Genomic DNA, 113,125 nt, shown 5'->3' with positions numbered 1-113,125 from the left:
GTCCATGGGCGCGGACCTGCAGGAAACCTACGTCGAGACGCTCCTCCCGAGCCGAGCCGACGCCATTCTGCAACACGTACCAGCAGCCAACAGATCGATCCTAATCGGCACATATCAAGCCTTGGACATGATCCGCCGGCGAGCTCGAGACCCAAGGCCAGAACGAGCGGCAAGAGCCCAGGCCGCGCGGAATGTGCTCGCCTTGCTCGCAGGTTTCGACCTGATCCTGGTCGATGAGGGCCACTACGAACCGGCCATCTCCTGGTCGAAGGGCGTTCGCGAGCTCAATAGACCCACGGTGCTGCTAAGCGCGACGCCCTATCGCAACGACTTCAAATCCTTCCGGGTGAGAGGTCAGTTTGTCTTCAACTATCCGCACGGCGACGCCGTGGCGGCTCATGTAATCAGGGACGTCGAACCCGTCGTGGTCGAGCCGCGCGGCGGTGGGGCGGCAAGCGACAAGTCCGTCAACGGTCTTCAACGGCAACTTCCCGCCCTGCTTGCTCAAGCAAAAGCGTGGACGAATACGCCGAAAATCATGATTCGAGCCGACGATCTCGACACGCTGCAGAGCCTGCAACGCAAGGTCGATCAGGTGTTCGGCACCAAGTCGGCGCTCGTCCATGACCGCGCGAAGGGCGGCAATACCCCAGAAGGTTCCAGAGCGTACGACGCGCGATGCATGAATGCGCCGACGCGCAGTTCTGGTTACATCAATTCAAGCTTATGGAAGGCGTCGATAACCCCGACTTCGTCGCGGTCGCTATTTACGACCTGCACACGAACGGCCGCCAACTCGTACAGCAAATCGGGCGGGTGGTACGAACGAGCCCCGGGCGAACGCGTAAACAAATAGCCTGGGTTCTTGCAGGCAACGCAAACGCGGCACGCATCAAGGCGACATGGAATCGCTACAAGTCCTACGAAGCCTACTGCGCAGCAGAAACCAGAAACATTGTGGCGAACGAAACGGCCTTGCCCGACCGTCTCCTGAAATACATGCCGGACAATCAGTACATCGGCGGCGATTTCCGAGAACGTTTCGATCCCGCTTCGCCCCTGACGATGACCGACCTGCAGATACCTGCGAGCACCGCAATATTCAAGTGGGCCAATCCCTCACGTGCCGTCGCCGAACTGTCGGAAGCGGCGGAAGATGCACTGATGGAGAAGGATCGATTCAAAATCGTCCCGATCGAAGGGCTCCCAGCGAACTGCCTGGGCTTCAGCTACTACGCATGGCGGAATTCGCCCTTACTGATCGACAAATTCTTCTCGGAGTGGACGCTCGGCGTCTTCATAGCCGTGCAGCACAAAGACTTTGTCATGGCGCACGACACCGAAGGCAATGTGCTGGACATGGAAGCACTCGGTCTGGGGGTGGCTTCCAGACGAACGCTTGAGCAGGCGTTCCCACGCGGCTCCGCTTCGCGACTCACACGAATGTCATTTGGGTCCCTCGACATGTCCGAACAGGCCATCCGGACGTTGGCAGTTCGTACACGGGCCTTCGAAACAACCTTTACCGACCTGCTGGATCCCCACTTGGTCCCTACGGCAGCTTCGGGGTTTGTCGACGGCCGCGGGCGCTATGTCGGCTTCGCCAACGCGCGCTTTCGGGATTCCACCGAACGACGCTTGGCGGTTGCGGACTATATATCATGGACCGCTTCGATCGCGAAGCAACTCGGGGGCACGGCCGTCCGCAGCCAAGTCTTCGACCGCTACGCGCTCATACGGGACGATGTCACGAAGGATGGCGCACAGCCTCAAAGCATTCTGTTGAGCTTCTCTCGCGACGAGCTCCTCGAGCATACCGACTCTCATTCCGAAGCGCGGACGCTCGCGGCGGATCCCGATATCGATCACGACGACGTATGCGCCGAGGTCGACGCGGAAGGTAACTTCGCGGTCGAAGTGCTCGGCAAACAAACACTGTGCAACATCAGCTACAACGACGAAACAAAGAGGTACCGCTTCCACAGCGACGCCCTGAATGATCTGTTCAGAGCAAAGGAAACGGGCGACAGAGCCCATCCGCAAACGGCAAGTCAGAGAATTTCGGGACAGCAAAGTTTTCGAATTCTCGTGACCGAACCTAACGTCGTGTACGCCGAGAAGAGATTCTTCGAACCGCGCATCACATACAAATTGCCCGACGGGAGCACGCCAATCCTCGACGACGTGCACTCGGTGAAAGTGCTGGCCGACGCAAAGAGCGAAAAAGGCGAGGATTTCTACTCGGACATGGGTCGGTGGCATGCAGAATCGATCTTCGGGGCAGTCGACGCGATCGTGCACACTAGCAACAAGGCCGCGCTTCACAGGCGGTGGCAGGAATTCGGCGCGCGCCTCGGCCCGTATCCGCTCATCGTTTGCGACGACGATTCCAAGGAGATCGCAGATTTCATCGCACTGGACCCGGACCAAAAGAAGATCTCGTTCATCCACGCCAAGGTGAACAAGAAGGGCGACAACGTCTACAACGTAGATTCACTGCAGGCTGTGGGACGACAGGCGACCGCTTCGTTGGCTTTCCTTGCGCGCTACGCACCGGTTGGGAATTGGAAGGCGGACAGGTGGACCAAAGACGTGCAGGCAAACAAGCGGACGCTGGCCGGCCGAGATCGCATCTTCCGCAACTCCAAGGGTTTAACCCCTCGGCAGATATCCGACGCTTTAGCCGCGGCCTGCGGGAATCCGACATACGATCGGGAAGTTTGGATCGTCGCGGGAAATACCATCGATCGGGCCGTGGTCGCCGGTCACATTCTGGCGGACACGATCGACAACAGATTGCGGCAATTGCTCATGCATTGGGATGGACTGAGAACCGCGTGTGCCAGAGCCGGCGCGCGCCTTCTGCTCTTCTGCCACTGATGATTCTCCAACGGCGAACATGAAACATGGCAAAGAAACCTAGGAAGGGACGCTGCGTCCACTGCCTTAAGAATGGCATGGACCTCAATTCGGACCACGTGTTCCCGCGGTCGTGGTACCCCGACTCGACGCCGGCCGACCTAGAAAAATGGCAGATTCCATCCTGCATCGCCTGTAATGACCGCTATGGAAAGCTTGAGCGGGACTTAATTGGCCGCTTAGGGCTGACGCTCGACGCAAACAACCCCGCTTCAGCCGGACTTGCAGAGAAGGCACTGCGCGCCATCAACCCTGACGCTGCCAAGAGCGAGGGTGACGCAGCGGCCCGCGACGCGCGGGCAAAGAAGATCCTACGCGAGATGTACAAAGGCGAGGAGCTCAAGGGAAAGAATGTGATACCCGGCTTGGGAGAGCGATGGGATCGCCCCCTTGAAGAGCACCTCGGAATTAGCATACCGGAACAGAGCCTGCCGGCGATGACCGAGAAAATTGTCCGCGGCATTACTTTTCGCGAAGATCACGCCTTTATCGGATCCAGCCAGAAGATCGAGTCCTTCATGGTAAAGGACGAAGACGTGAAAGAAGTAAAGGCAATGCTCGATAGGGCCGGCCAGGAGTTCAAGAGAGAACCGGGTCTTGTTGTTCGAAGGGCGCGATCTGGCGCTGGCGATCTGTACGAAATCACCTTCTGGAATCAGTTCAAGTTGTACTCAACTGTCTCCAATCCGAAGATATTTTCGCCCCTATCTCGTCATGACAGTGGTTCGCTCAGGCGAGCACGGCTCAACGCGTTGCTGCAACGGCGCGCGAGAAGACAGGGGCGGCCTAAAGCCAGGGCCCGGCGGCGCGCGCGGAAATGTTTACGGCGGCAGGAAGCACGCTGATCGCGCTCTCTTCACGCATCCCTTCTACCGTCTGCACGCCACACTGCATCCGCGTTTGGCAATCTTTCGTGAGCATTGAAGCGCCCACTCATATCGGCGAGCTACGATCCATCGCTTGCTGGGATCACTGTGTATAATATTGCTTCACCTTTTGGTGCCTGCTCAAGTTCGGCGGTCGATAGGCCGCGCGCTGATAGAAGTGTTGAACACCCTCGGGGGCGGAGAAGCGCGCGAGAACGCTTGAATGCAGGATTGCCTCGTCTTGGACCTGGCGCAGGCCTTCAGTCCATTTGAAGCGCCCGCTCAGATAACCTGGTTCGCGTTCGTCGTGCTGCGGGCCGAGCGGGTCCGGATGTAGCGTCATGTACCGATCGTCTACCTTGATGCCGAAGCCGTCAGGGGTCTTGTCGTCGGGGAGATTTCTGGCGGCGTGCACCATCCATCCGAGCGTGATGTCGGATAGGCGCGCCTCGTTTTCCGGGTAGCTACCTCCGATGTCCGAATGATTTCCCGCAAACCAGACCTGTTGCAGCCAATCCGGGTATTCGTCGGGACGCTGCGGCCCCTCGTTGTGCGACCCTCCCCACGGAACGCGCGCGAAGTCGGCGCGGTTCTCGTCGATCGACATGGCGTGGCGTGCGTACCAGATCGCGTTGTTCAGGTTCAGGTCGTAGAACCTCATCTTCGGCGAAGCCAGATGCAACGTCTGCCAGCACGAATAGCCCGGCAGGCCGACGGCGTATTTCACGTGGGTCGCAACATATGCGACGCCGCCCATGGCCACCGCGACCGCGGCGGTCCACAGCAAGGTTGTAGCGAAGGGAAACAGGAAGAACGACTGCAGGTAGCTCAATGCAGCGATGAGGACGGCCGACGCGCCGACCAACGCCGCTGAGAGCGCGTAGCTGCCGAGGGACGCCACCGTGTCGAAGACGCCGACGAAGAACGGCACCACGTTGGACGCGTCGGCGGTGTCGCTGCGATACGTCTGGCGGAAGCGCTTCGCCAGCGCCTCGCGCTGCGGCAGATAGTCGGCATCTTTCGGCGAGCTGACGTGCTGGTAGACCTTCTTCACGGCCTCACGGGCGATGCCGGTCGTCGTACCAACGTCGCGTCGGAGCGGAGTGCCATCGTCCATCGTCGTCGGCACCCCGCACTGTCCCAGCACGGCCGCCAGACATCGCACGGTGTAGGCGCCGCGGCTGAAGCCGAACAGGAAGATCCGGTCGCCAGGCTCCCACATCCGCATGATGGCGGCGTAGCAGTCGATGATGTTGGTGGTGATGCCGAGCCCCGTCGCCCGACTCGCCAAGTTGTGCAGCCAGCGGTAGGCGCGAGTGACGAACAACGCGCCGCCCGGCGGCCGTGAACCGAGCCCCGCGTCGTAGAACGCAAGCTGCTCGTGCGGATCGATCGCGGTGTCGGGGCCGCAGCGGGTCGCCCGGTAGAGCTTGTAGATGTTGGAGCGTTTCTCGTCGGGACGAAGCCCACCGGCTTGTCCGGTACCGTCCGAGAAGATCAAAATATTCTTTGGCATGTCGGCCTCGCCGGTCAGCGCGTGAAAAGAAACGAAGGATACGCAGTCGAACAATTGGCGGCACAACTCAGGCAGCACGCGGTCTTCGGTGCCCTCGGTTCATCTCCGCGTGACGTCGGCGTCGTCCATCGTGTAGCGGCCGGGCGGCGCCGTCTGGTCGATGCCCAAGGCGCGACGCGTCAGAAACCGGCCGTGATATCCCACAACGAGGCGAACACCGCCTTCAACTCCGGGTCGCCGCAGAATTCGCAGCGATTGCGTCGTCCCCTGAGCCTGCGTACCGGAGTCGGCGGCCGCCATGGATCCAAGTGCAGATAGTTGGTGGGCGGCAAATCTTTCGTCGACAGGCTCCGCATCAGGTCGATCACCATCAGGCATCCGGCCAGGCTGGACACGAAGGCGAAGGGAGCCAGGGCCTGTCTGCCGCCCGCCGTTGTCACTGGCGCGGAGCCGCAGCGCGCCTTTGCCAGGCTGTCCATAGACTTGCCGAAAAAGGCGGCGGCCGGCTCACCGAAATTTCGGGACAGTTCGGCAGCCATGTCCTCATCCACGGTTCTCCGCTTTACCTGATCGAGCGTCAGGCCGAGCAGCTGCGCGATGTCGCGCTCGCGCGCATCCTCCTCCGGGATGTGAGGGTAGATGCAGGACAGGCAGGCGTTCGCGGTCGGCTGCCGGTGATGGTGCGCGACGACGGCCGTTACGTCGGTAGTCGAAGCATCGAAAACCTCAAGCGGCATGTCGCCCTGGATCGAACGCCGCGCTGGGCGGCTGTCAACCGTGACGAAGACCCGCCGGATCCGCCCGCGTTGCAGCAGAAGATCATGAAACGTTCCGACGAACGACTCTAACACCGTTTCGTCGAGCACAGCGCGCGCGACCAGCCGCTCCGCCTTGGGCTTGCCGACATCGTCGCCCTTGTAGAAGAAGCAGCGGTTCAGATTGCCGTCCGAGACGTTCTTGCCATCGACGACGGTGAGGGTGCCGGAGGTCTGCACGGCCTGTAGAGCCCACAAAAACGCGGTCCCGACGCCGCCGCAGCCGGCCAGTGCGTCATCGTCGAATACGATCGGTGCATGGCCGTCTGGAATGCCGAGCGCGCGGAAATCGACGACGAACGGATCGGGGCAGGATCTCCCGATAGCGCGCGCGATGACCACGCCCGCGGCATAGCACGCGCAGATTCGCTCGTTGAACCTCGGAACCGTCGACCATTCGGGCCGCACTATCCCACCGCCGACGGTCAATCCGTCGCTGAGCATCGAGGCGGTTATCTTGACCGGCGCGCCGGTCGATGCCGGGCCGCCGACCGTGATCTCAATGTCCGTGTTTGCATCGGCGTCGACCAGCTGAAGCGTCTTCCCGATCAGTTCCGATAAATCCGCGGCGAAGGCCGCGCCTGCAGGATCGGCGACGGTGACGGCGACCTTGGTCTGCAACTTCTCGGCAGCCTCCTCCTCATCGATGCCGAGCAGGCTGGCCAAAGCCTTACGATTTTCTTCGGTGGCGTTCAGCATCATGCGAGTTCCACGGTATGCAGCACTTCCTCGTCCGGAACCTCGATCCACCTGTCGTCGTCGGAGAGACGGTAGATCGCGGTTTGATCCATGAAGTTCGCGACCGTGCTGCCGGCGCCGAAGCGGGGGACGACAAACGATAAAGCGCCGCGATGGCGAACGATCGCCCATTCGTCGTCCGCTTCGGAATGGAAGGCCCTGCCGGGATGAGAATGCACCTGCGCCGTGACGTGCAGGCGGGTGCGTCGCAGGTGCCCCATCAAATCCTTCATCGCGGCCGGGGGGATCCGAAAGAAAACCTTGTCGGCGATCTGATCGGGCCGGTACGCCTCCGCAATCCGCTCCGCACCGCGGGGCCCGCTGCCCAGCCACAACACGACGGCTTCGCATTCCTCGGCGCCGCCGCGTCGCAGAATGTCGATCGTGCGTGCGACGATTTCCCTAGGGACGAGGAGCGTCATGCGCCAACGATCTTGCGCAGCGCGCGGGAAATCTGGGTGACGATGCCGAGAATGTTCATGCCGTCCTCGCCGCGGTAGGTGTCCCAGACTTCGCTACGATGACTTGAATGGGTGTGGTATTCGCGCACCCCGCGCATGCAGATAAACGGACGCCCGGTCTGCTCATGCGCCGATTGATTGAAGATCGAGCCGGCGAGCGGCTGCACTTCCGCCTCGGTCAGGAACGCGCCCTCAGGCGACAGAAGCGCGACCGAGGGAGGCGCCTCGTTCCAGCCTCCGCAATCGAGGCGGAGGCGAAGCGAACGCTTCGCCTCGATTGTGAGATCGAGCACCGGAAATACCGCCGACCAAAGCCTCCACCCCTTGATCCGGAGGTAGTCTGGCGTCAGCAGCGCGACCTCGGCGTCGAACTTGGCCTTAGAGGCTGCCGGATGCACCGCCGCCCCCTTCCGGCTTGTGCCATTCGATCTCGACGATGCCATGCAGATCGTTCTCGGCGAAAGTCTTGGAAGGATCGATCGGGCGATTTTCGACCTCCGCCACCCAGTCTGCGGTGTTGGTGAGTTCGAGCTTGATCTTCGCACGCTCGAGGACGTGAGCGACGACTTCGCCGCGATAGGAGCGGTTGTAGTCGTTGGCGTCTGGATAGAATCCACTGGGCGTGATGACGGCCACCGCGATCGGCTTGTCATCGTGATGGTGGCCAGCGCGTTCAGTGTCGTGTTCGAGAACCGTCATGGCTATCTCCAGCGGAGGGTTGATTCCCTAGACATTAATACTAACTGGGAATACTGTCAACTTGGTACCCCTGCTTGATGTCAACTTGGTTGACTTCGCCCCGCGAATGCGGGACGATTCGGCTACCAACCGCCCACCGCAAAAATTGAGATGATCACACCCAACGAATTCTACGTGAAGCTCGGCGATTCCATCCGACGTCGCCGGGAGGAATTGCGGCTGACCCAGGCCGAGCTTGGCGAAAGTCTCGGCCTGTCGCGCACTTCCGTCACCAATATCGAGCGGGGGCGCCAGCGCCTGCTGATCGATCAATTCCAGCGCGTCTGCAAGACGCTTGATGTCTCTGCCGACGTGCTGCTTACGGGCGTCAATGAGGACTCGCGGCCCGTAGTCCGCCCGCCTAGCGAGCTCAAGCGGATGCCGACGGTGACGGCTTATCTGGAGCGAACCCTCATCAAAGCGGGTGAACGGTGAGACCGCTGCGACCGCGGTATAATCGAATCCGCCGCTGCGCGGCGGAGCTCCTGGCTGAGAACGGCATTGAGCGGCCTTCTGTGCCGGTCGAGCGCCTAGCCAAAGCGGCCGGCGCCGTGGTGGAGTATCGCGACTTCAACAACGAAATCTCCGGTCTACTGGTCCGTAAGCACCTGATGGTGGTGATCGCCGTCGCCAAGGAGCAGCCGGAACAACGGCAGCGATTCACGATCGCACATGAGCTAGGCCACCTCCTATTACATGACGGCATTGAGGTCCGCGTGGACAAGCACTTCCGCGTAAACCTGCGGTCTAGTGAATCGTCAAAAGCCGAGGACGTCGAGGAAATCGAAGCGAACGCCTTTGCCGCCGAACTCTTGATGCCGCGCGACTTCCTGCTGCGCGACGCCAAAAAGCTGACGCTCGACATCGAAGACGAGGAGCAGATTGCTGCCCTTGCGCGACGTTACGAAGTAAGCCGACAGGCGATGACGTTCAGGCTGATGAACCTGTTCGGCGAGAGATCATGATGCTGCGGTGGTTGCGATCGCTGCTGTCGCGAATTTTCGGAAAGGCGAGCCTTTCTCCTACGCACCAGCCGTCAAGCGGCCGCTGGACGCGGCCGAGACTTGATGTTCCGCGCTACGAGGGCGCCAGTGAGCCTCCGCCGATGCACTGGAAACCTTGTCATCCGGCGACGGTCAGGCGCTTCAAGGCAGAATTCGCTTGCCCAAACGGGCATGGCATAATTCTCAAGGGCCACTCGATCGATGCCGATGGTACCGTGCACCCTAGCGTCGTGTGTCCCGCTCCCAGTTGCGACTTCCACGATTTCGTTCGTCTTTCGCGCTGGGATGCCGGGCCCGTCTAGCTGCAATTTCGGGAGCTGCCACCGCCTTGGCAACTAACGCTAACCCTTGAGCGATTTTTCAGTCGAAAAACCCCGCAACGCGTGGCAAAAGATAGGTGGAGAGTGCTCCACTGGGGTGCTCCACCGTGCAAATGACACCGGTTCGAGAAACGCTTATATTTGAAGGACTCTGCGCTGTCGAAGATCGGTGGCGGAGAGAGTGGGATTCGAACCCCTGATAGCCCACCTCTGATAATGATCTGTTCAAGGGCTCAGTTGTGCCACGGGGCTGAATGTGCCGGCACGCTCAAGAAGCAAGCAATCGGGCGTCCTTGCTAGGTGCGGATCGTTCGCCGATACGCATGACAAGACCCTCCCTTGATCTCGCGATATTGCGCTAGGTCGATCTAGGCCGGGATTTCGAGTCAGAGCAGGGTTTGATTCCGGTCGAGGCGATTGTGGAGACCGGAACGGCATGGCGCGCCTACGCGCCGGGGAGCTTGCTATGTTATTTTTGCCAACATACCGCGCGTCGTCTTGTTGGTATTTCTGTTGGTATCGGCAGCAATCGACGACGAAAATTGGCTTACATTCAAATGGTTATGGCAGTGGTCGAGTATCGGCCAGGGGCACCAGCCTTCGCTGCTTCGCAGCTACGGCTGGGCGAGCCAGGCGCAAATCTATCATGCGAAGTAGCGAAGGCTGTCCCGCCGAAGCCTCGGCGAAGGCGGACTGGTTCAACGAACCTCAACGTCCCCCTCCCTAGCCATCCTCCCAGCCGCACTGTATAAACCGGTAGCTTCTTCCGTAACTCGAAGAGGCTCACATGAACGACCTGCACACGTGGCTCTCGCAGCAGCACCACGGTTTGCGCACCTTCCGGACATTTCAGCAGAAGCTCGAGACGCTCGGCCGGGACGATCCCGCCCAGCGCGGCCTGTGCCGCCTGTTGAGCGGTCTCGTCGGCAGCTATGTCGAGGCCTTTGACGAAGCCCCGCTGCCGGTCGAGGTCGCCGACGGCGCCTATCACCGTCTGCTGGCGCTGGTGGCAAGCATCGACCTGAACGCCGACGCCGATCGGCGGATCGCCGACATCAACCGGGTCGCGGAGAGTCGACTCTGGCAGTGACGGGAACGTGCCGCGTGCAACCGGCGTCGGCCTCCCCGACGCTCTGTGCCGGCAGCGCGTGCGTGCCGGTACGAACGACCATCGAGGCGTTCGACTTCGCCAAGTCGATACCTATATCCTGCAGCAGTACATGGTGTTGCAGCGAGCAGCTTTGATGGCCAGGAGACGCACGACGGAAGCCGACGCCGACGATCTCCCCCGCTACTTCGTCTGGGTCCGGGGCCTCGAAGGCCCCGAGCCGCAGAAATGGACGGCGATGGATTTCGGCATCGGTGACTGGAAGCGGCCGCTCGTGCTGGCCTATCTGGAGCTGCCCGAAGGCGAGCGGCACCTGCCCTTGTCGGCGCTGGCGCGGCGCTATCCGCCGCCGCGGGTGGAGACATTGTAGGCTGTAGAGCGGGTAGCGTCGAAGAGCGATCCTCACTTCCCCCTCGCCGCCGTCGGCGTCAGCCCGAACCGCCTGCGGAAGCAGCGGTTGAAATAAGAGAGGTCGTTGAAGCCGCAGGCAAACGCGATGTCGCTGATGCGGCCCTCGCGATGGGCGAGGAGGTCGGCGGCCTTGCGCAGGCGCAGTTCGTTGAGGCGCGTGGTAAAGCTCGCGCCGGCTTCGAACAGCAGCTCGTTGACGTAGCGTTCGGAGAGACCGGCGGCGGCGGCAAGCTTTTGTGCGGAAAAATCCGGTTCGTGGAAGCGCGTTTCCAGAATCGGCAGCACGGCCTTGAGCCGCACGGCGCGCAGGCCCCGGCGGCGGGCCGCGGCTGCAATATCGCTGCGGGCGCCAAGACCGATCGCGGCGAGATCGAGCAAATGGGCGGCGATCGCCATGCCGGCCTCGTCGGCGGCGGCGGGATGGCGCAGCAGGAGATCGCTGTAGTCCATCGCCAGCGACAGCGCGCCGCCGGGCTCGAGCTCGCAGCCGACGAGATCGTCGGCATCGGGCACCATCGCCCGCAGCGTATCGACCGGCAGATGCACATTGGTGAAGCGCTTGTGGCTCGCGCCGTCAGCGGCAAAGAACGGCTCGTCCAGCTTGAGCAGCACCATCGATCCCGGCCGCATGGTGAACTCGCGGCCGCGATGGACCACCTGCGAAGAAAGATCTCCGGTATTGCGCGCGAGGCAAAAACGGTCGTCGCCGGTCTCGATCACCTGGCGCTTCTCCCGCCGCACCGTGACGAAGCTGCCGTCGCAACGCCCAAGCATGGTGGTGCCGATGTGGATCGAGTTCATCGTGGCGCGAAACGGCACGTCGGATGCAGGATCCAGCTCGCCGGTGTTGGAGAAATGCTCGAACAATTCGGCGAAGCGAATGAAGCGCTGCCGGTCGGACAGGCCCTGCGGGAGCATGTCGGTGGAGAGCGCTTTCCTGATGACGGACATCGAAAGGACTTCCAACAAAGACTTTTTCGAAAAACGTCGTGCGTGAAACCGGCCGAACCTCGCTGGCAGGCGATGAACCCGTGCTGAAGGCCGCCGCCCGCAGGCTATCAGCACGCCAACGTGAATCAAGCTGCGCCGGTCAGTCCAAGCCGTGACGTCGCCGGCGCCGGACAGTCCAAGACGGTCCGCATCGGCGGGCCCTATTCAGGCGGCGGTTGCGGCATCCGCCACACAGGGGGCTGCATCCGGGCAACCGGGCGGGCCCAGCCTGACGCCCGCTGGAGGAGACAACGACATGCGAACCTCTCTACCCCGCAGCTTCGTGCTCGGCGGCGTCATCGCGACCAGCCTCTGCATCGGTTACGCGCTGGGCGCGCAGCCGCACATGGACGAAGCCATCGCGATCCTGCAATCGGCCCGCGCCGAGCTCGGCAAGGCCGAGCCGAACAAGGGCGGCCATCGCGAGAAGGCCATCGGGTTGATCGACAAGGCGATAGCCGAAGTGCGCGCCGGCATCGCATTCGCCGCCGGCCATTGAAGCAACGGCACCCGGGAGGACAAGACATGATGCGCACCCTGTTTGCCGCAGCCGTCGCGCTCGGCGCGATCACGGGCGTTGCCGAGGCCATGCCGTTCGCGCCGCTCGGCGCGAGCGCGAATGGCGACGTCATCGCCGTCACCGGCGGCTGCGGCCCCGGCTGGCATCGCGGCCCTACGGCGGCTGCCTGCGAAACTACGCCAACCCCGCCGCGCACGCCTGCCCGCGCGGCTACCATATCGGTCCCGGTGGCCGCTGCCGCGGCAATGGCAGGTAGAGGCTGAACGCTCCGCCTCTCCCCGTTCGTCGGGAGAGGCGTCCGCGGACATCGCTTGCCTTCGCCGTCCGGCACGCCGACCAGCACAACCAAATGCTTTTCGCGATCGTCATTCCGCGGCGTCCGACCGCAGCGAGAGTGCAGGTTCCCGCTTGCTACCTCAGCGGGATTGTGTGCAGAATACACCTTATTTTCTGACGCAATCATTGATTGAATCCGGGGAGCGCTGCGCGGCCCGGGCCTGAAGCGCTCCTCGCGAAATTGCCGGAGAAGCCCATGCCACATCATGATGGCGAGCGGAACGCCGATATTGCCGGACCGGAACACCCACATAGCGATATGAATGCCGGCGGGACGGCCGGCTCCGCCTCCTCCAAACGCAAGCTGGTGCTGTTCGCCGATGGCACGGGCAACGCGTTCACCACCCAGGAATCCAGCGTCTGGCGTCTCTACGAGGCGCTCGATCACACCCAGCCGGATCAGATCTCGCACTACATCAAGGGTGTCGGCACCGCCGGCTGGGCGCCGCTCGCCGCGCTCGACGGCGCCACCGGCATCGGCGTGCCCAGCAACGTCCGCAAGCTCTATCGCTTTCTGTGCTGGAACTGGCGCGAGGGCGACGAGATCTACATCTTCGGCTTCAGCCGCGGCGCGTTCACCGCGCGTACGCTGGCGTCCATGGTCGCGAGCCAGGGTCTCGTGCCGGCGGAGATCGAAGGCACGCCGGTGTCGCATGAGGAGATGGAGCGCAACGCCATGGCCGCGTGGCGGGAATACCGCCGCGACACCGTGCCATTGAAGAAGAGCCTGCCGACGATCTGGATCGCGCGCTTCATCCGCGATCTCCTGCTCTATCTCTATCATTCGCTCTGCGGGCACCGTTCCTACGCCGATGTCCGGGCGGCGATGAACGGTCGCGAGAACGTCGACATCGAATTCATGGGACTGTTCGACACGGTCGAGGCCTTCGGCGTCCCGATCGAGGAGCTGCGCGTCGCGATCGACTGGGCGATCTGGCCGATCTCGTTTCGCAATCACCGGCCCTCGCGCAAGGTGAAGCACATCTGTCATGCGCTGGCGCTGGACGACGAGCGCACCACCTTCCATCCGCTGCGGATCGACCAGAGCCAGCTGGCGGCCGACCAGACGGTCAAGGAGGTGTGGTTCGCGGGGGTGCATTCCGACATCGGCGGCGGCTATCCGGATTCCACGCTGTCCTTCGTGCCGCTGGTCTGGATGACCGATCAGCTCGACGGCAGGCTCCGTTTCCAGGACGGCGAGATCGAGCACTTCAGGGAATACCAATCGGCGATCGGACCGAAGCACGATTCGCGCAGCGGCGCCGCCGTGCTCTACCGTTACGGACCACGCCCGGTCCTCGCCGGTGAAGTCAATGGCGGGCTGCCGGTGGTGCACTTCGCCGTCATCGAACGCATGCTGTTCGGCTGCGACGACTACGCGCCGATCATGCTGCCGGCGGACGCGCTGGTGCTGATGCCGGACGGCAGCAAGCTGAACCTCATCGAGGACAGTACCCGCGAGGCGATGAAGCAGGCCTATCTCGCCAAAGCCAAGGGCCCGCGGCGCGACAAGGAGGCCGAGGACTTCACCCGCATGAACACGCCCAGCGCCGAAATGGCCAGGCTCACGCGCGACACCGTGTGGTGGCGGCGCGTCGCCTATTTCTCGCTGCTGGTCATGGTCGGCGTGATCGCGATCTGGCCGTGGATCGCCCGCAGCCTGATCGGGGTGTCGAAGGACCACGGCCTGCAAGGCAGCGTGGTGCTGCACGTCATCGCCACCATCGACTGGCTCGTTGGCGGCGTGCTGGGTCCGCTCGCCAATCTCGTCAGGAACGTCCTGCCATCCTATGCCGCGCCGTGGCTCGACATCACGCTGTATTACCCGTTCGTCACCTCGATCGTCCTGGCCATCACGTACCTGATCTGGCGCAGGAACTCGGTGCTGCGCGACACCATCCAGGAACGCGCGCGGCTGGCCTGGAGCAGGCCACGTCGCATGGCAAGCCGGCAGAATGTCGACGAGCCCGGCAAGCTGCTCCGCTTCGCCCGGTGGATGCGGCTGAATGCGGGGCCGGCCCGCTGGATTTTCGCCAGGTTCGTGCTGCCCGGCGCCTTCCTGTTCATCATATTCTATTCCGCACTGCTGATTGGAGCGACCAGCGTCTTCACGGCGCGCGTCGCGACCGGCAATATCTGCACGACGCCCGGGCCGGAGGCAGGGACGCCCGTGCCCGACGAGCCGGTCGATGCGCGCGGCCGTTTCGCGACGGAGGAATTTTGCTGGTGGAGCGGCCTCGCGGTCGAGAAGGGCCGCAAATACCGCGTCTGGGTCGAGATCGAGGATCCCTGGTTCGACCGCACCATCATGAGCGGCACAAACGGCTTCACGACCTATTTCACGCCTCACTACCTCGCCCTGCCGACGCTCCGTCAGTTCGGCGCCGCCTGGTTCCAGCCCGTGGTACGCGTCGGCACGAAGGGAATGAGCGACATTCCGCTGCAGGCCGTCAACGTCATGCCGGCCGACGAACTGCCGCGCCGGATGAATCCGACCATTCCGTTCGAGGACGATGCGGACAAGCGCAAGGGCAGGTATCCGACCCAGCTCGACAAGACGAAGGAATTCGAGGCACTTCCCGACAACAATCCACTCAAGCTCGCTGTCGGCAAGCTCGGACCTTTCGAGCCGGTGCCGAAGGATGCCACGGCGCGCACGATCTGGGAGAACCAGAAACTGTCAGGACGGCTGGTGGCGGAATTCGTCGCGCCCGACGCCGGCGATCTGTTCTTCTACGTCAACGACGCCGTGCAGATTTACCCAACATTGCTGCCGGCACCGTTGCGGCCGACGAAGCTCGACGCGGTCCAGGGGCCCTATGAGCAGTTCTACAAGAACAATGCCGGCACCGCGCGCATCATCGTGCAGCGACTGCCGAGCCCGCCCATGCCGACGGATAAACCGGCCGCGACGAAGCAGTAGGCACCCGCGTCCCGGATGCCGCGCCATCGCAGCCCCCATGATTATGGGTGTCGCGGCGTCCGCGCCGCGGTTAAGCTGACCTCGCGCCGCGGGGGACACGCGGTGCGGGACGATGGACATGAGCGAACAGGGCGAGACGGGTGAAACCATCACCATCCTCCTCGTCGAGGATGATGCGCCGACCTGCTGGCGGCTCCAGGATGCACTGGTCAAGGCCGGCTACGAGGTGCGCAGCGCCGGGACGCTGGGAGAGGCCCGCTCGGCGCTGGGCGAGGCGGCACCGCGCGTGCTGCTCACCGATCTCAGGCTTCCCGACGGCCACGGCGTGGAGCTGATCCGCGAGGTCCGGCAGCGCTTTCCCGATACCGAGATCATGGTGATCTCGGCGCTCGGCGACGAGGAGAGCGTGATCTCCGCGATCACGGTCGGCGCCACCGGCTACCTCCTCAAGGACGCCTTCCCGACCGATATCGCCACCACCGTGCGCGATCTGGTCGCCGGCCATTCGCCGATCTCGGCCTCGATCGCCCGCTTCATCGTGCGGCGAACGCAAAATTCGGCGGAGCCGCCGCCGGGCCCCGCACTCAACACCGCAAGGCTGACCCCGCGCGAGATCGACATCCTCTGGGGCATCGCCAAGGGTTTCAGCTATGCCGAGATCGCGAGCCATCTCGGCCTGTCCAGGCAGACCGTGCCCGGGCACATCAAGAACATCTATCGCAAGCTCGAGGTCCACACGCGCAGCGAAGCGGTGTTCGAGGCGGTGCAGCAGGGCCTGATCAAGCTGTGAGCGAGATCGCGGCGAAGGCAACGGTCAAACCCGCGCGGCGCCGGCTGCTGGCCGCGCGCCTCGTGCCTTACCTGCTGCTGCAGGCGTTGATCGTGATCGCCACCATCCTCGGGCTGCGGCTGCTCCAGCCGAGCGACCCCGACGATTTTGCCTTGAGCGGATTTTCGCTGCGGGAGGACGGCGCGACGCATTCCGTGACGCTGCCGCATTTCACCTCGTCGCGTTACTCGCTCCAGGACCCGCCGCTCTATTCGGGCACCTTCGTCTTCAAGCCCGATGCGGAAAACACGGCCTGGTCGGTCTTTCTGCCACGCTTCAGCAATGGCGTGGAGGTCGCGATCAACGGCGTCGCGATCCTGGACTCCAGGCGCGATCCCACCGCCAACCGGCCCGACCGCAACACGCCGGAGATCACAGTGATCCCGTCATCGCTGCTGCGCGACGGCAGCAACGACATCACCGTGCGGCTGTTGGTGTGGGGTCCGCTGCGAGGCTTCCTCGACACCGTCTATGTCGGACCGGACGAAAGCCTGCGGGGAGCTTACGAGACGCGCACGCTGCTGTTCGTGACGCTGCCCGTGGTGTTCTCGGCCTGGCAATCGTTGCTGGCGGTGATCCTCGCCATCATGTGGCTGATGCGACGCCACGAGCCGGTCTATGGCGTACTGGCGGCGGGAATGCTGGTCGGCGCGATGCAGGCCTTCGCGCCGGCGCCGCTGCCGCCCGCGCCCTATCCACGGCTGGCCGCCATCCTGCTGGCGTCCGCGCCGATCGAGAGCGCGCTGGTCGTGACGTTCGCAGTGCTGTTCTTCGGCTGGCGCTGGCCGCGCTACGGGCTGCTGTTGTTCGTGCCGGGGCTCGTCATCCTGCTGGTCGGGCTCTTTGCGGGCCAGCCGATCCCGCGCATCACCTTCCTGTTCCTCGGCGTGCCGACCGTGGGCGTGTGCCTGATGCTGCTCGTCGTCATCCTGACGTGGGCGGTGATCAGGCGGCAGGACGCGGCGAGCTTTACCTTCGGCTGCGCCGTGACCATCGTGCTGACCTGCTGGTTTCACGACATGCTCTCGGCGTTCGAGTTCGTGCGGGACGATCGCACCTTCGTCACGCGGCTGTCCTATTCGGCGATGCTGGTCGCGATCGGCGCCGGACTGACCTGGCGCTTCGCCCGCGCGCTGAACCAGGTCGACAGCTTCGCCGGCCAGCTCGTCACGCGCGTGCGCGAGGCCGAGGAGCGGCTGAAGGCAAGCTTTGCCCGCGAGGAGGCGCGCGCCCGCGCCGCCGCGCTCGCCAATGAGCGCACGCGGCTGATGCGCGACCTGCATGACGGTCTCGGCGGCCAGCTCGTCAGCATCGTCGCGCTGTCCGAGCGCGGCCATGAGGGCGCGACGATCACGGACGCCGCCCGCGCGGCGCTGAAGGATCTCCGTCTCGTCATCGACTCCATGGACGACATCGGCGGCGACCTCATGCTCGCGCTCGGCTCCTGGCGCGAGCGCGCGGCGATGCAATTGCGGCCGCACGAGATCGCCCTCGACTGGCGCGTGGCGACGCCGCAGGGCCTGCCGCTGCATCCCGAGCTGAGACCATGGCACGTGATCCAGATCGTGCGCATCCTCGACGAGGCCGTGACCAATGCGGTCAAGCACGCGCACGCCGGCAATATCGCGGTCACCATCGAGACGCTTGACGCGGACCAGGGGCCGTACGGCGTGATCAGCGTGACCGACGATGGCCGTGGTTTTGCGCTGGCTGGCGATTGCGCGGCCGCGGGCGCGAGCCAGACCGCACGGGGCCTGCGCAACATGAGAAGCCGCGCTGCGCGCTGCGGCGCGGTGCTCGATCTGAGCTCGGATGCCTCGGGCACGCGGGTGCGGCTGCAATTGCCGCAGATCTTTCCCGACAGCGACGCCGCTGCCGGCTGAAAGCCCCCTCCCCGAACGTGTGGGACGCACGGAGAGAGGGAACGGGCCGGATGTTTTTCATGCGGAGGACGGGGGGTTCGTCCGCAGGTCATCCTTTCGCCCGAAGTCTTTCCTCTCCCCGCATCCGCCTTCGCTAAAGCTTCGGCGGACAAGAGCGGGGCGAGGTGAAGAAAAGCTCAGCGGATGCCAACGCGATTGACCGGACCGCCGCGATTCATCGGCGTCCCGGCACGTACGCCGACACCGGGCGCTCCGACGCCGGGCGTCGCGACCGCAGCCGCCGCGACCGGGGCTCCCGGCGCGACCACCACCGCCGCCGTCGGCCGCACCACGCAGCCCTTGGGCACGCCGACCGTCTTGCAATAGACCACCGCCTGCGCCGGGCTCGTGCCCAGCGACACCATCGCAGCACCCGCCAGCGCCATGATCGTCAGCCCGGCGCTCAGCGCTCCCGCTCTTTTCGACATCTTGCTCTCCTGCTTCCCGTTCGGCGTCCCGGTGCAATCACCGGGTTTCGCAGCCGACGTGCAGTCTGAATGGCAAAAGACGGCGCACGGATACATGCCATGAAGATGGGGGTACGGAGGCCAGGAGCGCGAGCCGATGCCATGAACATGGCATGGACCGGCACCAGGCCTTCGCGAGATGGTCCGCCCGCTTGATCCCAAACGGGACCACCGACAATCCCAAAGAGGTGTTTTATGAAGATTTCGGTTCTTGCCGCGCTGCTGCTCGCCGCCACCGCCCTGCCCGCCGCAGCACAATCCGGTCCGACGCTGCAGGAGCAGATGGCCTGCCGCGGCGACGCCAGCAAATTCTGCGCCGAACATGTCGGCAAGCCGCCGCAGATGAACGCCTGCCTGCGCGAGAACAAGTCGAAGCTTTCGGACGGTTGCCGCAAGGTGGTGGAGTCGCACGGGGGCTGAACAAGTCGTCATTCCGGGGCGCTCCAACGGAGCGAACCCGGAATCCATCTCGCCACGTTCTCTGCGGATAGATGGATTCCGGGCCTGCGTGCTGTGCACGCATCCCGGAATGACGAGGTCGCACCCAAAGCACAAATCTTGCAAGCACTCCGCGTCACGACGCTGTGATCCTCGGAGTGCCCTTCAATGTACGACACGATCATCGTAGGCGCCGGCTCGGCCGGCTGCGTGCTGGCCAACCGGCTGTCGGCCGATCCACATCGCAAGGTGCTGGTGCTGGAGGCAGGCCGGGCGGCGCCGCGCGCTTCCGACATTCCGTCGGACTGGCCGACGATGTTCAACACGGCGGTCGACTGGGGCTACTATACCGAACCGCAGGCGGGCTGCCGCGGCCGGCGCATTTTCTGGCCGCGCGGCAAGATGGTTGGCGGCTCCGGCGCAATCAATGCGATGATCTACATCCGCGGCCTGCCCTCCGATTACGACGGCTGGGAGAAGGCGGGATGCGCCGGCTGGGCGTGGCGCGACGTGCTGCCGAAATTCATCGCCTTCGAGAACAATGCGCGCTTCACCGACGATCCCTTGCACGGCACGAGCGGGCCGCTGTACGTCGCCGACGTTCCCCATGTCGACCCGAACGAATTGAAATGGCTGGAGGCGGCGCAGGCCGCAGGGCTTCCGCACAATCCCGATTTCAACGGCGCCACCCAGGAAGGCGCGGGCTTTTTCCAGTTCGTCATCAGGGACGGTGAACGTTTCGGCACCGGCAAGGCCTATCTGCGCCCGGCGCTGACGCGCGCCAATCTCACGCTGAAGACAAGCGTGCGCGTGACCCGCATCATCATCGAGCGTTCCCGCGCGATCGGCGTCGAATATCTCGAGAACGGACAGCCGAAGAGCGCCTTCGCGACCGGCGAGGTGGTGCTCGCCTCCGGCGCCATCGGCTCGGCGCAACAACTCCTGCTGTCGGGCGTAGGTCCTGCCGACGAATTGAGGGCAGCCGGCGTGGAGGTCGTGCACGAGCTGGCAGGCGTCGGCAGGGATCTCCAGGACCACATCAACATTCCCATCACCTTCTATACGAAGGAGAAGATCGGCGTCGGCGCCTGGACGGAGGAAAGCCTGGCCGCGAGCCTTGCCGAGTGGGAAACCAGCCGCAGCGGTCCGCGCAGCTCGCCCTGGGTCGCCGCCGGCGCGCATGTGCGTAGCCGCCCCGATGTCGAGCCCGACCTCCAGCTCTACGGCGCGATCAGCTCGCACCGCGACTATGTCCGCTTCCTGTCGTCCAGGCCGGGCATCACCCTGCATGCGACGTTGCAGCGGCCGAACAGCCGCGGCCGGATCACGCTGCGTTCGGCCGATCCGATCGAGCATCCCGCGATCGACCCCTGCTATTTCGCGTCGGATGCGAGCGGCAGCGACATCGCGACCATGATCGAAGGCGTGCGCATCAACCGCCGCATCGCCGCGCAATCGCCGCTGAAGGAGATGATCGAGGGCGAGATCACGCCGAGCGCGGAAGCCGCGAGCGATGCCGAGATCGCCGACTATATCCGCGGCCATTGCACCACGCTCTATCACGCCGCCTCGACCTGCCGGATGGGCACGGACGATCTCGCCGTCGTCGATCCGCAGCGGTTGCAGGTGCGCGGCATTGACGGCTTGCATATCGCCGACGCCTCGGTGATCCCGATCATGGTCTCCGGCAACATCCAGACGCCGACGATCCTGATTGCCGAGAGCGCAGCGGCCGCGATCCTGGGCTAGGCGCTAGTCGTCGTCGGGGCCGAACAGCCGGATCTGCGGGAAGCCGCCACGCGGCCGGCCCGCATAATCGCGTGCATGTGAATCTTCGCGAATGTTGCGGGCCACGTCGTCCCAATCGGTCCGGTCGCGCATGCCGCGTGGATCGCGGGAGTCATAGCGGTGACGCTCGGACCAACGCTCGCGGCGATCCATCCGGCGTCGTTCGGACGCGGCGCGTTTCACGTCAGAATCCCTCGCCTTGGCATAAGCGTTGTCAGGTGACGGGGGCGGCTCTGTCGACGACTGCTGCTCGACGGGCTTTGCGGCTTGCGATGGCGGTACCGGCTTCGGCGGCTCGACTGCGGCCGCTTGCGATGGCTGCGGCGCAGGCGGCTCGGCCTTCGCCTGAATGGCCTGCGGGTCGTCGGGCTTTGTCTCTGGCTTTGAATCGTCCCGCGCCTGCGCGGGCGCAGTGGTCATGGTGCCGAAGGCTTGCGAGCCGGTGAGATATTGCACGCGCTCCGACGGCGCATTGCTCTGGGCCGGCGCGGTAGCGGCTTCGGCGCGCTGCGCCATCTTGCTGGTGTCCGGCCCCTGCTTGTGCGCGACCGGATTCATGATGTTGCCGGCGACGATGCCGCCCCCGAGACCAATGGCGATGGCCGCGACGATGGTTCCTGCACCGACGAAATAGGCTGTCGAGGCGCGCATTGGTCCACTCCCTCTTTTGGAGCGGGCAACGCCTGGAGATTGCCGGATGTTCCGGATATCAGCGGTTCCCCAAGGCGCGATGGCTCGCCATCGCGCCTTGGCTCATTGTTTGAGCATGATCTCTTCGGGAAACCGCGCGTCAGATCTGCTGCGCGACCTTCTCCAGCCCAATGATGCGGGCGAGCTTGCGCACTTCCTCTTTCTGGTCGTCACGCAGCTGGAACAGGAGCGGCATCGCGGCCGACTTCAACTGCTGGACCTCGTCGCAATTCGGATCGATCTGCGCGCCGGGCGGCGCGTTCGGATTCGACAGCTTGTTCGCCTGGATCCTGCGGACGACGTTGCGCAGCGCAGTCTCGACCGAAGGCCAGTAATATTCCTGCGACGAGGACAGCTTCAGACGATCCTTGATGCCCGAAATCTGAACGTCGGAGAGCAGCGAATAGGATTTCTGCGGCTGCGGCTTGGCGACGACCTTCGGCTTGGCCGGGACTTCGACAGCGGGAACTTCCGCCGTGGGCGCCTCGTTCACGTTCGCCGATGAACCCGTCCTGGGTATCGGAATATCGGACGGAGTGGCGGCGGCAAAGGCCTGGCGCAGCGGCTCGGTCAACACGGGCGCCTGCGCAAGCCTGTCGGCGGGCACCAGGACCGGCTCGATCGCGGCCGAGGCCAGCGCCAGGGTCGGAACCAGACGGTCGGCCTTGGCGGCGCGGTTGGTCGCGAGCGGTTTCGGCGGGGCCTGAGTGATCATCTCGGCACTCACGCTGGGCACGCTATCGCGTCCGAGAATAGCGGTGGTGGCGGCACCGAGGACGAGGAAACAGGTCAGAACGACGATGGTGATGGCTTTGGACAAACGTCTCTCCGACGGGGAGGGGCGGTTCACGATGTTGTCAACGGTGCCCGGGAAAAAGGAACGAATTAAGGCTTGAGTGTGCCTTTGCGGCGACAATCACCATGCCTGTGGCGACACGGCTAAAAAGCCGAGTAAAATCAGGCCGCTACCGCCAGATCGTAGGCATCCTGGATGTCCGCGACGATCTCGGAGGCCTCCCAGACCGCGCGCGGCTCGACCGATTGCAGCGTCACCGTCCAGTTGCCGCCCCGACGGGTGCGGGGGACGCTGACGATGTCGAAGCGGACATTGCGGCACAGCGGGTGGCGGGCCAGCGCATGGGCCACGCGGACGCGGATTTCGTCCAGCGAAGCCGCCGTCTTGGAGTTGAGAAAATCGAAGTCCATCGCCTGTCCCTCTCGGTCCTGATTGGCGGCCACGAGGGGGATTCTGGGCGGGCGATGGTTAATCCGCCGTTAAGTGAGGGGGAATGGAGCTATGCGGGATTCACTGTGACGGGAGCTGGAAGTCTCCGCATCGTCATGACCGGGCTTGACCCGACCATCCACGTCTCACCTGCGGCACAAGGAACGGGGATGCGCCCGGGACAAGCCCGGTCATGACGGAGCCCGGCTACCGCCCACCCGCCTCGCGGTATTCGGCAAGAGTCCGCGCAACGAGATCGCCGACGGCGAGCACATCGGTCACGCCGGACGTCGAGTGCCCGCCGCTCCAGATGTCGCGCCAGCGTTTTGGCCGGTTCTCCCGCGCGGTAACGTCGATGTCCTTGGCGATGTCGATCGCCCCGCGCGCCGGCAGGTCGTCGGGATCAAGCCCCGCAGCGACGATCGACGGCTTCAGCATGCTGGTCTGCAGTCCCGTGAACGCGGTGGTCAGCAGGACGTCGTCGGCGCTGCTCTCGACCAGCATTCGTTTGTAACGATCGTCCGCCATGCTCTCGCGCGTCGCGATGAACTTCGTGCCCATGTAGCCGAGATCGCAGCCCAGCACTTCCGCGGCATGCAGCGCGCGGCCATCGCTGATGCCGCCCGCGAGCACGATGATCCCGTCGTAGAATGCGCGCACCGCGCGGACGAAGGCGAACGGGTTGAGCCAGCCGGTCTGCCCGCCCGCGCCGGCGGTGAGCAGCACGAGCCCATCGGCACCTGCTTCCGCCGCACGTTCGGCGTGGCGGATCGAGGCGACATCCGCCAGCACCAGCGCACCGGCGTCGTGCAACGGCTTCAACACCGGCGCGGGCGAGCCGACCGAGGTGATGACGATCTCCGGCCTGTGCCGCAGCAGCGCGGCGAGATCCTGCTCCAGCCGCGAGTTGGAGCGGTGCACGATCAGGTTTGGACAGAGCGGCGCGGCCTTGCGGCCGGCCTGATCTTCATGCCGTCGCAGCCGCGCGTCGATGTCGGTGAGCCATTCGTCGAATTGTTCCGTGCTACGGCAATTCGCGCTCGGGAAGCTGCCGATCACGCCGTTGCCGCAGGCCGCGACCATGAGCTCGACGCCCGACACCAGAAACATCGGCGCGGCGATCAGCGGCAGAGCGAGGCGATCGCGGAAACGTTGCAGTCGATCTGACGTCACGCATGCCTCCCTCGCGCGGGCTTTGCCGTTCCATCCCGCATTCCCTGTGCTAGCGTTACGGCAAACATTGGCACGCCAGAAGCCGATGACAAAGCAACGAGGAAACATATGTCCGATCCGCTCCACGCATCGCCACCGACTTGTGCGCAGACGCTGCAGGCGCTGGCGCGCTATCCGGGCCGAACCGCATTCGTCTGGCCCGGCGGATCGCTGAGCTATCAGGGCACCATCGACCTGATCGGGCGCATCCAGGGCGTGTTCATGCGGCTTGGATTGCAGCCCGGCGCACGCGTCGCCTTCCTCACCGCGAACCGTGCCGACACCTGGTGCGCGGGTGTCGCGGCGCAACTATCGAGGCTTTGCATCACCTGGCTGCATCCACTGGGATCGCGGGCAGACCAGCTGTTCCAGCTCGAGGATTCCGAGGCCGAGGTGCTGGTGGTCGATGCGGCCGCATTCCGCGATCGCGGCGGCGAGCTTGCCGCGCAGGCGGGTTGCCTCAAGGCGGTCTTCACCATGGGACCGGCCGACTATGGCGTCGATCTGTTGCAGGCGATCGAGATCGAAGGCCATGCCAGCGCGCATTGCTTCGCCGGCCCTGACGATCTCTCCACGCTGAACTACACCGGCGGCACGACCGGCAAATCCAAGGGCGCGCTGCGCTACCATCGCGAAAATGCCGGGGCCGCCGCCGCGATCCTCGCCGACTTCGAAATCCCGGAAGGTGCCCGCTATCTCACGGTCGCCCCGATCAGCCATGTCGCCGGCACCAAGGTGCTGCCGACCCTGATGCGCGGCGGCACCGTGCACATGCTGAAGGGTTTCGATCCCGAGGCCGTGCTGGCGACGATCACGCGCGAGCGCATCAACTTCACGCTGTTCGTTCCGACCATGATCTACGTGCTGCTCGACCATCCCGCACTGGGCAGGACCGACCTCTCCTCGCTCGAGCTCGTGCTCTACGGCGCCTCCGCGATGTCGCCGAGCCGGCTGATCGAGGGCATCGAACGGATCGGGCCGGTGTTCTCGCAGCTCTACGGCCAGACCGAATGCTATCCGATCTCGGTGCTGCGCAAGAAGGACCATGATCCCAGGACGCCGGAGCTGTTCCTGTCCTGCGGCTTCCCGATTGCGGCCTGCGAGGTCAGGATCCTCGACGACAACGACCAGGAAGTGAAGACGGGCGAGGCCGGCGAGATCTGCGTGCGCGCCCCGCATGTCATGGCGGAATACTGGAAGCGGCCTGACGTCACGGCCGAGACGCTGAAGAACGGCTGGGTCCACACCGGCGACATCGCGCGCAAGGACGAGCGCGGCTACATGTTCATCCTCGACCGCAAGAAGGACATGATCGTCTCCGGCGGCTTCAACATCTTTCCGCGCGAGGTCGAGGACGTGCTGTCTCAGCACGCGGATGTCGCGATGGTCGCGGTCGTCGGCATCCCCGACGAGAAATGGGGCGAAGCCGTCATCGCCATCGTCGTGCCGCGCGAAGGCGCAAGGCCCGATCCGGACGAGCTGATCAATTTCGTGAAGACGCGAAAGGGTTCGGCGCATGCGCCAAAGCAGATCCAGTTCGCCAAGCAATTGCCGATGACCGGCGTCGGCAAGGTCGACAAGAAGGTGCTGCGCGCGGGATTTTGGAGCGGGCGGGACCGGATGGTGGGGTAGTCATCTCGATCTGCAACTTGTGGCAGGCAGCACCGTACAGGCTCCGGCGCCCGACCCCGGGATTTTACGGTGTCGCTGTGACCGGCGAACAACAGCGCGGAAGGGACTTTTCAGCCACGCCGTCCGCGCGATTGCGGGCGAATCAACGAATCAACTAGACCGCTGATGGGGCTGGGAAGCGGAGTATCAAATGAGAGTCGCTTCCTTGGAAAGTGCGTTGGCCGCAATCACGTTGATCACGGCTATTGTTGTCCTGCTGTGGGAGATCAAGATCGTCTACGGCAGTTGAACTGGCAGGACGCTGGCGTCGAACAGAGACCTCCGGACAAGAAGAGGCTCGCGACCAGGGCATCCCTTCCGCGGCGGCGGAAGTCTGCCGTTCAATCGGCTCAAGCAGCGATCACGGCGCTTGCCGTCACGCTCACCGCTTCTCGATCACCAGGCTCTGCACCGCGCGACCGAAATAGCCATGCCTGTCCGCCAGCCGCGACATGGCGAGCCCTGCGCCGTCGGGGCCGATCCAAGAGTCGCCGTCGAGCAGGATCCACTCGCCGACCGGCTGGCGCGCAAAGCTCACGGTGAGATCGGCGTTGATGTAGGTCCAGGCGCGGAAGTCGAGCGTCGAGGCGGTGCCGTTGGAAAAGTCGGCGGCGACCACGGCGCGCATGGCCTGCGAGATCGCTTCGCCCTCGATCAAGGGATGGTCGACGCGAAACCAGATCGCGCCGGCACCGGCCTGGCCGAAGCGGCCGCGCGCGGCGCGCATCGAGACCGAGCGCACGAACGGACTGGTGGCGGCATGACCGTCCTCGACCAGGGAATCCTCCGGCGACGGCAAGGTGACGGGCAGCTCCTTGACCTCGTCCGGCAGCGCCTGCGCCTGCGTCTTGATCTTGAGCACGGTGGCGCCCACGACCTGCACGCCGTCGGCGAGCAGCTTGATGTCGCAGAGCTGGATCTTGCGGCCCTCGCGCAAAATCTCGGTCGCGATCGTGAGCGGCGCCACCGGCACCGGGCGCATCAGATCGATGGTGACGCGCGCAATCGCCATCGGCACCGGCGTCGGGATGCGTTCGGCCGCCCACGTCACCAGCGACGCCGGCGCCGAGCCATGCTGCATGCGCCGGTCCCAGGGACCTGCGGCATCAGGGCTGGTGACGACGCTGTTGCCATCGACGCGGTAGATCGGGGGCATCGCTCAATCTCTGTTGGCTTAGACGGTCGGAGTCCGAAATCAGGTGTCGTCCCGGCGAAGGCCGGGACCCATAACCACAGGGAGCAGTTGGTGAGACGAAGTCGTGGTTGCTATCGAGCACAACAATTGCCCGGCGGGGTTATGGGTCCCGGCCTTCGCCGGGACGACCGATGAGGGATAGGCGCACCACAACAGCCATTCATCACAACGGCGGATCGATCGCCTCGTCGTATTCCTTCTTGAAGCGCGCGATCAGGTCGGCGGCGGGGACGATGCCTTCAATGCTGCCGATGCCCTGGCCCGAGCCCCAGATCTCCTTCCAGGCCTTCGGCTTGGCGCGCTCGCCGGAGGCGTCGGTGCCGAAATTCATCTTGGACGGATCGGACGTCGGCAGGTTCTCCGGATCCATGCCGGCGGCGAGGATCGAGGGCTTCAGGTAATTGCCGTGCACGCCGGTGAAGAGGTTGGAATAGACGATGTCGTCGGCCGTCGCGCCCGCGATCATCTCCTTGTACTTGTCGACCGCATTGGCTTCCTTGGTCGCGATGAAGGCTGACCCGATATAGGCGAAGTCGGCGCCGAGGATGCGCGCGGCGCGGATCGCCTTGCCGTTGCCGATCGCGCCCGACAGCGCGATCGGGCCGTCGAACCACTTGCGCGTTTCGGCGACGAAGGCGAGCGGCGAGATGGTGCCGGCGTGGCCGCCGGCGCCGGCCGCGACCAGGATCAGGCCGTCGGCGCCCTTCTCGATCGCCTTGTGCGCGAATTTCTGGTTGATCACGTCGTGGAAGATGATGCCGCCCCAACCGTGCACGGCCTGGTTCAGCTCCTCGCGCGCGCCGAGCGAGGAGATGATCACCGGCACCTTGTACTTGGCGCAGAGCTGCATGTCGTGATCGAGCCGGTTGTTCGACTTGTGCACGATCTGGTTGACCGCGAACGGCGCCGACGGCTTGTCGGGGTGCGCGCGGTCATAGGCCGCGAGCTCTTCGGTGATCCGCGCCAGCCATTCGTCGAGCAGCTCGGGCGGCCGCGCGTTCAGCGCCGGAAACGAGCCGACGACGCCCGCCTTGCACTGCGCGATGACGAGATCGGGCACCGAGATGATGAAGAGCGGCGAGCCGATCACGGGGATCGACAGGCGCCCTTTGAACAAGGCAGGCATGGACATCGCGAAACGATCCTCTATTGGCGGTCAAATCGAAGTTGGGAGCCATACCAACAAGGCAATCTTTCCACTGTCAAGTATTGCGTTCTGACGCCGTGGCGGATGCCGTTACCGCAATTCCAAACCGCGGAATTCCTCTTCCGTCATTCCGGGGCGGGCCGAATGGCGCGAGCCCGGAATCCATCGGACCTCAGCACGCGTGGCGAAATGGATTCCGGGTTCGCGCTTCGCGCGCCCCGGAATGACGACGAGAAATCACCCAATCAAATCCGGATTGATCAGCCGCTCGAACGAGAACATCCCGTCCCACTTCTCCTGCGTCAGCAGCTTGCGCTCGACCACCACGATCTGGTGCAGCGACTTGCCGCTCTTGTAGCCCTCGCGCGCGATCTCGGCGCATTGCTTGTAGCCGAGCAGCGGCTTCAGCACCGTAACGATACCGAGAGAATTCAGCACCATGTTGCGGGTGTGGTCCTCGTTGGCGGTGATGCCGACGATGCAGTTCTCGCGCAGGCTGTTGACCGCGCGCTCCATGGTGCGGATCGAGAAGAACAGCGCGAACGAGATCACCGGCTCCATCACGTTGAGCTGGAGCTGGCCGGCGGAAGCGGCGAGCGTCACCGTGGTGTCGAGCCCGATGACGAGGAAGCTGGTCTGGTTAACGACCTCGGGGATCACGGGATTGACCTTGCCCGGCATGATCGAGGAGCCCGGCTGAAGCTGCGGCAGGTTGATCTCGTTGAAGCCGGCGCGCGGGCCCGAAGCCAGCAACCGGATGTCGTTGCAGATCTTGGTGAGCTTGCTCGCGGTGCGCTTGAGCACGCCGGAGAGCTGCACATAGGCGCCGGTGTCCGAGGTCGCCTCGACGAGGTCGCCGGCGAGAATGAAGTCGACGCCGGTCAGCGCGCTCAGATGCCGGACGGCGAGCTTGGGATAACCCTGCGCAGCGGTGACGGAGGTGCCGATCGCGGTTGCGCCGAGATTGATCTCGCGCAGCAGCGCCCGCGCCTCGGAGATACGATCGACCTCCTCGCCCATGGTGGTGCCCCAGCCGCGGAATTCGGCGCCGAGCGACATCGGCACGGCGTCCTGAAGATGCGTACGGCCCATCTTCAGCACGCGATCGAACTCCCTGCCCTTGGCGAAGAACGCCTCCTGGAGCTGGCGCAGCGCCGTCATGTAGCTCTCGAGCCGCAGGATCAGCGCCAGCCGAAAGGCGGTCGGATAGGTGTCGTTGGTCGACTGGCCGTAGTTCACATGATCGTTCGGGCTGACGTGCTGGTAGTCGCCCTTCTTGAAGCCCAGCGATTCCAGCGCGAGGTTGGCGATCACCTCGTTGGCGTTCATGTTGGTCGAGGTGCCGGCGCCGCCCTGGATGAAGTCGGTGACGAACTGATCCATCATGTCACCGGCGATCACGCGGTCGCAGCCGAGAATGATCGCATCGGCCACCTTGGCGTCGATCGCGCCGAGATCGCGATTGGCCATCGCCGCGGCCTTCTTCACGTAACCCAGCGCCTTCACGAAATAAGGCTCCTGGTTCATCGGAATGCCGGTGATGTGGAAGTTCTCCTTCCCGCGGATGGTCTGGACGCCGTAGTAAATGTCGTCGGCGATCTCACGCTGTCCGAGGAAATCCTGCTCCGTACGGCTCATGGGCGCTCCTGGTTGCTCGCGCGCGGCGACGTCACGTCAGTTCTGGCACAGCGCGCTGGTCACGAAAGTATCGGTGCGGCAGTCGTCCGGTTTGCGTTGCCTGCCCGGGATGAGCACCTTGGCCGAGCATTTCTCGGCGGAGTCGGCGTTGAGGCTCTTGCCTTCCTTGTAGCCCCTGCCCTGGCAGAGCTGGTCGGCGGCCTGCTTGCAATCCGGCGCGCCGTTCGACGAGACCGGACAGGCCACGCGCCCCGAGACCATGGTCGAGGGTTTGGCCAGCCGCGACAGGTCGTTCATGGTCTCGCCAGGGCTTTTGATCGGCGGCAGGATCGAGGGCAGCTTGTCGAACAGCTTGCCCATTTCGTTGATCAGCCCGGGATTTTCCTCGCGCGCCGGCGGGGCAGGCGTTGACGGCGGCGGCGCAGCCTGCGGCCCCTGCTCCTGGAGGCCGAGCGATGGCGGCGCGGATTGCGGCCATCCAGTCCCGCCAGCACCCAGCAGGAGCAGCAGCACTGCTGAAGTCAGCGTCCCGAACCGCACGGCCGGATTGCCGGATCGAACCATCATGACGGCAACCGTAGCCGAAGCCGGCGCAGCGGCAAAGTACTGCGGCTCTAGATCAGCTTGACCGCCACCACGAAGCCCAGCACCAGCACCGCGGCGCCGATCGCCACCCACAGACCGAGATGCTTCTCGATCCGGACCCGGATCCAGTCGCCATAGCGGTTGAGCAGGATGGCGACGATGAAGAAGCGGCCGCCGCGGGCCACGATCGAGCACAGGATGAACAGGACGAGATTATAGCCGGCAAAGCCCGAGGTGATGGTGACGAGCTTGTAGGGGATCGGCGTCAGCCCCTTGAGCAGGATGATCACCGCCCCCCATTCGGCATAGGAGGCGCGGAAGGCCTCGACCTTGTCGCCGAGGCCATAGACCTGGATCAGCCAGTGACCGACCGAGTCGAACAGCAGTGCCCCGATGGCGTAGCCGAGAAGGCCGCCGAGCACCGAGGTCGCGGTGCAGATCGCCGCGTAGACCCAGGCGCGCTGCGGGCGCGCCAGTGACATCGGGATCAGCATCACATCCGGCGGGACCGGAAAGAAGGAACTTTCTGCAAAAGCCACGGCTCCCATGATCCAGAGCGCATAGGGCTTGTGGGCGGCGTCGATGCACCAGTCGTAGATACGTTTCAGCATGGCGCCGCGATGAAGCACCATGGGACGGATTTGTCCATGCTGAGATTGAGGCGAATTGTGACGGTTCTAGTGGCGCTTGCGTGCCGAACGGCCCTCGAGCGCGACAATTGGCCGCCGCGCGGCGACGCGCGGTGACGCAACTTTGGGCAGCTTCATCGTCGACTTCGGCAGCTTCTCGGCGATGCCGAGCATGTCTTCCCGCCGCGTCATCTCGCGCCAGACGTCCTCGGGGCGCACGCCGGCCGAAGCCCAGAGCACGGTGAGATTGTAGAGCAGGTCGGCGCTTTCCCGGACCACGGCATCGGTGTCGCCATTGACGGCATCGATGACGACTTCAATGGCCTCTTCGGCCAGTTTCTTCGCCATTTTGGAGGGGCCACGCTGAAACAGCCGGGCGGTGCGCGATGTTGCCGGATCAAGGTCCCTGGCCGCGAGCACAGCCAGATATAGCCGCTCAAGCGAATCACTCATGGTACTCAAAACTACTCTAAACCAATGGCGAGCGAGTTAACGCCCGGCAATAAAAGCAAAAAACAGGCCGGCGCGGCAAATGCGACGGCCTGTTCTTCGATGACGCATGACCGGTTACCGGTCGGTTAATAGCAGCCGTAGCCGGAATAACCGTGGGCGCAGACCTTGGTGTAGCCGCCATAGCGCTCCTGGTAGCCCGAGCCGTAGTAATAGGGACCATAGCCGGGGCCGCTGTAGTAGACCGGGCCGCTCTCGTAATAGTAACCCGGGCCCTGATCATAGGCGTAGGCATCGCGGCTGGCTGCGATCGCGAGGCCGGTCGCGGCCAGGCCGAACATCGCAGCAGCAGCAGCGGCGCCACCGCCACCATGATGCCAGTGACGACCGCCCGCGTAAGAGGCGGTGGGCGCAACGGCAGTCAGAGCCACCACGGCCGCAGTGGCAAGAACGACCTTGCGGCCGGCGAATTTCGAAAAGCTGTCAAACATCTCCTGGACCCTCCTTGGGACCTCGAATGGCGCCTGCAGACAGGCTCATGTCTTTCAAACACCCACGTCCCATGTTGGGTTCCCCAATCCCAACACAAGCTGAACGGGGTTGCGTGATCATGACGCAACCTCCGCTCATCCACCGTTCATATTGGCGCGCGCACGCTCAGCCCGGGCCGGCGCTGCGAGCGTCACGAAACCACAACAATGCGGGACCGGCGCAACCGATGTCAGGATTCAAGACGACCACTTTTCGCTGCCTGCTGGCGCTATCGATCTCGCTTGCGGCACTGACCGCACGCGACGTCACGGCGGCCGAGACCGCCGCGCCCTCCGTCGCGATCCACTTCACCTTCGACCGCCCGATCGATGCGAGCATGGCGCCGTTCTTTCTCGCCGCGAAGGACGGCAATTTCGGCGCCGAGCATCTCAACGTCTCCTTCAACACCTCGCCCGGATCGCCGGAGACTCTCGCGCGCGTCGCCAGGGGCGACAGTGAGCTCGCGCTGGTCGACATCAACGAGCTGATCCGATTTCGCGACAAGGACGATGCGGCGCCGATCAAGGCGGTGTTCGTGATGTTCAACCGTGCGCCCTACGCGATCGTCGCGCGCAGGAGCCGCGGCATCCACCTGTTGCCCGATCTCGACGGCAAGACCGTCGGCGTCGCCGACAGCGATCTGTCGATGCGGCTGTGGCCGGCGCTGGCGCAGCAGAACGGCATCAACACGTCGCGCGTGAAATTCCACAAGATAAGTGCCGCGGTGCGCGAGCCGATCCTGTCCGCGGGGCAAGTCGATGCCGTCGCCGGCTTCAGCTATCTCTCGGCGGTGAACCTGCGCGACCGCGGCGTGCCCGGCGACGATCTCGTCGTGCTGCGTTACGCCGACTATGGCTGCGAAGCCTATGGCTTTGCCGTGGTGGCCAACCCCGCTTTCGCCGCGGCGAAGCCGGACGCGCTGAAGGGATTTGTTCGCGCCTTGATCGCCGGTATCAACGCGACAGTCAGAGAGCCCGCCCGTGCGGCGGCCGAGGCCACAAGCCGCATCGACGACGGCGATCACGACCTCGAACTGGAGCGCCTGCGCACCGTGCTCGTCGACAACATCCTGACCGACGAGGTCAGGCGCAACGGCCTCGGCGGCATCGACCCGGCGCGGCTGGACCGCTCGATCGACCAGATCGCCCTGAACTTCAAATTCCGCAAGCGGCCGGCCGCGGGCGACATCTTCGACGACCGGTTCCTGCCGCCGGTCGCGGGGCGGCTGATCAATTGAGCAAAACCGATAGCTTCCGCTGTATCTCGCGGGCGATCCCTGCTTAGAATACGGGCCCCGCTATCCGCCCGAGTTGCCGGTCCGCATGTCCATCTTCAGCCTTTACACCCGCGTTCTCGAGCTGCTCGGCAAGGAGGCGCGGCTGGGCTGGCTGCTGGCGTTTGCCAATCTCCTGCTCGCTGCCTCGCAATTCGCCGAGCCCGTCCTGTTCGGCCGCATCGTCGACGTGCTCTCCGGCAAGTCGGTCGCCGGTTCGAACTCGGCATGGCCGTTCCTGCTGGCCTGGGTCGCGTTCGGGCTGTTCACCATCGCATGCAGCGCGCTCGTTGCGCTGCAAGCCGACCGGCTGTCCCACCGCCAGCGCCAGGCGGTGCTGACCGACTATTTCGAGCACATCCTGCAACTGCCCCTGACCTTCCACTCCGGCACCCATTCGGGCCGGCTGATGAAGGTGATGCTCAACGGCACCGACGCGCTGTGGCGGCTGTGGCTCGGCTTCTTCCGCGAGCACTTTGCCGCGATCCTCTCGGTCGTGGTGCTGCTGCCGCTGTCGCTCTATCTGAACTGGCGGCTCGCGATCCTGTTGTTCGTGCTCTGCGTCGTCTTCACGGCGCTGACGACTTTCGTGGTGCGCAAGACCTTCGGCATGCAGATGGAGGTCGAGGAGCACTACAGCGAGCTCTCGGCGCGCGCTTCCGATGCGCTCGGCAACGTCGCACTGGTGCAGAGTTTCGTCCGCGTCGAATCCGAGGTGAAGGGACTGCGCTCCGTCGCCGACGAGCTGCTGGCCGCACAGATGCCGGTGCTGTCCTGGTGGGCGCTCGTCACCGTCATCACGCGCGCCTCCACCACCATCACGGTGCTCGCGATCTTCTCGCTCGGCATCGCCCTGCACGACCAGGGGCTGACCTCGGTCGGCGAGATCGTGATGTTCGTGAGCTTTGCCACGCTCTTGATCCAGAAGCTCGAGCAGGTCGTGAGCTTCATCAACAACGTGTTCATGGAAGCGCCGCGCCTGCGCGAGTTCTTTGGCGTGCTCGATGCCGTGCCGGCGGTCCACGACCGTCCCGACGCGATCGATGCGGGACGCCTGTCCGGCCTCGTCGAGTTCAACGACGTCACCTTCTCCTATGACGGCAAGCGGCCGGCGGTCGAGGATCTCTCCTTCACCGCACTGCCCGGCCAGACCATCGCGCTGGTCGGCCCGACCGGCGCCGGCAAGTCCACCGCGATTGCGCTCTTGCATCGCGCCTTCGATCCGCAATCCGGCTTCATCAGGATCGACGGCATGGACGTGCGCGGCGTCACGCTGACCTCGCTGCGGCGGAACATCGGCGTCGTGTTCCAGGAGGCGCTCCTGTTCAACCGCTCGATCGCGGAGAATTTGCGCGTCGGCAAGCCGGACGCGACCGAAGCCGAGATGCGCAAGGCGGCCGAGCGCGCGCAGGCGCTCGAATTCATCGAGCGCAGCGGCGGGTTCGAGACCAATGCCGGCGAGCGCGGCCGCATGCTCTCCGGCGGCGAGCGGCAGCGGCTGTCGATCGCGCGTGCGCTGCTGAAGGACCCGCCGATCCTGATCCTGGACGAGGCGACCAGCGCGCTCGACGCCATCACCGAGGCCAAGGTGAACGCCGCTCTCGACGAAGTGATGAGGGGCCGCACCACCTTCGTGATCGCCCACCGCCTCTCCACCATCCGCAACGCAACACGGATCCTGGTGTTCGAGAACGGGCGCGTGATCGAAAGCGGAACTTTCGATGAACTCGTGGCCAAAGGCGGCCATTTTGCCGAGCTCGCCAGGGCCCAGTTCATGGTGCAGGAACAATCACAAGCCAATGCACGGGCCAGCGTGACGGCGGCCGAGACTATTGCGACTGCGGCCAAATCCCCATAGCAAGTCCCCGCAGGACCGCCGAAATTCGGCCTATTTCATTGCGGAATACCGCGCCGAAACCCCTATTCTCGACGCAAGAGCCGGTATAGGTTTGCGACGCCGCAAGCGGCGGCGCCGGAATTCAAAACCCGAAACTCAGATCACGAGAACCGTCCGGAACCGGCGGATCTCCAAGGACCGGAATCGGATAGTGCACGCCTTTCGCCCGCTGCTTCGCAAATCCCTGTTCAACCTGTTCGCCGCGGCCCTCGCATGCGCCGCGCTGCTCACGCCACGCGCGGCAAGCGCCGAAGCGCTGCTGCTGATCGAAGCGGACAGCGGCAAGGTGTTGCAGGCAGATAACGCGACCATTCCCTGGTATCCGGCCTCCGTCACCAAGATCATGACCGCCTATGTCACGTTGAAGGCGGTGAAGGACGGCAGGCTCACGCTCGACACGCTGCTCACGGTGTCGCCGACGGCGGCCTCGCAGTCGCCGTCGAAAATGGGGTTCCGTCCGGGAACGCAGCTCACCGTCGACAACGCGCTGAAGATGATGATGGTCAAGTCGGCGAACGACATGGCCGTGGTGCTCGCCGAAGGCGTCGGCGGTTCGGTCGACGGCTTCTCCGCGATGATGAACGACACCGCCAGGAAGCTCGGCATGACGCAGACGAGCTACGTCAATCCGAACGGCCTGCCCGCCGATGGTCAGATCACGTCTGCGCGGGATCTCGGCATTCTCGCGCGCTCGTTCCTGCGCGACCTGCCGGAATACGAATACTTCGTGCACATCCCGGCCATCCGCTTCGGCAAGCGCGTCACGGGGAATTTCAACAAGCTGATCGGCCGCTATCCCGGCGCGGACGGCTTCAAGACCGGCTTCATCTGCGCTTCGGGCTACAACCTCGTCGCCTCGGCCACGCGCAACGGCCGCCGGCTGATCGCCGTCGTGCTCGGCGCCAATTCCGGAACGGCGCGCGCGGTGAAGGCGGCGCAGCTGCTGGAGCGCGGCTTCAGCCAGGACAATCTGTCGTGGCTGCGTCCCTCGCTCGGCACCGTCGAAAACCTCGTGCCGGTCGACGCATCGCCGCCGAACCTGCGCGACGACATGTGCGGCGGCCATCGCAAGCGGCCGGCGAGCGACGACGACGATGCGCTGATCGCGGCCAATGGCGGCGCGACCGGATCGGGCTCCGCCACCGGCGGCGAGGCCCAGGTGACCTTCTTCACCGCCGGGCTTCAGCCGCCCCTGATGAAGGCTTCCGAGCTGATGGCCTCGGCGCCGGCGGCGGCCGAGCCCGTGCTGGTCTATACCGGCCCGACCCGCACCGGCACCGCCCTGATCGCTGCGGTCGCAGCCGATGCCGACCAGCAGGCCACGCCAAAGGCGCGTGGCAAGAAGTCGCGCGTCGCCAAGAAACCCGACGCAGCCGACAAGCCGGCCGATAAGTCGAAGGACACCAAGACGGCGGCAGCGAAGCCGGGCGCCAAGGGTGATGCGAAGGGTGACGTAAAGGCTGACACCAAGACCGCAGCCAAGCCCGCCGGGACCAAGCATGCCGCGGCGAAGCCCGCCGAGAAGCCCGCAGCAAGTGGCGATCAGGCGGCGAAGCCCGCCAAGCCCAAGGCCGCGACCAAGCCTCCGGCCAAGCCGGCCAACAACAGTTAACGCCCCTCGGAATTGAACCGCAGCCGCACTTCGCACCTGCGGCAGCGCGGCTTGCGACGATTCCGGTAGCCACTTTCCGACCTTTGCCCTAAGCCACGACGGCTTGCCACCCGGTCCGGCAGGCTCGATACTGGCGGTAATGAGGCAAGCCCGAGATACAACGGGCTCTGGTGTAGGAGAGGGGAGTTTCCATGGAGCGCATCTGGCTTAAGCAATATCCGCCCGGCGTGCCCGCCGATATCGAGCCGACACAATACGCATCGCTGGTCGACCTTCTGGAGGAGAGCTTCACCAAGTTCGCCGACCGCAAGGCGTTCATCTGCATGGACAAGTCGATCAGCTACCGCGACCTCGACCAGATGTCGGTTGCGCTGGCGGCCTATCTGCAAGGCCGCGGGCTCCAGCGCGGCGCCCGCGTCGCCATCATGATGCCGAACGTGCTGCAATATCCGGTCGCCACCGCCGCGGTGCTGCGGGCCGGCTTTGCGGTCGTCAACGTCAATCCGCTCTACACGCCGCGCGAGCTCGAGCATCAGCTCAAGGATTCCGGCGCCGAAGCCATCATCGTGCTGGAGAATTTCGCCCACACCGTCGAGCAGGTGATCGCGAAGACATCGGTGAAGCACGTCATCGTCGCCAGCATGGGCGACCTGCTCGGCTTCAAGGGCGTCATCGTCAACCTCGTCGTCCGCCGCGTCAAGAAAATGGTCCCGGCCTGGTCGTTGCCGGGCGCCGTGTCCTTCAACGACGCGCTCTCGGCCGGCCGCGGCTTGACGTTCAACAAGCCGAAGCTGTCGCCCGGCGACGTCGCCTTCCTGCAATATACCGGCGGCACCACCGGCGTCTCCAAGGGCGCGACGCTGCTCCACCGCAACATCGTCGCCAACGTCCTGCAGAACGATGCCTGGCTCCAGCCGGCGCTGGCGCAGCCGCCGCAGATCGACCAGCTCCTGATCGTCTGCGCGCTGCCGCTCTATCACATCTTCGCGCTGACGGCCTGCTACCTGCTCGCGGTGCGCGCCGGCGGCTGCAATCTCCTGATCCCCAACCCGCGCGACATCGCGGGCTTCGTCAAGGAGCTGGCGAAGTACCAGGTCAACAGCTTCCCGGCCGTGAACACGCTCTACAACGGCCTGATGCACCATCCCGACTTCAAGAAGCTCGACTTCTCCAAGCTGAAGATCTCCAACGGCGGCGGCATGGCCGTGCAGCGGCCCGTGGCCGAGCAGTGGAAGGCGGTGACCGGCTGCTTCATCGCCGAAGGCTATGGCCTGTCGGAGACATCGCCGACGCTGACCTGCAATCCGGCGACCACGAACGATTTCTCCGGCTCGATCGGCATCCCCGTGCCCTCGACCTATATTTCCATCCGCGACGACGACGGCAACGAAGTGCCGCTCGGCCAGGCGGGCGAGATCTGCGCCAAGGGCCCGCAGGTGATGTCGGGTTACTGGAACAGGCCGGAAGAGACCGCCAAGGTGATGACCGCGGACGGCTATTTCCGCACCGGCGACATCGGCGTGATGGACGAGAAGGGCTACACCAAGATCGTCGACCGCAAGAAGGACATGATCCTGGTCTCCGGCTTCAACGTCTATCCGAACGAGATCGAGGAAGTGATCGCGAGCCATCCGGGCGTGCTCGAATGCGCCGTGATCGGCATCCCCGATTCCAAGTCGGGCGAAGCGGTGAAGGCCTTCGTGGTAAAGAAGGACCAGAACCTCACCGCCGAGGCCTTGATCAAGTTCTGTCAGGAGCAGCTCACCGGCTACAAGGTGCCCAAGCACATCGAATTCCGCACCGACCTGCCGAAGACCAATGTCGGCAAGATCCTGCGTCGGCAGCTCCGCGACGAAAAGAAGGCGGAGGCGGCGTAAGGCTGCCGTTGAGCCATGACTGACGTCGGCGACATCGAGCCGGCCGGCATTCTCGCCTTCTGGCGCGAGGCCGGCCGTGAGCGCTGGTACAAGCACAGCGAGGCTTTCGACGCGGAGGTCAGGCGGCGCTTTTTCGCCCTCTGGCAGAAGGCGGCCGCCGGCGAACTGGCGTCATGGGAGGCAAGCGACGACGGTACGCTCGCGCTCGTCATCGTGCTCGATCAGTTTCCCCGCAACATGTTTCGTGGCGATCCCAGGACGTTCTCCAGCGATGCGCTGGCGCGCGAAATTGCCCGCCGCGCCATCGATCGGGGCGCGGATCGCAGGATCGATCCTGCCCTGCTCGAATTCCTCTACATGCCCTTCATGCATTCCGAGCACCTGCCCGACCAGCTGCACTGCATTGCGCTGTTTCAGGACGCCGACAATGCCGAGAACCTGAAATACGCGCGGGAGCACGCCGACATCATCCGCCGGTTCGGCCGCTTCCCCCACCGCAACCGGGTCCTCGGACGCCCGACCACCGAGGAAGAGCAGGCCTTCCTCGACAATGGCGGCTTTTCCGGCTGATGACATCAAGGTGAAGGGCGGCAACCTTCGCCGCTTTCCCTGCCGGCAATATTGTGCAGGCCCGCCGCACGGTCTAGAAAGCGGGATCGATTTTCAGGGAGACTGACGATGGCGATCCAGACTGGCGACAAGCTGCCCGAGGCGAAATTCCGCGTGATGACGGCGGAAGGCCCGCAGGTGAAGACCACCGACGATATCTTCAAGGGCAAGAAGGTGGCGCTGTTCGCGGTGCCCGGCGCCTACACCGGCACCTGCCACAAGATGCATCTGCCGAGCATCTTCCTCAACGCGTATGCCATGAAGGACAAGGGCGTTGACACCATCGCCATCGTCTCCGTCAACGACGCCTTCGTGATGAACGCCTGGAAGCGCGACACCGACCAGCGCGACGAGGCGATCTTCCTCGCCGACGGCAACGCCGAGTTCGCCAAGGCGATCGGCATGGAGCTGGACGCCTCCGCCAACGGCCTCGGCATTCGCTCCAAGCGCTATTCGATGCTGGTCGAGGACGGCGTGGTCAAGAAGCTGAACCTCGAAGCGATGCCCGGCAAGGTCGAGGTGTCCGGCGGCGATACGCTGCTCGGGCAGCTGTAAGGCAGCCCCCGCTTTCAGCCACATCTGACGCTGTCATGCCCCGCGAAAGCGGGGCATCCAGTATTCCAGAGGCGTCGAGATTTATCACAGCCGCGGCGGCGTACTGGATCGCCCGCCTTCGCGGGCGATGACAGTTGAGAGCGGAGCGACGACGTCGACGCCGCTACTCCGCCACCCTCTGCTGCAACCTCGCCTTCACGATCCCGTCCCGCGCCAGCTGATCCGCGCGCTCGTTCTCGGGATGGCCGGCGTGGCCCTTGACCCAGTGCCAGCGGACCTGATGCGCCTTCAGCGCGGCGTCGAGACGCTGCCATAGCTCGACATTCTTGACCGGCTTCTTGTCGGCGGTGCGCCAGCCGTTGCGCTTCCAGCCGTGGATCCAGCCGGTGATGCCCTGCCGGACATACTGGCTGTCGGTGTAGAGATCGACGGTGCACGGCTTCTTCAGCGCTTCGAGCGCGGAGATCGCCGCCATCAGCTCCATCTGGTTGTTGGTGGTGTGACGCTCGCCGCCGTTCAGCTCCTTCTCCTTGTCGCCGAACTTCAGGATCGCGCCCCAGCCGCCGGGCCCGGGATTTCCCGAGCAGGCGCCGTCGGTATAGATCGTGACAACGGGAAGCTCGCTCACGCGACCAGTCCTGACGGCATCAGCCCGTAGTCGCGCACGCTCGTGACGCTCTGGTGGAAGCGCAGCTTGCGGACATATTCCAGCGGATCCTTCGGCCGCACCAGCGCACCGGGCGGCACGTTGAGCCAGTCGACCAGCCGCGTCAGCAGGAAACGGATCGCGGCGCCGCGCCCCAGCAGCGGCAGCGCGGCCTCTTCCGCCTCCGAGAGCTTGCGCACGCGGCCATAGGCATTGAGGAAGGCGCGCGCCTTGGTGACGTTGAAGGAGTGATCCGGCTCGAAGCACCAGGCGTTGAGGCAGATCGCGACGTCATAGGCCAGCATGTCGTTGCAGGCGAAGGTGAAGTCGATGATCCCCGAGAGTTTGTCGCCGAGGAAGAAGACGTTGTCGTTGAAGAGGTCGGCGTGGATCACGCCCTCGGGCAGATTGGTCGGCCAGACCCCGCTCGCGAGATAGTCGAGCTCGGTCGCGAGAAACGCGCGCAAGTCCGGCTGCACCTCGTCGGCGCGGCTTGCGGCCGCATCGAACAACGGCCGCCAGCCCGCGACCGAGAGCGCGTTCGCGCGCTTGATCGCGAAATTGGCGCCGGCCAGATGCATCCTGGCCAGTCCCTCGCCGACGCCGGCGCAATGGGCCGCGTTCGGCTTGCGCGGCCAGACGCCTTCGAGAAAGGTGATGATCGCGGCGGGACGGCCCGACAGCTCGCGCAGCGCCTCGCCGTCTCGTCCCTTCACCGGCAGCGGACAATTGACGCCGTGCTCGGCGAGATGCGTCATCAGCGCGAGGAAGAACGGCAGATCGTTCTTCGCCACACGCTTCTCGTAGAGCGTGAGGATGAACGATCCCTTGGTGGTGTGCAGCAGAAAGTTGGAATTCTCGACGCCCTCGGCGATGCCCTTGTAGGAGAGCAATTCGCCGAGATCGTATTGGCTCAGGAAATCCGCAAGCTCGTCGGCGGCGACGTCGGTGTAGACCGCCATAGAGGTCTACTCGGCGGCGGCTTCGGGGCGCACCTGGCGCGGCAGCGGGAAGAACTCGTTCTCTTCCGCGGCCGAGACCGTCTCCACATGCAGCGTGAAGCGCTCGGCGAACGCATCCATGATCTCCTCGACGATCACTTCCGGCGCCGAGGCGCCCGCGGTGATGCCGAGGCTGGTGATGTTTTCGAACCGCTTCCAGTCGAGGTCGGCGGCGCGCTGCGCCAGCACCGCGATCGGGCAGCCCTCACGCTCGGCGACCTCGCGCAGGCGCTGCGAGTTCGACGAGTTCGGCGCGCCGACCACGATCAGGGCGTCCACCACCGGCGCCACCTTCTTCACCGCAAGCTGGCGGTTGGTGGTGGCGTAGCAGATGTCTTCCTTGTGCGGCCCGTTGATGTTCGGGAAACGCTCCTTGAGCAGCGCGACGATCTCCGCGGTGTCGTCGATCGACAGCGTGGTCTGGGTCACGAAGGCGAGGTTGTTGGGGTCCTTCGGGGTGATGGTCTTGGCGTCCTCGGCGGTCTCGATCAGGGTGACGGCGCCGACGGGGAGCTGGCCGAGCGTGCCGACCACCTCGGGGTGGTGGGAATGGCCGATCAGGAAGATCTCGCGGCCGCGCTTGAAGTGGATCGCGGCCTCGCGGTGGACCTTGGTCACCAGCGGGCAGGTCGCGTCCAGCGAGAACAAATTGCGGGACTGGGCGTCGGCGGGAACCGATTTCGGCACGCCATGGGCCGAGAACACCACCGGCGCGGAGGTGTTTTCCGGGATTTCGGCCAGCTCCTCGACGAAGATGGCGCCCTTCTTCTTCAACCCGTCGACGACGTATTTATTATGCACAATCTCATGGCGAACATAGACGGGGGCACCGTATTTATCGAGCGCCCGTTCCACGGTGTCGATCGCCCGGACCACCCCGGCGCAGAAGCCGCGGGGAGAACAAAGCACGATCTTGAGGTCTGGTTTTGCTGACATTGAGCGATCTCGGGACCGAATCACCTCGCCAAATGGGGCGGGAAGCGGTCGATGGATGAATAGGGCTTGGGTACGGGCTTACGGCGACTTCAGAGGGAATTGGGCCCCCTTTCGGGCGCTGTCAAGGCACTATCTATAGCAGAACCATTGCGTGGCTACCCCCTCCGGGCTTATATAGCGCGAATTCCCAGTCATCGCTGATGACCACCGGCTTCGCCTCCAGAGGGGTGGGCGAAGCACAAAGGAGATTTGCCATGAGCAACGCACCTCTGATGCCCAAGGCGACCGCCGTCTGGCTGCTCGACAACACCGCGCTGACCTTCGACCAGGTCGCCGATTTCACCAAGATGCATCCCCTCGAGGTGCGCGCGATCGCCGACGGCGACGCGGCCCAGGGCATCAAGGGCATGGATCCCCTCTCCAACGGCCAGCTCACCCGCGAGGAGATCGAGAAGGGCGAGAAGAACCCGGATTACCGCCTCCGCCTCCAGGAGAGCAAGGTCGTGCTGCCGCCGCAGCCCAAGCGCAAGGGCCCGCGCTACACCCCGGTCTCGCGCCGCCACGAGCGCCCGAGCGCCATCCTCTGGCTGCTGCGCAACCACGCAGAGCTCAAGGACGCCCAGATCATGCGCCTGGTCGGCACCACCAAGAGCACGATCGCGAGCGTGCGCGACCGCACCCACTGGAACACCTCCTCGCTGACCCCGATCGATCCGGTCACCCTCGGCCTCTGCTCGCAGATCGAGCTCGATTTCGAGGTGGCCCGCGCGGCCAAGGAAAAGCCGATCGACGCGGCCTATGGCGGCGCGACCCTGCTGCCGGCCTCGGAGACCACCAAGAAGGACGAGTTCGAGCCGGCCGAGCGATCGAGCGACGACCTCAACGTCGACGCCGTGTTCGCCAAGCTGAAGACCCTCGGCGGCAAGAAGCAGGACGACGGGGAGGAGTAATTCTCCGTCCTCCCATTTACCATCGAACTGGATTTGAACGCGGCGGGCCTCCCCGCCGCGTTTTTGTTTGAGCGCGCGGGAGCATGTCGAAACCTGCCTGGCAGATTCGCGGAGGCCGAGGCGAGAGGCTGCATGGTCTCAGCAGCCGGCCGGCGAGGCGTAGGTGGCCGCCGTCGGGAACGATGCGTCTGATGTCGCATTGTTCCCGCGCGGAGGAACAAAGATGCAAGTCAACGAAGAACGCTTTGCCTTGATGCTTGGTCACGCGGCGTTGTCGGTCTGGGGTGAGATGCCCCGGGACATTCAGGAATCGCTGTTCGAGATCGCCGTACAAGGACACCCCGAGGATCGCGACCCGCTCGCGAAGCTCCTGCACGATCGGCATCCCCGCACCGTGCATTCGGACTGACGGAATGCAGGATTGGTCGAGCGGACCTTTGCGGCGCCGGGGCCCCCGCCCGGCGCCGCGACGGCGGCATCAGAACTTGTAGGTGACGCCGGCGCCGACCAGCCAGGGGTCGATATGCGCGGTGCCGGTGACGGGCAGGCCGCTGACGGTCGCGCTGTAATCCGGTCGCAGCCAGAGCTTCTTGACGTCGACGTTGAGACCCCAGTGCCGGTCGAGCATGTAGTCGAAGCCGAACTGCACGGCGCCGCCGAAGGCGTTGCTGACGTGCAGGCTCGTGGTGGTGGCGACGATCGCGGGCGGGCCGACGATGGCGGCCGGCGCATTGGCGGCGGAATTGTTGAAGAACACGGTGTAGTTCACGCCGGCGCCGATATACGGCTTGAACGCACCGAAATTGTCGAAGTGATATTGCAGCGTCAGCGTCGGCGGCAGCAGCGTCGTCTTGCCGATCGGCAAATTCGCGAGCGAGCCGGTGCCGCTGATCGAATGCCTGGTCACACCGAGGATCAGCTCGGCCGCGATGTTCCTGGTGAAGAAATAGCTGATGTCGAGCTCGGGCACGACCTGGTCGCTGATCGAGAGGCCGGAATTCGGCGACGACAGTGACGGCACGCCCGCGACGTTGACAGTCGAGCCGCCGGCATCGGGCAACACGCCGAGCACGCGCAGGCGCACCATCCAGGGATTGAAGCCTTCTACCTGTGGCGGCGCCTTCTTGTAGACCGGCAGGTCCGCGGCCTGCACCGATGCAAAAGTCCCCGCGAGCATCGCGCCGACCGTCGCGATCCGCGCCAAGTTTCTTGTCGTTCTCTGCATTTCAATCCCCTTCAGCCGTCTCTCGCGCTTCGTTGCGCGACGTCAGCGTCAGAGCAGAAAGGGGATGGTGAAGGATTTGACGCCGATCAAATCAGGCGAAACGCGGCACGATTTGTGTCGCGGCGTTGCAGATGTGTCACGAGCAATGCGAGTGAACGACGCAGGATAGTGCCACGCCCGATCTCACGGCCGCTCGGGATGGTTCAGCATGTACTCGCCGAGATCGCGCTGGCGGCGGTCGGCGCGGGCGGTAGCGGCGCTGCGCTGGACGTCACGGTCCTTGCGGCAGGCCACATATTCCGGCGAGCCCGCCGCATAACCGCGGCTCTGGCACACTGCGTCGTCATCGTCGCCCCCCATCGCCACCGGCGTCTGGTAGCGCGCCGAGCAGGCGGAGAGTGCGATGGCCAGCAGGGAGATGGCCCCGTACTGCGCGAGCTTGGCTGACATTGGTCGATCCTGTCTCATTCGTCATTGCCGGGCTTGACCCGGCAATCCATCGAAATCAAGGCAATTGCTTGCTCATTGATGGATGCCCGGGTCAAGCCCGGGCATGACGACCGGAGGGCAAAGTCACACCCTCCCCTTCAACGCCTCCCCGATCTCGTCCAGCACCTTGGGGTCCTCGATCGTCGCGGGCATGGTCCAGGACTCGCCGTCGGCAATCTTCTTGATGGTGCCGCGCAAGATCTTGCCGGAGCGCGTCTTGGGCAGGCGACCGACGGTGATGGCGAGCTTGAAGGCAGCGACGGGGCCGAGCTTGTCGCGCACCAGCGCGATGATCTCCTTCTCGATCTCGCCAGGTGCGCGCTTCACGCCCGCCTTGAGCACCAGGAAGCCGCAGGGCACCTCGCCCTTGATCGCGTCCTTGACGCCGAGCACGGCGCATTCGGCGACGTCGGGATGCGAGGCCAGGATCTCCTCCATGCCGCCGGTGGACAGACGATGGCCGGCGACATTGATGATGTCGTCGGTGCGCCCCATCACCCAGACATAGCCGTCCTCGTCCTTGTAGCCGGCATCCGAGGTTTTGTAATAGCCGGGAAACTCGCTGAGGTAGGCTTCCTTGAAGCGCGAATCCTGATTCCACAGCGTCGGCAGGCAGCCCGGCGGCATCGGCAGCTTGATGACGATCGAGCCCATCTTGTTGGGACCGACGGGCTTGGCCGCTTCATCGACCACGTCGACCTGGTAGCCCGGCATCGGCACTGTCGGTGAGCCGTGCTTCACCGGCAGCATGCCGAGGCCGACCGGATTACCGGCGATGCACCAGCCGGTCTCGGTCTGCCACCAATGGTCGATGACAGGCACCTTCAGCTGCTGCTCCGCCCATTCCACCGTCGGCGGATCGGCACGCTCGCCGGCGAGGAACAGGGTGCGGAATGTCGAGAGGTCGTATTGCCGGATGAACTTTCCATCCGGATCCTCCTTACGGATGGCGCGGAACGCGGTCGGCGCGGTGAACAGCGCCACCGCCTTGTGCTCGGAGATGACGCGCCAGAATGCGCCGGCATCGGGCGTGCCGACCGGCTTGCCCTCGTACATGATCGAGGTCGCGCCATGCAGCAGCGGGCCGTAGACGATGTAACTGTGGCCGACCACCCAGCCGATGTCGGAGCCGCACCACCAGACCTCGCCCGGCTTGACGCCATAGAGGTTGAACATCGACCACTTCACCGCGACCAGATGGCCGCCATTGTCGCGCACCACGCCCTTGGGAATGCCCGTGGTGCCCGAGGTGTAGAGAATGTAGAGCGGATCGGTCGCGGCGACCGGCACGCAAGGCGCCTTCTTGCCGTCGTTGATCGCCTTGCGGCGCAGGCTCGCCCAATCGTAGTCGCGGCCCGGCGCCAGGTCACAGGTGAGCTGCGGACGCTGCAGCACGATGCAGGCCTTCGGCTTGCTGCCAGCGAGCCTGATCGCCTCGTCGAGCAGCGGCTTGTACTGCACGATGCGGCCGGGCTCGATGCCGCAGCTCGCCGACAGGATCAGCTTCGGCTGCGCATCGTCGATGCGGGTGGCGAGCTCCTTCGCGGCAAAGCCGCCGAACACCACCGAGTGCACCGCGCCGATGCGCGCGCAGGCGAGCATCGCGACCACCGCCTCCGGCACCATCGGCATGTAAAGGATGACGCGGTCACCCTTGGCGACGCCGAAATCCTGCATGATGGCGCCGAGCGCCTGCACCTCGTTCAGCAGCTCGGCATAGGTGAGCCTGGTGATCGAGCTCGTCAGCGGCGAATCATGGATCAGCGCGACCTGGTCGGCGCGGCCGCGTTCGACATGGCGGTCGAGCGCGTTGTAGCAGGTGTTGACCACGCCGCCGGTGAACCAGCGGCCGTAGGTTCCTTGCGAGGCATCGAAGATCGTCTTCGGCGGCTCGATCCAGTCGATCTCCTTGGCCGCCTCGGCCCAGAAGCCCTGGGGATCAGCCAGCGAGCGTGCATGGACCTCGTGATAGAGACTCGTTCCCTTGACGTTCATGCCCGCGCTCCCGTTCCCTTTATTCGCCTGGCCTTGACCTGACCGACAGGACGAGCGTCCCGCCATGACAGGGATCAAGTGCCGGCGTTGTTTGAGAGGTATTTTCCCGGGAATGGGCCGCGGTTCAAGCTGAAAAGGATGGGCCTTTCGGGACGGAGGGAAGAAAGGCCATCGAGGCAAGCTGGAGCCACAACAAAGGTGAGCCCTCTCCCCCCTTGCGGGGGAGAGCGGGAGAGAGGGGTGGCCACGAACTCAGTCTAGAGTTTGTGGCCACCCCTCTCCCTAACCCTCCCCCGCAAGGGGGGAGGGAACGCAGTGTGCGCGTAGAGGCTTCTCAGCTCTCCATCGCGTTCAGCCGCTGCAACCGTTCCTGCATGATCTTCCTCAGATCGTAGCCCGGACGGCGGAAGCTGGCATCACGGGTGGCGAGGAAATCGCGCTGGGTACGGCGCAGATCGCCGGCCGAACGCCTGCTCGCGGATTTCAGCACGCGCTCGTAGGTCTCGGCGATCTGGCGGTCGAGCACGCCGAGCTGCGGATCGGCGCAGATCACCTTCTCGACCTCGCGCTTTGCGGTCGCGCAATCGAACGAGGGACCGTTGCCGGAATTCGCCGCGAGCGGACGCCGCGGCTCATCGCCGAACTTCGCGATCTCCGCGATCATGCTGCGCCGGCCGCTGGCCGCGTTGTCGTTGCCGGGGTCGAGCTTCAGCGCGGTCTCGTAATCGGCCAGCGCCTTCCTGCGCTCGCCCATCTTCTTGTAGAGCACGGCGCGGTTGTTGTAGGTCTGCGCGAAATTCGGATCGAGCTTCAGCGCAGCCTCGTAGTCGCTCAACGCCGCTCCGAGCTCGCCCTTGAGCTGATAGGAATCGCCTCGGTTGGTGAAGAAGTTCGGCTTCGGCGCCAGCCGCAACGCCTGGTCGTAATCCGCGATCGCCTTGTCGTACTCACCCATTGCGGCCAGCACCAGGCCGCGATTGTCGTAATATTCGGGGACCTTCGGATCGAGCCTGATCGCCTCGCCGTCGTCGGCGACCGACTTGTCGAGCTGGCCGAGCTTCTTGTAGGCCGCGCCGCGATTGGTGTAGGTGCGCGGCCGGTTCGGATCGAGCCGCAACGCCTCGCTGAGATCGCGGATCGCCTTCTCGTTGTCGCCGCCGAGATAATAGGTCACACCGCGGTCGGACCAGGCCTGCGCGTCATCCGGCTTCAGCTTGATCGCCTGGTCGTAATCGGCGAGCGCGCGGTCGAGCCGGCGCTGATTGGTGTAGACGACGCCGCGCAGCTCGTAAGATTCCGCATCCTGCGGATCGAGCTCGATCGCCTTGGTCAGATCGGCCGCGGCGCGATTGAGGTCGCCGCCGGCCTCGCGCAGCAGGTCGCCGCGCAGGCGCCATGCCTTTGCATTCTTGCCGTCCAGCGCGATGGCGCGGTCTATATCCCGCAGCGCCTGCGTGAGGCCGCCGGAGGTTCGCGCATTGGCGTCGGCGCGCACCAGCAGCGCGGCGGCGCGGTCGGACGATGAATTCGAGGTCTGGTCGATGATGGCGCTGCACGCCGTGATCAGTTCGGCGGGAGCGGTCTTGCTGCCCATCACGCAATCGATACCGGCCGAGGCCGGAGCGATGAGGGCAAGGCTTATGGCCGCGCCGAGGAAGAAGGCGCGAGGCGAGATTTTGGCAAACGAGGGCATCTGCGCGGAAGAATGCATGCCGCACATGGCATAGGGCTCCGTGACGTCGGGTTCTCACCGTTGTCGCGGCCATGCAGCAACCGGTTCAAGCGGTGAGGTCGCCCGCGGTTCCAAGGCCGGTCGGCGCAGGCAGAGTCACGGGATCCATCGCACCGTATCGGAGCGCAGCGAAATCTCCGGTCTCTACCTGTGAGCGAGTTCACAGACCTGTATGATTAATGAGATGTACTGTGCGCGGACCATTTCCGACCAGCCTCGAGACGTCGTGCTGAAACCAGTATCAGCATATTCCGAAATACTACTTAAAATAGTTGATTTCCCCAATTACATGCGGAGGAAACGATGCGATATGCGATGCCAATCTTCCGACTGCGTTACAATTCCATCTGGCTCGGCGCCGCCATGCTCGTGGGAACGACCCTTGCCACAACGGCGCAATACATTCCCAATCGTCCGACCGATCCGAACCAGCGGCAGGTGGTTCTCGTTCATCAGGACACTTCCGATTGTTCAGGCCGCGATGTCCCCAATACCGATTCACCGTCGGTCAGGGGCACGATCTGGGCAACGCGGCTGTTCGACGGCAACACCAGCGTGAAGGTGGCAATGACCGCCAAGCCCAACACGGTCTATCACGTCTCGCTCAAATGCGTTCGCCAGATCGGCGACATCAAGACCGATGACGAGGGCGTCGGCAACTTGTCGCTCGTGTTTCCGACCGATCTGGTCGGTGCGGAGTACTCGTTCGAACTGGCGCCGGATGTCGCCTCGGCGGGAAGCCGCTACCAGAGCGCGCAGATTTCATTCAGATAGCCGGCCCCTCGCAAGGGCGAGCCTGCAACCATTCCGTATTCCCGCGTGGCAGAGCCATTGCCAATCGCCACATCATTTCGGAGAGCACCATGAACAGGATTGCACTGTCGCACACCATTGCCGCAACATTTCTGCTGCTCGCGCTGCCGGCCACGTCCGCTCACGCCCAGGCCTCGCGGACCTGGGTGTCGGGGGTCGGCGACGATGTCAATCCCTGCAGCCGCACCGCGCCATGCAAGACCTTCGCCGGCGCGATTTCCAAGACCGCCCTCAACGGAGAGATCAACTGCCTCGATCCCGGCGGCTTCGGCTCAGTGACCATTGTCAAGTCGATCACCATCGACTGCCATGAGATTTTCGGGTCGGTCCTCTTCAGCGGCACCAACGGCATCAACATTCCGTTCAACAGCTTCGCAGCGACAGATACGAGAAAGACCGTCCGGCTGCGCAACCTCAATTTGAACGGCGTCGACACCGGCCTTGTCGGGATCAGGATCAGCGGCGGCTCCACCATCACCGGCGGCGTGGTCATCATCGAAGACACCCTCATCGACGGCGTTTTCGCCGGTTCGGCGTCCGGCATCCTGGATGATCGCACCGGCGGCGGCGAATTGTATGTTTCCAATACCACCGTCCGAAATACCGGCACCTTCGGCATCGCCTACAATCCCGGAGCCGCCGGGCAGCGCCTCGACATCGCACTCGACAATGTGCGCGTTCAGAATTCGGCCAATATCGGCATTCTCATCGGCAACAACGGCCGTGCCATGATCAACCGGGCGGTGGTTACGGGCAACGCCCAGATCGGTGTCGGCGCGTCGGGCAGCGCGGCGGCGTCTGAAATAAACCTCAGCAACAGCGTGGTCAGCAACAACGGTCTCGGCGTAGGCAACCTCAACGGAACGGTCACCGCCCGCCTCTCGAACAACGATATTTCCTTCAACGCCACCGCGTTCAGCGGCGTCACCCAGTCGCATTTCAACAACCGGATTCAAGGTAACAGTGCGCTTGGTCCGGCTCCGACGCCGATCGGCTCGACCTCCAACCCCACCGGTCTGCAGTAGACGCCGACAGCGGATGGTTTTGCGGAACGGCAAGAGCATGATCAGTCCGATCATGCTCTTGATCCCTGTTTGACGCGTTTCCTCATGCGAAGCGGTATCCACTTCGCTCGAAAACGCTCTAGTAGCCGTCCACCCCGTTCAGCCGCTGCAACCGCTCCTGCATCGCTTTTTTGAGATCATAGCCCGGCCGGCCATACCCAGCATTGCGGCGGGCGATGAACTCGTCCTGCTCGCGCTGAAGCGCCTTGGCTTCCGCGGGATTGCGCGCCTCCCGGATCACGCGGGCATTCGACCCAAAAATCTCCCGATCCAGATCGGCGAGCTCGCGGTTGGCGCAGATCGCCTTCTCGACCGCCCGGGCCGCACTTCTGCAATTGAAGCTGGGCTTGCCCGCGACCGCCATCTGCGCGCCGATCCGCTCGAGCTCGCGCGCCATCGCCTTGTGATTGGCCTTGGCCTTCTCGTGGTTCGGATCGATCTTCAGCGCGGCGCCGAAATCCTGCACTGCCTTGGGCTTGTCGCCTTTCTTCAGCCACAGCTCGCCCCGCGCGTTGAAGACATCCGCGAGCGTGGGATCGAGCAAGAGAGCACGGCTGTCGTCGGCAATCGCGCGGTCGACCTGATCATGCCGCGCGTAAAGCGCGGCGCGCGCCACGAGCGCCTTGATCAGGTCCCCCTTCGCCGTCTTCTCATTGTCGATCACCTCGGCGCAGACGGAATTGGCCTTGTCCAGGTCGTCGCCGGCGGCGGCCATGAGGCACGGCGCGATGTCGACCTGCGTGACGACAGCCGGCTCGCCGCCGGTCGCCGCCAGAGCCACGCCGAGCGGGAGCGCGCAGAGCAATACCGCACCTGACAATTGAATGAGAAGAGAGCGCATGGTCCTTGCAGTCGGAAAGGCTTGCCTTGAGGCCGTACTATCCATCATACGGCCGGATTGGTGCTAGCTTGTGGCGCCGCTCAAATCGCTTTCGGGGATTGTCGTGTCGACATTCGAATGGATCATCGCGCTGCTGCTCGGCGCTGTTGGCTTATCGGCGCTGGCACGGCGGATCAAGGTCCCCTACCCGACCTTTCTCGCCATCGGCGGCGCGCTGATCGCCTTCGTGCCGTCGAGCCCGACCTGGACGCTGGAGCCGGACCTGGCATTGGCGCTTTTTGTCGCACCGGTGCTGCTGGACGCGGCCTTCGACACCTCGCTGCGGGATCTGCGCAACAACTGGGTTCCAGTCTCGACCCTCGTGGTGGCCGCGGTTGGCCTGACTACGGTAGGCGTCGCCTACGTCGCGCACCGGCTGATGCCTGACATGCCCTGGGCCGCCGCGATCGCGCTCGGCGCCATCGTGGCACCGCCGGATGCCGCGGCGGCGGTCGCGATCCTGAGCCAGGTCAAGCTGCCGCACCGCATGGTGAAGGTGCTGGAGGGTGAGAGCCTGCTCAACGACGCGACCTCGCTGCTGATCTATCGGATCGCCGTCGGCGCGGTCGTCATGCAGCATCTGAAATGGAGCGAGGTCGCGCCGACGATCGCGCTGGCGCTGGTCGGCAGCGTCCTCGCCGGTCTGTTGGCGGGGCGCATCATACCGCTGTTCCTCCAACGCGTGAAGGAAGCGCCCAGCGCGATCATCCTGCAGTTCGCCACCACCTTCATGGTCTGGATCGCCGCCGAGCATCTCGGCCTCTCCGGCATCCTCACCATCGTCGTCTACGCCATCACCATGGCGCGCACGGCGGGGGCGCACATGCCGGCACGGCTGCGGGTGCCGTCCTATGCGGTGTGGGAGACGATGGTGTTCGTGCTCAACGTGCTCGCCTTCATGCTGATCGGCATGCAGATGCGGCCGATCTGGACGCGGCTCGACGCGGACGTGCGCTGGGAATATTGCGTGGCGGCAGCCTGGATCCTGCTCACGGTGGTCCTGGTGCGGCTGCTCTGGGTGACGTTCTACCGCACGACATTGCGCGCGCTGATTGCCCACGGACTCTATCATCCCAAGGATCCGAAGCAGGTGGCCTCGCCGAAGGGCGGCCTCATCATCTCCTGGTGCGGCATGCGCGGCCTCGTCACGCTCGCGACCGCCTTCGCCCTGCCGGAAAACTTTCCCTATCGCGACTTCATCGTGTTCATCGCCTTTGCCGTCGTGCTGGGATCGCTCGTCATCCAGGGCCTGACGCTGCGGCCGTTGATCCTGGCCTTCGGCCTCACGGACGACGATCCCGTCGGCACCGAGGTCGCGCGCGGCCGCACCGTGGCCTATCGCGCGGCCCTCGATGCGATCGAAAGCGATCCGTCGGAGGAGGCGGAGATCCTGAGGCTCGAATATCGCGCCATCCTGATGCAGGCGGATCACGATCCGAACGGCGGAATCGCCAATGGCGAATTGCCCGCCGATCCGCTGCGCCGCCGCGCCATCGAAGCCGCGCGCAAATCCATCTTCGACCTGCGCGCCACCGAGGTGATCGGCGACGACGCCTTTCACCGCCTCGAGGAGGAGCTCGATCGCGCCGAATTGAGCGCGGGAGGATGATGTGTCGATCAAACCACAAACTCGGTGTCGTCCCGGCGAAGGCCGGGACCCATAACCCCGACTTTCAGTTGTTGAGAGAACCTGGAGCCATCAGCGCGCGAATTTCCACATCTTGTGGTTATGGGTCCCGCCCCCCCGTGCGCAATTGCGCACTCGGCCGGGACGACACTGGAGGGTGAACGGCTGGCGTTGAACCCAATGCCGTCGTCGTAGACACATTCCAGATGACGACCCTGACCGACGACCGTCGTGTCCGCGCGCGTGATGCGTCGCCCGCACGATATTTTTATCTCCACATGGCCCTGGCCTGCGCGGCGACCGCTTTTCTCGGCTTCGCGCCGACCTATTGGGTGCCGCTCGCCCGCGGCGCGTTTTCCACAAGCCCGGTGATTCATTTTCACGGCCTCCTGTTCTTCACCTGGTCTCTCTATTTCGTGATCCAGACCTGGCTCGCGGCCTCAGGCCGCGTGGTCAATCACCGCGCGATCGGCATCGTCGGCGTTTCGCTCGCGACCGCGATGACGATCTTCGGCTTCCTCGCCTCCGTGCACGTGATGCAGCACGCCGCGGCGCTCGGGCAGAAAGAGGCCGGCATCGGCTTCTCGATCGTGCCGATGAGCGGCATCGCGTTCTTCGCGGTGGTGTTCGTGCTCGGCATCGTGAACACGCGCAGGCCGGAAGTTCACAAGCGCCTGATGCTGCTCGCCGCGGTCTCGATCCTCGACGCCGCGATCGCACGCTGGTTTCTGACCTTCCTCGCTCCTCCAGGACCGCCCGGCCCGCCCCCGGTGCCCGTCACGATCGCCCCGGCCGTGGTCGCTTCGCTCCTGCTCGTCGTCGCCATGGTGCGCGACTGGCGCACCGAGGGCCGCGTGCATCCGGTCTACATCACCGGCACGCTCGCGCTGCTGGCGGTGAAGGTACTGAACTGGCCGATCAGCGAGACTGCCGCATGGCATTCTTTCGCCGGCGGGATTCTGGCGCTGGCTCAGTGAGCAATGCTCCGCTGTCGTCCCGGACAAGCGCAGCTCCAGACAACGCGCAGCGTTGACTGGAGCGGAGCGCCGATCCGGGACCCATAGCCACAGGCAGATGTGGTTACGACGACTCGGAGTTACGGATTAGCAAAACAACTCCATCCTGTGGCTATGGGTCCCGGATCTGCGCGCGCTTGAGGCGCGCTTGTCCGGGACGACGGCGGAGATTGGAGCTACGCCCCCGCCTTGCACGTGATCCCGCCGTCCACCACCAGTTCGATCCCCGTCACATATTTCGACTCGTCCGACGCCAGGAACAGCGCGGCATTCGCCACGTCCCAGGCATCGCCCATGTGGCCCATCGGCACTTGCGCATCGCGCGCGCGCCACATCGCCTCCACGTCGCCCTTGGCGTAGCTCGCGGCAAGGCCGGCGGAATGTTCGACCATCGGCGTCTTCATCAGGCCGGGCAGGATCGCATTCACACGCACATGATGCCGCGCGAACTCGATCGCGGTGGTGCGCGTCATCTGATTCATCGCCGCCTTCGAGGTGCCGTAGGTGACGTAGGAGATGCCCATGTGGCGGATCGAGGCGATCGAGGAGATGTTGACGATCGAGCCGCCGCCCTGTTTCACCATCACGGGGATGACGTGCTTCATGGCGAAATAGGCGCTCTTGAGGTTGACGCTGAAGACGCGGTCCCAGCTCTCCTCGGTCACGTCGACCACGCTGCCCATCTCGGCGATGCCGACATTGTTGTCGAGCGCGTCGATGCGGCCATAGGCTTTCAGGCACGCCGCGACCATCGCCTCGATCTCGGCTGACCGTGAGACATCGGCGGTGAACGCGGTCGCCTTGCCGCCTTCGTCCTTGATGATCTTCGCGGTCTCCTCGGCAGCAGTGCCGTTGCGGTCGACGCAGAACACCTGCGCACCCTCGCGCGCAAAGGTCACCGCGGTGGCCTTGCCGTTGCCCCAACCGGGCCCGATCGAGCCGGCCCCCACCACCATCGCAACCTTGCCCTTGAGCCGATCCATCGCGTGTCTCCCGTTGTTGTTCTTTGTAGCCCGGATGAGCGAAGCGATATCCGGGGGCGCCGTTCCCGGATATCGCTTCGCTCATCCGGGCTACGGATCTTTGCAGGCGCTCATTTTTGTAACGTTAGCACCTATGGGATGCCCGACAATCTCGGACAACGTCCGGCACACGCCCTCATGGCAGAGCCGCCATTCCCCGGCCGCACCGGAATTGCCGAGCACGACCTCCCGCATCGGCGCACGCTTCGGCTGCCATTGAAACCAGCCATCGACGAGCCGCGCCTCGGGCGGCGGCTCCATGCCGGCGCCGGTGCCCTTGACCCGCGCCTGCACCAGTTCGAGACCACCAGGCGTGACGCGCCAGTCTTCCTGCCAGTCGACCTTCTCGATCGAATGCGTCCACACCAGCGTGAAGGCGGACAGCGCCAGCGCCTTCACGCCCGACGCTGTGGCGAAACAGAGGCTCACACCGCCTCGACCGCTGCCGGCGGGCGCTGCCGCCACTGCCACAGCACCAGCGCGGCAGAGAGCACGAAGCCCGCGGTGTCGCTGAACGGGAAGTCGCCGAGCAGGCAGAGCGCAGCGCCGAGCGCGACCACGCGCTCGAGCAGCGTCAGCCGCGCGAACAGGAAGCCGATCGCCACCATGCCGAACAGGCCGATCGCCACCAGCGCCTTGAAGGTCGCCAGCGCCACCGCGCCGTAGAAGCCGAGCTTGGCCGCCATGGGATCGCCAGCCTGGAGCATCAAGGCCGGCGAATAGACGAAGATGAAGGGAATGACATAGCCGGCGAGCGCGATGCGCATCGCCTCCCAGCCGATCTTGTCCGGATTTTCCTTCGCGATCGGCGCGGCCGCGAGCGCGGCGAGCGCCACCGGGGGCGAGAGGTCGGCCATGATGCCGTAGTAGAACGCGAACATGTGGCTGGCGATCAGGGGCACGCCGAGTTTCGCCAGCGCGGGCGCTGCGAGCGCGGCGGTGATGATGTAGGTCGGGATGGTTGGAATGCCGGTGCCGAGCAGGATCGACAGCAGCATGGTCATGATCAGCGCCAGGAACAGGCTCTTCTCGCCGAGCCCGATCACCCAGCCGCCGAAGATGGTGCCGACGCCGGTCTGCGACATCATGCCGATGATGACGCCGACGATGGCGCACGCCATGCCGACGGTGATGGCGGACTTGGCGCTCTCGGCCAGCGCGTCGCGGCATTCGCGCAAGGCCTTGAACCCGCCACGGATGAAAGCGGTGATCACAATCAGCCCGGCGACGACGCTCGCGACCGGCACGATCTGAAGGCCGTCACGCGACAATGCGGCGACGACGAGCGCGAGCCCGACCCAGAAGATGGTGCGGATCACCATGGAGGACGCACCGGCCGTGATGCTGGCGCCCAGGATCAACGTCACCGTGAGCGCGAGGCCCATGCTGCCGGCATAGAGCGGCGTAAAGCCTTCGAACAGCATGTAGACCAGCGCGGCGAGCGGCAGCACGAGGTACCAGCGCGTCACCAGCGCCCTCCAGGCGCTAGGGATCTCCGAGCGCTTCATGCCGACAAGACCGTGCTTGCCGGCCTCCAGATGCACCATCCAGAAGGCGGATGCGAAGTAGAGGATGGCCGGGATCGCCGCCGCCTTCACGATTTCCGAGTACTGGACGCCGAGCGTCTCCGCCATGATGAAGGCGACCGCGCCCATCACCGGCGGCATGATCTGCCCGCCCATCGACGCCGTGGCCTCGACACCGGCCGCAAAGGCGCGGCGATAGCCGAACTTGATCATCAAGGGAATCGTGAACTGGCCGACGGTGACGACGTTGGCGACGCCCGAGCCCGAGATCGTGCCCATCATGCCCGAGGCGAACACCGCAACCTTGGCAGGTCCGCCGCGGGTGCGGCCGAACAGGCCGAGCGAGACGTCGGTGAAGAGCTGGATCATGCCGGCGCGCTCCAGGAACGAGCCGAACAGGATGAACAGGAAGATGTAGGTCGCCGAGACGTAGATCGGCACGCCGTAAAAGCCTTCGGTGCCGAACGACAGATGCGTGACGATCTGGTCGAAATCATAGCCGCGATGGTTGAGCGGCGATGGCAGATATTGGCCGAAGAACCAGTAGAGCAGGCACGCGCCGCACATCAGCGGCAGCGCTGCGCCCATCAGCCGCCGCGTGCCCTCGAAGATCAGGACCGCGAGCAGCGTACCGACGGCGAGATCGAGCCGCGTCGGATCGCCATCGCGCGCGATCAGATCCGCATAGAAGATCCACTGATAGAGCCCGCAGAAGAAGCCGGCGCCGCCGATCACCCAGCCGAGCGCGCGGCCGACATCGCTCTTCGCGGTGAAGTTCGCGATCAGGCCGAAGGTGAGGAGAACGAGGAAGCCGACATGGACGCCGCGCACCACCTGGCTCGGCAGATAGTTGAAGGCGGCGACATAGAGCTGGAAGGTCGCAAAGGCGATGCCGATCCAGTAGGCGAGACCGCCCCACCAGCCCGGGCCGAACCCTTCGGGGAAGCCGTGCTCGAAATTGTCGAATTCGACCTTGATGGGCTCTGCGGAGCCCTCTGCCTGCAACATCGATATGTCCCCGCGCCCTGATAGGTGCGTCATTATAACATTGGCACTGTCCCCGCACGCGTCACGGCCGGGCTTGTCCCGGCCATCCACGGCCTACAGTGCCGCCAAGAACGTGGATGCCCGGGACAAGCCCGGGCATGACGTCGACGGATAAAGCGCCTTACTTGATCAGCCCCTTTTCCTTGTAATAGCGGATCGCGCCGGGGTGCAGCGGAACCGGGCTGCCGGTGGCGGCCGTCTCGAGCTTGATCTCCTTGCCGGCCGCGTGGGCATTCTGCAATTCCGGCAGCGAATCGTAGACCAGCTTGGTCATCTGGTAGGCGAGATCGTCCGACACCGCCGCGCTCGTCACGAGATAGTTGACCACGGCCGCGGTCGGCACGTCCTTGTCCTGACCCGTATAGGTGTTGGCCGGGATGATCGCCGCGATGAAGGGCGGGCCGATCTTGTCGACGGTCTCCTTCGGTACCGACACCACCGTGATCGGGCTCGAGGTCGAGAGATCCTTCAGCGAGGCAACACCGAGCCCGGCCGATTGCAGCGTCGCACCTAACTGGCGGTTCTTCATGAGGTCAACGGATTCGGCGAAGGGCAGGTACTCCACCTTGCCGAGATCCTTGTAGGTCATGCCGGCGGCGGAAAGGATCGCGCGGGAGTTGAGCTCGGTGCCCGACTTCGGCGCGCCGACCGACAGGCTCTTGCCCTTGAGGTCGGCCAGCGTCTTGATGCCGCTCTCGGTGGTCGCGACGATCTGGATATAGTTCGGATAGATCGCGCCGATGGTCCTGAGCTTGTCGAGCTTGGTCTTGAAGCCCGCCTCCTCTTCGCCGTCCCAGGCGGCCTTGAGCGAGTCGCCCAGCGTGAACGCCAGCTCGCCGCGGCCCTGCTGGAGCAGGATCAGGTTCTCGACCGACGCCTTGGTGGCCTGCACCTGCGTCTTCACGTTCGGAATCTTGTCGCCGTAGATCTTCCCGATCGCGACCCCGAGCGGATAGTAGACGCCCGAGGTGCCTCCGGTCAGCACGTTGATGAAGGATTGCGCATGCGCGCAAGGCGCCGATGCCGCCAGAGCAAGAGCCGCGGCCACGCCGAAAATCGTCCGTTTCATGATTTCTGTACTCCCCAAACCGGCGGGGAAATTGGCCGGATGAGGGGAGCGGGTCAACCCATCCAATAGGCAAAACAGGACTGCGGCAAATGGCCGTTCCGGCTCAGCTTTTGGGGAACCCGGCGGGTGCGGCGAGGTGGCGCGGCCGCCCGCAGCACATCCTTCGAGACGCCCGCCTGCGGCGGGCCCTCAGGATGAGGACGGGGTGCGTGGCGACAATTTCGGCAGGCAAAGCTGCCGCTCAGCCTCATCCTGAGGAGACCGCAGGAAGCGGTCGTCTCGAAGGACGAGGCGCTCGCTCAGGCTCCGCCAAGCTCATTGCGATAGCTCCCCCGCAAGCGGAAGAGGGAGCGCACCGTCACTGGCAAGCCGTCACTGGCAAGCCGTCACTGGCAAGCCGTCACTGGAACGTCATGTCCAGGCACTTGGAGATGTCGGAGCCGAGGCCGGAGGAGATGATGATGCAACCGCGCACCTTCTGCGCGGTGACGTCGGCGGCCCAGACCGAGTAGCCGCCGGGACCGAAGAACGAGTTGGTGTTCGGCGGCTCGGTCTCGGTGGCGTCGAAGTCGTAATGGCCGTCGGTCTCGAAGATGCGCGGCTTCTTGGTGCAGCCACCGTCGGTCTGGACGTTGATGACTTCCTTGTTGTCCCGGGTCAGCGCCAGCGAGACCTGGCAGCGGAAATATTCCGAGGTCCTGGTGTTGAAGAGATAGGTGTAGGACTTGCAGGTCGCCGTGTTCAGCTTGCCCGGGGCAAGGCCGCGGCTGCACGAAATCCGCTGGTTGTGGCTGAGCTGGTAGTCATCCGCCCAGGCGGCGGGCGCCAGCGCCGTCACCAACAGCGCGGCCGCCGAGCAGGCTTTCATGACATGGTTCATCCGAATCATCCCCCTACCAATATTTTTGTCGGATTGCGTTCTAGACGGAAAGCGGAACATAGTCGCGAGGGGACGAAGGGAAAATCACAAACTGCTGGACAAGACGTGATGCGCTGCGGCGTTTTGCGAATTGACCCGAAAATACCGTTCGTGATTTGTTCAAGCCGGGTGCCCCGACGATGGGGAGGATGGGATCATGGCATTTTCAACGAAGGCATTTGCAATCGCAGCCGCGCTCGGCGCATCCACAGCACCCGCATTGGCACAGGCCGACGCGACGCCCTGGGAGCTCAAGCCCGACATGGGCTACGCCTATGACAAGGAAGGCAAGACCTATTCCTACAGGATGGGCACCAGCAATGCCGGCGAGCTGCTGAAAGGGGCCAAGAAGGTGCCGAAGGGCACGCTGTTCTTCATCGGCCACAACGGCCAGCTCTACATGCGCAGCGGCCCGTATCTGGAAGGCGACGGCAAGTTCAAGTTCGGACCGGATCAATAGGGGCGGACGGGGCACGCGACACACTCGGTGTCGTCCCGGCGAAGGCCGGGACCCATACCGCGTGATCAAGCGGGTTGCGGACGGTAGGAGTACCGAACGACTGTCTTCGCCAAACTACTCCCTGGGGTTATGGGTCCCGGCCTTCGCCGGGACGACACCTTTTAAAACGCAACCACAAGCTCCCTTGCTAAAACACCCCCGCCAATTCCCGCGCGCCGGCATTGTTGCTGTTGCTGTCCATCCGCGTATCCGTCACCGCCAGCAGCTTCGCCACCGTGTTGTGGCGGATCGCGACCGGGTTGCGCTCGTAGCCACCGCGCTGGAAGAAGTTCGAGGTCGGCACCTGCTCGCGCATCGCCTGCGGCATCGTCACCATGTCGAGCCCGGTGCCGTCGCCGGTGAGGTTCATCATCTCGAGCTCGGCCGCGCTGAGCGGACGGCTGTAGCCCTTGGCCCGCGCGAACAGCACCGACGTCAGCAGCTTGTGGGTCTGGAGCATCGGCCCGACGTCGATGTCGAGCACCATGGCGTGCATCGCCCAGCCCTGCGCGGTGTTGCCGATCTTCTCGTGCTCCGACCAGGTGTCCGGCACCGCCTTCGCATGCGCCACCATTTTCTTCAGCACGACGAGCTTGTGCTCGAGCGACTGGCGCCCCGGGCCCGAGGTCCGCGCCACCTTGTCGGAGAGCACGCGAATGAATTCATGGCCCTGCTCGGCCAGCAGCTCGACGCTGTTGGTGGTGAGGAGCTGGTTGTAGCCCATCGCGGTCGAGATCGCGCGCTTGCCGCCATGCTCGATGCCCGCCTGCACGTCGTAACTGCCGGTGCCGCCGGTCTCGAACGAATAGACCCGGACGGCCTGCTCGCGCGTCAGGCCCGAGGAGAGCGCATAGCGCGCATAGGCGCGCTTGAACTCGACCTCGCTGGACGGACGTTGCGGCGTGAACTGGTAGAGCTCCTGCGCCGCGCGCAGCAAATCGGCGACGACCGGTATCGGCCTTTTGGTCGGGCGCTCCGGCGTTTCCTCCGGCTCCGGATTCACCGGCCGCTTCGGCCCGTTATAGAGCGGCGGGTGCTCCAGCACGTAATCGTCGAGTGTGATCTGCTGCCCGCCGCGCCGCTTGGCATTGCGGGTCTTCCGCTTCTCGGAGATCTGGCTCCAATAGGCGCCGGCTTCCTCGTCGAAGGCCGCGCGCGCGGCCTGATACTCCCCGAGCTTGCGGCGATATTCGAGCACGGCGGGCGATGCCCCGCCTTGCGCAAAAAACTGCGACAGGAGCTGGGCTTTGGCATCGCGGACGGCGGGCGGCAGCGCCTCGGACGCGCCGCCACGCGCGGCAGGCGCGAGCAGGACGAGCGCGAATGGAACCAGCGCAAGGCTCTTTCGAACAAGGCTCTTTCGAATCGAATGATGCATGCCGCCCTCTTAACAGGCATCCGGTAACCGTCACGTTAACGCGCCGTTTACCATCGTCACTTCCAGGCGAACACCGGCTGTTCCAGCTCGGTCACGCGGGTCTGCCGCCCCGCCAGCACCTCGCGGAACTGGTAGACCAGCGCCGCCGTCGGCGCGTGGATCAGGCTCGCCTGATGATGGAAGCGGATGACACGGCGCGCGCTCTCGGGGATCGCGACGAAGTCGAAGGCGTCGTCGCGCTCGATCGTGGCGAGCGCGATGCGATGAACGGAGGCGACCTCGTCCGGGTTCGGACGGATCGCGGCGGCGTCCGTGGCCCAGACCACGACCGGCGTGATCAGATAGCCGGAGCGGGTCGGATAATCGTCGAGCGTGCCGAGCACCTCCGCGCTGGTGAGGCGAAGGCCGAGCTCTTCGTCGAGCTCGCGCAGCGCCGCCTCGACCGGCGTCTCGCCGGCATCGCAGCGTCCACCCGGCAGGGCCCATTGGCCGCGATGGGCGCGCAGGTGCGATGCGCGCAGCGTGAGCAGGAACGCGGTGTCATCCCCCTCGCCCGCGGTCAGCGCGACCGCCACCGCGGCGCGCTTCAGCGCCGGCGCCGCACCGTCTGCCGGCAGCCGCGTGAAGGCCGCGCAGGCGGCCGCGATATTCCGCCGTGTGGCATCGTCGAACGATCTCATCATGCTTGACTACACCACGTCCGCCCCCGATGAAATGAGATCGCAAGGCCCGCAGAGGAATGGACGACGAGATGACCAACAAGGCCGCCGCGAGGCTGAAATCGGAGGGCTGGACCATCCTCGAGACCACGGGCTTCATGCATCTGATCGGCCCCTTGTGGGAGCGCAAGGTCGACGGCCACTACGAATTCGCACTCGCCACCGAGGACAAGCACCACAACCGCCGCGGCATGGTCCAGGGCGGCGTGATGATGACGTTTGCCGACCGCACCTGCGGCATGACCGCCCGCTATGTCTCCGGCAGGGAGTTCATGGCGACGGTGCAGCTCGACACCCATTTCGTCGAGGCCGGCCAGATCGGCGACATCCTGATCTCGCGCCCACGCGTGGTGCGCTCGACGCGCAGCCTCATCTTCATGAGCACCGAAGTCACCGTGGACAACCGCTGTGTGGTGTTGGCCAACGGCGTGTTCAAGATCTTGAAGGGGCCGGCGTAGCGTTAGGTTGCCACTGCGGCCGCCACAAAACTCCCGTGTCGTCCCGGCGAAGGCCGGGACCCATACCCCCAGGGAGAAGATGTAGCGCGAAGCTGGTAACTCCGAATCTTCGCCAAACACAATCCTGTGGTTGTGGGTCCCGGCCTTCGCCGGGACGACGATGTGGAGGCAGTCGCGGCTCAAGAAACCTCGTCATTGCGAGCGCAGCGACTTGTCCGCCGAAGCTTTAGCGAAGGCGGAAGCAATCCAGAGTCTTTCCGCGGACGCATCTCTGGATTGCTTGGCTGCGCTCGCAATGACGGCGCGGGATGGCTATGCTGCCGGCTTCGATCGTATTGAGGAAGCAGCCCATGCAATACCGCCAGCTCGGCCGCACTGGCCTGAAAGTCTCGCCGATCTGTCTGGGCACCATGATGTTCGGCGGGCCGACCGATGAGGCCGCATCAAAGCGGATCATCGCGAAAGCCCACGAGACCGGGATCAATTTCATCGACACCGCGGACGCCTATTCGCAGGGCGGATCCGAAGAGGTGGTGGGCCGCGCCATCGGCAACAACCGCCATGCCTGGGTGCTGGCGACCAAGCTCGCCAACCCAATGGGCAGCGATCCCAATCGCGGCGGGCTGTCGCGGCGCTGGGTGCTGCAGGCGGCCGACGAAAGCCTGGCACGGCTCGGCACCGACCACATCGACATCTACTATCTGCACAAGGAGGACCACGCGACACCGCTGGAGGAGACGGTGCGCGCGATGGGCGATCTGATCCGATCAGGCAAGGTGCGCTATTTCGGCGTCTCGAACTACCGCGCCTGGCGCGTCGCCGAGATCTGCAACATCTGCGACCGGCTCGGCATCGACCGACCCGCGGTGAGCCAGCCCTATTACAACGCCGTGAACCGCATGCCCGAGGTCGAGCACTTTCCGGCCTGCTCCTATTACGGCCTCGGCATCGTGCCCTACAGCCCCTTGGCGCGCGGCGTGCTGACCGGCAAGTACAGGCCGGATGCTGCCCCGGACAAGGAGACGCGTGCGGGCCGCAACGACACCCGCATGATGCAGACGGAATGGCGGCCGGAGTCGCTCCAGCTCGCGCAGGAGATCAAGAGCCACGCCGAGACGAAGGGCATCACCGCCGGCCAGTTCGCGGTCGCCTGGGTGCTGAACTCCGCTTTCGTGACCTCCATCATCGCCGGCCCCCGCACCGAGGAGCAGTGGGACGACTATATCCGCGCGCTCGACTATCGCTTCACCGGCGAGGACGAGGCCCTGATCGACCGCCTGGTGACGCCGGGCCATCCCTCGACGCCGGGCTACAACGACCCGGCCTATCCGATCGAAGGCCGCCGCGCGCGAACGGCTTGAACTCCGGAGACGACGATGGCGCATGAGGACCGCTACGGCCTTCCGCTTTCCACCGCATCCGATGCCGCGGCATCCGCCTATCGCGAAGGCGTCGATCTCATGCTGGCGGGCTGGACCGGCACGGCGGAGACGCTGGAGCGCGCCATCGCCGCCGACCCGGACTTTGCGCTTCCCCTGATCGCCCGCGCCCGCGTGCATGCCTTCTACCAGCAGGGCGATCTCGCGCGGCAGAAGGCGGCAGGTGCGCGTGAGCTCGTGGCGAAGCGCGGCACGGAGCGTGAGCGCTCGCATGTCGAGACCTTGGCGCTCGCGATCGAGGGACGCCTGCCCGAGGCGATTGCGGCGACGCTGAAACATATCGAGGCATGGCCGCGCGATGCCGTGGTGCTGTCGCTGCCGCTCGGCGCGTTCGGCCTGTTCGCCTTCTCCGGCATGGCCGATCACGACCGTGCGCGGCATGAGCTGTGCGAGCGCGTCGCGCGCCATTATGGCGAGGACTGGTGGTTCCTCACCATGTCCGGCTGGGCGATGACCGAGAACGGCGACGTCGCCCGCGGCCGCGGCATCACCGAGCGCGGCTTCGCCCTGCGCCGGCAGAATGCCCATGCCGCGCATGCCGTGCTGCATGCGATGTTCGAGGACGGCTCGATCGAGGCGGCCGACCGTCTCGTCGACGCGTGGATTCCGACCTACGACCGCGCCGGAATCCTGCACGGCCACATTCGCTGGCATCAGGCGCTCGGCGCGCTGGAGCATGGCGATGCGCCGCGCGCGCTCGCGATCTATGCCGACGTGCTCCAGCCCTCCGCCACGCAGGCGCCGCCGCTCAACGTCATCACCGACGGCGCCTCGCTGCTCTGGCGCCTGTCCTCTTACGGCCACGCCGTGCCGAAGGCACTCTGGCTTGACGCCGACGCCGCCGCGCAAAAGCTGTTTCCGAAATCGAGCCTGCCGTTCGCCGACGTCCACATGGCGCTGTTCGCCGCCGCAACGCAAAACCGCGACGCGCTCGCCGCACGCCTTGCCGTGATCGAGCAGCGGGTCGCCGAGGGCAAGCTGCCGGCCGGCCCCGTGGTGCCGGCGATCTGCCGCGCGCTGGCGGCCTTTGCGGACGAGGACTATGCGGCCTGCGTGCGGACGCTCGCGCCCGTGCTCACCGACGTCGTCCGCATCGGCGGCAGCCACGCCCAGCGCGAGCTGATCGAGGATACTTTTATTGTCGCCCTCATGCGCGGCGGCGAGCTGCCGCGCGCCCGCAGCATGCTCGACGCCCGCCTGCATCGCCGCCCCTCCCTGCGCGATACGCGCTGGCAGGCGGCGTTGGCTTGAGGCAGGATAAGAAAAACAAAGCGGAGGGCGCCCATGACCGAGATCGTTGCGCTGGAGGCGCTTGTCGCGCGCGTCACATCGGGGCAATCGCTGGCAGTTCCCGTCGACGGCGCCGGCGTCGCGATGGCCGCGACCGCGGCGCTGCTCGAATCCGGCATCCGCGATCTCAAGCTGATCTGCGTGCCGATCTCGGGCCTCCAGGCCGATCTCCTGATCGGGGCCGGCGCCGTCGCCTCGCTCGAGACCAGCGCGGTGTCGCTCGGTGAAGCCGGCGCCGCGCCGCGCTTCACCGCGGGCGTCAAGAGCGGCGCGTTTGCGTTACGCGACTCCACCTGCCCCGCGATCTACGCCGGCCTCCTCGCGGCGCAAAAGGGCGTGCCGTTCATGCCGATCGCCGGCATCATCGGCAGCGACCTGCTCGAGGTGCGGCCGGATTGGCAGGTGATCGACAGTCCCGTCGGCGAAGCACGCAAGGTGGTCGTGGTGCCCGCGATCTCTCCCGATGTCGCGCTGTTTCACGCGCCCGCGGCCGACCGCGCCGGCAATGTCCGGATCGGCCGCCACCGCGAGCTCGCCGGCCTCGCCTATGCCGCAAAACGCACGCTGGTCACCGTCGAGCGCATCGTCGATCGCAACCTGCTGGAGACGGAAGACTCCGCCGCCGGCGTGCTGCCCTCGCTCTATGTCGACACCATCGCGGTCGCCGCGCGCGGCGCCTGGCCGCTGGCCCTGTGGGACGAATATCCGGCAGACGAAGCCGAGATCGCGCGCTATGCGGCGATGGCGCGCAGCGAAGACGGCTTTCGCGCCTATCTCTCGACCTTCCTGACGCATCGCAAGCAGGTGGCCTGATGTCATCGGAACGCGAACGGCGCGAAATCCTGATCGCCACCATCGCCGACCTGCTCGACGGCATCCGTCACGTCGCGGTCGGCGCATCGTCACCGATCCCCGCGGCCGGTGCGATGCTGCTGCGCGCACGCAACGAACGCTGTGGCAAGCCGCCGGTGCGCATCTCGATCCTGGGATCGCAGGCGCATAATTTCTTCACCAATGGCGGCATCGAGTTGTTCGACTGCGCCGCGCAAGGAAGGGTGGACGCCTTCTTTCTCGGCGGTGGCCAGATCGACGGCGCGGGCAACATCAATCTGGTCGGCACCGGGGACTATCCCACGAACAGCGTGCGCTGGCCCGGCTCGTTCGGCTCGGCCTATCTCTATCATCTCATTCCGCGCGTGATCCTGTTTCGCGAGGAGCACACCCCGCGCGTGTTCGTGCCGAAGGTCGATTTCGTCAGCGCCCGGGCGATCACACCGGGGGTCGCTCGCCGCGGCGGGCCATACGCGCTCCTGACCAACATGGCGCTGTTCGACTTCGACCGCGAGGCAGGCGGCTTTGCCCTACGCTCGGTGCACCCGCCCTTCACGCCGGCCGACATCAGGGAAAATACCGGCTTCACCTACGAAGAACCGGAGGTGGTGCGGGAAACCGCGCGGCCCGATACGGCAACCCTGGCATTGCTGCGCGGCCGGATTTTCGACGAACTCGCCGAGACTTACCCGGCCTTTGCAAGGACGATGAAGCAGGCGGCGTGACCCCTCGGCTCTGCCACGAAAAAAACACCGGCCTGGCGGCAAGTGCCTGCCGGGACGGGTTGGGCGATTGGACGAATCGCCGATGGGTGGCGCGGTGGTATTCCAGTCGGGTTTGGCGACACAAACGGGATCGCAACCAATTTGCGGTTCGATGGTTATTGAACGGAACTTTTCCGCGGTCCCCTGGCATATGAGCCCTACGATGCGCCTCTGCCGACCGGCCCTCGCAGCAGCGTTCGTTGCCCTCGCAAGTCCTTGTTTTGCCGACTCTTCCAGGCCGATTCCCGTCAACAATCCGCCGCTGCAGCAGAGCGCCTTCATCGATCTGCTGGCGCTGATGTCCGGCCACTGCAAGACGCTCAAGGTCGCGGGACGTACCCTTGCCTGCAAGACGGTGGCCTACGCCCATGGCGATACGGGCCGGGTCAATTTCGCCGTCGCCGTCGACGACCCCACTGATGCGAACCACGTCGTGTCGTTCTCCGGCGAGAACGGCAAGCGGGCCGACGACAATTCCTACGAGCTGCCGATCGACCGCATGCTGCTCAATTCCAAGGACCGGCCCAAGGTCGACGGCCTGCCGGTGCCGGCGGAGCAGACCTCCACCGGAATCTGCCGCCAGACCGGCAATTTCGCCGCCCGGAAGGTGACTGATGTCACCTGCTCCGCGACCGACAGCGAGGGCCGGAAGTACGAACTCCTGTTCGTCTCCGACGGCACGCCGGTAAGCGTGCGCCGCATCAGGCAATCGTCGCCGTCGATCCAGGATCCGTTCAAGTAGCGGCCCCTTGTGTCGCCCTGCTTGTCACCGGGGTGAGCACGCATCCTTCCGTTGAAACTCCAGGTCAGGCGGTTATGCTCTCGCGTGCATCCTCATTGAGGAGACCCGATTGCATCCAGAGGCGAGGCCGAGAGTCCGGCAATGCGTGTGATCCGCGGGCTCGCGCGCATCCTGATCGCCTGCTTGTTCGCTGGCCTCTCGCGTGAATGCGTCGCAGCCGACGGCCCCCAGCAGCGTTCGGTCCTGGTTCTGGAAGAAGCCGATTTTCGCTCGCCCTTTTATTCGGAGATCTTTGCCGGAATCCGCGCCGCCGCGAAGCAGAACGGGAAAAGCAACACGGTGATCTACGGCGAAAGCCTCGATCTCGCCCGCTTCCCGGTTCCGGACTATGAATTGAGCCTGGTCGGTCACCTCAAGACCAAATATGCGCAGCGGCCGATCGACGTCATCGTTTCGATCGGCGTCGCATCGGCGAAATTCCTTCAGAAGCGGAAGCAGGACATCTGGCCCGCCGCGCCTGTGGTATACGGCTTCGTTCCCGACCTGCCTGAGACGCGCGCGCTGTTCCTGCCCGATACGACGGCGGTCTTCGCCAGAGTGAGGCCGACACACCTCCTGACCGCAGCGCGCGCAATCGTTCCCGACCTGACGCGTGTCGTCCTGGTGGGCGAGGCCTGGAAGAATCCGCTGGTGTACGGACATTGGAAGCAGGACTTCGCGGCCGCAATGCCCGATCTCGAAGTCATCGATCTGTCCGGCGCGGTGCTGCGTGAGGTCCGCAGTCGCGTCGCTTCCCTGCCCGACCGCTCCGCGATCCTGACCTCGGCGATGTATTCCGACGGCGAAGGCACCTATTACGCCCCGGCCTCGGCGCTCGCACGCGTTGCCGAGAGTGCGAACCGCCCGATCATCATAACGTCCGATACGTTCCTCGGGCGGTCGGGCGTGGGCGGCTTCCTGCTGCTGCCCGAAATCATCGGGCGGGAAGCCGGCGAAGTGGCGATGCGGATCCTCGACGGCGAAGCGCCCTCGAGCATCGCACCGTTCAGCGGAAACAACGTGAGGCCGATCTTCGACTGGCGGCAGCTGAAACGCTGGAATGTGGACGAAGCCAATCTGCCCCCCGGCAGCGAGGTGCATTTCCGCCAACCGACCTTCTGGGAGCAGTATTACTGGCACTCCGCGATCATCGCGGGCGTGGTGCTGGTGCAGGCGCTGATGATCACCATTCTGCTGCGCGAGCGCCGTCTGCGCTTCGTGGCCGAGGTCGCGGCGCGCCAGCGCATTTCGGAGCTCGCCCACATGAACCGCCGCGCGACCGCGGGAGAGATGTCCGTCTCGCTCGCACACGAGCTGAACCAGCCACTCGCCGCCATTCTGATCAATGCCGAGACGGCCCAGCAGATATTACAGAGTCCGGCGCCCGACCTCGGCGAGATCAGGGACATCCTGGACCACATCCGCCGTGACGATCAGCGGGCCGCCGAAGTCATCGGCCGGCTGCGCTCGTTTCTGAAGCGAGATCCGACCGAACGGCGCGAGCTCGACCTCAATGCCACCGTCGGCGAGGTGTTTCGATTCCTCTCCGTGCAGGCCCTGACCCACGATGTTGAACTCGTCATGCAGCCGTCCTCCGCAGACATTCGCGTGAAAGGCGACAAGATTCAGCTCCAACAGGCCATCCTCAATCTCGTCGTGAACGGCATGGAGGCTGTGGCCCATCTTCCGGACGAGCGGCGCCGCATCGTCGGACGAACCAGTCTCACCGAGGGCAACCTCGCCCTTGTCTCCATCGCCGACAAGGGCGACGGCATCCTCGCGGAGAAAGTCGCCGAGCTCTTCAAGCCGTTCTTCACGACCAAGGCGCAGGGCATGGGCATAGGCCTCTCGATCGCGCATACCATCGTCCAGGCGCATGGCGGCCGCATCTGGGCCGAAAACGTCCCGTCAGGGGGCGCCGTTTTTCACGTCAGCCTGCCGCTGGCAGCGCCGCGATAGGCGCCGTCGCGTGCGCCGGCGACGTCATCCCGGCGAAAGCCTCAAGCGAACGCCTTCTCCAGGGTCGCGAAGATCACCGCGAGCGACTTGTCGTGGCGAGTCACCGGCGGCACCGGGCGATCGACCTTCATGAGTTGATAGACTGCCATCTGCGCCGCGCGCACCGAATATTCGACGGTGAACACGACGTCGTCGCGGATCTCGACGAACTGGCTGACGAAGGCGAGGTTGACCGAATTCCTGGGCACCGGCAGCGGCCGGTCGGTCACGTTGCGCGGCATGAACATGCTGGTGATGTAGGGCATGCGGCAGGGAATGCAGGTCGCATTCTCGAACACATCGCGATCGAAATTCAGGTGCCCGCACAGCTCGTTCAGGATATCCGCGCCGCCGCAATCGGACATCGGCTTCCCGACGAAATTGCCGACGCGGTCCGGATGCAGCGCATAGCCCCAGAACACCTGGACGTCCTTCGGCTGGCCGGCGAAATGCGGCTGATGATACAGCACCGCCGACATCAGCCAGTTGGAATCCCTGAACGTCACCAGCCCGCCCGTGCCGGCCCTGTTGCCCGAGAACGCCTCCATCTTGTCGAAGAAGCGCGGATCGCGGGAGGTGACGGTGAAGGACAGCCAGTACGATTCCGGGATCGAGCTGTTGAACGCGGACGGATTACCGAATTCGGGACGTCCCTGCGCGATCGTCTCCCACAGCGCCCAGCCCTGGCTGTCGGCCTTGGTCAGGTGCGGCGGCGGCTCGGTCATGGAGCCCAGGCTCGAGGCGTCCGTCATCGAGCCGTTCTGGAAGAACACGAGATCGCCGTCCTCGAGACGGACGTTGGCGGTGCGGCCGTCGCGGTCGAGCACGAGCTGGCGCACGCGCACGCGTCCGGCCTCGTCCTCGAGCGTCATGTCGGTGACGGCCGTGCCGCGCACGAACTGCACGCCTTGCCGCTTCAGCCAGTCGGCAAGCGGCCGCACGATCGCGTCATACTGGTTGTAGACGGTGCGCTTGACCCCGGCGAGGGTTTCGATGCGCGGGAATTCGTTCATGAAGCGGTGCAGATAGCGCTTCAGCTCGACCGCGCTGTGCCAGGGCTGGAAGGCGAAGGTGGTCTGCCACATGTACCAGAAATTGGACTCGAAGAATTTTGGCGACAGCCAGTCGGTGATGCGGCTGTTGCCGAGCGTCTCCTCCGAAGCCTCGGTGAGCCGCAGCAGCTCGAGCCGGTCGCGCGCGGAAAAGCCCATGTGGGAGACGTCGATCTTGAAGCGGTTGCGGTCGACCAGCCGCGCCTGCGAATGCGCCGGGTTCTCCAGATTGAACGCGATCGTCTCGTCGCGCACGCTGAGGCCGGGATGTTCGAGCGAGGGAATGCTCGACAGCAGGTCCCAGGTGCATTCGTAATGGTCCGTGGTGAGCATGCGTCCGCCGCGCAGCGAATAGGCACCGTTCGCGAGCAGTGCGCCATCGAGACTGCCGCCGACCAGCGGCTGCGCCTCGTAAATCACGATGTCGCGCCCCGGCAGCTGCGCGTCGCGAACCAGGAACGCCGCGCCCGCGAGCGATCCGATGCCACCACCGATGAAATACGCCTTCATGACTTGCCTCGACTGCAATTCGAACTTTCGCGGCGACATTGCATGGGGGCCAGCGGCCGAAGTTGCGCTGGATCAAGCGCGATGGAAGCAGCGTTCAAGAGGATGTGAGTGCTCTCTTTCTCTCCCTCCCCCCGTTCTTACGGGGAGAGGGTCGGGGTGAGGGGCTGCTTTAGCAATGACGGTGAGAGTTATACTCGCGGAGGCTCCCCCTCACCCGTATCGCATCTTCGATGCGATACGGCCTCTCCCCGCAAGCGGGGAGAGGCGAAGATCAAGACTGGCTTCTTCGCGTAGATCCGCGCGATCTCGTCCGCGAAGCGGGGTTCGAGCGCGGGGCGCTTGTTCTTCAGGGTCGGCGTGAGCAGGCCGCTGGCAATGGTCCAGGGGTCCAGCGTCCACCACACCGCACGCGGGGTCGCGTAGGACGGATAGGCCTTCACCGCTGCCGCGATTCGCGCAAGCAGCGCGGCCCGCTCCGCCGCACCGCCTTGCTTGCCGCTCGCCGCAAGCCTTTCTTTCTCCTGCACCCAGGCTTTTGCGTTGAGCACGACCAGCGCGGTGAGGAAGGGGCGCTGCTCGCCGACCACCAGCGCTTGCTCGAACAGGGGATCGGCCAGGATCGCGGTCTCGAGATCCACCGGCGCGATCTTCTCGCCGGTGGACGTCACGAGGATATCCTTGATGCGGCCGGTGATGGTGATGCGCCCGTTCTCGATGCGGGCCTGGTCGCCGGTGTGCAGCCAGCCATCGGCCTGCTTCACGCGGCGCGTCTCCTCTACCTTGTGCCAGTAACCGAGCATCACGTTGCGCCCGCGCACCAGCAGTTCGTCGTTCTCGCCCAGCCTGACCTCGACGCCGTCGAGCACGTGGCCGACCGAGCGCGGATCGTTGTCCTCGGGGGTGTTGACGGAGACCACGGGCGAGGTCTCGGTCATGCCGTAGCCCTGGAGGATGTCGAGCCCGAGCGCGAGAAACAGACGAATGACGGGCTCGGCGATCGGCGCGCCGCCGGAGACCGCGACCCGCAGGCGGCCGCCGAGCTGCGCCAGCACCTTGTCGGCGACGAGCCGCTTCAGCAGCGGCCAGGCCAGCCGGTCGAACAGCGACAGTGCGCCGCGCCCCTGCCGCGCGTCGAACCTCCGGCCGCCGACGGCAATCGTGAGATCGAGCAGCGCCCGCTCGATGCTTCCGGCCGAAGCCCGGTGCTGCATGATCAGCGCGTAGACGCGCTCGTAGATCCGCGGCACCGAGATCAGCACCGTCGGCCGCACATGCTTGAGGTCGTCCCCGAGTTGCGGCGCCGAGCGCGCATAGGCGACGCAGGCCCCGGCCGCGATCGGATAGTAATAGCCGCCGGTGCGCTCGAACGTGTGCGAGAGCGGCAGGAAGGACAGGAAGACGTCGTCGGGCGACGCCGCGATGCGATGGGCGATCGCCTTCACATTGGCGACGACGTTGTCATGCGACAGCATCACGCCCTTTGGCCGCCCGGTCGTGCCCGAGGTGTAGACGATGGCGGCGAGATCGTCCGGCGCCACCGCGACGTCGGGCAATGGCGCAGTCGCGCCCGGTGCAGACGCAAGCCACTGGTCGAGCGCGACGATGCGCGTATCGGCCGGCACCGGCCCGGTCACGTCGGCACAGACGATGCGCTTGAGCGCATCGAGCGGCTGGCCCGTGGCCACGATCGCCTGCCAGCGCTCCAGCGTATCGACGAACAGCAGCAGCGCGCCGGAATCGGCCAGGATGTAGGCGATGCTGTCGGGGTTGTCGACCGCATGCATCGGCACCGGCACGAGACCGCGCGACAGCGCCGCCTGGTCCATCGCGATATGCGCAATGCCGTTCGGCATCAGGATGGCGACGCGCTCACCGGGCGAAAACTCCTCCGCGGCCAGCGCCCGCCGCCACAGCTCGAATTCCGCGTCGATCTCGTGCCAGGACTGGCTGACCCAGCGCCCGGCATGCGCGTCGAAATGGCGATAGGCCTCCGCCGCCGGCGTCGCCTCGACGCGCCAGCGCAGCAGCTCCGGCAGTGTCGTCACGTCAGCGAGCGTCTGCGGTTGACTGATCGGCCCCGGCATGGCGTCCTTTCCTCACCGTCGATTCCCATGAATCTGGGGGCTCGACACTAGGCCGGCCAGTCCTCGCCGCCTTGATCCTCAGCAAGGCGGCCATGCTTCGGAGCGATCCATGACGCGCGACCTGCTGTTTCTGCTGCGCCCGGGTTTCGAGGACCCGGCCTATCCGGGCCGGCGCTTCTATTGCTGGCATTGCGCGCTGATGGAGGGCGTGCTCGCCTCGTTTCCACAGCTTGCCGACAAGCTCGACGTCGAGCGCGTCGCGTGGCCGCAGCCGAGGCAGGCCGTGATCGCGCTGGTCGGCGCGGAGAACCAGTCGCTGCCGCTGCTCGTGCTGGCAGACGGCGCGACATCGCGGCATCAGACCGGCAGCCACCGCGGCCGCGCGTTCATCGCCGACAAGGACGCCATCCTCGCCGCACTGTCCGAACGCCACGGCTTTCCCGATCCGCATCCGTAGGAACGTCTACGTAGGTTCGTAGCCCGCATGAGCGAAGCGATATGCGGGAACAGTCTCCCCGGATATCGCTTCGCTCATCCGGGCTACGGGCCTGCGTCCGGGGCACGAGAGCGTCTCGAAACGAGGGAAAATCGGCATTGCCTGCCACGAAGGGCAGTCCGCATACTCGCGGCAACAAAACTGAAAGCCACTCGCCATGCCGCACCCCCTCCCCGCGCTCATCGTCGTCGACGTCCAGCGCGCGTTCGACGAATGGGAGGCAGCGGGCAAGCGCCGCAACAATCCGGATGCGGCGGCGCAAATTGCCGCTCTCCTGAAGGCGTTCAGGGCGAGCAGTGCTCCGGTCTTTCATATCCGCCACGAGGGCACGAAACCGAATTCGTCGTTTCTGCCATCGCGTTCCGGCTACGCCGTCAAGGACGAGGCACGCGAACAGGACGGCGAGCCCGTGATCGTCAAGCGCGTCAACAGCGCCTTCATCGGCACGGACCTCGAGACGCGCCTGCGCGCAAGCGGCATCACCTCGCTCGTCGTCTGCGGCGCCACCACCAACCATTGCGTGGAGACGACGACGCGGATGGCCGGCAATCTCGGCTTCGACACGCGGCTGGTGCGCGATGCGACCTGGACCTTCGACCGGATCGGCCCCGATGGCGATGCGCATTCCGCCGAGGAGATCCATGCGATGACGCTGTCGAATCTCAACGGCGAGTTCGCGCGCATCGTCACCACGAATGAGGTGGTCGCATCATTCGCGGCGAAGTGATGGCGGCAGTGCGATCAACGCTGGTGATGCGACAATAAATCTCACGACACGCAATCATCCGCGCGAAATCGGACGCCTCGCGCTGCGTCGTTTCGACGCCCGCACTGGCCGGAACGCAGCCAGCGCCCATGTGTTGTCACACGACATTCAACTGGAGTGATGACATGAAGTATCTCATTGTCGCGATGGCGGTCGGTGCTGCGGCGCTTGCCGGCGGATCGGCGGCGAACGCGGCCAACACCACAAGCGCGAAGCAGAGCGCGCGGGGAGGCCCGCCGACCGACGTCAGCGCGCAGCACCGGCACCACCATCATGGCTATCGCCATCATGGCTATCGCCATCATCACTGGCGCCATCACCACCACGGCTATTATCGCCCGCACTATCGCAGCTACGGCTATTACCCGCGGCACCACGGTTATTACGGCGGCGGACCGTACGGATATTACGGTGGCGGCGGTCCGGGCGTGACCTTCGGCTTCGGCGGCAGCCGCTGGTAAAGCAAAAGGCCCGCAGAGATGCGGGCCTTTTCTCAATGGTTCGCTGATCGTCATGGCCGGGCTTGTCCCGGCCATGCACGTTCTCTTCAGTAGCTCAGACGTGGATGCCCGGGACAAGCCCGGGCATGACGGGCAACTACCCCCGCAAGATCGTCCCCGCCGTCTCCAGCCCGCTCGCCAGCGCCGCCTCGACCGTGCCCATGTCGGGGCCGCGATAGAGCGCTTCGCCGGAGAACAGCACCGCTCCGTCGGCGCGCGCGAGTATCGTTTGCGCATCGCGCGTGCGCGGCGTGGCCCAGGAATAGGCGCCGCGGGCAAAGCGATCGTGCCCCCAATTGGTCGCCGCAGCCGCGACGAGGTCGCCCGCGACCTCGTCGCGCGACAGGCCGAAGATGGCGGCGAGCGAACCGAGCCCGGCCTCGATCAACGCTTGCGGATCGAGGCCTTGCAGCTCCGCCGTCCGCGGCCCGCCGAACCAGCCGGTGAGCACGGGATGCTGCTCCGGATAGCGCGTCCACCACACCGGGATGGTCTGGTCCGACAGCAGGAAGGTCATATCCGCAAGATCCGGCCCGCGCTCGCGCCACCATGGCCGCGCAAACCGCAGCAGGATCTTGACGACGTTACCGAAGCCGATGTCGTCGGCGGCCGCCGCCTTCGCGCGCACGCTCGCCGGAAGCGCGATCTCGCGCAACAGCGGCAGCGGCACGGTGAGGATCGCGCGATCGCAGCGATGCACGTCGCCGCCGGCACCGCGAACGACCACCGCACCGCCCTCCTCCTCGATCGCCGACACCACGCAGCCAAGGCGGATCGTCACGCCATGCCGGCGGCACTCGGCTGCGAGAAAATCGATCAGCGCGCCATAGCCGCCATTGATGCGCGCCTGCCTGTGGAGCCCGCCGTCCATCCATTCCTCGCGCAGCGCCAGCGTGGAGGCGCGCTCGGGATCGGCGGCATCGTAGCCCTCGACCATCCGCTCGATCGAATAGCGCAGCCGAGCATACTCGGGTCCGGCAAAATGACGGCGCAGGAAATCGGCGACGGTGAGGTCGTCCTTCAAATCCCCGAGCACGGCATGCAGCTCCGCCTCGTGCGGATCGTGAGGGTCCTCGCGCGAAAAATCTGCGCCGTCAAATCTCCATAGCGTGCCTTCGATCTCCTGAAGGGACAACCCCGCCTCGCCCAGCAGGGCGTGCGTCACCGGTGCCTCGCCATGGACGAATTCGGCGCCGCCATCGGCGGGGTAGCCGAACTCTGCCGCGGGCAGCGGATGGATGCGCCCGCCGCAGCGTTCGCGTGCTTCCAGGATCGTCACCCTCTTGCCGGCGCGCGCAAGCTCGCGCCCCGCCATCAGGCCAGCCGCGCCGGCGCCGACGATGACGATGTGCTCGGATGTGTCCGACATGCCGGCGCTTTACCTGACGAGGCCCTGCGGATCGTTCTTGATCAGGTACCGCAGCAGCAGCACACCGCCGCCGAGTTCGCGCGTGCTCTCCAGCGTCATCGCGGTGAGCGGCGCGCGCTTGTCGCTGTCTGAGTCCGTCGAGTCGAAGACGAAGGGTGCGCCCTTGGCGCCATCGATCGCCGGGCTGAGGATCAGATTGAATTCGTCGATGAGACCGGCGCGCAGGAACGCGCCATTGGCGACGCCGCCGCCTTCGACCAGCAGGCGCTTGACGCCGAGCTCGCGGTTGAGAATGTCGAGCGCCAGCGCGAGGTCGATCTCCGACCTGCCGGCAAAGATGTAGGACACACCCTCGCCGCGCAGACCTGCAAGGTGTGCATCCGGCACGGTCTCGGTCAGCACCACCACGATCGGATCCCCGCCGATGTCGGAGCGGCCCCAGCCGATCTTGCCCTGCGCATCAAGCACGACGCCATAGGTCTTTGCATCACGCCGCGCAAACCACGGCTCTCGCGGAAACGTCCCGGCCGTTCCGGTGGGATAGGGCTTGCCCTTGGCGAACTCCGAGCCGGTGACGCGGCCGATCACCCAGGCATCGCCGCCGAGCTCGTCATGGATCTTCTCGAACCAGTCCGTGCCCGCGCCCTTCGGACGCCAGCGGCTGGGGTGTGTGCGGCCATCCAGGCTGGAGTGCATCAGACAGATGACATACGGCTTCATGCAAATCTCCGGACTGCGCTCAATCCGCCGTTCCGCTGCCGCCGCTCCTGGCGCGATCGTTGACGATCACCGCGAGCGGATTGAGCTTTGGCGGCGCGACGAGTTTCAGCGTGTTGGTGTCGTGATGATTGAACGGCGCGCCGCGCACGAACAACTCGGTCTTGATCAGATAGGTCCAGCTTCCGTCGTCGTTGAAGGTGATGTCGCAGCGGTAAGCATCGGTGCGGAAGGCCTGTTCCAGGAAGTCGGTCGAGCAGATCCCATAAGCGGTGTCGCCGCGCTTCGCCGTGACGGAGATGGTCCTGTCATCAGGTCCGGCCTTGCCCGAGGCGAGCAGCACCTGCCCGCGCGGGATCGCCAGCGTCTGCATGATCAGCCCGGTCGCGGGCTCCCACAGCCAGTAGCCGACCTGATCGTGGAAGGTGATGTCCTCCTCGGGCGTGTTGATGTGGATGTGATAGCGCAGGCCATAGAGCAGCTGCGGCCCGTTGGCCTGCGGATCGATCGGGTCCATCCGAATGCGCTCGATGAACGTCCGCCGCTCCGGCCCCTCCGCCTTCGGATTGACGTCGATCCCCTTGTCCGCCTGCCACGTACCGGCGAGACGACGCAGCGGACCGAGATTGGCGAGACCGTCGGGCGAGACGTCCTCGGGCTCGGTGAAGATGTCGGCGGGAATAGGGAGCATGGGGGCCTCGCGGGAAGTTGCGTGGAGCAGCAATAGCACGGAGGCGGGAACGTGGCTCGTGCTCAAGCCTCACAATCGCGAATGGACATCCGCGCCACGCGCAGACGATCGGTGGGCTTCCGGGGAATTCGCAAGGGAAAATGCGAAGCGCCGTCTCAATGGCTTGAGCCGAGAAGCGGAGCCGAACCGATTGGGTTCGGCTCCGTCGCCAGGACGGTTAGTGGCGGTGGTCGCGGACCTCCGGTTGATTGCGGTGGTCGCGGACGATGGTTTGCTTGCGATGGTCGCGCACGACGGGCGGATCGCGATGGTCGCGGACGATGGTTAGCGCGTTCGCCGGCGCCACCACGTTTGCCAAAGCGATCGCCGCGAGAGCCACGAGGATGTAATTGCGCATGAGTCCTGTCCTTGCCTGGTGGCTCACTGCGAGCCACCCGACGACAAGCTGGATTGGCCAGCTCGAATGATATGTGCCGGCGATCACGCGCTGATTTGTCGATGCGCGGACACGCCGCCTCACGCGGGTTCAGCCCGCTTTCGTCCCCGTGATGGCGGCAAGCGCCTCGACGAGCCGGTCGAGATCGGCCTCCTCGGTGTAGAGCGCCGGCGTCACGCGGATGCATTGGCCCTTGGCGACGCCCGCCCGGCGAACCGTCAGGACCTTGTAGCTGTCCCTGAGCTTCGCCACGGTGGCGTCGTTGTCGGCCTTGCTCGTCTTGCCGGCGAGGCGGAAGGACGTGATCGCACCATACAGGCCGGCCTCATCGGGCGTCAGGATCTCGATGTCCTTGAAGCCCCTGCTACGACTGACCCAGTAGTCGCGCAGGTAGCGCAGGCGGGCCTGTTTCGCCGCAGCGCCGATCTGCTGATGGAGTTCGACGGCCGCAGGCACCGTCAGCACCGTCGCAAAATTGACCGTGCCGGTGTGGACCCGCGAGCGGATGTCGGTTTCCGGAAAATCCTCGTCACCGAGGTCGCGATCGATGTCGGCGAGGCGATCCTTCTTGATGTAGAGGAAGCCCACGCCGACCGGCGCGCCGATCCATTTGTGCAGATTGAAGCCGACGAAATCGACCTCGAGCTCACTCAGCCTGAAGTCCATCTGCCCCCAGGAATGGGCAGCGTCGAGGATGGTGTCGATGCCCTTGGCCTTGGCCATGCGGGCGATCTCGGCGACCGGCATGACGAGGCCGGTGCGATGGCTGACATGGGTGAGGAGAAGGAGCCTGGTCTTCGGATTCGCCTCGAAGGCGCGGGCATAGGCGTCGAGCACGGCCTGGCGGGTGGCCGGCTCGGGCACATCGAACTTGACCACGTCGACACCGCGGCGCGCCCTGAGCGCGTTCATCGCATACTGCATCGAATCGTAGTCGAGGTCGGCATAGAGCACGCTGTCGCCGGGCTTCAGCTTGTTGTAGCCGCTGATGAGCAGCTGCAGCGCTTCGGTCGCGCCGCGGGTGAGCGCGATTTCGCCGGGCGCCGCGCCGACCGCCTCCGCCACCTTGGCCCGCACGGCCTCGAAATCCGCACCCGCGCGCTGGCGCGCGTAGTAGGTGTTCTGATAGTTGACCATGTCGGACTGGCGGATGAACTCGCGCCTGACAGGCTCGGCCATGATGCCCCAGAAGCCGTTCTCCAGATTGACGACATCAGGCGTCACGGCATAGAGCCCCTTCACGGCCGTCCAATAGGCCTTGTCGGTGGCGATCGCCGCCGCCGATCCGGTCAGCTGCGCCGGCAGGGCCTCGGCCGCAAAAGCCGGCGCCGCCAGCGGCGCGACGGCCGCAGCCGCGAGGCCCTTCAGGATCGACCGGCGGTCGGAAGAAATTGTCTTGATCAGCTGCATGTCCGTCCTCTGCGATGCGCGGCGAAAGGAGCAGCGATCGATGGAACGCCGATGACAGGGCGATGACGGTCTGATGATGTCGGGCGTTGTCCTGGCAGGGACTACGACCTGGTTGGCCGCGCGTGGCGCTTGAGCCTCCCAGGCGTGGCCTGATCATCATTTGGATCGCCTTGGATGGCTTCCATCGGGACACGCTCTTGGCAGTTTGGACTATCCGGTGGCGCTGCGCCCCTTATCTCGAGTCACGACCAGATGATCGGCATGAACTTCAATTCTCTCTGGGAGGAACATCAATCCAACTAAGGGATTGGGATAGTGGTCTGTGGCGCGATACAGGTTTCGCGACATCCACCCGGAACGGCCCATCGTCGAGCGCGCGATCGGCGATGGGTCGGTTCTCGCGTTCAGGACCAACAGCTCAAAACAGCCAGCCGCTCATTTTGCGACGGATGCGAGGATTTGCGCGATGCTTTCGCGCGATCTTCCGGAAAGGGCCGTCTGGCGGCTGGAATGGTGCGCCATTCGGAATAAAATCACGAACTCGTATGACCTTGAAATAACTATATAATTTAAGGCGCTCGTGCCTGAACCGCGTGCGCAAGGATCTCATCATGGCCCTGGCAGCAACAGCAGTCCAACTTCCAGAAGCTCCTTCAAGGCCGCATTGTCCATGGCGTCGGCCAGCAACGCTTCGGCTTCGCGTTCTCGTCCTCCAGCGTCTTCAGCCGCTTGGCCTCCGACACCTCCATCCGGCCCACCTTCACTTTTCATTTGTAGATGCTGGCGTCGCTGACGCGATGCTTGCGGCAGATCGGCGACCGAAACGTCGGCCTCATGCTCTTTCAAAATTCCGATGATCTGCGCTTCCAACGTGCGGCGCATCATTGCCGCAATCCGCGTCGTAGCGTCGCATCATCCCGAACATTCCTTGCCAATCCCCAGCGCAAGTCTTTGACTTCTCCCAATAAAAAAGGGGCTGATCCGCCAAGGATCGCTATTCCAACGGGAGGAGGGAACCATGGCCAAATCAAACAAGGGCAATACTTCCAGCCGCCGGCGCTTTCTCAAGATCGCTGCTGCGGGGGCTGCCGCGACGGTAGCCGCGCCGACGATCGTTAGCGCGCAAGGCCCAATGAGCATGCGCTTTCAGAGCACTTGGCCGTCGAAGGATATCTTCCACGAATACGCGCTCGACTACGCCAAGACGGTCAACGACATGACCGGCGGCGACCTCAAGATCGAGGTGCTTCCCGCCGGCGCCGTGGTGCCCGCGTTCGGGCTGATCGATGCCGTGTCGAAGGGCACGCTCGACGGCGGCCACGGCGTGCTGGTCTACCACTACGGCAAGCAGAACGCGCTGGCGTTGTGGGGCTCGGGTCCGGGCTACGCCATGGACGCCAACATGCTGCTCGCCTGGCACAGGTGGGGCGGCGGCAAGGAGCTTCTCGCCAAACTCTATGCATCGGTCGGCCTGAACGTCGTGTCGTTCCCGTACGGACCGATGGCGACGCAGCCGCTCGGGTGGTTCAAGAAACCGGTCGCCAGCGCCGACGATCTCAAGGGCCTCAAATTCCGCACCGTCGGCATCTCGATTGACATGTTCACAGCCCTGGGCGCCGCGGTCAACGCGCTGCCCGGCGGCGAAATCGTGTCGGCGATGGACCGCGGCCTGCTCGACGCGGCCGAGTTCAACAACGCCTCGTCGGACCGCCTGCTTGGCTTCGCGGACGTCTCCAAGGTCTGCATGCTGCAGAGCTACCACCAGAACGCCGAGCAGCTCGAAATCACCTTCAATAAGACCAAGTACGACGTGCTGCCGGACAAGATGAAGGCGATCATTGCCAATGCAGTCAGCGCCGCCTCGCAAGAGATGCAATGGAAGGCGATCGACCGTTATTCGCAGGACTACATCGAGCTGCAGACCAAGGACAAGGTCAAATTCTACAAGACGCCGGACTCCATTCTCAAGGCGCAGCTCGAGATATACGACGAAATCGTCAAGAAAAAATCGGCGGAAAATCCGCTGTTCAAGGAAATCGTCGAATCGCAGATCGCGTTTGCCAGGCGTGCGACGCAATGGGAGCAGGACACCGTCGTCAACCGCAAGATGGCGTTCGACTACTACTTCGGGCCAAAAGGGACCGCGAAGAAGACCTGACGACATATTGAATCGGCAAGACACCGTTCGGGACGGCGACCGGACGGTGCCTTGTCATTTCATTCTATCCTCGGATTAATCGGCGGCGACCAATGACCGTCCATAAATTTCTACTCGCCATTGACGAAATCAGCACCTGGTGCGGCAAGGCCGCGGCCTGGTTGATCATGTTGCTGATGGCCGTCGTCTGCGTCGAAGTGTTCAAGCGCTATATCATGAACATGCCGACGGCGTGGATCTTTGACCTTGAGAACATGCTGTACGGAAGCGCGTTTATGCTGTGCGGCGCCTACACGCTGGCGCAGAACGCCCATGTCCGCGGCGACTTCCTTTACAGCTCAATGCGACCGCGCATACAGGCGTCGCTGGACATCGTGCTCTATGCGGTTTTCTTTATCCCTGGTATCGCCGCCCTCATATACGCGGGCTTTGACTACGCTGCCGACTCGTGGCGGATCGCGGAGCATTCGAACGTGACGGCAGATGGGCCGCCGGTTTATCACTTCAAATCCGTGATCCCCATCGCCGGCGCGCTGGTGATGCTGCAAGGCGTCGCCGAGATCGTGCGTTGCGCCGTCTGCCTGAAGACCGGCGAATGGCCCAGCCGGCTGAGGGACGTCGCCGAGATCGACGTCATCGAGCAGCAGCTCGCCCACAGCGAATATGTCGATGAGGAAACGCGCAAGATCGCCATCGAGCGGGCGCATGAAATCGACGAGAGTGCGCGGCAGCGCGGCATGGGCGGGGACGTGAACACATGAGCGATCCGGCACTCGGGCTCTTGATGCTCACGCTCATCGTGGTTGTGATCATGCTGGGCTTCCCGACAGCGTTCACGCTGATGGGCCTGGGCATATTTTTTGGCTACATCGCGTTCTATGACCCGACGCATTCCTGGGCCGACAACCGCGTTTTCGATTTGATGGTTGAGCGCACCTACGGCGCGATGACCAACGACGTCCTGATCTCCATCCCGCTGTTCGTGCTGATGGGCTACGTGATGGAGCGCGGCGCGCTGGTCGACAGGATGTTCTACTCGATCCAACTCGCGTTCCGCCGCGTTCCGGCTTCGCTTGCGGTCGCGACCCTGATCGTCTGCACGTTTTGGGGGATCGCGAGTGGCCTTGTCGGCGCGGTGGTGGTGCTGATGGGCGTCATCGCATTCAATCCCATGCTCAAGGCGGGGTACGACGTGAAGCTCGCCTCCGGCGTCATCACGGCGGGCGGCACGCTCGGCATTCTGATTCCGCCGTCGGTCATGATCATCGTCTATGCCGCGGTCGCCGGTCAGTCGATCGTCAAGCTGTACGCGGCGGCGATGTTCCCGGGCTTCTTTCTGTCGTTCCTGTATCTCATTTACATAGTCGCCTGGGCGATGATCAGTCCGAAGATTGCTCCGCGATTGCCGGAGGCCCAAACGAAGGTTCCGGTGCCGGCGTGGCTGTCGAAGTTCGAGGACAGCTATCGATCGCAAACGATCCTGATCTCGCTGATCAAGGGGCTGATCTCTCCGTCGCAGGCAACGCGAATCGACGCCGAAGGCCGTCCCGTCAGCTACTGGATGCTGCTCTCAAGCTTCGGTTACGCGCTGGTGCCGTTTACGATCGTCGCCGGCACGATGGCCACCATTTGGTGGTACGTGGTGATTCACCAGCAGGCTACCATCGAACTCGCGGTAACCGGCGTGCAGCAATTGGGGACGCCAGAGCTGGTTACGCACGAGGCCACGCCCGCTGAACTGGGGCCGGGGCTCCAATTCTACCTCTGGTTCTGGGGCATCGCGGCTGTTTGCGCGCTGTTGCAGGTCCGTTACTACTGGAGGTTCGACGCCGAGCGGCTTTCGATTGTGAAACTGCTGGCCTCGTCGACCATGCCGCTCGGCATTCTCACCGTCGTCGTGCTCGCCGTAATCCTGTTCGGAATCTGCACCGCGACCGAGTCCGCCGCCGTTGGCGCCTTTGGCGCATTCTTGCTGGCGCTGCAAGCCCGCACGCTCGACTGGAGGCGTACCAAGGAAGCGGTGTTCCTGACCGCGAAGACCACCGCGATGGTGTGCTGGCTGTTCGTCGGCTCGGCGCTGTTCTCGGCAGTGTTCGCCATTCTCGGCGGGCAGGCGCTGCTTGAGCAATGGGTACTCTCACTCAACATGACACCGGTGCAGTTCATGCTCCTGTCGCAGGCGATCATCTTCGTGCTCGGCTGGCCACTCGAATGGACCGAGATCATCATCATCTTCGTGCCGATCTTCCTGCCGATGCTGAAGCACTTCAACATCGACCCGATCCTGTGGGGGACGCTGGTGTTCGTAAACTTGCAGGCGGCGTTCCTGTCACCGCCGGTCGCGATGTCGGCGTTCTACCTCAAGGGCGTCTCACCGAAGCATGTCACGCTCAACCAGATCTTCGCCGGCATGATGCCCTACATGATGATCGTCATCCTGTGCATGGTCATCATGTACCTCTGGCCTGGCATGACGCTGTGGCTGCCGAACTATCTGTACGGGGGGTGAGGCGCAGCGGGGAGCTCCGGGCGCTAGTCACACGGAAATGGTGCCCAGGGGCGGAATCGAACCACCGACACTGCGATTTTCAGTCGCATGCTCTACCAACTGAGCTACCTGGGCGTACCCGACGAGAGGGCGCAAGGCCCATCGAGCGGGCGGTTTATAGTGGGCTGAAGGCGGCCTGTCCACCCGGCTTTGCCAAGTGGCTACGCCGGACGCGGCCCGGCTGTGTACAAGGTGGGGCGGGCTTGCCGCGGCTGGCGCGGGGCGCATCGGCCGCCCCTATAAATTATTGATATTCCTTGACTATTCTTCGCCGTCCGCTTCGTCGTCGCGGCCGGGGATGACGTAGGAGCCTTTCAGCCAGCGGTTCAGGTCGACGTCGCGGCAGCGCGAGGAGCAGAACGGGTGGGTGGCCTGCACGGCAGGCTTGCCGCAGATCGGGCAGGTTTTGAGCGGCCCAGCGGGCTTTTTGGCGTGGTCGTCCATGATGTCGGCAGCTTACCCGGGGTGAGAGAGTCTAGGAGCCTGTCGGCAAAGGGGTTCTGCGGGCGGACGCGCAGGCGTCGCGGCCCGGGTCCCGCGGGCCAATTCTACTGTGCATGGGGTTGTTTTCGAGATTTTTGTTAAGGCCCGCCCGAGCCGGCATTCGCGTTCACACGGCGGTGGCGTTGAGCCAGCCGAAGCGGATCGGAAAGCCTTCGCCGCCGAGCAGCGTCGTGGTCTCGTAGAGCGGCAGGCCGACGACGTTGCTGTAGGACCCCACCATCTTCACCACGAAGGAGCCGGCGATGCCCTGCACGGCGTAGCCGCCGGCTTTGCCGCGCCATTCGCCGGAGCCGATATAGGCCTGGATGTCGTCCTCCGAGAGGCGCTTGAAGCGGACGCGGGTCTCGACCAGGCGCTGGCGGAAGGCCTCGCGCGGCGTGACGAGGCAGATCGCGGTGTAGACGCGGTGATTGCGGCCTGAGAGCAGCCGCAGGCACTGCGCCGCCTCGTCCACGAGGTTGGCCTTGGGCAGGATGCGGCGCCCGACCGCCACCACCGTGTCGGCAGAGAGGATGAAGGCGCCGCGCAATTCGTCGTCGAGCTGCACCGATTTCAGCGCCCCATCCGCCTTGGCCCGCGCGAGGCGATTGGCGCAGGCGCGCGGCAGCTCGCCCCGCTTCGGCGTCTCGTCGACGTCGGCCGGCCGGAGCGCGTCCGGCTCGATGCCAGCCTGGTTGAGCAGCGACAGGCGCCGCGGCGAACCGGAGGCAAGAACGAATTTGGGGCGACCGAGCATCAGGTGATTTGGGGGATGAAGCAGGGGGTGAATTGCGCGCGGAACCTATCGGAAGGGGGCTGATTTCACAACCCGGGAACCCGGACTTTGCTGATTCGACGGGCTTCCGATGCGTGTGCCCGCGGTCTGTGACGCGGGTGTTACGGCGCGCGTCGCTATCCGCTCGCTGCGCCCACCTTCGCAAACCGCCGGCGGATGCGCATCAGGAGCTGGTCGCAGACGTCGCGGTAGGCGGCGAGCTTCTGGTCGCGGCTGCCTTCCATGGTGGTGGGGTCCTGGGTCGGCCAGTATTCGACGTCGGCGGCGAGCGTGCGGGTCAGCTCCAGCGCCTTGTGGTGCGCCTCCGGCGACAGCGTGATGATGAGGTCGAAATTCAGCCCCTCCCAGTCCTCCAGCTCCTCGAAGGTCTGCGGCTTGTGGACGGAGATGTCCTGGCCGAGCTCGGCCATCACGGCAACGGCGAAAGGATCGAGCTCGCCCTTTCTCGCGCCGGCCGACTTGACGTAGAGGCCCTGCGGAAACATGTGCCGCAGCAGGCTCTCGGCCATCGGCGAGCGCACGCTGTTCATCGCGCAGGCGAACAGCACCGATTGCGGATCGCGTGCGCGTGGGGGCGCAGCCATCCGCGCTTACCCCTTCCAGTGCAGAACGGTAATGAGCGTGAACAGCCGGCGCGAGGTCTCGAAGTCGACCCGCACCTTGCCCTTCAGCCGCTCCTGGAGCGTGCGCGATCCCTCGTCATGGATGCCGCGGCGGCCCATGTCGATGGCCTCGATCTTGTCCGGGGTCGCGGTGCGGATCGCCTGGTAATAGCTGTCGCAGATCATGAAATAATCCTTCACGATCCCGCGGAACGGCCCCAGCGACAACAGATGCACGACCACGGGCGAGCCGTCCTCGCGGCGGATGTCGAACATCAGGCGGTTGCCGGTGATGCCGATATGCAGCGTGAACGGCCCGTTCCCATCGGCGGCCTCCGGCGCGAACAGGTTCTGCTCGATCAGGTCGTAGATCGCGATCGCGCGCTCATGCTCGATATCCGGCCCGGAACGGCCGATCGATTCCTCGTCGAGGGTGACCGCGACGATGCGATTATTGGAGTCGTCCTGTTCGGGCGGCTTTGTCATGACAGATTGAGGCGCAATCCAATCGAGCGCGAATGGGCGTCCAGCCCTTCCGCCTTGCCAAGCGTCATCGCGGCAGGTCCGAGCGCACGCAGCTGATCCGGACCGCATTTCAGGATCGAGGTGCGCTTGATGAAGTCGTGCACCGAGAGGCCCGAGGAGAACCGCGCCGAGCGCGCCGTCGGCAGCACGTGGTTGGAGCCGCCGACATAATCGCCGATCGCCTCCGGCGTATGCGCGCCGAGGAACACCGCACCCGCATTGCGAACCTTTGCGGCGAGCGCGTCAGGGTCTGCGGTCATGACCTCGAGATGCTCGGCGGCAATCGCATCCGCGAGCGGGATGGCGTCGTTGAGGTTCTTCACCATGATGATGGCGCCGAAGTCGGCCCAGGAGGCGCTCGCGATCGCAGTGCGCGGCAGCGTCTTCAGCTGCGCTTCGACCGCCTTCTCGACATCGGCGGCAAGGCGCGCTGAATCGGTGATCAGGATCGATTGCGCGCTCGTATCGTGCTCGGCCTGGGCCAGCAGATCAGCGGCGATCCAGTCGGCATTGCCGGTGTCGTCGGCAATGACCAGCACCTCGGACGGGCCGGCGATCATGTCGATGCCGACCTTGCCGAACACCAGCCGCTTGGCGGCGGCGACATAGGCGTTGCCGGGGCCGACGATCTTCGCGACCGGCGCGATAGTAGCGGTGCCGTGCGCGAGCGCGGCGACGGCCTGTGCGCCGCCGACGCGGTAGATCTCGGTGACGCCGCCCAGCTTTGCCGCCGCCAACACCAGCGGATTGAGCTTGCCGTCGGGCGCGGGCACCACCATCACGAGGCGCGAGACGCCGGCGACCTTCGCGGGCACCGCGTTCATCAGCACCGAGGACGGATAGGCCGCAGTTCCCCCGGGTACGTAGAGACCGGCGGATTCGATCGCGGTGTAGCGCCAGCCGAGCTCGACACCGAGCGGGTCGGTGAAGCGCTCGTCCTTCGGCAGCTGGCGGCGATGGTAGGTCTCGATGCGGTCGCGCGCGAGCTCGAGCGCATCCAGCGTCGCGGCATCGCAGGCCTTCACCGCGGCCTCGATCTCGGCGGCCGAGATGCGAAGGCCGGATGCGTCCAGCGTCAGCCGGTCGAACTTTGCCGTGGCCTCGAGCAGGGCCGCATCGCCGCGCTTCGCCACGTCGTCGACGATCGCGCGCGCGGCGGCCTCCACGTCGGCCGAGACCTCGCGCTTGGCGGCGAGGAAGGCCGCGAATCGCTGGTCAAAATCGGCGCTGCTGCGGTCGAGGCGAACGGGCATGTCTGGCTTGGCTTCTGGCTGGTTTCTCGGGGCGGATTGGCGCACCAGGTCCCCTGCTCAATGGCGCGGCGGCCTCCCGCCGTCAACCCTTGGCAGGTGTCGTCGTTTTAGGTCGTCGTCCTGCTTTGACGTCGTCCTGGCGAAAGCCAGGACTCATTACCCCAAGTCTTTGTTATTGAACCAGGATGTGACCCCAGCCCACTCTATCATAGCCGCCGGTGGCTATGGGTCCTGGCTTTCGCCAGGACGACGGCTGAGGGTTTGACGCGGTATGCCCATCCTCACCCCTCCCCCTCGATCCCCGCCCCCAGTTCGTCCGCCCCGAGATCGGTCAGCTCGCATTCCAGGCATTCGACATCGAGGCGAATGGCGCCGCCCTGGGCGAACAAGAGCAGAGCGCTGCCGCCGGGCTCCTCGGCGCGGCCGTCCTGGAAGTGAAACTCGATCCCGACGAGGTCCAGAACCTTGTCCGGAGCTCCGATGTCGATGTTGCGCGATTTGCAGGCAAGCACGCGGTCGAAGCGGAGCGCGGCGACCAGCCGGCGCGGCTCGGCCTCGCCCTCCAGCGTCTGCTCCCAGTCCAGCCGGCTCATGCCGACCACCAGCCGCTTCTCGCTCTGTCGCCAGATGATGTCGGCGGCCTGCACCCGGGCATCCTGCACATGGGTGGAGATCACGGCGAGATCGTCGGCATCGAGCGCGATCAGTTTGAGCTGGGGCGACATCGCCGGCATTTCTCCTCGGGGGCGGATACGGCCCAACGCGCGCGGCCGCGGAAATTTCCCTAGACCTAACAACCCGGCGGACTAGAGACTATTGATATCCTCCATCTCCAGCACCTTGCGCGGATACCCCTGCCGGGCGACGTGGATCATGGCGCGGCCCATTTGCTCGGTGGAAGTGACGAGCCGCGGCGAAATCCGGCGCAGCACCGACCAGAGTGGCCAGGTTGCGGTATACACGGCCTGCACCCAGGCGGTCTTGGAGCGGGCACCATGCAGGGGCTGGATCGCGCCGGGCCGGAACATGTAGGCGCCCTTGAACGGCAGCTTGAGCAGATCGTTTTCGGTCTTGCCCTTGATCCGCGCCCACATCCGCGGGCCCTGCTCGGTGGAGTCGGTGCCGGCGCCGGTGACATAGGTGAAGATCATCTGCGGATTGAGTCTCGCCAGCGTCGTCGCAGCGGCGAGCGTGAGGTCGTAGGTGAGATGACGGTAGCGCTCCTCGTTCATGCCGATCGAGGAGACGCCGAGGCAGAAGAAACAGGCGTCGAAGCCGGTGAGCTGAGACTCGATCGCCGAATAATCCAGGAAATCGTCGTGGATGAGCTCGGTGAGCTTGGCGTTGCGCACGCCGGTCGGGCTGCGGCCGACCACGAGCACGCGGTCGATGCCGGCATCGACCAGGCACTCGCGCAAGACGCCCTGCCCGACCATGCCGGTCGCACCAAAGATGATGATTTGCATCGGGACGTCCCCAACAGCGTCGCGGCTCATGCGGCGACCACGATCTCGTCGAAGGATACACCGGTCAGCGTTGCCGAGACATCCCACAGCATGGCCGCCGCAGCGAAATCCTTGGCCTGCGGCATGATCTTCGCCGGCGCTGGCGGCCCCTTCAATTCGTAGTTCGGACCGTAATAGCCGCCGGGCTCGGCCGCTGGAGATGTCGCTGCGAACAGCGTGGGCAGCGCGCCCTCGGCAGCGGACTGGCTGATCAAGGGTTGGAGCCACCGTCCCACCCGCCACGAGACGGTGTTGGCGCCCGGCCCGTTCGAAATGAGATCGGTCCGCGCGTAGCCGGGATGGGCGGCAAGGCTCGTCACGCCCCAGCCGGCCGCGCGGCTGCGACGCTGCAACTCCAAAGCAAACATCAGCATCGCCAGCTTGGACTGGCAATAGGCCCGCCACGGACGATAGGAACGCTTGCCTTGCAGATCATCGAAATTGATCGCGCCGGAGCGGTGCGCAAGGCTCGAGAGATTGACGACACGAGACGCCTTCGCCCGGCGAAGCAGCGGCACAGGCGCGCCGTCAGCGCGTAGTGTCCGAGATAATTGGTGCCGAGCTGCATCTCGAAGCCATTCTCGGTCTGCTGCCGTTTCGGCAGCGCCATCACGCCGGCATTGTTGACGAGGAGGTCGAGCTGCTCGTTGCCGGCGGCAAAGCGCCTGGCGAAATCGGCGACGGAGGACAGGCTGGCGAGGTCGAGATGCTCGTAGGCGATCAGCGCATCGGGAAACCGCTCGCAAATGCCCTCGATCGCCCGCAGGCCCTTTGCGTCGTTGCGTCCGGTGAGTATGACAATGGCACCGGCGCCCGCCAGCGCCATCGCCGTCTCGTAGCCGAGCCCGCCCGTCGCGCCGGTCACGACGGCGGTCCTGCCGCTGAGGGAGGGGATGTCCGCCGTGGTCCAGTCAGTCATGCCGTAGCTCCAGGCTATCGGGGGCTGGAAAAAGGCCCGCGACCGGTCCAAATGTGCACTAAGTGCAAATTTGCAAGAGGTGAAATAATTTGAAGGCTTCGAAGCACGCCAGGAAACGCGCCAAGCCCTTGTCCTCCGGAGAAAAATCGCCGGCGGGGCCCGGCCTGCGCGAGCGCAAGCAGCAGCAGACCCGCGAGCGGCTGAAGCGCGCGGCGATGGCGCTGTTCCTGGAGCGCGGCTTCGAGGCCGCGACCATCGACGACATCGCAGCCGCTGCCGATGTCTCGCGCCGCAGCTTCTTCCATTATTTCGCCTCGAAAGAGGACGTCGTTGCCGCCTGGCAAGAGGATGCCGCGGCCGCGCTGGTCGCCGGAATTCTCGCACGGCCCGCGGGCGAATCCATGCTGACGGCGGCGGAGAATGCGATCGCGGCGGCGGTCAAACGGATCGATCCGACCGAAGCGGCTGCGATGTCGCGGCTCAAGCGCGACAATCCCGCGCTCCACGCGCGCGACCAGCTCAAATACGAAAAGCTCGAGCGCGCCCTCGCGGACGGGCTTGCGCAGCGCGCCGGCCGCAAATCGGACCGGCTGAAGGCGCGGCTCGTCGCCATGATCGCCACCGGCGCCATGCGCGTCGGCGGCGAGAGCTGGATCGGCGAAGGTGCGCGGGAGAAGCCGGAAGCTTTCGTGAAGCGCACGTTCGATGCGATCAGGGCGATCTTGAAGTGACGTTCTTCCCCTCTCCCCCTGCGGGAGAGGGTGGCTCGCCGCATAGCGGCGAGACGGGTGAGGGGTTGTCTCCGCGAAAGAACCTCTTTCGTTCGGACTCCTGGATAGAACCCCTCATCCGGCGCTTCGCGCCACCTTCTCCCGCAAGGGGAGAAGGAAAGACGACTCAATCCCTGAAAAACGCCAGCAGGTCGGCGTTGATGGTCTCGGCGTGCGTGGTCGGCATGCCGTGGGGGAAGCCCTTGTAGGTCTTCAGGATGCCCTTCGTGAGCAGCTTGGCGGACAACGGCGCCGAATCGGCGTAAGGCACGATCTGGTCGTCGTCGCCGTGCATCACCAGCACGGGCACGTTGATCTTCTTGAGATCCTCGGCGAAGTCGGTCTGCGAGAACGCGACGATGCCGTCGTAATGCGCCTTGGCGCCGCCCATCATGCCCTGGCGCCACCAGTTCTGGATCACCGCTTCCGACGGTTTGGCGCCGGGACGGTTGTAGCCGTAGAAGGGCCCGGCGGCGATGTCGCGGTAGAAGGCCGAGCGGCCGGCGGCGAGCTGGACCTGGAAGTCGTCGAACACGCTCTTCGGCAGGCCGCCGGGATTGGCCGACGTCTGCACCATCAACGGCGGCACCGCGGAGAGGATCGCCGCCTTCGCCACCCGGCTCTCGCCGTGGCGCGCGATGTAGTGCACGACCTCGCCGCCGCCGGTGGAATGGCCGACGTGGATGGCATTCTTCAGGTCGAGATGCGCGGTGACCGCCGCAAGGTCGTCCGCATAGTGATCCATGTCGTGACCGTCGGCGACCTGCGCCGAGCGGCCGTGGCCGCGGCGGTCATGGGCGATGACGCGGTAGCCGCGCGTGACGAAGAACATCATCTGCGCGTCCCAATCGTCCGACGACAGCGGCCAGCCATGGCTGAACACGATCGGCTGGCCCGAGCCCCAGTCCTTGAAAAAGATCTCGACGCCGTCCTTGGTGGTGATGGTGGGCATGGTGGGGCTCCTTTTAGTGGGACGTCATTCCGGGGCGCGCATCAGCGCGAACCCGGAATCTGGAAATTGTCGCGCGAGATTCCCGGTGCGCAATTGCGCACCATGGCTCATCGCTGCGCGATGCCCCGGAATGACGAGGGATCGGCGATCAGGCAAACGCCATCGGCTTGAAGCGGCGCCAGGCGCCGATGGTCAGCACCACGAAGAACACCAGCACGATGCCCTGCACCACGGCGAACACCGGGCCGGACGGCGGCGCCGGCGGCACGGCGGGCGCGAGCGCGGCGAGCGCCGGCACCTTCAGGAACGACTGGATCACCAGCACGAAGACGTTGAAGTACAGCGAGATCATCGCGGTCACGATGTAGACCGGACGCCAGACGCCCGCGAGCTTCATGCCGTAGAGCGCGATGCAGGCGATCGCGAGCAGCACCAGCGAGATGATGCCGATGATGTGCGAGGGCAGCAGCTCCTTGAACGGAAACAGGAAGCCGGTCGCGCTGGTGAGGATCGTGAACAGCAGGAAGATCGCGGTGAGGCCCGGCATCGGCTTCGAGCCGAGCAGGCCGAACATCACGACGAGGCCGGCGACGATGGCGATCAGGCTGATGATGACATGGACCAGCGTAAGGGCGGGCAAGCTCAACCCAAGAACCATGACATCTCTCCTTCTCTTTCACTCTGCATTGAGACGGAGATTAGTATTACGGTCCTCATCGGATGGCTACATGCGCAATGTCACAGGCTCGTGCGGAGCCATGCGTCGTCATGCGAATCGACAAACGCATGGCTGAATTTTTTGCATCGCTGTCACAAACGACGGCAGTTGTAGCCCATCCGGGCTACGAGCTTTCAGGTCTTCGACGAAAGTTGAATCGAATTTGGCGAGGCGCTTCGCGACTCACACTTCCTTGGTGTCGAAGATCAGCAGGTCGGCGCCGCCACTGGCGAATTTCGGCACGTCGCCTGCGGCCGCCTTGCCTTCCGCGCTGCCGAAGGCAGCCTGGATGTCGGCCACGCTGTTGAAGCTGAGGATGGCGACGAGGTGGACCCCGGAAGGTCCTGCGGGGGAGCCGACCGGCCCCGTGCTGACGGCGTATTTCTTCAAGCCGGGCAATTTCTTGGCGAGCGGAATGTGAGTCTCGGCATAATGCTTGTCGAAGGCGGCAGCGTCCTTAGGCGTCTTGTAGAGCACGACGAGTTCGGCCATTTAGTCCTCCCTTGAAGCTTGTTGGTAGATCCTCATGGTGAGGAGGCGCGTCGGCGCCGTCTCGAACCATGAAGGCCCGGCTTTGGCAGCTGGGCCTCGATCCTTCGAGACGCGCGCTTGGGCGCGCTCCTCCGGATGAGGGATAGTCTGTGGGACACGTCAGGATGGCAAGCCATAATCCGCTTGCCATTCCCTTGCCTTCTGCTTGTCTAAAGCGCCGGTTTTGCGGCGTCGCCGAGATAGCCATGCAGGGAGGCAACGACCTGCGCGCCCTCGCCGATGGCGCCGCCGACGCGCTTGACCGAGCCGGAGCGGACGTCGCCGACGGCATAGACGCCGGGCACGGAGGTCTCGAGCGGCGCGACCAGCCGGCCCAAATTCTGCTCGGACTGCGCGCCTGTGACGACGAAGCCGCCGCGATCGAGCGTCACGCCGCAGCCGTCGAGCCAGCCGGTGGCGGGATCGGCGCCGACGAACAGGAAGAGATTGCGGATGTCGGCGAAATCCTCGTCGCTCGACAGCCGGCTCTTCCAGCGGATGCGCCGCAACAGCGAGGCCTCGTCGCCCTCGAACGCCGTGATCTCGGTGTTGAACATCAATTCGATGTTCGGCGTCGCTTCGATGCGCTCGATGAGATAGCGCGACATGCTGGCGCCGAGACCGCCGCCGCGAATGATCATCAGCACCTTCTTGGCGTGACCCGACAGGAACACGGCGGCCTGGCCCGCCGAATTGCCGGCGCCGACGAGGGCAACCTCCTCGCCGGCGCAGAGCCGCGCCTCGACCGGGGACGCCCAGTACCAGACGCCGCGGCCCTCGAACGTGTCGAGATTTGCGATCTCCGGCCGGCGATAGCGCGCGCCGCTCGCGACCACCACCGCGCGCGAGCGCAATGTGTCGCCGCAATCCAGCGCGAGCGCGAAGGTGCCGGCACGGCGCGAACAGTCCAGCGACTTCACCGACATCGGGATCATGATCTCGGCGCCGAACTTCTGCGCCTGGGTGAAAGCGCGGCCGGCCAGGGCCTGGCCCGAGATGCCGGTCGGAAAGCCCAGATAGTTCTCGATCCGCGCGCTGGCGCCGGCCTGGCCGCCGAAGGCGCGGGTGTCGACGACGGCGACCGAGAGACCTTCGGAGGCCGCGTAGACCGCGGTCGCGAGCCCTGCCGGCCCGCAGCCGACGATCGCGACGTCGTAGATCCGATCGTCCTTCGCTCCGCCGATCATGCCGATGGCGCGGCCGAGCTCGATCTCGCTGGGATTGCGCAGCACGCTGCCGTCGGCGGTGACGACCAGCGGCCAATCCTCCGGCTTCGGCGAATAACGCGCGATCACCTCGGCCGCGTCGTGCTCGCTGTCGGCATCGAGCAGATGATGCGGCTGGCCGTTGCGGGTGAGGAAGCCCTGCAGGCGCACCACGCCGGCGGAGTTCGACGGCCCGATCAGCACCGGGCCACCGACGCCCCCCTGGATCAGGCTGACCCGGCGCAGGATCAGCGCGCGCATGATGCGCTCGCCGAGCTCGGCTTCGGCGACCAGCAGGGCGCGCAGCCGGTCCGGCGGGATCAGGAGCACCTCGACATCGCCCTCGGCGCGGCCGTCGACCAGCGCCGGCCTGCCCGAGAGCTGGCCGAGCTCGGCCAGGAACTGGCCGGGCCCCTGGTCGATGATCGGGGTGACATGACCGAGCCCGTCGCGCTGGGTGATGGCGACGTGGCCCTTCAGGATGACGAACATGCCGGGTCCCGGCTTGCCGGTCTCGAACAGCAGCTCGCGATCCGAATAGGTGCGGAGCTCGCCGAAATGCCTGATGCGCTCGATCTCGGCCGAAGTCAGCGCCGGAAAGGTCTGCTCGGGGCGCGTGAACCGCGACATCAGCGCGTCACGATCGGTTGGTTGCTGTCCGTCTTGCCCCATTGCCACTTCGCTCAACTCCAAAATTTTTAGCCGCCGTATTTTAGCCGCCGGTCTTGCCGGCGGTCCCCTCATTTAGGGAATCATCTTCATTCTGCGAGGGGTCGGCACTTGCGGCGCGTTCGCGCGCCTGAAGCTTCCGCCGCTTCAGGTTTTCGCGCAGCGCCGACTTCAGCCGGTCGTCCCGGGACGCCCTCGCCGGTCTCGAATCCTGCCTCGTGCTCTTGTCGTTCTCGTCAGCCATCACCGGTCCATTACAGCGGTCGGCGATAACATGCCCCATGAACGTGGCAGCTCAAGAAGCCCGCGCGATCCGATCGTGCGAAACTCCAAAATGAGGCGAATCCGGTCACCCGGCCAGCTGGCCAGTTGGGTGGGGAAATCGGAACCCGAATCGACGGGAAGTCGGCGGTTTCGAGCAAAAACGGGCATTTTGGCCCCGATATCGGCCCGATTTTCTCGTTTTGACGGAGCTAGCAAGCTTGCACAGGAGGGGGGCTTGTGGCAGATATCGGCCCGCTTGGTAGGCCCCTCGTGGCGGCCGATTCTAGATCCCAGCACATGCTGCCGTAGCTCAGTGGTAGAGCACTCCATTGGTAATGGAGAGGTCGACAGTTCAATCCTGTCTGGCAGCACCATCAACTTCAAAGACTTAGCTGTTATCGTGCTCGCCGCTGAATGAGTGCCGGAAGCACCGCGGAAGCACGGCACCTCCTTTGACTCTGAATCAGAGCGCGCGTTGCGCGAAACGGGGCGACTTCAAAGCCGCCCCGCCCGTCTCCGCTTGACCGTTCAGTGCAGCTGCAAGCGTGCAGAAGCGTCAGCCTTCGCGGAGAGCATCTTCATCGCAACCGGCAACGTCACCGCGGCGTCAATCTCGACCAGGTTGCCGGATAGGGGCCGGAATTGGCCGGCTGCTTTACCCTTGAGAGGGGCAAGCATTGCGGCGGCGATAGCTGAGCTCACCTGACACTGAACGAGGGCGCAGCCTTCCTCGATGATGAAGATGAGGTCTGTTTTCGTGCGCGCGAGTGCGCGGCCGATGTCAGTTTCACATGGGGTGACGGCAGAACGGAGAGCAAGCGAAGCGGTCATGATGTTTTGCCTTTCGAGCAAAATGACAGTCCAGGGGCGAAATGACCGACATCAGACGGCCCCGCGCGCCTTTGGGCGTGCGCCTTGGACATCCGCGCGCGGCCCCTGGACAAGATTTGTGATCGCCGCTGACCGGATTGGCTATCGGCTGATGTTTGGGCTTTCGACCCGCGATCAGGATGCGGCATGCGGAAAAATCAGCAATGAAAATTTTGTCTGGAAAAGTCTAATACGTAAAACCAGACGGCTTAGCTGTTGAGGACAATTGTCTTTCTCCCTGAACAGCGCTCCTTGTCGATTTTTCAAACCGCGCAACACCATACAAGAAACTGCTGTGCCGCAGGGGCTTTTGCGACTCGAACATTTGAGCAGCGCCAGCAACTTAGCTAGAATCGGTCGACGCAGAGGAGCGCGCTCTCATGAAAGCGAAAGTCGCAGTCGCGAAGGATCCCGCGGTGATAGCGCTGAACCGCGTCATGACCGCTCGCACCGATGCGGAGTACGACGCGGCGATAGCTGAGCTAGAGACATGTCCCGCACTCACAGCGCAAGGTGTCCGCGCGAAGCGCAACCTCGAGCGATCACGGCAGGCGGCGTTAGAGCAAGGCGACCGATTGACGGCAGAGGGGCGCGTGATGATGCGGCGCCTGGCGGATACGATTGACGAGGGGCTAGCGCTATTGACGCGAACCGGCATGCGGAAGCGGAGGGCCAACCCGATGCCCGCCCCGGGCCCGATACCCACCCCTCGGGGGGAGGCGCCGCCTTGGCGTCCAAAGTCCGCAAAGCCGCTCGGCTAAATTTCAGTTTTTTGAGAAGTTCAGGGAAATTCAGCATCGCTTATTTCGAGAGGTAGTCATGTTCAATCGTGCAGCGAAGCCGATCGTCAAATGGTGCGTGAACTGCCGCTTTTGGACTACAGAACAAGGAATGCCCGCGGCGGCGACTCCGGAATCGTTTGCGCAGTGCCGACGATTTCCTCCCACTCCTTTAGTGAACACCGCCCCCGCAAAGCTGATTTGGGAAGAGCGCAGCGAGGTCCGGCCGTACATCCCTGGCGACACGTGGGCGCCCACAGAATGCTGGCCGTTGACAAAGAATACGCAGTGGTGCGGAGAATGGGCTTCTCCGAACGCTGACGACGCTAAACGTTTTGCTGCGTTCCAAGAATTGCAGCAAGACTAAAAGGAAATCCTCCGTCGCGCGACGCCCGCAAGACGCGCGACTACTTTTCACTTTTCAATAACCGCGTCTGAGTTACACTTCATCCCACGGACGTCTACGCCGCTTCGCCGACGGCACCCACCGCGCAATCCCGCGCTCTTCCTCTCACCCCGTCGGCAACCAATGTCCTCAACGCCCTACGACCGTCAGACGTCCTTTGCGCTATTCAGCGCTGAAAATCCATCGAAGCAGCAGTCCGGCACCGATCTCGACGCCGAGTTCAACGCCGTTAAACTGGCGGTCGACGACACCCAGCAGAATCTGGCCCTCATCCAGGACGACGACGGTGCCCTGAAGCGCGGCTCGGTTGGCCAGGCGCAGTTCGACAGCAGCGTCAGCCTCGGTTTTGCCGCACCGGCACAGTGGGCGAGCGGCGTTCTCTACACCGCCAACGTCAACACCGTCTTCTACAACTCGATTTTCTACATCGCGAACACCACCCACACCTCTGGCGTCAGTTTCGAGCCGGCCAAGTGGGACGAGATCGCAGATTTCACCGCGGCAGCCGCCATTCCGGACGGCTCGATCACTTCGGTGAAGCTGGCCGATGGCGCCGTCGCGGCAAACAAGCTGGCCGACGGTGTCGTTTCGAACACCAAAATCGCCACGGGCGCAGTGACGACGAACAAGTTGGCCGATAACAACGTGACGTTCGTCAAGCTGGCGACCGACATCGGTCCCGCTCTGGCCGATCTGTTGATACCGGCCGGATTGGGCCCGCTTCCGTGGTCACTGCCGGACTTACCGACCGGCTGGGATTGGGCTGACGGCGGTGTCTTGCTGTCCAATACTGTGTACCCGGCGCTCCGGACAGCTTTGATAGCGGCCGGCTTCCCCCACGGCCAAGATGGGTCCGGCAACCCGAAGAAGCCCGACACGCGTGGTTCTGTCGTCGCTGGCACGGACACGATGGGCGCCACCGGCGCGGCCGGGCGCTTGAGTTCGGCGACAATCTCCGGCGGCGCGCTGCTCGGCAAGCGGGGCGGCGAGGAGCGCCACACGCTGATAACGTCAGAGATCCCCTCGCACAGCCATGCCAACTCGCTCAGCGACCCGGGCCACACGCATTCGATTAATCCTGCGGCAGCCCCTTCCGGAAGCACTTATGCGTCGGGTCCATCCACCGGCATCGTTAATGCGGGAAGCGTCAACGCGACGCAATCAGCGACAACCGGGATCACGATCAACAACGCATCTGCCGGCGGCGGCGGCGCGCACAACAACGTGCAGCCGACGCTCGTGTGCGGCATGATTATCAAGGCGCACTGAGGATGCCGCAGCTGGTTGAATTCGAAGGTCAACGTCACGAGTTTCCCGACGACTTCACTCAGGCGGAGATCCAGCGAGCACTGACCTCCCGTCCGCGCGCTCCGCAACTTGCTGACGTGACCGCTTCCGATCGCCGTTTTCCGATGGCCGGAGACCCTCGGTCTGTGCCTGCGCCGCAGCCGATCCATGTGCAAGGGCCTGATGGCGCGATCGTCGAATTTCCCGCCGACACCTCAAATGAGGTGATGACCGAAGCTCTGCAACGGCACTACGGCGGACCGGGGCAATCACCTATTCCTCGACTACCGCCGGGCTACAAACTTGACTCGCCAGCGGGGACGGCGATACCGCCGCTTCCCCCCGGCTATACGCTCGATCGCAACACGCTCGTGCCTGTGGATCACGATCCTTTCGCTCAGCCGGCCGCACCTACACAGCCAAAGCTCGTGCCTGTCGATCATGACCCGTTCGCGGCGTTTCCCGACGCGCCGCCCGCTGCCGCACCATCCGCTCCTGTCACCACGCCCCAAGGCCGTATCTACGTCTCGCCGGCCGACGCCACGCCGAAGCCAAACACCGCTCCGAGCTCACTCCACAGCCTGGCCGTCGGCGCCCAAGGCGTCGGTAAAGGACTCACCGATATCGTGACGGGGCCGTTCGACCTCGTCGCAGGAGCACAGAATCTCGTCGTCGGCGGCGTCAACAGGCTGCTCGGCACGAATATCCCGATGGCCACGCCGGCATCCAAGCTGGTCGAGAAAGCCACCGGGCCGTTCTCCATTCCGGAGAGCGAGATGTCTCCGGGCGAGAAGCTTGGCTACAACGTCAACCGCTTCGGCACCCAGGCACTCGGCACGGGCGCCATGCTCGCCGTTCGAGCTCCGAGCGTCGCCGCCGCGACAACTCGGGCCGACACGGCTGTTGGACGCGTCCTCGATCACCTGTCCCGGCCTTACACCGAGGCGCCGGCGCGGACGCTTGTCGGCGACACGATCGGCGGCATGGGCTCCGGCGTCGCGGTGAATGCAGCGGACGACTACGTTCCCGAGCACGCTGTTGTTGGGGACACGTGGCCTAAGGCGATCGCCAACGCGCTCGCGCCGGTCGTCGGCGCCGTTGGGGCGAACAGCCTCCAGGGCACCGCGGAAGGGGTTGCGGGCCTGATCCGAAGCATCGCGGCGAAGTCTTTTGGCTCCGCCTCAGCGCCGATTCCGCTCAATCCGAACACCAAGGCTCCATACAGTAAGACTGATGTCGACCGCGCGGCCGCGAACATCCAGGCCGCCGCATCGGGGTCACCGCGAGCACTGGCGCAAGATATTCGCGAGAACGCTGCGGCTCTGTCGAGGCCTACCGAGGCAGGCGCCTCGCCATTGCAAAATTCAGCCATGCCGACGTCCGGCCTGTTGTCGAGCGATCCTGGCCTCATTGCCGCAGAACAAGGCGCGCGCCTCAAAGCCGCTCCGGACTTCATCAAGCGCGACCAGAATGTGAAGGCGGCCGCGGCTGACCGCGTCGAAGCCCTGCGAGATCCGGAAGCCGACCTCGGCGCCGTAATGCGCCGCGCCGCGCAGGCGCGTGAGGAGCGAATGGGCGCTGCGGAGAACGACATCCTCCAACGGGAAGACGCCAACCGGGCTGTTGATCAAATCCGGGGAGACCAAGGAGAGCCGCTCGGTGCGCTCGCAAACAGCGAGGTCAAGGCGAATGCCTCGCGCCGCTTAGACGAGGCCCTTGTCGACCGCACCTATATTCCGGCGCGAGCAGAGAAGAACCGATTGTTCGACAACGCGCCCGGTCGTGCCGACGAGTTGCCGGCCGACAATGTTTTTGGCGCGATCGATCAGATCCGCGCACGCGCAAATGGATTGGCCCCAGGCGTTCTGCCGGAAGACTTTATGCGGCGGCTCGACGCGCTTCGGCCGCCGATAGTCGAACACCCTCCCGAAAGCGGCCAAATGGTCAATGTGGGTGGCCCCGGCACGGTAAATGGCGGCGATCTGGCTGATCTGCGTAAGTTCATCGGTCCAGCTATCGAGCGCGCGCAGGCATCTGGCAATTTCGACTTGGCCGACAACCTGCAAGCGCTCCGGCGCGCGGTGAACCGCACAATCGAAGACGCCCCCGCCTATGCGGACGCCAACGCCAACTACCGACGCTTCGCGGATCGCTTCCGGCCCGAGCGGGACGACGAGATGGCTCGATTGACCCGCGAGCTCGATCGCGGCGGCCAGGACGCCGACGGCCAGCTCAACCGTGCGGGGACGCCTCCAAGTGCTACCGCGGACCGCTTCCTGGCCTCACCGGAGAATGCGACCAGCTTGACGCGGGCGCTTGACGGGTCACCCGCTGCGCCGGACGCTCACGCGGCGCTTCGCGACTATCTCCGTGCAGACTTCGCCAAATCTGCCCTCAACAACGACGGGACAGTCAACTCGATCCGGGCGAATGCATGGGCACGAAACAATGCGGACGTATTGGCGCAATTTCCCGCGGTGCGCGGTGAGTTCGATGACATCACCGCGGCCGCGCGTCGTGGAGAGCAGATGTCGACGCAAGCGCGTGCGGACCTCGAGACGGCGCGAGCGGCTCACAAGGCGACTGAAGCTGAAATTGATCGATCGGCAGTCGGCACCTTACTTCGCGAGGATCCCCGGGACGTCGCGAAGAAGCTCCTCGGCAGCAAATATAGCGCTGACGCAAAACTCGACGAGATCAACGCGCTCATTAGGAACGATCCGCAAGCAATGCGGGGCTGGAAGGCGGCCGTTTCCGAGGTTCTCGCCGACAAGGTCCAGGGCACCCGGCAAGTAGGCGAGACCCTTGAGGTACAGTTTGCTCGGCTGGCGCGGGAGTTCAAAGACAACGAAGCACTGCTAGCGAAGACGTTCTCTCCGGAGGAGATGAACAACCTTCGCCAAGCGCACAAGATCTTGTCCTACTTCAAGGAAGCCGAGAAGCGCGCAACCGTTGGCAGCGATACAGCCGAGAAGATCGGAATCCCGGGGATTCTCCAACTCGGCGCGCGTCATATTTGGGGTGATCTCAAAGGCGGAGGCATCATCAAGCGGTTCAAGCTGATGCTCGAGATGCTTCCGAACAATAAAGAGAGCGCCGACCAGATCGTGGAGGCCGCATGGTTCAATCCCGACGTTGCGGCGTATCTCCTCGAGCGGCCGCTGAAGAACCAGAACACCACCTTCAACAGTGTCCCACTGCGCCGGCTCATTGCAGCTGCAAATGCCTCGCGCGAGAGCGGGAACGAGTGAGATGCCCAATCTTTTGGAGAACCTGGAATGACCGCCTTGGTGGCTTGCGATTTGAACGACCAGCAACGTGAGCTCGTTCGCCTGATTGTCGTCGAAGGGAAGCCGCCGGAGGACGCGGCGAAGCTCTCCGGCTATCATCCAAAATCGGTCTACAGGACCTTGCGGCTCCCCGCCGTCGCGGCTGCGATCTCGGAATCGATCCAGCTTGATCTTGCGGCGGTCGGGGCACCACTTGCTTACCGGGTGGCCAAGTCGCTTCTCCAGGACGAAAGCATCTCGGCGCGCGTCCGCGCCGACCTGTCGATGAAGGTTCTGGACCGGGCCGGCCACATCGCCCCCACAAGGAAGGACCTGGCCCCTCGGCAGAAGGCGCTTTCCGAGATGTCCCGCGACGAGCTCGCGGCCTTCATCGAGCAGAACCAGGCCGAGATCGACAAGGTTGAGGGGGAGCTGGCTGCTCGGGCGACGGACGTGTCGCCGGTGAATACCGAGCCGGCGTTCTTGGGTTGATGCAGTCAACGGGGCAGTCTGCGACCACCCCTTCACAGTAATCTTGGTGCCCAAACGCCATCACCTCGGAGGAGGCGGCTCCCCATCGGTTCCATGCATAAATGACGCTTGCGCGTGCATATTTACATGGTAATCTGCATAAAATGACATATCTCTCGATTCGGTGGTCTTGTGGAGCATTTTTCAGTCGTCCAGACGCTATGCCGTATCGGCCTCGAAGGAGCCGATCCACGTTTCCGTAAGCAGGTTGAGCGCTTGCGTGACCGCTTGCGCGGCGGAGATGACGAAAAGTCTGCGTCGGCGCTCGACCGTCTCTTAAGCGGCGCGCAGAGCGAGCACACACTGACCCCGAGCGCAGTCGAAGTCTCCCGGCTTCTCGTTACCGGTGACGAATTGACCAGTAACGTCCATCCGCCTGCTGACCGAGAGACAAGCGTTCCCTTAGCCGAAATTATTCTTCAGCCGGGTATGGGCAAGCCGTCGCCTATCTATAGCGAGACACTATCGTTGGCCTTGGGGGCGATGCTTGGCGAGTGGCAGCGCGTTGACGCTCTTCGGGCGATGGGCGTTGAGCCTTCTCGATCTTGCCTGATTTACGGACCGCCAGGCACCGGCAAGACGCTAACCGCCTTCTGGCTTGCGGCGCAGTTAGGTCTCCCGGTCGTCAACGCTCGAATCGATGGCTTGGTGAGCTCTTTCCTCGGCACCACAGCACGAAACATTGCGAATTTGTTCGCCTTCGCAAATCGCTACCGCTGTATGCTAGTCTTGGACGAGTTCGACGCCGTTGCGAAGATGCGCGATGATCCGCATGAGGTCGGCGAAATAAAGCGCGTCGTCAACACACTCTTGCAGAATCTCGACGCCCGCGCGGGCACCGGGCTTACGGTAGCCATCACCAACCACGACGCTCTGCTAGATACCGCTGTGTGGCGCAGGTTTGAAAACCATATCCGCATCGACATGCCCGATGAGCGCACACGGGTGGTTATGCTGTCGACATTCCTTAACCCTCTTCCTGTCGAGGAGGATGTTGTGCGAACGCTGGCTTTCGTCGTCGGTAAGCGTTCGGGCTCCTTTTTGAAGAACTTCGCTGACGCTCTGAAACGAGTCTTGGCAATCGGTGGCGTTCAAGTTTCGGCGGCATCAATTTTGCAGGCCGCGCGCGCGATCGTGCCTCGCATGGCCATCGCTGGAGCAGAGACTTCGCCGGCCGCACTGTTTGTCGAAGACGAAGCCAAATTTGTTGGCGCATTGTTGGCGTCCGGTTTGGGCATTCGCCAGGCCAGTATCGCAAAAATGCTGAATTTGAGCCAAAGCACAATTTCACGTTACGCGCAGGATTACGCCGCTTAGCACCAAGAGGATCGGGGGGACCCAATGCCCAACAATCCCGTTCAGATCGTATTAAACGACGAGGCATTCCTTCGAGCGCCAGATCCAAAGCAGGGCGGCGTGGATAAGGATTTCTTCGAAGGCCGCGATGCGGAGTTTGTAAGGCATCGCGAGCGATTGCTTGCGACGATCCAGACGATCGAACGAGATGTTCAGCGCTGGCCATATGGACCCTTGTGCTATCTGCGTGTGCGCATGAGGATTGAGGCCATCGCAAAGTCTTACCGACCAAATAGGGCGATTTTTTTGGTGGATCAGTTCCCGTGCGTCGGCGCCGGCGCGCCGGGGGAGCTTTACTTTCGAGCGCCCCTAATCCATTTCGCGCGATTGCAGCGCCACGTTGCTGCGGCGGAAGACCGTGGTGAGCGGCGAGTCTCGAAGACGACGGGCAAGCCCTATCATTTCGTCACCCGCAATCGTTGTGAAGTGGGCGCGATCGAGACGATAGAACTAGCCCCTTCGAACATGAAGCGTTCCTTTGCCGCCGATGTGGCCGTCGCTGCCCTCTCAGATTCACGTGCAGCCAGCGGTTACATTATCGAACTCTTCGAGGGGCAGCCCCTGATCAGCACGGGCGATCACGACGCTCTTGGCTTTCAACGGTCTGTCGCGACGTTGCAGTCGGTCTTCCGAGAAGGAGGCGCGGGTCTATTCGCGACGCTTCTTCCGAGCCCTGGCGGGACGCCGGCGATTGAGATGTTGCTCACGCGAGCACATGAGCCGGCACGAATTGAAGACCGCCGGATCGTGCGAAGCGCGGAAGAGCGGATCGTCACGCCGGCCGTACTCGATCTGGATGTAGAACGCCACGACGCAATCCTGCGACGCCTTGCGGAGCACCCGCTGGTGCGGCAGATCAGATTTCCTATCCTTATCGAGCCGACAGAAAGCCAGGGAAGTGATGCAACGCTTCCTTTCCCGACCATCTCACGGCTTCCAGAGGGGCGCTATCCAAAGATTGGTATCATAGATACCGGAGTCGACGGTCCTTTGAAGACGTGGGTCTTAGATCGCCACGATTTTCTCGACGAGACAGACTGCGACCCCACTCACGGCACGCTCGTGGCTGGAGTTTTGATCGGTGCGCGTGCGGCCAATTCGCCACAGCTGGCCGCAGAGGAAGATGGCTGTGATATCGTCGACGTAGCCTTGATGCCTCGGGCTCCTTTCGGCGCGGTCTACGGTCAGCGGGGGTTCGAAGCGTTCCTTGAGGAACTCGAGGCGGCGATCACTGAAGCAAAGGAGAGGCACGGCGTCCGTGTTTTCAACATGTCTCTCAATGTCGTGAGCGCCGTCCAGGCAGACAGCTATAGCCTCTACGCGGCTCGACTCGACGACATGCAAGATCGTCTAGGTGTCTTGATCGTTAATTCGGCGGGCAACCTTAGCTCAACCGAAATGAGGGCGCCGTGGCCGAGCAAACCGGCCCAGGTTCTCGCCGCACTCGCGGCGCGGACAGCGTCAGACACGATTTATATGCCTTCCGAGAGCGTGCGAACTGTTGCAGTCGGCGCCCTAAATCCTCCCGGATCCGATCACATCGTGGATGCGCCAGCAACTTACACAAGGCGCGGCCCGGGTCTTCGCGTTGGAGTGAAGCCGGATGTCGCTCATTTCGGCGGCACAGGTAAACCAGGCGTCACTCACCTCGTCTCTTGCAGTCCGACAGGAGAACAGCAGCATACGTGCGGAACTAGTTTCGCGGCGCCCCTAGTCGCAAAAACACTCGCGTCGCTCGATATGGCGACAGGTGAACGGTTAGCACCTCGTACATTGCGTGCTTTCCTGATTCATAATTCAGCGGTTCCTCAGCCACTGTCATCGCCACGACTTCGCGATGTCGCACGACAATTTGTCGGTTTCGGTCGGCCGACCTCGGCAGCCACCATGCTTGAAACTGAAGATCACGCAATCACCATGGTGTTCGAAAGCCAGCTCACCGCGGGAGAACGCAAGCCCGCGATTCTGCGCTTCGATTTTCAGTGGCCTGCCTCCCTCGTAGACCCCTTGACGCGGGCTTGCCGGGGCATCGTAAGCATGACGCTTGTCTACGACGCACCAATTGACCAGGCGTTCGGAACTGAATTTGTTCGTGTAAACCTCAGCGCCCACCTCCGTCAACGCCAGTCACAAAATCGGAAAGACGGAAAGCCCAGTTTCCACGACCAGGTTGCTCAAGCGTTTCTGCCTCGAACTGGGAAACTCACTATTCCGGAACGAAGCCTCATAGACCATGGACTTAAGTGGTGGCCGACGAAGCGATATGCGGCTGACTTTACTGCTGGAGTGGGCGAATCCGCCGAATGGCGGCTCGAAGTTGAAAGCGTTGTACGTGCAGAAGCGGTTTTCCCCGCCGAAGGCATCCCCTTTTCATTGATTATCACCATCGAAGATGAAAACCGCAGTGCCCCAATTTTCCAAACGTTCCGTCAGTCACTGCTAGCTCGGCGCGTGGACATGCAGGACGTGCGCACGGCGATCCGTGTTCGGGCTGGTCGCTCCTGAAGCCACCCGGTCCGCTGACCTCCCGGCACTCTAGCTTGCGTCGCGAGCTCGGGCGGCAGGCAGTGCCGGCTTTGGCGGCCGGTTCTTCGGATCTTTCCTATTGAAGTGCCCGCGGGTCGGTAGCGGGATCGATTGACGCTTGCACAGCTGCCTGAGTGCGAACTCCGAAATGCCGAGCTCGGCGCCGGCTCGGACCATCGTTTTGCTCCACACTAGATCGCGCAGCTCGGCACGGCCAATCTTGATCCACCTGTGCCGCACCCGCACCTCAATGCGCTTGCTCTTGCGTGGCCGCTTGATGCCGTGCTTTCGCTCGAAGGCCTTCGTCGCTTCGGCCTCGAGGCTTGCCCGGCGGCGCGCCAAGCGGGCGGGATCCGGATAAGGTCCAGGTGCGCACGCCTTCTTGAGTTTGTAGAACCGCTTGGCCCAAGACCGCTGCTCTTCGTCGTCGAATGGATAGAAGGCGGCATCCGGGGGCGACCATTCGCTATGTGCGGGAAGGAAACTTGGCCTTTTCAAATCGAAGTCCCACCAGATCGCGCAGCCCATGCGCTGGTGATGATATTCTGTCGCTAGAGCGTCGATCGTCGCCGCACAGTACATTGGGTCGCGACCTCTGCGCGCGACCGGCGCGACGATGCCGAGATTGAGGAGGTCGAAGAGCTCGGATGCTCTCAGCTTCAGGCGCCTGAGCACCTGGTACTCTTCGTACAGTGGCGGATCTGACATGGACGCTTCCTCGTTGAGGGAGAAAAACGGCCACGGGCAAATGCTGTCTGTCAAACGTCCGGTTTGTGAGTCTTTCGGGCAGAAAGACCTCTTTTGCTTCAAAGCGGCGAGCATGTTGTCGGGTTTGTCTGGCCGTCGTCTTGCGACGAATCAGACCCGGACGCCCGTAAAGGCTGTTGCCCGTACACCCACGAGGCGCTGTGGCTCAATGAGGTCCCCAGGCCCAAGGGATTGATAATTTGACTCCGGCCAGCGCTGCGCTTCGATGGCGGCATGCCTCGCCCTGCCCGACGCCCCACGCCCGCGCGTGTTGACGGCCGCGCCGTCAAGATCACCTTCGGCGAGATGCGCGAAATGGGCCTGCGTGGCGTCCCGGTCTACTGCCATTGCGGCCATCACATTGCTCTGAGCGCCGATCGCTGGCCGGACTATGTTCGATTATCCGACGTCGAGCCGCGCTTTGTCTGCCAGGGCTGTGGATCTCGCGGTGCCGACGTTCGGCCGGACTTCGAGCGAGGCAACCCGCGGTTTGCAATCATGGGGTACCGAAACACGCAATGATAAAAGGCTGGGGGCGGCCTTTCGAGGAGCCGATCGAGGTCGACGGTCGCAGCCTAGCCACGCTGCGCGAGGCCGGCGAGTACATCGCTGGGCTGCCGAAGAAGGAGCATGACGCGCCCGAGTGGCGCGCGGCGATGGAAGCCTTGCTCCTCGTGGTCGAGCGCGGCGGCCCGACCATGTTCGCCCGTATCGGTGTCATGCGGGCATTGAACCGCCACCACGTCCCGGAGTTCAACCCCAAGGGCAAAGAGCCGCATTGGGGCCGGCGCAAGCTGAAGAGGGATCAATGACCGTCTTCGTCTACGTGAACACCGTCAAGCAGGTCGGCGACGTCGATCACATCAAGGTCTTCGCAACGGTCGACGCCGCCGAACGATGGCTAGAGGAGAACGACCCGGAAGGCGTCGCCTTCGAATACGATGTGATCGCGTGAGTGGAGCGGATAATCAGCGCCACATCGTTGGTGGGTTCAGGGCCTTGCGACCCGCCGCCTTCAAGGCGTCGGCTGAGAGCTGTCCATGTGCCACGGCATCGAGCAGCTTCGAGGCAACGTACGCTCTGGCGCCCGTCTCGCTTACAGGAATATTTTCGCAAACTTCCTCGAGCACTGCCCTGAGCAGCGCAGTCGTTCCAGCATTTAACACGCCGAACTCCCGAAATTGAGAGGATGCTGAACGCTGCACAAGCGGAATATATTCGCTTGGCAGCGCTCGCCACGTATTCCGGTCTGGGCTCTGAAATCCCAACGCCTGCAAATTGGCACCTGTCTGCCAAAGTAATGTGACAGCTCCGAGCTACTAGGAATCGATAATTTTCGGGCAAACTTTACGTCGGCGCTTGACCGAGCGCTTTCTTAGTTCTTCAGCGCCCTTCCGAAGCTTTGGCCGCCGTCAGAGCAGGACAATTGTCGGTAGGGATAAGATCCCGAGACGGTACAAGCGACGGTCACGTTGCCGGATGAAAAAGTGAATATAGCAGTGTGCTGCTTGGGCGGCTTGGTCATAAAGCATTGAATCTGGCTGTTATTGCGCTGTTTTAGCTGCGAATTGGCCTTCACGTAGTTTAAAAATCCGGGACAATCGTTGGCGAAAGCGCTCGCCGGAAAAATCATGAAAATTGAAAGAATGAGCTTCATTAACATCTCCTCTTGTGTCGATCGCGACGTCACAGGTCTAGGGAAGCATGAAAAAGCCGCCAAACGCTCGCAGGTTGTGAAGCAGTTCACAAATGCATGAAAAAAGCCCGCCAGCATGAACCGGCGGGCCTTGTTCTTAGCGGCAGTCAATCGGCTTCAAGACCGATGCAGCTGCACCACGAGCCACGGCGATGGTTTTGAGCATCTTCTGGCGCCCGTTAAGAAATCCATCCCCTTTCGGGCGCGCCTTTTCTCTATGCGGGTGGACGTTTCAGCAGGTCTACATAGCGGACATGTAAGGTGATCGGGCCCTTCGAGCCGTCCAAAAGAACCCTAACCTGGTTTGCTGTCGCGCCCGGCCCCAGAACAAAACCCTTCTTCCCACCGAGCCGAGGGCCCGCCGTGGCGGCAACGACAATTCGGCGGCCGCCCACCAGTCCTTCTTTGACGACCGCAGGATCATCCCACCTCGATAGATTGCGATTTGTGCTGCGCGGCATGGCCTCTTTCATACCGCGGCGTTCTTGGACTTGGCCGATGAAAACACTGTGAACCCGCTGGATCGAATGCTGGGTGCTTCACCCGATTCGTAAATTCTCCGCCGACTCTTTGCCGCGATTTGTAACAACGTCGAAGCTAACCTTAGCTCCCTCTGCGAGCGAGGTGTAACCAGCCTTCTCAACTGCCGAGATATGAACAAAGACGTCTTTGCCGCCCGAATCCGGTTGAATGAACCCGTATCCCTTCGTCGAGTTGAACCACTTTACTGTCCCCATAGCCACTTGACTTCTCCCTTTGAGACCATGCTGAGCGTCCGCTAAAAACGGTCCCGGCACCCCTACATGCCGGGACCGTTGGAGGCGACTTGGCGGTAATGGGATCGCCAAGCATCCCGAGCCTAGAAAGATTCGGCAATCGGCTCTGTTCGCTTTTGAACATTGGCTATAAGTTCCATTGGCGGGAACGGTACCTGCAATGAAGAAGCCGCCAACTGAGGCGGCCTTACTGCATGGAAAAAACGCCGCCCGCTTAATTATGTGTCGCGGGCAGCGGCTTCCCAGCCCCGGGTGGATTTGCAAAACCCCGATCTGGCACGAATTGCATATCCGCATCGTGGGGTCTGAGCAAAATTGCTCACTTTCCAAAGACCCCGCGCCAACTGAGGCGGCCTCTACTCGCTGGGGAATTATATCGGTGCACGCAGACCGGGCGAAGCCAGCCACTCATTAATGTGAGCGGCAATATTCATCTGGCGGGCCTTACGAAAAGCTTGTTCGCGCAGCCATCCTGGCGGGAGCAATTTGTGCTCGCGCAATCTCATTGCTTCCTGATCAAGGCGCTCTTCGAGACTTGAGGTTTCTTTGAAACGACGACGCTGCATGGCGCTGCTCCATAATGGAGTAGGCGGGAGCGCGTGATGGCGTTCTCATCACCGATAAAAGCCATGGGCCGCGCGGTGATAGGGCTAGTCTGGCATATCTGGGGTGTTCCGTTTATGGATACACGCAAAGATGACGCAGAACAAAACAGGCCCGCCAGCGTGAGCCAAGGAGGCCGCAAACTGGGCGGCCCTATCCCGGGAGTTTGTAGACCTCGCCGGGTTTGAGTTTGACCTCTCGAAACAGCCGTCGCTGCCTTTCCGTCAGATTGATGGGTAGCAATTGCGCTGTCCAGCCTTCCGGAACTGCGGAGAGTACCAAGGTCAACGCCTGATCCGGCTTAGCTAACGCGAGCCATGTTTGCTTCTTCGGTACCTCGTCGTCCGAAGTGACTTCAACGATTGTAAATTCGTTGCCAAAAGACTCTGCCATGGCCTTTTAATGCCATATGAGATAGGTGGTTTCACCCACACGTTTCCGGATTGCAACGAACCCAGCCGGTTAAGATCCCAGTTCCGTAGAACTGCATAAAGGCGCCGGTCTGGAAGATGGTCGTCGGGTCGATCGTGCCGCCTCCACCACCGCCGCCAGACGATGGGCCGACAACCAACAAGTTGTCGCCAATGAAGATCTGAGTGCCGTTCTTGTCGGTCAGACGAAGCTTGATAAGCCCGTCTGATACGAACCATTGGGGCAAGCGAGCACCTGCATCGCATGTCAACGGATTCGGCAGTAGCTGGGCAGGCCCGAGTCCGAATAGGCGTTTTGCGGCGTCGCGACAGTGCCGGCTTGGATCACGAACAGCCGACATCCGGGAGCCGCCTTACCCGTTAGGTCGAATTGCGGAGTGAGATTAAAGCCGGGAACGGTGCCGGCGGCCAGCGCGTTCGAAGCCAGCAGCCCGAGGACGCCGATCAAGCCAACAAAACGCATCGCCGCGCGCTTCAGCGGATCGGCCATCACGCTGCTCCCGGCACTTCTGCACGTCAACGCCATCGGCATCGAGGCGTCCAATGACGGACTGGCGCACGTATTCAGATTTGGATTGGCACTTTCGTCTAGCTGCGGCGTCGATCGCTTCCGACAGACCGACCGGCACCCGGAATTGCACCAACTGCTGAAATTTGACGGCGTCGTCCATTTCTCGTCCTCATGCAATCTGCATGAGGGTATCAGTACGAGGGATGAATCAGCGGCGCCATTTCAAGGCTGCGGGTATTGAGCGCTTAGCGGAAGCTGCGCGCAGCCTCAACCAAGTCGATCGAGAGGGCTGGTCGAAGCTTGCCGGGAGTGGAGCGGAAAAGGCCCCAGCCGGGGGGCGTCCCGCTAGGGCCGTCAGTTTTCCGGCACAACCATTTGGATAGAAGTGCCAGCCGCCTCAAGATTGAACATCGGCAGTGCGGGCACGGTATGGCGACAGTTTGCGGAAAGATAATCTAGGTTGTGGCACTCAGGGCGATTGTGTGATCGCCGCCACTCAGCAGCCGCACATAGGTCCCGCTCTCGTGCAGATCGAGCCAGCCTTTCTCGACCGCATATCGGATGCCGGCGCCAAATTCCGCGCCCGTGCCCTTGTAGCCGTTCTTCGAGAGGAACGGCGCGTTGATCTTCTCGATGTGGATACGCCCGTTGACAGGCTCGACGCCGGCGGCGAGCTCGAGCTGCATGAGAGCGGCACCTTTCTGAAGCTGCTTCCGCACGGCGAACATCTGCTCAAACGGCATAGTCCGCCGCGTTCGCGACGGCGAATCGCACTGCCTGCCGGCCGCAAGCTTGGGGCGCCGCTCAATCCCGGCGGCTACATCGCCGCACTGCCGGCAGCAACTCAGCGCCGACCGGAGTGGCAGGCCGCACCGGAGGCGCTGCCATCGCGTGGGAAATTTACGGGTTGACATTCCTAGGAACCACGCGAGCGCGCGGCATTTGAATCTCGCCGGCTCGCTGTCCGAGCTGGCGGAGCGGCCCCGGCCTACCCCCGGAAGCCCCCTGAAGCCGGGGTCGTCTCTCCGCTGTATTGGAGTTTGCGTATGCGTTCCTCGCCCTCGATCGTGCCGGCCGACCGCCTCGACCGCGACATCTATCTGGTCCTCGAGGACTTCGGCGTCCGCGCCAGCTGCGCCTGGCGCGAGACCGACGAAGCCGATACCGACCTCGAGACTATCCTCAGGCATCTCCTGTCCGGCCAGTACGCCTATCCGGTCCGGATTGTGTGCTTCAATCCGGGCGAAGGCTGGTCACGGGACGCCACCCCCGATGTCGCTGACGCGCTGGCGCAGCGGGCAACTGATATCGACGTCGACATCCCGCCAGCGCTGCAGGACTTTATCGCCGCCAACGCTACCTCCCGCTTCTAGAATGCACCGAACCGAA

Annotated in this window: 112 protein-coding genes, 2 tRNA genes and 2 pseudogenes (1 of these 116 only partly in view); 51 read left to right on the top strand and 65 right to left on the bottom strand. The window is 64.2% G+C overall.

The genetic code is table 11. From position 1 onward, the window contains the following. Both XI08_RS06630 and XI08_RS06625 read left to right on the top strand, forming a co-directional pair. A protein-coding gene (locus XI08_RS06630; RefSeq protein WP_271573835.1) for a DEAD/DEAH box helicase crosses the window boundary here: on the top strand, positions 1–856 show its 3' portion. The gene continues 434 nt to the left of window position 1, outside the view; the window shows 856 of its 1,290 coding nt (coding positions 435–1,290); the start codon falls outside the window, past its left edge; the stop codon is at positions 854–856. Positions 857–2,957: 2,101 nt separating this feature from the next. Then, on the top strand, positions 2,958–3,764 hold the full coding sequence (locus XI08_RS06625) for a hypothetical protein (RefSeq protein ID WP_271573834.1): 807 nt from the start codon (positions 2,958–2,960) through the stop codon (positions 3,762–3,764). 124 nt (positions 3,765–3,888) lie between these two features. Here XI08_RS06625 and XI08_RS06620 read toward each other — a convergent pair whose 3' ends face one another. From XI08_RS06620 to XI08_RS06600, 5 genes are all read right to left on the bottom strand, one after another. After that, a complete protein-coding gene (locus tag XI08_RS06620; protein ID WP_271573833.1) occupies positions 3,889–5,379 on the bottom strand; it encodes a phospholipase effector Tle1 domain-containing protein in 1,491 nt (496 codons plus the stop codon). A 101-nt stretch (positions 5,380–5,480) separates the two neighbouring features. Beyond that, the gene (locus XI08_RS06615; RefSeq protein WP_271573832.1) at positions 5,481–6,818 is read right to left on the bottom strand and encodes a ThiF family adenylyltransferase; all 1,338 of its coding nucleotides are present in this window, start codon (positions 6,816–6,818) and stop codon (positions 5,481–5,483) included. After that, complete coding sequence (locus XI08_RS06610; protein ID WP_271573831.1) at positions 6,815–7,276, bottom strand: Mov34/MPN/PAD-1 family protein; 462 nt, start codon at positions 7,274–7,276, stop codon at positions 6,815–6,817. The genes XI08_RS06615 and XI08_RS06610 overlap by 4 nt, the downstream gene beginning before the upstream one ends. Continuing rightward, entirely contained in the window at positions 7,273–7,713 is a 441-nt protein-coding gene (locus XI08_RS06605; protein WP_220013296.1) for a putative metal-binding protein, read from the bottom strand. The genes XI08_RS06610 and XI08_RS06605 overlap by 4 nt, the downstream gene beginning before the upstream one ends. Beyond that, the gene (locus XI08_RS06600) at positions 7,694–8,014 is read right to left on the bottom strand and encodes a hypothetical protein (RefSeq protein ID WP_220013297.1); all 321 of its coding nucleotides are present in this window, start codon (positions 8,012–8,014) and stop codon (positions 7,694–7,696) included. Before XI08_RS06600 ends, XI08_RS06605 begins: the two co-directional genes overlap by 20 nt. A gap of 174 nt (positions 8,015–8,188) precedes the next feature. Between XI08_RS06600 and XI08_RS06595 the strand changes: the two genes are divergently transcribed. The 4 genes from XI08_RS06595 (at position 8,189) to XI08_RS06580 (ending at position 10,855) form a co-directional block, all read left to right on the top strand. Continuing rightward, a complete protein-coding gene (locus XI08_RS06595) occupies positions 8,189–8,488 on the top strand; it encodes a helix-turn-helix domain-containing protein (RefSeq protein WP_271573830.1) in 300 nt (99 codons plus the stop codon). Positions 8,489–8,568: 80 nt separating this feature from the next. Further along, positions 8,569–9,018, top strand: a complete 450-nt coding sequence (locus XI08_RS06590; protein WP_271573829.1) for an ImmA/IrrE family metallo-endopeptidase — start codon at positions 8,569–8,571, stop codon at positions 9,016–9,018. A 1,146-nt stretch (positions 9,019–10,164) separates the two neighbouring features. Then, positions 10,165–10,467 (top strand): hypothetical protein, encoded by a 303-nt coding sequence (locus tag XI08_RS06585; protein WP_271573828.1) that lies wholly within the window; start codon positions 10,165–10,167, stop codon positions 10,465–10,467. Positions 10,468–10,621: 154 nt separating this feature from the next. After that, a complete protein-coding gene (locus XI08_RS06580; RefSeq protein ID WP_025575772.1) occupies positions 10,622–10,855 on the top strand; it encodes a hypothetical protein in 234 nt (77 codons plus the stop codon). Positions 10,856–10,887: 32 nt separating this feature from the next. Here XI08_RS06580 and XI08_RS06575 read toward each other — a convergent pair whose 3' ends face one another. Continuing rightward, positions 10,888–11,847, bottom strand: a complete 960-nt coding sequence (locus XI08_RS06575; protein ID WP_271573827.1) for an AraC family transcriptional regulator — start codon at positions 11,845–11,847, stop codon at positions 10,888–10,890. 295 nt (positions 11,848–12,142) lie between these two features. Between XI08_RS06575 and XI08_RS06570 the strand changes: the two genes are divergently transcribed. The 5 genes and pseudogenes from XI08_RS06570 to XI08_RS06550 all read left to right on the top strand — a co-directional run bounded on the left by XI08_RS06570 (position 12,143) and on the right by XI08_RS06550 (position 18,377). Next, positions 12,143–12,385 (top strand): hypothetical protein, encoded by a 243-nt coding sequence (locus XI08_RS06570; RefSeq protein ID WP_271573826.1) that lies wholly within the window; start codon positions 12,143–12,145, stop codon positions 12,383–12,385. Positions 12,386–12,411: 26 nt separating this feature from the next. Continuing rightward, positions 12,412–12,662 (top strand): annotated as a pseudogene (locus tag XI08_RS06565) (GCG_CRPN prefix-to-repeats domain-containing protein). Between the two features lie 276 nt (positions 12,663–12,938). After that, positions 12,939–15,665: a DUF2235 domain-containing protein gene (locus XI08_RS06560; RefSeq protein WP_271573825.1), complete on the top strand. Its 2,727-nt coding sequence runs from the start codon at positions 12,939–12,941 to the stop codon at positions 15,663–15,665. Between the two features lie 118 nt (positions 15,666–15,783). Next, complete coding sequence (locus tag XI08_RS06555) at positions 15,784–16,455, top strand: response regulator (protein WP_271573824.1); 672 nt, start codon at positions 15,784–15,786, stop codon at positions 16,453–16,455. Further along, positions 16,452–18,377 (top strand): sensor histidine kinase, encoded by a 1,926-nt coding sequence (locus XI08_RS06550; protein ID WP_271573823.1) that lies wholly within the window; start codon positions 16,452–16,454, stop codon positions 18,375–18,377. The genes XI08_RS06555 and XI08_RS06550 overlap by 4 nt, the downstream gene beginning before the upstream one ends. 176 nt (positions 18,378–18,553) lie before the next feature. Here the strand turns inward: XI08_RS06550 and XI08_RS06545 are convergent, their stop codons facing one another. Then, positions 18,554–18,844, bottom strand: a complete 291-nt coding sequence (locus tag XI08_RS06545; RefSeq protein WP_027546962.1) for a hypothetical protein — start codon at positions 18,842–18,844, stop codon at positions 18,554–18,556. 234 nt (positions 18,845–19,078) lie between these two features. On the opposite strand from XI08_RS06545, the gene XI08_RS06540 reads away from it, so the two are divergent. Then, complete coding sequence (locus XI08_RS06540) at positions 19,079–19,303, top strand: cysteine rich repeat-containing protein (RefSeq protein WP_025575760.1); 225 nt, start codon at positions 19,079–19,081, stop codon at positions 19,301–19,303. A 186-nt stretch (positions 19,304–19,489) separates the two neighbouring features. After that, positions 19,490–21,070 (top strand): GMC family oxidoreductase, encoded by a 1,581-nt coding sequence (locus tag XI08_RS06535; protein ID WP_271573822.1) that lies wholly within the window; start codon positions 19,490–19,492, stop codon positions 21,068–21,070. Positions 21,071–21,073: 3 nt separating this feature from the next. On the opposite strand, the gene XI08_RS06530 is transcribed toward XI08_RS06535, so the two are convergent. The 4 genes from XI08_RS06530 to XI08_RS06515 all read right to left on the bottom strand — a co-directional run bounded on the left by XI08_RS06530 (position 21,074) and on the right by XI08_RS06515 (position 24,197). Next, the gene (locus XI08_RS06530) at positions 21,074–21,760 is read right to left on the bottom strand and encodes a hypothetical protein (RefSeq protein WP_271573821.1); all 687 of its coding nucleotides are present in this window, start codon (positions 21,758–21,760) and stop codon (positions 21,074–21,076) included. Positions 21,761–21,899: 139 nt separating this feature from the next. Next, complete coding sequence (locus tag XI08_RS06525) at positions 21,900–22,619, bottom strand: hypothetical protein (RefSeq protein WP_027546966.1); 720 nt, start codon at positions 22,617–22,619, stop codon at positions 21,900–21,902. A gap of 137 nt (positions 22,620–22,756) precedes the next feature. Next, a complete protein-coding gene (locus tag XI08_RS06520; RefSeq protein ID WP_025575753.1) occupies positions 22,757–23,005 on the bottom strand; it encodes a hypothetical protein in 249 nt (82 codons plus the stop codon). 226 nt (positions 23,006–23,231) lie between these two features. Further along, positions 23,232–24,197: an NAD(P)H-dependent flavin oxidoreductase gene (locus XI08_RS06515; RefSeq protein WP_271573820.1), complete on the bottom strand. Its 966-nt coding sequence runs from the start codon at positions 24,195–24,197 to the stop codon at positions 23,232–23,234. 108 nt (positions 24,198–24,305) lie between these two features. Here XI08_RS06515 and XI08_RS06510 point away from each other — a divergent pair, with 108 nt between their 5' ends. Continuing rightward, positions 24,306–25,868: an AMP-binding protein gene (locus XI08_RS06510; protein WP_271573819.1), complete on the top strand. Its 1,563-nt coding sequence runs from the start codon at positions 24,306–24,308 to the stop codon at positions 25,866–25,868. A gap of 421 nt (positions 25,869–26,289) precedes the next feature. On the opposite strand, the gene XI08_RS06505 is transcribed toward XI08_RS06510, so the two are convergent. The 7 genes from XI08_RS06505 to XI08_RS06475 all read right to left on the bottom strand — a co-directional run bounded on the left by XI08_RS06505 (position 26,290) and on the right by XI08_RS06475 (position 32,042). Then, the gene (locus XI08_RS06505) at positions 26,290–27,063 is read right to left on the bottom strand and encodes a thioesterase family protein (RefSeq protein WP_271573818.1); all 774 of its coding nucleotides are present in this window, start codon (positions 27,061–27,063) and stop codon (positions 26,290–26,292) included. A gap of 202 nt (positions 27,064–27,265) precedes the next feature. Then, entirely contained in the window at positions 27,266–28,234 is a 969-nt protein-coding gene (locus tag XI08_RS06500) for an NAD(P)H-dependent flavin oxidoreductase (protein WP_271573817.1), read from the bottom strand. A 252-nt stretch (positions 28,235–28,486) separates the two neighbouring features. Then, positions 28,487–29,887 carry an aspartate ammonia-lyase gene (locus XI08_RS06495; protein WP_271573816.1) on the bottom strand — a complete coding sequence of 467 codons (1,401 nt, stop codon included), beginning with the start codon at positions 29,885–29,887 and terminating at the stop codon, positions 28,487–28,489. A gap of 36 nt (positions 29,888–29,923) precedes the next feature. After that, positions 29,924–30,454 (bottom strand): hypothetical protein, encoded by a 531-nt coding sequence (locus XI08_RS06490; RefSeq protein WP_271573815.1) that lies wholly within the window; start codon positions 30,452–30,454, stop codon positions 29,924–29,926. A gap of 47 nt (positions 30,455–30,501) precedes the next feature. Beyond that, the gene (locus XI08_RS06485; protein WP_198033822.1) at positions 30,502–31,104 is read right to left on the bottom strand and encodes a YqaA family protein; all 603 of its coding nucleotides are present in this window, start codon (positions 31,102–31,104) and stop codon (positions 30,502–30,504) included. 45 nt (positions 31,105–31,149) lie between these two features. Further along, positions 31,150–31,554 (bottom strand): phosphoribosyl-ATP diphosphatase, encoded by a 405-nt coding sequence (hisE, locus tag XI08_RS06480; RefSeq protein ID WP_025575743.1) that lies wholly within the window; start codon positions 31,552–31,554, stop codon positions 31,150–31,152. A gap of 125 nt (positions 31,555–31,679) precedes the next feature. Continuing rightward, positions 31,680–32,042 (bottom strand): hypothetical protein, encoded by a 363-nt coding sequence (locus XI08_RS06475; protein ID WP_271573814.1) that lies wholly within the window; start codon positions 32,040–32,042, stop codon positions 31,680–31,682. A gap of 227 nt (positions 32,043–32,269) precedes the next feature. Between XI08_RS06475 and XI08_RS06470 the strand changes: the two genes are divergently transcribed. From XI08_RS06470 to XI08_RS06445, 6 genes are all read left to right on the top strand, one after another. Then, positions 32,270–33,319, top strand: coding sequence for an ABC transporter substrate-binding protein (locus XI08_RS06470; RefSeq protein WP_271573813.1), 1,050 nt, complete (start codon positions 32,270–32,272; stop codon positions 33,317–33,319). A gap of 85 nt (positions 33,320–33,404) precedes the next feature. Then, complete coding sequence (locus XI08_RS06465; RefSeq protein WP_271573812.1) at positions 33,405–35,213, top strand: glucan ABC transporter ATP-binding protein/ permease; 1,809 nt, start codon at positions 33,405–33,407, stop codon at positions 35,211–35,213. 190 nt (positions 35,214–35,403) lie between these two features. Next, entirely contained in the window at positions 35,404–36,864 is a 1,461-nt protein-coding gene (locus XI08_RS06460; protein ID WP_271573811.1) for a D-alanyl-D-alanine carboxypeptidase family protein, read from the top strand. A gap of 191 nt (positions 36,865–37,055) precedes the next feature. Further along, positions 37,056–38,741 (top strand): long-chain fatty acid--CoA ligase, encoded by a 1,686-nt coding sequence (locus XI08_RS06455; protein WP_027546978.1) that lies wholly within the window; start codon positions 37,056–37,058, stop codon positions 38,739–38,741. A gap of 15 nt (positions 38,742–38,756) precedes the next feature. Next, the gene (locus tag XI08_RS06450) at positions 38,757–39,311 is read left to right on the top strand and encodes a DUF924 family protein (RefSeq protein ID WP_271573810.1); all 555 of its coding nucleotides are present in this window, start codon (positions 38,757–38,759) and stop codon (positions 39,309–39,311) included. A 108-nt stretch (positions 39,312–39,419) separates the two neighbouring features. Beyond that, on the top strand, positions 39,420–39,905 hold the full coding sequence (locus XI08_RS06445) for a peroxiredoxin (protein WP_008543132.1): 486 nt from the start codon (positions 39,420–39,422) through the stop codon (positions 39,903–39,905). A gap of 163 nt (positions 39,906–40,068) precedes the next feature. Here the strand turns inward: XI08_RS06445 and rnhA are convergent, their stop codons facing one another. The 3 genes from rnhA to ispH are packed head-to-tail and all read right to left on the bottom strand — an operon-like array spanning position 40,069 to position 42,488. Beyond that, positions 40,069–40,533 carry a ribonuclease HI gene (gene rnhA, locus XI08_RS06440; protein WP_011084134.1) on the bottom strand — a complete coding sequence of 155 codons (465 nt, stop codon included), beginning with the start codon at positions 40,531–40,533 and terminating at the stop codon, positions 40,069–40,071. After that, positions 40,530–41,513, bottom strand: a complete 984-nt coding sequence (locus tag XI08_RS06435; protein ID WP_271573809.1) for a homoserine kinase — start codon at positions 41,511–41,513, stop codon at positions 40,530–40,532. The genes rnhA and XI08_RS06435 overlap by 4 nt, the downstream gene beginning before the upstream one ends. Positions 41,514–41,519: 6 nt before the next feature. Next, a complete protein-coding gene (ispH, locus tag XI08_RS06430; protein ID WP_027546981.1) occupies positions 41,520–42,488 on the bottom strand; it encodes a 4-hydroxy-3-methylbut-2-enyl diphosphate reductase in 969 nt (322 codons plus the stop codon). A 254-nt stretch (positions 42,489–42,742) separates the two neighbouring features. Here ispH and XI08_RS06425 point away from each other — a divergent pair, with 254 nt between their 5' ends. Together XI08_RS06425 and XI08_RS06420 are read left to right on the top strand one after the other, a co-directional pair. Beyond that, the gene (locus XI08_RS06425; RefSeq protein ID WP_027546982.1) at positions 42,743–43,438 is read left to right on the top strand and encodes a DUF1013 domain-containing protein; all 696 of its coding nucleotides are present in this window, start codon (positions 42,743–42,745) and stop codon (positions 43,436–43,438) included. A 223-nt stretch (positions 43,439–43,661) separates the two neighbouring features. After that, positions 43,662–43,847 carry a hypothetical protein gene (locus XI08_RS06420; RefSeq protein ID WP_027546983.1) on the top strand — a complete coding sequence of 62 codons (186 nt, stop codon included), beginning with the start codon at positions 43,662–43,664 and terminating at the stop codon, positions 43,845–43,847. Positions 43,848–43,916: 69 nt separating this feature from the next. Here the strand turns inward: XI08_RS06420 and XI08_RS06415 are convergent, their stop codons facing one another. The 4 genes from XI08_RS06415 to XI08_RS06400 form a co-directional block, all read right to left on the bottom strand. Next, on the bottom strand, positions 43,917–44,663 hold the full coding sequence (locus tag XI08_RS06415) for an OmpW/AlkL family protein (protein WP_271573808.1): 747 nt from the start codon (positions 44,661–44,663) through the stop codon (positions 43,917–43,919). 183 nt (positions 44,664–44,846) lie between these two features. Then, complete coding sequence (locus XI08_RS06410) at positions 44,847–45,113, bottom strand: hypothetical protein (protein WP_027546985.1); 267 nt, start codon at positions 45,111–45,113, stop codon at positions 44,847–44,849. Positions 45,114–45,236: 123 nt separating this feature from the next. Beyond that, complete coding sequence (locus XI08_RS06405) at positions 45,237–47,147, bottom strand: propionyl-CoA synthetase (RefSeq protein WP_271573807.1); 1,911 nt, start codon at positions 47,145–47,147, stop codon at positions 45,237–45,239. Positions 47,148–47,481: 334 nt separating this feature from the next. Then, positions 47,482–48,867 (bottom strand): tetratricopeptide repeat protein, encoded by a 1,386-nt coding sequence (locus XI08_RS06400; protein WP_271573806.1) that lies wholly within the window; start codon positions 48,865–48,867, stop codon positions 47,482–47,484. 327 nt (positions 48,868–49,194) lie between these two features. On the opposite strand from XI08_RS06400, the gene XI08_RS06395 reads away from it, so the two are divergent. After that, a complete protein-coding gene (locus XI08_RS06395) occupies positions 49,195–49,653 on the top strand; it encodes a hypothetical protein (RefSeq protein WP_156936998.1) in 459 nt (152 codons plus the stop codon). 185 nt (positions 49,654–49,838) lie between these two features. After that, entirely contained in the window at positions 49,839–50,717 is an 879-nt protein-coding gene (locus XI08_RS06390; protein ID WP_271573805.1) for a right-handed parallel beta-helix repeat-containing protein, read from the top strand. Positions 50,718–50,835: 118 nt separating this feature from the next. On the opposite strand, the gene XI08_RS06385 is transcribed toward XI08_RS06390, so the two are convergent. Continuing rightward, positions 50,836–51,597, bottom strand: a complete 762-nt coding sequence (locus XI08_RS06385; protein ID WP_271573804.1) for a tetratricopeptide repeat protein — start codon at positions 51,595–51,597, stop codon at positions 50,836–50,838. Positions 51,598–51,667: 70 nt separating this feature from the next. Between XI08_RS06385 and XI08_RS06380 the strand changes: the two genes are divergently transcribed. Both XI08_RS06380 and XI08_RS06375 read left to right on the top strand, forming a co-directional pair. Further along, on the top strand, positions 51,668–53,245 hold the full coding sequence (locus tag XI08_RS06380; protein WP_271573803.1) for a cation:proton antiporter: 1,578 nt from the start codon (positions 51,668–51,670) through the stop codon (positions 53,243–53,245). A gap of 224 nt (positions 53,246–53,469) precedes the next feature. After that, positions 53,470–54,240: a hypothetical protein gene (locus XI08_RS06375; protein WP_271573802.1), complete on the top strand. Its 771-nt coding sequence runs from the start codon at positions 53,470–53,472 to the stop codon at positions 54,238–54,240. A 215-nt stretch (positions 54,241–54,455) separates the two neighbouring features. Here the strand turns inward: XI08_RS06375 and XI08_RS06370 are convergent, their stop codons facing one another. The 5 genes from XI08_RS06370 to XI08_RS06350 form a co-directional block, all read right to left on the bottom strand. Next, positions 54,456–55,262: an SDR family NAD(P)-dependent oxidoreductase gene (locus XI08_RS06370; RefSeq protein ID WP_271573801.1), complete on the bottom strand. Its 807-nt coding sequence runs from the start codon at positions 55,260–55,262 to the stop codon at positions 54,456–54,458. Between the two features lie 90 nt (positions 55,263–55,352). Next, positions 55,353–55,730, bottom strand: a complete 378-nt coding sequence (locus XI08_RS06365; protein ID WP_271573800.1) for a DUF1850 domain-containing protein — start codon at positions 55,728–55,730, stop codon at positions 55,353–55,355. Continuing rightward, positions 55,727–57,835: a TRAP transporter permease gene (locus XI08_RS06360; RefSeq protein WP_271573799.1), complete on the bottom strand. Its 2,109-nt coding sequence runs from the start codon at positions 57,833–57,835 to the stop codon at positions 55,727–55,729. The genes XI08_RS06365 and XI08_RS06360 overlap by 4 nt, the downstream gene beginning before the upstream one ends. A gap of 160 nt (positions 57,836–57,995) precedes the next feature. Next, entirely contained in the window at positions 57,996–58,943 is a 948-nt protein-coding gene (locus XI08_RS06355) for a TAXI family TRAP transporter solute-binding subunit (protein ID WP_271573798.1), read from the bottom strand. A 400-nt stretch (positions 58,944–59,343) separates the two neighbouring features. After that, positions 59,344–59,823: a hypothetical protein gene (locus XI08_RS06350; RefSeq protein ID WP_027546996.1), complete on the bottom strand. Its 480-nt coding sequence runs from the start codon at positions 59,821–59,823 to the stop codon at positions 59,344–59,346. 196 nt (positions 59,824–60,019) lie between these two features. Here XI08_RS06350 and XI08_RS06345 point away from each other — a divergent pair, with 196 nt between their 5' ends. Further along, positions 60,020–60,322 (top strand): hypothetical protein, encoded by a 303-nt coding sequence (locus XI08_RS06345; protein ID WP_027546997.1) that lies wholly within the window; start codon positions 60,020–60,022, stop codon positions 60,320–60,322. Positions 60,323–60,509: 187 nt separating this feature from the next. Here XI08_RS06345 and XI08_RS06340 read toward each other — a convergent pair whose 3' ends face one another. Together XI08_RS06340 and XI08_RS06335 are read right to left on the bottom strand one after the other, a co-directional pair. Then, positions 60,510–61,739 carry a hypothetical protein gene (locus tag XI08_RS06340; RefSeq protein ID WP_271573797.1) on the bottom strand — a complete coding sequence of 410 codons (1,230 nt, stop codon included), beginning with the start codon at positions 61,737–61,739 and terminating at the stop codon, positions 60,510–60,512. Between the two features lie 56 nt (positions 61,740–61,795). Then, positions 61,796–62,422, bottom strand: a complete 627-nt coding sequence (locus XI08_RS06335; protein WP_271573796.1) for an NUDIX hydrolase — start codon at positions 62,420–62,422, stop codon at positions 61,796–61,798. A 68-nt stretch (positions 62,423–62,490) separates the two neighbouring features. Between XI08_RS06335 and XI08_RS06330 the strand changes: the two genes are divergently transcribed. From XI08_RS06330 to XI08_RS06300, 7 genes are all read left to right on the top strand, one after another. Continuing rightward, on the top strand, positions 62,491–62,916 hold the full coding sequence (locus tag XI08_RS06330; protein ID WP_271573795.1) for a PaaI family thioesterase: 426 nt from the start codon (positions 62,491–62,493) through the stop codon (positions 62,914–62,916). Between the two features lie 350 nt (positions 62,917–63,266). Next, entirely contained in the window at positions 63,267–64,277 is a 1,011-nt protein-coding gene (locus XI08_RS06325) for an aldo/keto reductase (protein ID WP_271573794.1), read from the top strand. A 15-nt stretch (positions 64,278–64,292) separates the two neighbouring features. After that, positions 64,293–65,606 carry a tetratricopeptide repeat protein gene (locus XI08_RS06320; RefSeq protein ID WP_271573793.1) on the top strand — a complete coding sequence of 438 codons (1,314 nt, stop codon included), beginning with the start codon at positions 64,293–64,295 and terminating at the stop codon, positions 65,604–65,606. A 33-nt stretch (positions 65,607–65,639) separates the two neighbouring features. Further along, entirely contained in the window at positions 65,640–66,458 is an 819-nt protein-coding gene (locus tag XI08_RS06315) for a CoA transferase subunit A (protein WP_271573792.1), read from the top strand. Next, positions 66,458–67,201, top strand: a complete 744-nt coding sequence (locus tag XI08_RS06310) for a CoA transferase (protein ID WP_271573791.1) — start codon at positions 66,458–66,460, stop codon at positions 67,199–67,201. Before XI08_RS06315 ends, XI08_RS06310 begins: the two co-directional genes overlap by 1 nt. A 202-nt stretch (positions 67,202–67,403) precedes the next feature. Then, positions 67,404–67,982, top strand: coding sequence for a hypothetical protein (locus XI08_RS06305; RefSeq protein WP_271573790.1), 579 nt, complete (start codon positions 67,404–67,406; stop codon positions 67,980–67,982). Positions 67,983–68,123: 141 nt separating this feature from the next. Beyond that, the gene (locus tag XI08_RS06300; protein WP_271573789.1) at positions 68,124–69,980 is read left to right on the top strand and encodes a sensor histidine kinase; all 1,857 of its coding nucleotides are present in this window, start codon (positions 68,124–68,126) and stop codon (positions 69,978–69,980) included. Positions 69,981–70,021: 41 nt separating this feature from the next. Here XI08_RS06300 and XI08_RS06295 read toward each other — a convergent pair whose 3' ends face one another. Next, positions 70,022–71,620, bottom strand: coding sequence for an oleate hydratase (locus XI08_RS06295; protein WP_271573788.1), 1,599 nt, complete (start codon positions 71,618–71,620; stop codon positions 70,022–70,024). Between the two features lie 149 nt (positions 71,621–71,769). Continuing rightward, positions 71,770–73,665, bottom strand: coding sequence for an AMP-dependent synthetase/ligase (locus XI08_RS06290; protein ID WP_271573787.1), 1,896 nt, complete (start codon positions 73,663–73,665; stop codon positions 71,770–71,772). A 109-nt stretch (positions 73,666–73,774) separates the two neighbouring features. On the opposite strand from XI08_RS06290, the gene XI08_RS06285 reads away from it, so the two are divergent. The 3 genes from XI08_RS06285 to XI08_RS06275 all read left to right on the top strand — a co-directional run bounded on the left by XI08_RS06285 (position 73,775) and on the right by XI08_RS06275 (position 75,388). Then, a complete protein-coding gene (locus tag XI08_RS06285) occupies positions 73,775–74,122 on the top strand; it encodes a DUF3088 domain-containing protein (protein ID WP_271573786.1) in 348 nt (115 codons plus the stop codon). A 196-nt stretch (positions 74,123–74,318) separates the two neighbouring features. After that, entirely contained in the window at positions 74,319–74,888 is a 570-nt protein-coding gene (locus XI08_RS06280) for a cysteine hydrolase family protein (protein WP_271573785.1), read from the top strand. A 164-nt stretch (positions 74,889–75,052) separates the two neighbouring features. Next, complete coding sequence (locus XI08_RS06275) at positions 75,053–75,388, top strand: hypothetical protein (RefSeq protein ID WP_271573784.1); 336 nt, start codon at positions 75,053–75,055, stop codon at positions 75,386–75,388. A 136-nt stretch (positions 75,389–75,524) separates the two neighbouring features. Here XI08_RS06275 and XI08_RS06270 read toward each other — a convergent pair whose 3' ends face one another. The 6 genes and pseudogenes from XI08_RS06270 to XI08_RS06245 all read right to left on the bottom strand — a co-directional run. Next, positions 75,525–76,796, bottom strand: coding sequence for a flavin monoamine oxidase family protein (locus XI08_RS06270; protein WP_271573783.1), 1,272 nt, complete (start codon positions 76,794–76,796; stop codon positions 75,525–75,527). Between the two features lie 9 nt (positions 76,797–76,805). Next, entirely contained in the window at positions 76,806–77,516 is a 711-nt protein-coding gene (locus XI08_RS06265; protein WP_271573782.1) for a RibD family protein, read from the bottom strand. 19 nt (positions 77,517–77,535) lie between these two features. Then, complete coding sequence (locus tag XI08_RS06260) at positions 77,536–78,204, bottom strand: FABP family protein (RefSeq protein ID WP_271573781.1); 669 nt, start codon at positions 78,202–78,204, stop codon at positions 77,536–77,538. 217 nt (positions 78,205–78,421) lie between these two features. After that, the gene (locus tag XI08_RS06255; protein WP_271573780.1) at positions 78,422–78,601 is read right to left on the bottom strand and encodes a hypothetical protein; all 180 of its coding nucleotides are present in this window, start codon (positions 78,599–78,601) and stop codon (positions 78,422–78,424) included. A gap of 129 nt (positions 78,602–78,730) precedes the next feature. Next, entirely contained in the window at positions 78,731–80,050 is a 1,320-nt protein-coding gene (locus XI08_RS06250) for an aminotransferase class V-fold PLP-dependent enzyme (protein WP_271573779.1), read from the bottom strand. A gap of 642 nt (positions 80,051–80,692) precedes the next feature. Further along, positions 80,693–80,932, bottom strand: a pseudogene (locus tag XI08_RS06245) (transposase); the annotation flags it as partial. 136 nt (positions 80,933–81,068) lie between these two features. Between XI08_RS06245 and XI08_RS06240 the strand changes: the two are divergent. From XI08_RS06240 to XI08_RS06230, 3 genes are all read left to right on the top strand, one after another. Continuing rightward, positions 81,069–82,208: a TRAP transporter substrate-binding protein gene (locus tag XI08_RS06240; RefSeq protein ID WP_271573778.1), complete on the top strand. Its 1,140-nt coding sequence runs from the start codon at positions 81,069–81,071 to the stop codon at positions 82,206–82,208. 92 nt (positions 82,209–82,300) lie between these two features. After that, positions 82,301–82,969: a TRAP transporter small permease subunit gene (locus tag XI08_RS06235; RefSeq protein WP_027542478.1), complete on the top strand. Its 669-nt coding sequence runs from the start codon at positions 82,301–82,303 to the stop codon at positions 82,967–82,969. Further along, positions 82,966–84,717: a TRAP transporter large permease gene (locus XI08_RS06230; RefSeq protein WP_271573777.1), complete on the top strand. Its 1,752-nt coding sequence runs from the start codon at positions 82,966–82,968 to the stop codon at positions 84,715–84,717. Before XI08_RS06235 ends, XI08_RS06230 begins: the two co-directional genes overlap by 4 nt. Positions 84,718–84,755: 38 nt before the next feature. Here the strand turns inward: XI08_RS06230 and XI08_RS06225 are convergent. The 10 genes from XI08_RS06225 to XI08_RS06180 form a co-directional block, all read right to left on the bottom strand. Beyond that, positions 84,756–84,831: transfer RNA gene (locus tag XI08_RS06225), tRNA-Phe, on the bottom strand. A 186-nt stretch (positions 84,832–85,017) separates the two neighbouring features. Further along, positions 85,018–85,200 carry a DNA gyrase inhibitor YacG gene (gene yacG, locus XI08_RS06220; RefSeq protein ID WP_271573776.1) on the bottom strand — a complete coding sequence of 61 codons (183 nt, stop codon included), beginning with the start codon at positions 85,198–85,200 and terminating at the stop codon, positions 85,018–85,020. Positions 85,201–85,366: 166 nt separating this feature from the next. Beyond that, positions 85,367–85,996 (bottom strand): Maf-like protein, encoded by a 630-nt coding sequence (locus XI08_RS06215; RefSeq protein ID WP_027542472.1) that lies wholly within the window; start codon positions 85,994–85,996, stop codon positions 85,367–85,369. A 155-nt stretch (positions 85,997–86,151) separates the two neighbouring features. After that, positions 86,152–86,619, bottom strand: a complete 468-nt coding sequence (locus XI08_RS06210; RefSeq protein WP_271573775.1) for an arsenate-mycothiol transferase ArsC — start codon at positions 86,617–86,619, stop codon at positions 86,152–86,154. A gap of 6 nt (positions 86,620–86,625) precedes the next feature. Beyond that, entirely contained in the window at positions 86,626–87,123 is a 498-nt protein-coding gene (locus tag XI08_RS06205; protein WP_271573774.1) for a UPF0262 family protein, read from the bottom strand. Continuing rightward, positions 87,120–88,415, bottom strand: coding sequence for a histidinol dehydrogenase (hisD, locus tag XI08_RS06200; protein ID WP_271573773.1), 1,296 nt, complete (start codon positions 88,413–88,415; stop codon positions 87,120–87,122). Before hisD ends, XI08_RS06205 begins: the two co-directional genes overlap by 4 nt. A 281-nt stretch (positions 88,416–88,696) precedes the next feature. Beyond that, the gene (locus XI08_RS06195; RefSeq protein ID WP_271573772.1) at positions 88,697–89,140 is read right to left on the bottom strand and encodes a DUF2948 family protein; all 444 of its coding nucleotides are present in this window, start codon (positions 89,138–89,140) and stop codon (positions 88,697–88,699) included. Between the two features lie 81 nt (positions 89,141–89,221). Continuing rightward, positions 89,222–89,881 carry an NAD-dependent epimerase/dehydratase family protein gene (locus XI08_RS06190; RefSeq protein ID WP_271573771.1) on the bottom strand — a complete coding sequence of 220 codons (660 nt, stop codon included), beginning with the start codon at positions 89,879–89,881 and terminating at the stop codon, positions 89,222–89,224. Between the two features lie 26 nt (positions 89,882–89,907). Further along, complete coding sequence (locus tag XI08_RS06185) at positions 89,908–90,288, bottom strand: hypothetical protein (protein WP_271573770.1); 381 nt, start codon at positions 90,286–90,288, stop codon at positions 89,908–89,910. After that, positions 90,288–90,839, bottom strand: a complete 552-nt coding sequence (locus XI08_RS06180; protein ID WP_271573769.1) for an SDR family NAD(P)-dependent oxidoreductase — start codon at positions 90,837–90,839, stop codon at positions 90,288–90,290. The genes XI08_RS06185 and XI08_RS06180 overlap by 1 nt, the downstream gene beginning before the upstream one ends. 89 nt (positions 90,840–90,928) lie before the next feature. Between XI08_RS06180 and XI08_RS06175 the strand changes: the two genes are divergently transcribed. After that, on the top strand, positions 90,929–91,570 hold the full coding sequence (locus XI08_RS06175; protein ID WP_271573768.1) for a TetR/AcrR family transcriptional regulator: 642 nt from the start codon (positions 90,929–90,931) through the stop codon (positions 91,568–91,570). Between the two features lie 166 nt (positions 91,571–91,736). Here XI08_RS06175 and XI08_RS06170 read toward each other — a convergent pair whose 3' ends face one another. The 5 genes from XI08_RS06170 to XI08_RS06150 all read right to left on the bottom strand — a co-directional run bounded on the left by XI08_RS06170 (position 91,737) and on the right by XI08_RS06150 (position 95,928). Continuing rightward, positions 91,737–92,561 carry an alpha/beta fold hydrolase gene (locus tag XI08_RS06170; RefSeq protein WP_271573767.1) on the bottom strand — a complete coding sequence of 275 codons (825 nt, stop codon included), beginning with the start codon at positions 92,559–92,561 and terminating at the stop codon, positions 91,737–91,739. A 148-nt stretch (positions 92,562–92,709) separates the two neighbouring features. Further along, a complete protein-coding gene (locus XI08_RS06165) occupies positions 92,710–93,219 on the bottom strand; it encodes a hypothetical protein (protein WP_135177648.1) in 510 nt (169 codons plus the stop codon). A 243-nt stretch (positions 93,220–93,462) separates the two neighbouring features. After that, positions 93,463–93,771: an EthD family reductase gene (locus XI08_RS06160; RefSeq protein ID WP_271573766.1), complete on the bottom strand. Its 309-nt coding sequence runs from the start codon at positions 93,769–93,771 to the stop codon at positions 93,463–93,465. Between the two features lie 209 nt (positions 93,772–93,980). Next, the gene (locus XI08_RS06155; protein ID WP_271573860.1) at positions 93,981–95,687 is read right to left on the bottom strand and encodes an FAD-dependent oxidoreductase; all 1,707 of its coding nucleotides are present in this window, start codon (positions 95,685–95,687) and stop codon (positions 93,981–93,983) included. Between the two features lie 40 nt (positions 95,688–95,727). Further along, the gene (locus XI08_RS06150) at positions 95,728–95,928 is read right to left on the bottom strand and encodes a hypothetical protein (protein WP_271573765.1); all 201 of its coding nucleotides are present in this window, start codon (positions 95,926–95,928) and stop codon (positions 95,728–95,730) included. A gap of 319 nt (positions 95,929–96,247) precedes the next feature. Here XI08_RS06150 and XI08_RS06145 point away from each other — a divergent pair. Then, a tRNA-Thr gene (locus XI08_RS06145) sits at positions 96,248–96,322 on the top strand. A gap of 154 nt (positions 96,323–96,476) precedes the next feature. Here the strand turns inward: XI08_RS06145 and XI08_RS06140 are convergent. After that, positions 96,477–96,779, bottom strand: coding sequence for a hypothetical protein (locus XI08_RS06140; protein ID WP_271573764.1), 303 nt, complete (start codon positions 96,777–96,779; stop codon positions 96,477–96,479). A 1,347-nt stretch (positions 96,780–98,126) separates the two neighbouring features. Between XI08_RS06140 and XI08_RS06135 the strand changes: the two genes are divergently transcribed. The 5 genes from XI08_RS06135 to XI08_RS06115 all read left to right on the top strand — a co-directional run bounded on the left by XI08_RS06135 (position 98,127) and on the right by XI08_RS06115 (position 106,951). Continuing rightward, positions 98,127–99,272 (top strand): phage tail protein, encoded by a 1,146-nt coding sequence (locus XI08_RS06135; protein WP_271573763.1) that lies wholly within the window; start codon positions 98,127–98,129, stop codon positions 99,270–99,272. A 2-nt stretch (positions 99,273–99,274) separates the two neighbouring features. Beyond that, positions 99,275–102,541, top strand: a complete 3,267-nt coding sequence (locus tag XI08_RS06130; protein WP_271573762.1) for a hypothetical protein — start codon at positions 99,275–99,277, stop codon at positions 102,539–102,541. 27 nt (positions 102,542–102,568) lie between these two features. After that, the gene (locus XI08_RS06125; RefSeq protein ID WP_271573761.1) at positions 102,569–103,051 is read left to right on the top strand and encodes a hypothetical protein; all 483 of its coding nucleotides are present in this window, start codon (positions 102,569–102,571) and stop codon (positions 103,049–103,051) included. Positions 103,052–103,222: 171 nt separating this feature from the next. Continuing rightward, positions 103,223–104,407 carry an AAA family ATPase gene (locus XI08_RS06120; protein WP_271573760.1) on the top strand — a complete coding sequence of 395 codons (1,185 nt, stop codon included), beginning with the start codon at positions 103,223–103,225 and terminating at the stop codon, positions 104,405–104,407. A gap of 24 nt (positions 104,408–104,431) precedes the next feature. Beyond that, positions 104,432–106,951: a S8 family peptidase gene (locus XI08_RS06115; RefSeq protein WP_271573759.1), complete on the top strand. Its 2,520-nt coding sequence runs from the start codon at positions 104,432–104,434 to the stop codon at positions 106,949–106,951. A 30-nt stretch (positions 106,952–106,981) separates the two neighbouring features. Here the strand turns inward: XI08_RS06115 and XI08_RS06110 are convergent, their stop codons facing one another. After that, positions 106,982–107,794, bottom strand: coding sequence for a hypothetical protein (locus tag XI08_RS06110; RefSeq protein WP_271573758.1), 813 nt, complete (start codon positions 107,792–107,794; stop codon positions 106,982–106,984). Positions 107,795–107,953: 159 nt separating this feature from the next. Between XI08_RS06110 and XI08_RS06105 the strand changes: the two genes are divergently transcribed. From XI08_RS06105 to XI08_RS06095, 3 genes are read left to right on the top strand one after another with little or no spacing between them, the layout of a single operon-like run. After that, a complete protein-coding gene (locus XI08_RS06105) occupies positions 107,954–108,241 on the top strand; it encodes a hypothetical protein (RefSeq protein WP_271573757.1) in 288 nt (95 codons plus the stop codon). Beyond that, positions 108,238–108,531, top strand: coding sequence for a hypothetical protein (locus tag XI08_RS06100; RefSeq protein WP_271573756.1), 294 nt, complete (start codon positions 108,238–108,240; stop codon positions 108,529–108,531). The genes XI08_RS06105 and XI08_RS06100 overlap by 4 nt, the downstream gene beginning before the upstream one ends. Then, entirely contained in the window at positions 108,528–108,674 is a 147-nt protein-coding gene (locus XI08_RS06095; protein ID WP_271573755.1) for a hypothetical protein, read from the top strand. Before XI08_RS06100 ends, XI08_RS06095 begins: the two co-directional genes overlap by 4 nt. 420 nt (positions 108,675–109,094) lie before the next feature. On the opposite strand, the gene XI08_RS06085 is transcribed toward XI08_RS06095, so the two are convergent. The 7 genes from XI08_RS06085 to XI08_RS06055 form a co-directional block, all read right to left on the bottom strand. Further along, the gene (locus tag XI08_RS06085; protein ID WP_271573754.1) at positions 109,095–109,376 is read right to left on the bottom strand and encodes a hypothetical protein; all 282 of its coding nucleotides are present in this window, start codon (positions 109,374–109,376) and stop codon (positions 109,095–109,097) included. Between the two features lie 578 nt (positions 109,377–109,954). Then, complete coding sequence (locus tag XI08_RS06080; protein WP_271573753.1) at positions 109,955–110,158, bottom strand: cold-shock protein; 204 nt, start codon at positions 110,156–110,158, stop codon at positions 109,955–109,957. 404 nt (positions 110,159–110,562) lie between these two features. Next, positions 110,563–110,757 carry a hypothetical protein gene (locus XI08_RS06075; protein ID WP_271573752.1) on the bottom strand — a complete coding sequence of 65 codons (195 nt, stop codon included), beginning with the start codon at positions 110,755–110,757 and terminating at the stop codon, positions 110,563–110,565. Positions 110,758–110,947: 190 nt separating this feature from the next. Continuing rightward, complete coding sequence (locus XI08_RS06070; protein WP_271573751.1) at positions 110,948–111,187, bottom strand: hypothetical protein; 240 nt, start codon at positions 111,185–111,187, stop codon at positions 110,948–110,950. Between the two features lie 31 nt (positions 111,188–111,218). Next, the gene (locus tag XI08_RS06065; protein ID WP_271573750.1) at positions 111,219–111,452 is read right to left on the bottom strand and encodes a hypothetical protein; all 234 of its coding nucleotides are present in this window, start codon (positions 111,450–111,452) and stop codon (positions 111,219–111,221) included. Positions 111,453–111,472: 20 nt separating this feature from the next. Next, the gene (locus XI08_RS06060; RefSeq protein WP_271573749.1) at positions 111,473–111,715 is read right to left on the bottom strand and encodes a hypothetical protein; all 243 of its coding nucleotides are present in this window, start codon (positions 111,713–111,715) and stop codon (positions 111,473–111,475) included. A 476-nt stretch (positions 111,716–112,191) separates the two neighbouring features. Continuing rightward, a complete protein-coding gene (locus tag XI08_RS06055) occupies positions 112,192–112,479 on the bottom strand; it encodes a hypothetical protein (protein ID WP_442869771.1) in 288 nt (95 codons plus the stop codon). Positions 112,480–112,782: 303 nt separating this feature from the next. Here XI08_RS06055 and XI08_RS06050 point away from each other — a divergent pair, with 303 nt between their 5' ends. Continuing rightward, a complete protein-coding gene (locus XI08_RS06050) occupies positions 112,783–113,109 on the top strand; it encodes a hypothetical protein (protein ID WP_271573748.1) in 327 nt (108 codons plus the stop codon). Positions 113,110–113,125: the final 16 nt, after the last annotated feature.

Source organism: Bradyrhizobium sp. CCBAU 11361 (genome assembly GCF_028128935.1).
GTDB classification, from domain to species: Bacteria; Pseudomonadota; Alphaproteobacteria; order Rhizobiales; family Xanthobacteraceae; genus Bradyrhizobium; species Bradyrhizobium niftali.
Note: the sequence above shows the minus strand (reverse complement) of the source record. Positions and strands in the feature narration are given on the sequence as shown.

Bases quoted from the DNA above. Each gene is read 5' to 3' on its own strand.
- XI08_RS06625 (WP_271573834.1), top strand. From the start codon at position 2,958: ATGGACCTCAATTCGGACCACGTGTTCCCGCGGTCGTGGTACCCCGAC.
- XI08_RS06615 (WP_271573832.1), bottom strand. From the start codon at position 6,818: ATGATGCTGAACGCCACCGAAGAAAATCGTAAGGCTTTGGCCAGCCTG.
- XI08_RS06610 (WP_271573831.1), bottom strand. From the start codon at position 7,276: ATGACGCTCCTCGTCCCTAGGGAAATCGTCGCACGCACGATCGACATT.
- XI08_RS06600 (WP_220013297.1), bottom strand. From the start codon at position 8,014: ATGACGGTTCTCGAACACGACACTGAACGCGCTGGCCACCATCACGAT.
- XI08_RS06585 (WP_271573828.1), top strand. From the start codon at position 10,165: ATGAACGACCTGCACACGTGGCTCTCGCAGCAGCACCACGGTTTGCGC.
- XI08_RS06580 (WP_025575772.1), top strand. From the start codon at position 10,622: ATGGCCAGGAGACGCACGACGGAAGCCGACGCCGACGATCTCCCCCGC.
- XI08_RS06575 (WP_271573827.1), bottom strand. From the start codon at position 11,847: ATGTCCGTCATCAGGAAAGCGCTCTCCACCGACATGCTCCCGCAGGGC.
- XI08_RS06570 (WP_271573826.1), top strand. From the start codon at position 12,143: ATGCGAACCTCTCTACCCCGCAGCTTCGTGCTCGGCGGCGTCATCGCG.
- XI08_RS06560 (WP_271573825.1), top strand. From the start codon at position 12,939: ATGCCACATCATGATGGCGAGCGGAACGCCGATATTGCCGGACCGGAA.
- XI08_RS06555 (WP_271573824.1), top strand. From the start codon at position 15,784: ATGAGCGAACAGGGCGAGACGGGTGAAACCATCACCATCCTCCTCGTC.
- XI08_RS06545 (WP_027546962.1), bottom strand. From the start codon at position 18,844: ATGTCGAAAAGAGCGGGAGCGCTGAGCGCCGGGCTGACGATCATGGCG.
- XI08_RS06540 (WP_025575760.1), top strand. From the start codon at position 19,079: ATGAAGATTTCGGTTCTTGCCGCGCTGCTGCTCGCCGCCACCGCCCTG.
- XI08_RS06535 (WP_271573822.1), top strand. From the start codon at position 19,490: ATGTACGACACGATCATCGTAGGCGCCGGCTCGGCCGGCTGCGTGCTG.
- XI08_RS06530 (WP_271573821.1), bottom strand. From the start codon at position 21,760: ATGCGCGCCTCGACAGCCTATTTCGTCGGTGCAGGAACCATCGTCGCG.
- XI08_RS06520 (WP_025575753.1), bottom strand. From the start codon at position 23,005: ATGGACTTCGATTTTCTCAACTCCAAGACGGCGGCTTCGCTGGACGAA.
- XI08_RS06510 (WP_271573819.1), top strand. From the start codon at position 24,306: ATGTCCGATCCGCTCCACGCATCGCCACCGACTTGTGCGCAGACGCTG.
- XI08_RS06505 (WP_271573818.1), bottom strand. From the start codon at position 27,063: ATGCCCCCGATCTACCGCGTCGATGGCAACAGCGTCGTCACCAGCCCT.
- XI08_RS06500 (WP_271573817.1), bottom strand. From the start codon at position 28,234: ATGTCCATGCCTGCCTTGTTCAAAGGGCGCCTGTCGATCCCCGTGATC.
- XI08_RS06495 (WP_271573816.1), bottom strand. From the start codon at position 29,887: ATGAGCCGTACGGAGCAGGATTTCCTCGGACAGCGTGAGATCGCCGAC.
- XI08_RS06490 (WP_271573815.1), bottom strand. From the start codon at position 30,454: ATGATGGTTCGATCCGGCAATCCGGCCGTGCGGTTCGGGACGCTGACT.
- XI08_RS06485 (WP_198033822.1), bottom strand. From the start codon at position 31,104: ATGGTGCTTCATCGCGGCGCCATGCTGAAACGTATCTACGACTGGTGC.
- hisE (WP_025575743.1), bottom strand. From the start codon at position 31,554: ATGAGTGATTCGCTTGAGCGGCTATATCTGGCTGTGCTCGCGGCCAGG.
- XI08_RS06475 (WP_271573814.1), bottom strand. From the start codon at position 32,042: ATGTTTGACAGCTTTTCGAAATTCGCCGGCCGCAAGGTCGTTCTTGCC.
- XI08_RS06470 (WP_271573813.1), top strand. From the start codon at position 32,270: ATGTCAGGATTCAAGACGACCACTTTTCGCTGCCTGCTGGCGCTATCG.
- XI08_RS06465 (WP_271573812.1), top strand. From the start codon at position 33,405: ATGTCCATCTTCAGCCTTTACACCCGCGTTCTCGAGCTGCTCGGCAAG.
- XI08_RS06455 (WP_027546978.1), top strand. From the start codon at position 37,056: ATGGAGCGCATCTGGCTTAAGCAATATCCGCCCGGCGTGCCCGCCGAT.
- XI08_RS06450 (WP_271573810.1), top strand. From the start codon at position 38,757: ATGACTGACGTCGGCGACATCGAGCCGGCCGGCATTCTCGCCTTCTGG.
- XI08_RS06445 (WP_008543132.1), top strand. From the start codon at position 39,420: ATGGCGATCCAGACTGGCGACAAGCTGCCCGAGGCGAAATTCCGCGTG.
- XI08_RS06435 (WP_271573809.1), bottom strand. From the start codon at position 41,513: ATGGCGGTCTACACCGACGTCGCCGCCGACGAGCTTGCGGATTTCCTG.
- ispH (WP_027546981.1), bottom strand. From the start codon at position 42,488: ATGTCAGCAAAACCAGACCTCAAGATCGTGCTTTGTTCTCCCCGCGGC.
- XI08_RS06425 (WP_027546982.1), top strand. From the start codon at position 42,743: ATGAGCAACGCACCTCTGATGCCCAAGGCGACCGCCGTCTGGCTGCTC.
- XI08_RS06420 (WP_027546983.1), top strand. From the start codon at position 43,662: ATGCAAGTCAACGAAGAACGCTTTGCCTTGATGCTTGGTCACGCGGCG.
- XI08_RS06415 (WP_271573808.1), bottom strand. From the start codon at position 44,663: ATGCAGAGAACGACAAGAAACTTGGCGCGGATCGCGACGGTCGGCGCG.
- XI08_RS06410 (WP_027546985.1), bottom strand. From the start codon at position 45,113: ATGTCAGCCAAGCTCGCGCAGTACGGGGCCATCTCCCTGCTGGCCATC.
- XI08_RS06405 (WP_271573807.1), bottom strand. From the start codon at position 47,147: ATGAACGTCAAGGGAACGAGTCTCTATCACGAGGTCCATGCACGCTCG.
- XI08_RS06400 (WP_271573806.1), bottom strand. From the start codon at position 48,867: ATGTGCGGCATGCATTCTTCCGCGCAGATGCCCTCGTTTGCCAAAATC.
- XI08_RS06395 (WP_156936998.1), top strand. From the start codon at position 49,195: ATGCCAATCTTCCGACTGCGTTACAATTCCATCTGGCTCGGCGCCGCC.
- XI08_RS06385 (WP_271573804.1), bottom strand. From the start codon at position 51,597: ATGCGCTCTCTTCTCATTCAATTGTCAGGTGCGGTATTGCTCTGCGCG.
- XI08_RS06375 (WP_271573802.1), top strand. From the start codon at position 53,470: ATGACGACCCTGACCGACGACCGTCGTGTCCGCGCGCGTGATGCGTCG.
- XI08_RS06370 (WP_271573801.1), bottom strand. From the start codon at position 55,262: ATGGATCGGCTCAAGGGCAAGGTTGCGATGGTGGTGGGGGCCGGCTCG.
- XI08_RS06360 (WP_271573799.1), bottom strand. From the start codon at position 57,835: ATGTTGCAGGCAGAGGGCTCCGCAGAGCCCATCAAGGTCGAATTCGAC.
- XI08_RS06355 (WP_271573798.1), bottom strand. From the start codon at position 58,943: ATGAAACGGACGATTTTCGGCGTGGCCGCGGCTCTTGCTCTGGCGGCA.
- XI08_RS06350 (WP_027546996.1), bottom strand. From the start codon at position 59,823: ATGAACCATGTCATGAAAGCCTGCTCGGCGGCCGCGCTGTTGGTGACG.
- XI08_RS06345 (WP_027546997.1), top strand. From the start codon at position 60,020: ATGGCATTTTCAACGAAGGCATTTGCAATCGCAGCCGCGCTCGGCGCA.
- XI08_RS06340 (WP_271573797.1), bottom strand. From the start codon at position 61,739: ATGCATCATTCGATTCGAAAGAGCCTTGTTCGAAAGAGCCTTGCGCTG.
- XI08_RS06335 (WP_271573796.1), bottom strand. From the start codon at position 62,422: ATGATGAGATCGTTCGACGATGCCACACGGCGGAATATCGCGGCCGCC.
- XI08_RS06330 (WP_271573795.1), top strand. From the start codon at position 62,491: ATGACCAACAAGGCCGCCGCGAGGCTGAAATCGGAGGGCTGGACCATC.
- XI08_RS06325 (WP_271573794.1), top strand. From the start codon at position 63,267: ATGCAATACCGCCAGCTCGGCCGCACTGGCCTGAAAGTCTCGCCGATC.
- XI08_RS06320 (WP_271573793.1), top strand. From the start codon at position 64,293: ATGGCGCATGAGGACCGCTACGGCCTTCCGCTTTCCACCGCATCCGAT.
- XI08_RS06315 (WP_271573792.1), top strand. From the start codon at position 65,640: ATGACCGAGATCGTTGCGCTGGAGGCGCTTGTCGCGCGCGTCACATCG.
- XI08_RS06310 (WP_271573791.1), top strand. From the start codon at position 66,458: ATGTCATCGGAACGCGAACGGCGCGAAATCCTGATCGCCACCATCGCC.
- XI08_RS06305 (WP_271573790.1), top strand. From the start codon at position 67,404: ATGCGCCTCTGCCGACCGGCCCTCGCAGCAGCGTTCGTTGCCCTCGCA.
- XI08_RS06300 (WP_271573789.1), top strand. From the start codon at position 68,124: ATGCGTGTGATCCGCGGGCTCGCGCGCATCCTGATCGCCTGCTTGTTC.
- XI08_RS06295 (WP_271573788.1), bottom strand. From the start codon at position 71,620: ATGTCGCCGCGAAAGTTCGAATTGCAGTCGAGGCAAGTCATGAAGGCG.
- XI08_RS06290 (WP_271573787.1), bottom strand. From the start codon at position 73,665: ATGCCGGGGCCGATCAGTCAACCGCAGACGCTCGCTGACGTGACGACA.
- XI08_RS06285 (WP_271573786.1), top strand. From the start codon at position 73,775: ATGACGCGCGACCTGCTGTTTCTGCTGCGCCCGGGTTTCGAGGACCCG.
- XI08_RS06280 (WP_271573785.1), top strand. From the start codon at position 74,319: ATGCCGCACCCCCTCCCCGCGCTCATCGTCGTCGACGTCCAGCGCGCG.
- XI08_RS06275 (WP_271573784.1), top strand. From the start codon at position 75,053: ATGAAGTATCTCATTGTCGCGATGGCGGTCGGTGCTGCGGCGCTTGCC.
- XI08_RS06270 (WP_271573783.1), bottom strand. From the start codon at position 76,796: ATGTCGGACACATCCGAGCACATCGTCATCGTCGGCGCCGGCGCGGCT.
- XI08_RS06265 (WP_271573782.1), bottom strand. From the start codon at position 77,516: ATGAAGCCGTATGTCATCTGTCTGATGCACTCCAGCCTGGATGGCCGC.
- XI08_RS06260 (WP_271573781.1), bottom strand. From the start codon at position 78,204: ATGCTCCCTATTCCCGCCGACATCTTCACCGAGCCCGAGGACGTCTCG.
- XI08_RS06255 (WP_271573780.1), bottom strand. From the start codon at position 78,601: ATGCGCAATTACATCCTCGTGGCTCTCGCGGCGATCGCTTTGGCAAAC.
- XI08_RS06250 (WP_271573779.1), bottom strand. From the start codon at position 80,050: ATGCAGCTGATCAAGACAATTTCTTCCGACCGCCGGTCGATCCTGAAG.
- XI08_RS06240 (WP_271573778.1), top strand. From the start codon at position 81,069: ATGGCCAAATCAAACAAGGGCAATACTTCCAGCCGCCGGCGCTTTCTC.
- XI08_RS06235 (WP_027542478.1), top strand. From the start codon at position 82,301: ATGACCGTCCATAAATTTCTACTCGCCATTGACGAAATCAGCACCTGG.
- XI08_RS06230 (WP_271573777.1), top strand. From the start codon at position 82,966: ATGAGCGATCCGGCACTCGGGCTCTTGATGCTCACGCTCATCGTGGTT.
- yacG (WP_271573776.1), bottom strand. From the start codon at position 85,200: ATGGACGACCACGCCAAAAAGCCCGCTGGGCCGCTCAAAACCTGCCCG.
- XI08_RS06215 (WP_027542472.1), bottom strand. From the start codon at position 85,996: ATGCTCGGTCGCCCCAAATTCGTTCTTGCCTCCGGTTCGCCGCGGCGC.
- XI08_RS06210 (WP_271573775.1), bottom strand. From the start codon at position 86,619: ATGGCTGCGCCCCCACGCGCACGCGATCCGCAATCGGTGCTGTTCGCC.
- XI08_RS06205 (WP_271573774.1), bottom strand. From the start codon at position 87,123: ATGACAAAGCCGCCCGAACAGGACGACTCCAATAATCGCATCGTCGCG.
- hisD (WP_271573773.1), bottom strand. From the start codon at position 88,415: ATGCCCGTTCGCCTCGACCGCAGCAGCGCCGATTTTGACCAGCGATTC.
- XI08_RS06195 (WP_271573772.1), bottom strand. From the start codon at position 89,140: ATGTCGCCCCAGCTCAAACTGATCGCGCTCGATGCCGACGATCTCGCC.
- XI08_RS06190 (WP_271573771.1), bottom strand. From the start codon at position 89,881: ATGCAAATCATCATCTTTGGTGCGACCGGCATGGTCGGGCAGGGCGTC.
- XI08_RS06185 (WP_271573770.1), bottom strand. From the start codon at position 90,288: ATGTTTGCTTTGGAGTTGCAGCGTCGCAGCCGCGCGGCCGGCTGGGGC.
- XI08_RS06180 (WP_271573769.1), bottom strand. From the start codon at position 90,839: ATGACTGACTGGACCACGGCGGACATCCCCTCCCTCAGCGGCAGGACC.
- XI08_RS06170 (WP_271573767.1), bottom strand. From the start codon at position 92,561: ATGCCCACCATCACCACCAAGGACGGCGTCGAGATCTTTTTCAAGGAC.
- XI08_RS06165 (WP_135177648.1), bottom strand. From the start codon at position 93,219: ATGGTTCTTGGGTTGAGCTTGCCCGCCCTTACGCTGGTCCATGTCATC.
- XI08_RS06160 (WP_271573766.1), bottom strand. From the start codon at position 93,771: ATGGCCGAACTCGTCGTGCTCTACAAGACGCCTAAGGACGCTGCCGCC.
- XI08_RS06155 (WP_271573860.1), bottom strand. From the start codon at position 95,687: ATGGGGCAAGACGGACAGCAACCAACCGATCGTGACGCGCTGATGTCG.
- XI08_RS06150 (WP_271573765.1), bottom strand. From the start codon at position 95,928: ATGGCTGACGAGAACGACAAGAGCACGAGGCAGGATTCGAGACCGGCG.
- XI08_RS06140 (WP_271573764.1), bottom strand. From the start codon at position 96,779: ATGACCGCTTCGCTTGCTCTCCGTTCTGCCGTCACCCCATGTGAAACT.
- XI08_RS06135 (WP_271573763.1), top strand. From the start codon at position 98,127: ATGTCCTCAACGCCCTACGACCGTCAGACGTCCTTTGCGCTATTCAGC.
- XI08_RS06130 (WP_271573762.1), top strand. From the start codon at position 99,275: ATGCCGCAGCTGGTTGAATTCGAAGGTCAACGTCACGAGTTTCCCGAC.
- XI08_RS06125 (WP_271573761.1), top strand. From the start codon at position 102,569: ATGACCGCCTTGGTGGCTTGCGATTTGAACGACCAGCAACGTGAGCTC.
- XI08_RS06115 (WP_271573759.1), top strand. From the start codon at position 104,432: ATGCCCAACAATCCCGTTCAGATCGTATTAAACGACGAGGCATTCCTT.
- XI08_RS06110 (WP_271573758.1), bottom strand. From the start codon at position 107,794: ATGCTCGCCGCTTTGAAGCAAAAGAGGTCTTTCTGCCCGAAAGACTCA.
- XI08_RS06105 (WP_271573757.1), top strand. From the start codon at position 107,954: ATGCCTCGCCCTGCCCGACGCCCCACGCCCGCGCGTGTTGACGGCCGC.
- XI08_RS06100 (WP_271573756.1), top strand. From the start codon at position 108,238: ATGATAAAAGGCTGGGGGCGGCCTTTCGAGGAGCCGATCGAGGTCGAC.
- XI08_RS06095 (WP_271573755.1), top strand. From the start codon at position 108,528: ATGACCGTCTTCGTCTACGTGAACACCGTCAAGCAGGTCGGCGACGTC.
- XI08_RS06085 (WP_271573754.1), bottom strand. From the start codon at position 109,376: ATGAAGCTCATTCTTTCAATTTTCATGATTTTTCCGGCGAGCGCTTTC.
- XI08_RS06075 (WP_271573752.1), bottom strand. From the start codon at position 110,757: ATGCAGCGTCGTCGTTTCAAAGAAACCTCAAGTCTCGAAGAGCGCCTT.
- XI08_RS06070 (WP_271573751.1), bottom strand. From the start codon at position 111,187: ATGGCAGAGTCTTTTGGCAACGAATTTACAATCGTTGAAGTCACTTCG.
- XI08_RS06060 (WP_271573749.1), bottom strand. From the start codon at position 111,715: ATGGCCGATCCGCTGAAGCGCGCGGCGATGCGTTTTGTTGGCTTGATC.
- XI08_RS06055 (WP_442869771.1), bottom strand. From the start codon at position 112,479: ATGCCGTTTGAGCAGATGTTCGCCGTGCGGAAGCAGCTTCAGAAAGGT.
- XI08_RS06050 (WP_271573748.1), top strand. From the start codon at position 112,783: ATGCGTTCCTCGCCCTCGATCGTGCCGGCCGACCGCCTCGACCGCGAC.